Here is a 112243-nt window from a genome sequence, read left to right on the forward strand (position 1 = left end):
CATCTCGATGGAGACGAGGCCCTGCTCCAGGAAGTAGAGGGCATCGGCCGCCTCCCCCTGGCGCATCAGCGCCGCGCCCGCCGCGAGCTCGCGGACCGTCAGGTAGGGCGCGAAGTCGTCCGGGCCGAACGTGCTGCCGAGCCGGTCGGCCATGTGCCGGGCGAAGACGGCGACTTCCCCCGGGCCGGCGCCGCCGGCCTCCGCCAGGAGCGTCGCCTCGGCGGCGCGCAGGGCCTCGTCCAGCGTGTCAAGGATCCGGACACGCGGGTCGGCGGTGAGGCCGTTGCGGGTGATCAGCAGGCGCGCGACCGGATCCACGTGGACCAGCAGCACCTCGAAGCGCCGCTGCTCGGCGAGCTGGCCAACCTTGCGGAACGCGATCAGCGCCGAGCTGTCGAGTCCCACGGTCTCGCGGAAATCCAGGATCAGCACGCGCAGATCCCCGGCCTCCGCGGCGGCCCGGCGGAAGATCGCCTGCGCGTTGAGGAAGAACAGGTAGCCCTGCAGGGTGTAGATCCGGGTCCGGCCGCCGGCCGCCTCGAGCCGCGCGGCGGCGTCGGGGCCGCGGATCACGCTGCTGCGCCGGTCCGCCCCGGAGAGCGACCGGCGGATCGCGCCGATCTGCCCGTACTGGACCCCGAAGATCAGGATCGCCAGCATGACGCCGACGAGGAAGCCCGTGGTGGCCCCGAAATACGCGGTGGCGGTGCACACGACCAGCGCGATGGCGATCTCCCAGCCCGGCAGGGTCCGGCTGGCGACGCCGAGGTTGAACAGGAGCCCGATGCCGATGGCGATCAGGGCGCCGCCGGCCAGCGGGCGGGGCAGCAGCGCCAGGGGGCTCGCGCCGACGATGAGGAGCGCCGCCATGACCGCGAGGGTCAGCCACCAGCCGAGCCAGTGGCCGCCGCCGATGTTGTGCAGCAGCAGCGTCGAGGTCCGGCCGAAGCCCATCGCGGAGCTGCCGAACACGCTGCCGACCAAGTTGGTGGCGCCCGAGGCGACGAACATCCGGTCGATGTCGAGGTCGCGCCGGATCTCCAGCTCGACGCTCACCACGTAGAGGATCTGGATGATCACCGCCACGACGACCAGGGTGGCGATCTTGGGCCAGATCGGCAGGAGCAGGTGCGGATCGAAGGCCGTCAGGCTGCCGATGGCGGGCGGCCGCAGCAGCGTGCCCGTCGGCAGCGGCTCGATCAGCCATCCCGATGCCTGCCCGGCGGCGACGCTGGTGCCCGTCCAGGCCAGCCCGAGATGGACCACCGCGAGGCTCGACAGGATCACCGTCGGGTAGGTCCCCCAGTGCCGAACGATCCGGGGGAGGTAGAAGGCGCAGAACCCGATCACGAGGGTCAGGGCGATGCGCGCGAGCGCCCCGGCATCGATCCGGCCCGGATCGAGGTTCGCCGGATCGACGGCGTGGAGCAGGGCCGCGAGCGGGTCGTCGACATGGCCGCCGATCTGCACGCCGCTGCGCAGGAACAGCAGGCCGACGCCGCCGAGGAAGCCGGCGAGCACCGGGTAGGGCAGGAGCTGCACCAGCAGGGAGGCCCGCAGGGTGCCGAGCAACGCGAAGATCACGCCGGTGGCGAAGGTCGAGACGCCGCAGGCGACGAGCACGAGCTGGCCGACCGTCTCCGGATCGGTGACGCCCGCGGCCTCGAGCTGCCCGGCGACCGCCGAGGCGATCGCCGCCTGCACGATCGCGGCCGCGCCGATGAAGGACAGCGAGATCCGCGCGGTGCGGCGCAGCGCGATGAAGACGAGGCTGCCCAGCACGTAGGCCGCGAGCAGCGCCGACAGGCCGGCCGCGCGGCTCTCCACCAGCGGCCCCGAGAAGATGAGCTGGGAGTAGCTGATGAGGTCGAGGAGCAGCACCATCACGGTGACGGCCGCCGCCGCTCCGATGCGGGCCCCGCGCAGGATCGCCGCGCGGCCGCCGGCCGGGGATGCGGTCCCGGCGGACGTCAGGTCGGTTGTCGTCATCGGCACGGTACCCGCGTCTCGAAATCCCGATGGGCGCGGAGATCGCAGATCCCGGTGCAGATCCCGTGCGATCACGTGCACGGATCGTCGCCGAATCGCAGGACCTGACCTTGGCCACGCCAGTTCTCAACCGATGGCAGGTGCCGGCTTAAATTATCGTGCAGGCCGCTTCTGCGCGGCAGCATTGTGGGATCGCCGCGGTGGATCGCGCGGCGGATCGGCCGATCCGCCGCGCCGTCGGGGGCTCCCGGGTCGCGGCCGCCGCGACGGGCCTTCGGCCCTCAGCGCGCCTCGCTGACGCGCTTGGTCGCCCGCTGCTCCTTCTTGTAGGCGGTGATCGCCGCCGAGCAGTTCGGGGAGAGCTTCTTCAGGTTGGCCTTGAAGCAGGCCTCGACCTCCGGGCCACCCGGCGCGTAGGCGCTGCAGAAATCCATGTAGTCGCCGGTGCAGTACTGCTTGAGGGCTTCCCGGGCCGGGGATTGCTCCGCGAAGGCCGCGGCGGGGCCGAGGCACAGACCGATGGCCAGGAGGGCCGTCTTGGTCGAAGTCATCGAAATCCTACGCTCGTCCAGGCCGCGCGAGCGGGTCGCGCGGCGATGGGCGGTGCGGATGGGCGCCAAGGATGGCATGACCATGACGCCCGGGCTGCCCGAACGCAGATCAGCCATGCCCCGTGCCGGCGGGGCCGCCGGTCAGTGCGCGCTGACGCGGCGGGTCGGAACGAGGTCGTTGGCGATGATCTCGCCGAACGGGCCGTCGTTGCGGGCATTGCCGGCCGGCCGCCCGGTCGTGGCGCGCAGCGGCAGCTTCGGGAAGACCAGCTCGGCGAACCGGTAGGCCTCCTCCAGGTGCGGGTAGCCCGAGAGGATGAAGCGGTCGATCCCGAGATCGATGTACTCCTTCATCCGGTCGGCGACCTGGTCGGCCGAGCCGACCAGCGCCGTCCCGGCGCCGCCGCGGACGAGGCCGACGCCGGCCCAGAGGTTCGGCGCCACCACGAGCTTGTCGCGGCTGCCGCCGTGGAGCGCCATCATGCGGCTCTGGCCGACGGAATCCTGCCGCTTCAGGGTCTCCTGCGCCTTGGCGATGGTGGCGTCGTCGAGCTTCGAGATCAGCTGCTCGGCGGCCTCCCAGGCCGCGGCCTCGGTCTCGCGGGCGATGACGTGCAGGCGGATGCCGTACGAGAAGGTCTTGCCCTTCGCCTCGGCGGCCTCCCGGGCGGCGGCGATCTTCTCGGCGACCTGGGCCGGGGGCTCGCCCCAGGTCAGGTAGACGTCGCAATGCTCGGCCGCGACCGCCATGCCGGCCGCCGACGAGCCGCCGAAATAGAGCGGCGGATAGGGCTTCTGCACCGGCGGGAAGATCAGCCGGCCGTTCTCGGTGCGCAGGTGATCGCCCCGGAAGGTCACGGTCTCGCCCGCGAGCAGGCCGCGCCAGATCGTCAGGAACTCGTCGGTGACGGCGTAGCGTTCGTCGTGGGACAGGAACACGCCGTCGCCGGCGAGTTCCACCGGGTCGCCGCCGGTGACGACGTTGATCAGGAGGCGCCCGTCCGAGATCCGGTCGAGGGTCGCGGTCATGCGGGCCGCCGCGGAGGGCTCCATCAGGCCCGGCCGCACCGCCACGAGGAAGCGCAGCTGCTTGGTCAGCGGCGCCAGCGCCGAGGCGACGATCCAGGAATCCTCGCAGGAGCGTCCGGTGGGCAGCAGCACGCCGTAATAGCCGAGCTCGTCCGCCCCCTGCGCGATCTGCCGGAGATAGCTGAGCGAGACGTCCCGGGCCCCCTCCCGCGCGCCGAGATAGCGACCGTCGCCGTGGGTCGGCAGGAACCAGAGGACGTCGGCGCGCCCGTCATTGGCTGCTGTCATCGGAATCTCCTGTGCGGCCCGGTGGCCGGATGCGGAAAAGCCGGACCCGACTGCGCGGGTCCGGTGATCGTCGAGAGCTAGGGCGGGCCGCCGCTTCCGGGAAACGGCGGCCCCGCGTTCAGGCGGTCGGCTGCGATCCGAGCAGGTGATCGAGGATGCGGCCCTCGAGGCGGGCGAGGTCCGGATCCCCGCGCCGGCGCGGCCGCGGCACGTCGACCCGCAGGTCGAGGGCGATCCGGCCGGCCTCGACCACGAGGATGCGGTCGGCCAGCGCCACGGCCTCGGCGACGTCGTGCGTGACGAGGAGCGCGGTGAACCCCTGCGCCCGCCAGATCCGCTCGATCAGGTCCTGCATGCCGATCCGGGTCAGGGCGTCGAGGGCGCCCAGCGGCTCGTCGAGGGCGAGCAGGCCCGGCCGGCTCACCAGCGCCCGGGCCAGGGCCACGCGCTGGCGCTGGCCGCCCGACAGGGTGGCGGGCCACTGCCCGGCCTTGTCGGCGAGGCCGACCTCGGCGAGCGCCGCGAGCGCCCGCTCCCGGCGCTCGGCCCGGGAGCCGTGCCCCGACAGGCCGACCGCGACGTTGTCGACGACCCGCGCCCAGGGCAGCAGCCGCGGCTCCTGGAACATGATCCGCTTCGGCGGCTCGGACCGGCGCGGGGAGCGCTCCGGCCCCTCCAGGTCGATCCGCCCGCCCGTGGGCGTGTCGAGCCCGAGGATGAGGCGCAGCAGGGTGCTCTTGCCGCAGCCGGAGCGGCCGACCACCGCGGTGAACCCGCCGGCCGGCAGGAACAGGTTCAGGCCCTCGATGACGGCGGTGCCGTCGAAGCTCTTGTCCAGGTCGCGGACGGTGACGGCGATCCCGCGGGCCGGCGGTGACGGGGGCAGATCCGCGGGCGGCTCCGCGGGCAGATCCGCTTGCCTGTGCCCCGGGGCGGCGCCGGGCGCCGGGCGCGGATCCGTGCCCGGGTCGGGAAGCGCCTCGCGGCGGACGGCGTCGAGCAGCATCAGGCGCTCCTGTAGGCGGGGTTCCAGGCGAGGCAGGCGCGCTCGAGCTGGCGGGTCAGGGCGTCGGCGAACTTGCCGAGGGCGGCGTAGATCAGGATCGCCAGCACGACGACGTCGACCAGCATGAACTCCCGGGCCTGCATGGCCATGTAGCCGAGCCCCGACGAGGCCGAGATCGTCTCGGCGACGATCAGCGTCAGCCACATGATGCCTAGCGCGTAGCGCAGGCCCACGAAGATCGACGGCAGGGCGCCGGGCAGCACCACGCGGGTGAACAGCTCGGTGCGGGACATGCCGTAGACCCGGCCCATCTCCACGAGGCCCGGATCCACCGAGCGGATGCCGTGCAGGGTGTTGGCGTAGATCGGGAAGAACACGCCGAGCGCCACGAGGAACAGCTTGGCCTCCTCGCCGATGCCGAACCACAGGATCACCAGCGGGATCAGCGACAGGTGGGGCACGTTGCGCACCATCTGCACCGAGGTGTCGGTGAGCCGCTCCGACAGGCGCGACAGGCCGTTGGCGAGGCCGAGCCCGAAGCCGATGCCGCCGCCGATCACGAAGCCCGCCAGCGCCCGCAGGGTGCTGACGCCGAGATTGGTCCAGAGTTCCCCGGTCCGCCCGGCCTCCCAGCCGGCCCGGACCACGTCGAGGGGCGCCGGCATGAAGCGGTTGGAGACGAGGCCGGCCGAGACCGCGGCCTGCCAGCCGAGCAGGATGGCGGCCGGCAGCAGCCAGGGCACCGCGGAGTCGCGCAGGCGAACGAGCTTCGAGGGGCGCATCAGCGGTTCTCCGTCCGCTTCTCGGACTTGAGGGCGTCCGCGGGCCGGGGGGGCGTCCAGACCGCGTCGGCGACCCGGACGGGCTTCGGCAGGAGCCCGAGACGGTGGAAGCTGTCGGCGACCTTCTGCTGGTCGGCGATCGCGGCCGCGTCGAGGGGCGCGACGCCGTAGGACAGGCGGCCGAGCGCCACGGCGAGGACCGGCGCGGGGATGCCCACCGAGGGCGCCAGTTCCGCCGCCACGGCGTCGGCATGTCCCTCGGCCCAGGCGTCGATCTCCCCGATCGCCTGCAGCACGGCCGAGACGATCGCGGGGCTGGTGTCGGTGAAGCCGCGCCGGGACAGGTAGAACTGGCGGTTGGGGGCGAGCGCGTGCCCGTCGACTCCGCGCCCGTCGACCAGGACCCGGGCGCCCGTGGCGCGCTCGGCGGCGGCCTGGAACGGGTCCCAGATCACCCAGGCATCGACGGAGCCGCGCACGAAGGCGGCGTTGGCGTCGGCCGGCGCGAGGTAGGCGAGCGTCACCGCGTCGTAGGGGACGCCCGCCTGCTCCAGGGCGCGCACCAGCAGGTAGTGGACGTTCGATCCCTTGTTGAGGGCGACGGTCTTGCCGCGCAGGTCGGCGACGCTGCGGATCGGGCTGTCCTTGGGCACGAGGATCGCCTCGCCCCGCGGCGCCGGCGGCTCGGCGGCCACGTAGCGCAGCTCCGGGCTCGCCGCCTGGGCGAAGATCGGCGGCGCCTCGCCAGCCGAGCCGAAATCGATCGCCCCGGCATTCAGCGCCTCCAGGAGCGGCGGGCCGGACGGGAACTCGGACCACGCCACCGCGGTGCCGAAGGGCTGGAGGGCCTTCTCCAGGGTGCCGCGGGCCTTCAGCAGCACGAGGGACCCGTATTTCTGGTAGCCGATGCGGATGGTGCCGGCCGCGCGGGCCGGCCGCAGTAGCGCGGCCGCCGCGAGGCCGAGGCCGGCGGACAGGAAGAGGCGGCGGTTCGGGGCGGGGGCGCCGGCGGATGACAGGGACAGCGCGCGGGGCGATCGGTCGATCATGGCTCTCTGCGGTCGTCTCAGCCGTTGCGGGCGGGGGGCGTCCAGACCGCGTCGGCGATGCGGATCGGCTTGGGGATCAGTTTCAGGGCGTGGAAGCGGTCGGCGACCCGCTGCTGCTCGGCGGCGACGCGGTCGGTCATCGGTCCGATCACGTAGTCAGTCCGGTCCACCGCCCGCCGCGTCGCGGCCAGCGGCACGCCGGTGCCCTGCGACAGGAGTTCCGCCACCGTGCCGCGATTCTGCGTGCACCAGGCCGCCACTTCGCCCAGGGCGTCGATCACCGCCGTGAGGACCGGGGCCCGGCTCTCCGCGAAGGGCCGGCTCGCCAGGAAGAAGTTGTTCTGCGGGGTGACGTCGGTGGCGCGCACCAGCACGCGCACGCCCTCCCCCTGCTCGGCGATGGCGAAGTACGGGTCCCAGATCGTCCAGGCGTCGATGCTGCCCCGGGCGAAGGCGGCCGCGGCATCCGCGGGCGCCAGCGTCACCGGCTCGATGTCGGCGTAGCTCAGGCCGGCCTTCTCCAGCGCCGCGATGGTCAGGTTGTGGGAGCTCGACGCCTTGGCGAAGGCGACGCGCTTGCCCTTGAGCTCGGCGAGGCTGCGGATCTCCGAGCCCTTCGGCAGCAGGATCCCGGCGCCGGAGCCGCCGGCCTCCTGGGCGGCCGCGTAGACGAGGTTGGAGCGCGCGGCCTGGGCGAAGATCGGCGGGGCGTCGCCGGTCTGGCCGAGATCGATCCCGTCCAGCGACAGGGCCTCCAGTAGCGGCGGCCCGAAGGAGAACTCGACCCAGCGCACCGCGTATCCGAGGGGCTCCAGGCGCTTCTCGATGATCTTCTGCTGCTTGGCGACGACCAGGATGCCGTTCTTCTGGTAGCCGATCCGCAGCACGCCGGGCTCGCCCGCCCGGGCGCCCGAGACGAGGGCCGGCGCGAGGGCCGGTGCTAGGGGCAGGGCCGCGAGGGCGGCCAGCAGGGCGCGACGGTCGAGCATCGGCCGGCTCACTCGGCGGCGGCGAGGGTGAGCGGCGCCGCGGCCGCCCGGTGCACGAGCAGCGCGGCGAGCTGCCCGCCGGCCTCGCGGGCGCGGGCGCGCACCCCGGCCTCCGTCAGCGCGCCGTCGCTGAAATCTGGATCGGAGGCGTAGACCGCGGTCGGGATCTGGAGCGCCTCGAAGAAGCCGAAGAGCGGCCGGAACGCGTGCTCGACCACGAGGGCGTGGCGCGCGCCACCGCCCGTGGCCACGATCGCCACGGGCTTTCCGGCGAGCGCCCCCGGATCGACCAGGTCGAACAGGTGCTTGAACAGGCCGGTATAGGCGCCCTTGTAGACCGGCGAGCCGACGACCAGCCCGTCCGCCTCCTCGATGGCCGCGAGCACGCCGCGCGCGGCCGGCGCGAGCTGGTCGCGGGTCCAGGCGGCGCCGAGGCCGGTCCCGGCATCGACGAAGTCGAGGATCTCCGCGTCGAGGGCAGCCTGGGCGCTGGCCTCGCGGAGCACGGCATCCACCAGCGTGCGGGTCTTCGAGGGCCGCTGCACGTTGGCGCTCAGCCCGACGAGTCTCGGTCGTGTCATTCCGGATGCCTTGCTGTGAGACAGGATGACGGACCGCCCCGTCTCCGAAGAGCGGAGGTTGCGCGGCCGGACATCCGAACAGGCCGCTAGAATTGATGGCTGCGACTTCCGCCGTCAATGAAACGGCGTTCCCAATTGCCCGGTGAAGGAAAAACGTTCTCCCCGAAACCGGGCGACCAATATGGAATTTCATCTCGACCGCCGCGCAGAACGGGCGCGAGATCTTGCGTGCCGGTGGTTCATCCGCGCGAGAGACGGGGTTTTATTCTCTCAATGCGCCCGGCGGGAGAAGCGTGTTCTCGATACGTGGGCGGTTTCGGAACCGAATCGCCAAGCCCGGGATCCGGGGCGGCGGGGGAGGCCGGCGCGACCGGAACGCCGCCCGCGCTGACACCCTCGCGGTCGCCAGCGTCGTCGTTGACGACGCGCCCTGCCGCTCCGGATCGGCAGGCGGTGCCTACTTGCGGACGAGGAGATGCTGCACGGTGCCGTCGTCGCCGTACTTGGTCCACATCTGCGCGCAGGCCTCTTCCGGACGCTCCCGGAGCAGCGCCAGCTCCGCGTCGAGGTCGTGCTGCAGGGCGACCGAGCGCTTCTTCGTGAAGAAGTCCGCGTGGTTCAGATGGTTCTCGCGCGAGAACTGACGGAAACGCTTCGTGTCGATCCGGACGGCCGGACAGTTTCTCGCGGCCAGATCGGCCTCGATCCCCGGGCGGAGTGCCGGAACGTCCTTCTGCAAGGACGAGCGACGGGCTTCGGCCCAGGTACCGAACACGGCCCAGGCCAGTGCGGCCGCCACGAGAGGAGCAAATCTATTCATCGCAAGACGTATCGCTGTGCTGCGACATCCTAAATCTCGCACCTGCGATAAGTTCGATCAGAACCGCAGAAGGCAAGACACTTCTGTGTGAAAGCGCACACCCCGCGACCAGCGCGGCGCCGGGTCCGGAACCCTGACCGCCTCAGTACGCCGGGACGACGCGCGTCTCGGGCAGCGGCGCCCGCATGGTGAAGTGCAGCCCGGCCGGCTGGAAATCGAAGGCGATGTCCGCTTGGCACTGGACCTTCAGGACACGCTGCAGCAGCGTCGAGCCGAAGCCCTTCCGCGTCGGCACCGCCGTGGCCGGACCACCCCGCTCGGTCCAGTCGAGGTGCAGCATGCGGGCGGCCGGCGTCTGCTCGATATCCCACCGGATCGCGATCCGGCCCTCCGGGACCGACAGGGCGCCGTGCTTGGCCGCGTTGGTCGTCAGCTCGTGGATGGCCATGCCGGTCGGGACCGCGAGGTCGCCCATCAGGTCGATCGCGGGGCCGTCCAGCTGGATGCGGGCGCCCTCGACGTCGTTGTAGGGCCCGAGCTCGTTCATCAGCATCTCGCGCAGGGGCGCCTGCTGCCAGTAATCCTCGGTCAGGAGATTGTGGGTCTTGGCCAGCGAGATCACCCGCGCCGAGAACGACGCGTAGAACGCGTCGACGCTGGTCGCGGACCGGGCCGAGGCCCCGAGCAGCGCCTGCACGGTGGCCAGCGTGTTCTTCACCCGGTGATGCAGCTCGCGGATCAGGAGCGCCTGCCGCTCGGTCGTGCGCTCGCGCTCCTCGAGATGGGCGCGCGCCTCGAGCTGCCGGCGCTTGGCGCGGTGGGCCGAGCGGGCCGCCATGACCAGCGTCGCCGGGTGGAACGGGCGTTCCAGCACGCTGACGTTGCCGAGCATGTCGGTCAGCTGCGCGTTGGGCTCGGCGCCCCGCAGCCGCAGGAGGATGAACGGGAAATCGGACCAGGGCGGCTGCGCGGCGATCCAGTCCGCCAGGGCCTGGCGGTTCGAGGACAGCAGCGCCTCCTCGGTGAGGACCGCGCAGGCGGCCGCGTCGAGCCGGGAGACCACGTCCGCGAGGCTGGCGCACACCTGTGCCGCGATCCGCGCCTCGCCGAGGATCGCCGCGGCGACGGCGGCGTCGCGGCCACCCGGCGCGAAGATGAGAACCGGCAGTTCAGCCTCGGTCATCAGCCGCGCGGGTTGGCAGGAGCGACGACCGCTCACCCTCGAATGTCGGAACGCCGGTCATGATACCTCGGAACGCGCTGAGCGGTTCGCCAACGCGGATCCCGCCGGAGTCGATCCGCAATTCGCGGATCGTGTCCTCGTGGCTGCCGGTCCGCTTCTTCACGACCGAGATCGCGCGCCGCAGCCGCCCGTCGGCCTCGAAGGTGCGGAACAGCAGGATCGTGTCGCTGAGGTAGGTGAGGTCGACAGTCGCGCCCATCGCCCCGATCATGCCGTGCTGGGCCAGGACGAGGAGCGAGAGCACGCCCTGCTGGTTCAGGTAGGTCAGCATCTCGTGCATCTGCAGGAGCAGGTAATTCTCCTCCGGCATGGCGTTGTGATAGCCGGTCAGGGAGTCGATCACGACCGTCGTCACGCCCCGGTGCTCGACCGCGTTCTGGACGATGTCGGCGAGTTCGCCGGGCGAGACCTCGGCCGGGTCGATCTGCTCGACGATGAGCGATCCGGCGGCGATCGCGTCGTCGACCGGCATGGCGAGGCCGCGGGCCCGGCGACTGAGGACGCCGGTGGTCTCGTCGAAGCTGAGGATCAGCGCCCGCTCGCCGCGGGCGATCGCCGCGGTGACGCAGGTGAGCGCCACCGTGGACTTGCCGACGCCGGACGGGCCGATCAGCATGGTGCTGGTGCCCCGGTCGAGGCCGCCGCCGAGCAGCTGGTCCAGTTCGGGGCTGCCCGTGCCGCACCGGTCGTCGGGAAAGGTGCCGAGATGCTCGGCCGCGACGAGGCGCGGGAACACCGTGAGCCCGCCGCGCCGGATCACGTAGTCGTGGAAACCGCCCCGGAACGGCGTGCCGCGCATCTTGATCACGCGCAGGCGCCGCCGCTCGCCGCCGTACAGGGGCGCGAGCTGCTCCAGCCGGATCACGGCGTGGCTGAGGCTGTGCAGGTTCAGGTCGTCCGTCTCGGCGGTGAGATCGTCGAGGAGCAGCGCCGTGGTGTTCTGGATGAGCAGGAAGCTGCGCAGGGCGTGGACCTGCCTGCGGTAGCGCAGCGATCCCTGCGAGAGCAGCCGGATCTCCGAGAGGCTGTCGAACACCACGCGCTGCGGCTTGAGCCGCTCGATCTCGGCGATCGCCATCCGGACGGTCTCGCCGAGCTCGAGGTCGGACGAGTGGACGAGGCTCTGCTGCTGCCCGGGGTCGAGGCTGAGTTCCGGCGCGACGAGCTCGCAAATCTCGATGCCGTCGAGGGACCAGCCGTGGCGCTCCGCGACGTTCAGGAGCTCGCGCCGGCTCTCCGAGAGCGTGATGTACAGGCAGCGCTCGCCCCGGTGTACGCCGTCGAGGAGGAACTGCATCGCCAGCGTCGTCTTGCCGGATCCGGGCCGCCCCTCGATGATGTGCGAGCGCTGGGACGCGTAGCCGCCGGCCAGGATGTGGTCGAGGCCGGTCACCCCGGTGGAGACCGGTGCCGCGTCGTGATCGGTCACTGCCATGTCCAGGTCCCTGCCGTCGTCCCGCGGGCGGGCGGCCCGTCGACCGCGTGACGGAACGCGGAGCCCGGTCTCGTACACGATGGCGCACGGGGCGCGAAACGCCGCCGGCGGTCGCGCCCCGCGTCTCACGGTTGCAGGATGCCCCTCCCCGGCGCCCAGTTCCCGGGGAACGCGACGCGCGCAGGGCGCGGACGCCGGGGTGGTCGGCGTGTTACTGGCTGCCCGGCCCCTTCGCCAGGCCGGCCAGGGTGAACAGGTCCACCGACAGTTTCGCACCGATCACGAAGGCATCCGGGATCGGCTTCGGGCGGAACGGGAAGCGGGTCTGGTCCGGGTCGATCACGTATTGCAGGTTCGGCATCAGCCGCACCGCCGGGGTGAGCTGGATGCCGTAGCTCAGCTCCAGGATGGTCTGCATGGACTCGACGTTCCGGGTGCCGAGCCCCACTGACGCGCGCGCCGCCCGGATGTTGGCTGTGCCCAGCGGCGAGAGCTTCTCCATGGCGAAGACGAGGCCGAGGGTGTCGTAGGGCCGACCCGGGAAGGTGCCGGTCAGCACGGCGCCGCCCTCCAGGAAGTAATCCTGGGTCTGCCGGCCGCCGGTGCCGCCGATCACGACGCCGAACACAGACAGGCCCTGGACGCCGCTCGGGTCCGGCCGCTAGACCATCTGGTCGAAGCGGGCGTAGACCGCCGATCGCCCGAACCGGGTCAGCGGATCGAGACCGCTGAAGACCTGAGCCCCGCCCCGCTGGTCGAGCACGGGATCCTTGTAGTCCGACCGGTCGAAGACGGCGCCGATGCTGTAGTTGCGCGGCAGCGGATCGTTGCCGAAATTGGTCGCGTAGCCGACCTCCACCGGCACCAGGAATCCGGTGGCGCCGCTGGTCGACCAGTCGATGCCGTTCCGGGTCGGCAGCTGGTCGCGCGGGTTCACCTCGTAGATGCCGGCGTGCAGGAACACCTTGTTCTTGACCCAGGCCTTGGCGTGGCCGCCCCAGGTGGCGATCGGCCAGTAGGTGAAGTTCGTCAGCTTGAAGATGGACTTGGGCGCGCCGCAGGTCGCGTTGTTCTGGAAGTTGCAGTAGAGCGGCGAAGCCAGGAAGTTGGGGTTGGCGAGCAGGCGGCCCACCTCGATGTCGAGCCGGTTGTCGAACAGCTTCTGCTCGTAGGACAGCAGCGTCAGATGGGCGGTCTGGCCGCCGCCGTAGATCTCCTGCACGCTGCCGTTGAAGCCGATGTCATCCTGGGCCAGGCTCCGGCCGTGGCGCTGGGTGACGACGGTGTGGACCGAGCCGCCGTCGATGCCGGCGAGGCGGGCGAGATCGGCGTCGAGGCCGAACGCGATCTGGCCCGCATAGGCCGATCCCTGCCGGATGCCGCCGGACGGGTTGGCGGCGAACTCGCCCGTGTAGTTCAGGACCATGCTGATCCCGTTGCCGAGATCGAGGGTGCCCGGCGGCAGGCTGGGCGGCGTCGCGCTGCTGCCCTGCACGTCGAGGCTGGCGGCGGCGCTGCTGGCGCCCGAGAAGCTCCGCGCCTCCCGGATGACCCGCCGCCGGGCGCGGTTCGCCCGATACCGGGCCTTCTGCGCCGGGCTCGCCTTCGGTCCCGGATTGACCAGGGACGGTCCCCCGTCCGGGGCCGTCGCCTCGACCTGCGCGACCGCCGGGCGCGCGCCCGCCGTGACCGACGCGGCGCAGAACGCGAGCGCGGCCCATCGCCAATGCTTTCCCCGATGCTTTCCCATGTGTGACTCCCCCTTAACCGCGCGGCCTTGCCTGGCTCTGTCGCGTTCGTGTCCCGCAGGGGGCCTCCCGGTCAGTCCGTGAAGGCCTCCACCGTGCGGCGCTCGCCGCGCATGAAGGCGTCGGCGGCGTGGATCAGCGGATTCAGGTCGACGTCGCTGGTGCCGGAGCGGACCAGGGCGGCGAAGCGGTCGTAGAGGCCGCGGTACTCCGCCTCGGGCGGGAGCGGCTGGTCGCGGCCGGCGATCGTGAGGGCGGCCCCGCCCCGCGACAGGACCAGGGGGCCGTCGTCGGTCTCGACGCGGATGTCCCAGGTCTGCGGCCCGGTCTGGCGCCAGTCGAACCGGGCGCGGATCGGGGTGCCGGCGACGTCCGCGAAGTGCAGGTCGGCGGCGATCGGCGCCTGCCGGTTCGCCGGGACCGACAGGGTCGCGCCGGTGAGGAAGAACGGCGGCAGGATGTGGGTGGCGATCGACAGGGCGTTGATCCCCGGATCGAACACGCCCATCCCGCCCGCGTCCCAGATCCAGTCCTGGCCCGGGTGCCAGTGCTGGACATCCTCCAGCCAGGCGATCGCCACCGACCGGATCCTGCGGCCCGACAGCCACCGGCGGGCGGGCTCCACCCCCGGCGCGTAGCGGGAGTGCCAGCTCGCGAAAAGGCTCACGCCCCGGTCCCGCGCGGCCGCGACAAGGAGCCCGACCTCGGCCAGCGTCGCGCCCGGGGGCTTCTCGAGGAAGACGTGGCGTCCGGCCGCGATCGCCGCCACGGCCGCCGCGCACCGCGCCTGCGGCGGCTGGCACAGGGCGACGGCGTCGAGGTCGCCGTGCGCCGCCAGCATCGCCTCCAGGCTGCCGTAGCTCGGCACCCCGTCGAGGCCGCCGTGCCGGCTCGCCACCGCCACGAGCGCGTAGTCCGGCGAGGCGGCGATGGCCGGCAGGTGCTGGTCGCGGGCGATCTTGCCGACGCCCACGAGGCCGATGCGGATCGGGGCCGCCATGTCAGAGCACCCGCACGGACGGCGCGTCCGCCGGCGCGATCGCCAGCGGGTTGCGCAGGGGCAGCGTGAACGGCGCCGCCGCGATCTCGAACACGTCGCCCGGCCGGGTTGCGACGCCGTCGCTGAACGACAGGGTCGCGGTCCCGAAGAAGTGGACGTGCACGTCGCCGGGGCGCCGGAACGGCGCGTACTTGAAGTGGTGCAGCTCCAGATTGGCGATGCTGTGGGACATGTTGGCCTCCCCGGACTGGAACTGCTTCTCCCAGAGCACGGCTCCGTCGCGCAGGATGCGGCTCGTGCCGCGCACGTCCGGCGGCAGGGCACCGAGCCACAGCTCCGGGCCGAGGGCGGCCGGGCGGAGCTTGGAATGGGCGAGCCACAGGTAGTTGCCGCGCTCGGTCACGTGGTCGGAGAACTCGTTCGCCAGGGCGAAGCCGAGGCGCACCGGCGTTCCGTCGGCGTCGATCCGGTAGATCCCGGCGATCTCCGGCTCCTCGCCGCCGTCGCGGGCGAAGGCCGGCGAGATCAGCGGCTCGCCGCAGGCGACGAGGCCGGAGCCGTCGCCCTTGTAGAACCACTCGGGCTGCGCGCCGGTCTCGCCCGGCGCCGGCTTCCCGCCCTCGACGCCCATCCGGAACATGCGAATCGAATCGGTTGGCGCCGGGTCGGTCGCGGCCGCGCGGTGCATCGCGTCGCGGCCCTCGGCGGAGCCGAGATGCGTCAGGCCGGTGCCGCTCAGCAGGAGGTGCGCGGGATCGGCGTGATCGACGGGCGGCAGGAGCCGGACCGCGTCGAGATCGACGGGCGCGCCGAACCCCGCGCGCCCCGCCGTCGCGGCCAGATCGTCCCCCGCGGCGAGGGCCCTCCGCGCCAGGGCCAGCACGCTGTCGACGCCGAGCACCCGCCGCGCCCGGCCGCCGACGAGCAGCGCGACGCCGCGCTGCTCGTCGGCGGCGCAAAATTGTAGGAGTGATCGTCCCATCTGTGTCCTCCCGGGGACGACCGCTTCGGGGCGTCCTGAACGCGCGGCCGTCGAGGGTCGCGCGGCGGCCCGTCAGTGGCCGGGTTGCGGGGCGCGAGCGCCGTCGATCCGGCGCGCCAGGTCCCGGTGGAGGACTGGGCGCGGCATCCGCTCGGTCGCCAGCGGCCCGACCGCGCCGTCGCGGCCGCCCGAGGTCGCCGGGAACGGACCGCCCTGCACCATCGCGGGGGCGACCCCCGCGCCGACCCGGACGCTGCCGCGGACCGTGACGGATCCTGTCGATTCACTACTCATACAATTGGGCTAGAGCAGTTCGCCTCCGGCCGCAAGCGCGGCCGCGCCTTCGGTGCGGCGGGCGTTCCTCTTTGCGCTCCTACAACTTCAGGATACGATCACGCCGTTCCTGCCCCGACCCGGTGGCCCGGACCGGAGGTGGATGCGGTGAGGCAGGAGCGGAGCTCGGAGAACGTGACGCTGCCCCTCGCCTCGGGGTCGCGCCGCATCCACGGCTCGGTCGCCCGCGCTCTGGGCGCGGCGATCCTCGGCGGCCGCTACGCGCCCGGAGACGTGCTGCCCGGCGAGATCGAATTCTCTGAGAAATTGAATGTCTCGCGCACCGCCTACCGCGAGGCGATCCGCATCCTGAGCGCGAAGGGGCTCGTGGAGAGCCGCCCGCGCACCGGCACCCGCGTCAGCCAGCGCAGCCGCTGGAACCTGCTCGATCCCGACATCCTGGCCTGGGCCTTCGAGTCGGAGCCGAGCGAGTCCTTCATCCGCGACCTGTTCGAGCTGCGGATCATCGTCGAGCCGGCCGCGGCCGCGCTCGCGGCGGGACTGTCAGGAATTCCGTGTGCGGGCGGCGTGTTGAACATCAGGCCGCCATGGCCCGGGTGAAGCGCTCGCCGAAGATGACGGCGAACTGCGCCTTGGCCATGACCCACTCACGCGGGCCCATCTTCCACGCCTTCTCGGAGCGGTTCAAGACCAGGTAGAGCAGCTTCAGCGCGGCCTCGTCGGTCGGGAAGTGACCGCGGGCGCGCACGGCCCGGCGCAGCGTGGCGTTCAGGGCCTCGATGGCGTTCGTCGTGTACAGGATCCGACGAACCTCGCCGGGGAAGGCATAAAACGGGATCACCTCGCCCCAGGCCCGCCGCCAGCTCTGGGCGATGGCCGGGTACTTCCGGCCCCACTCGCCCGCCTCGAAGGCCGCCAGCGCCGCCTCACCAGCTGTGGCATCGAGCGCGCGGTAGATGTCCTTCAGCGCCGCGGCCACGAGCTTGCGGTCCTTGTAGGACACGAAGTCGAGGCTGTGGCGCAGCAGGTGGACGATACAGGTTTGAACCAGCGCCTCGGGGAACACCGCCCGGATCGCGTCGGGGAAGCCCTTCAGGCCGTCGACCACGGCAAGCAGCACGTCCTCGACGCCACGGTTCTTCAGCTCGTTCATGACCCGCAACCAGAACTTGGCGCCCTCGTTCTGCTCCAGCCACAGGCCGAGGATCTCCTTGGATCCGTCGGCGCGCACGCCCAGCGCGATATGGACGGCCTTGTTGCGGACCACGCCCTCGTCGCGCACCTTGATCCGCAGGGCGTCGAAGAACACGATCGGGTAGACCGGCTCCAGCGGCCGAGCCTGCCAGGCAGCGACCTCCTCCAGAACCGCGTCGGTCACCGCGCTGATCAGATCGGGGGAGACCTCGATGCCGTAGAGCTCGCGCAGGTGCGCGACGATCTCCCGGGTGCTCATGCCGCGGGCGTACAGCGACACGATCTTGTCGTCGAAGCCGGGAAAGCGGCGCTGATAGCGGGCGATCAGCTGCGGATCGAACGTCGCCTGCCGGTCGCGTGGGATCGCCAGCTCGATCCGGCCTGTCTCGGTCGTGACCGTCTTGCGGCCATAGCCGTTGCGCGTGTTGCCGGCGTCCTCGCCCGCCAGATGGTGGTCCATCTCGGCGTTGAGCGCCCGCTCGGCCAGGGCCTTCTTCAACTCGTCCAGCAGGCCATCGGCCGCGAACGCCGTCCTCGGATCGGCCCCGGCCAGGAGCTGATCCAGGATCGCGTCAGGGATACGGGGTGCTTTGCGTCGTGCCATCGAGAACCTCCATCGGATCCACTATGGCCGCCCGCACACGAAATTCCTGACAGTCCCCTCGCGGCCGCGCGGCGCTCGGGCCTCGACATCGCCCGGATGGGCCACGCCCTGGAGGAGATGGGCCGCCACGGCCTCGCCACCGAGGCCGGGCGGGCCGCCGACCAGGCCTTCCACAACACGATCCTGGAAGCGGCCCGCAACGGCGCGCTGATCGCCCTGTCGAGCTCCATCGCCGCCGCGGTCACGTGGACAACGATCTTCAAGCACCGCCGCCAGGGCCTGCCCCGGGACCCGATGCCGGATCACCGTGCCCTCTACGACGCGATCGTGGCGGGCGACCCGGACGCCGCCCGCGCGACGATGACCGAGCTGGTCCGCCTCGCCCTCGCCGACACCGAGCTGGCGATGCGGCCCTGACGGTGCCGGCGGCGGGGCGCCGCCGGCCCGGACATTGCCCGAGTGGCCCGAGTGGCCCCAGCGGCCTCAGTGGTTGTCGCGCGGCACGCCCCGCGTCTGCGCGATGCGCTGGAACGCCTCGGCGCCCTCCAGGATGGCCCCGGTGTGCATCTGCCCCACCGCGGCGCGCTGCATCGCCTGCCAGGGGGTCTGCGAGGCCGGATAGGCGTAGCCGCCCGCCGCCTCCAGGGCCGCGCGCCGCCGCGCGATCTCGTCGGCGTCGACCAGCATGTCGGCGGTGCCGCGGCGCAGGTCGATCCGCACCCGATCGCCTGTGCGCAGGAAGGCGAGGCCGCCGCCGGCCGCCGCCTCGGGCGAGGCGTTGAGGATCGACGGCGAGCCGGAGGTGCCGGACTGGCGCCCGTCGCCGAGGCAGGGCAGCGCGTGCACGCCGGCCCGGATCAGCTGCGCGGGCGGGCGCATGTTCACCACCTCGGCCGCCCCCGGGTAGCCCACGGGCCCGGCCCCGCGCATGACCAGCAGGGTCTCCTCGGTGATGCCGAGGCTCGGGTCGTCGATCCGGGCGTGGTAATCCTCCGGCCCGTCGAACACCACGACGGGGCCCTCGAAGGCGTCCGGATCCTCCGGGTTCGACAGGTAGCGGCTGCGGAACTCCGCGCCGATGACGCTGGTCTTCATCACCGCGGCGTCGAACAGGTTGCCGCGCAGGACCAGGAAGCCTGCCGCCTCCTTGAGCGGCCGGTCGATCGGCCGGATCACGTCCTCGTCCTCGATTGCGGCGCCGCGGCAATTGTCGCCGAGGGTGCGCCCGTTCACGGTGAGGGCGCCCTCGCGGATCAGGCCGCGGCGCATGAGCTGCGCCACCACCGCGGGCAAGCTGCCGGCGCGGTAGTAATCCTCGCCGAGATAGGCGCCCGCCGGCTGCAGGTTGACGAGGAGCGGCACGTCGAGGCCGTGGGTCTGCCAGTCCGCGATGTCGAGCGCGACCCCCATGTGGCGGGCGATCGCCGCGAGGTGGATCGGCGCGTTGGTCGAGCCGCCGATCGCAGAATTGACCGCAATGGCGTTGAGGAAGGCGTCGCGGGTCAGGATGTCGGAGGGCTTCAGGTCCTCGGCCACCATGGCGACGACGCGCTTGCCCGTCAGGTAGGCGGCCTCCTGCCGGTCGCGGTAGGGCGCAGGGATCGCGGCCGAGCCGGGCAGCATCATGCCGAGCGCCTCGGCGAGGGTGTTCATCGTGGTGGCGGTGCCCATCGTGTTGCAGAAGCCGGTCGAGGGCGCCGACGAGGTCACCAGCTTGATGAAGCCGTCGTGGTCGATCTCGCCGGCCGCCAGCATCTCGCGGGCCTTCCAGACGATCGTGCCGGATCCGATGCGCTGGCCCTTGAACCAGCCGTTGAGCATCGGCCCCACCGACAGGGCGATGGCCGGGATGTTCACGGTGGCGGCCGCCATCAGGCAGGCCGGGGTGGTCTTGTCGCAGCCCGTGGTCAGCACGACCCCGTCGAGTGGGTAGCCGTAGAGCAGCTCCACGAGCCCGAGATAGGCGAGGTTGCGGTCGAGGCCGGCGGTCGGCCGTTTGCCGGTCTCCTGGATCGGGTGGACGGGGAATTCGAGGACGATCCCGCCCGCCTCGCGGATGCCCTCGCGGATCCGCTCCGCGAGGACGAGGTGGTGGCGATTGCACGGGGACAGGTCCGAGCCGGTCTGAGCGATGCCGATGATCGGCTTGCCCGAGCGCAGCTCCTCAAGGCTGAGGCCGAAGGTTAGGTAGCGCTCCAGGTAGAGCGCCGTCATGTCGATATTGTCGGGGTTGTCGAACCACGCGCGCGAGCGCAGGGGCCGTGCAATCGGTCGGTCGGTCATTTCTGGGTCCGGTGGGCGGGGCTGGTCGAGAAGCGGTAGGTGATCACGTTCCGGTAGGTCTTGCCGGGATCGAGCCGGGCCGAGCCGAAGGCCGCCTGGTTCGGCGTGTCGGGGAAGAGCTCCGGCTCCAGCGCCAGGGCGTCCGACTGGCGGTAGGCAAGGCCGGACTTACCGACCGCGGTCCCGTTGAGGAAGTTGCCGGCGTAGAACTGGAGGCCGGGCTGGTTGCTCGCCACGTCGAGGACGCGGCCCGATCCCGGATCCTCGACCCGCGCCACCGGGTGCGGCTCGGCCGTGGGCGCGTCGGTCACGACCCAGTTGTGGTCGTAGCCGCGCCCGCGCACGATCTGCGCGTCCTGCCCGTCGCCGATCCGCGCGCCGATCACCGCGGGCTCGCGGAAGTCGAAGGGCGTGCCGGCCACCGGCAGGTGTTCCCCGGTCGGGATCAGGGTGGCGTCGACCGGCGTGAAGCGCTCCGCCGGGATGGTCAGAATCTGGTCGAGGATCGAGCGTCCCGAGCCCTCGCCCGCGAGGTTGAAGAAGCTGTGGTTGGTCAGGTTGACGATCGTCGGCTTGTCGGTCGTCGCCTCGTAGGCGACCGTGAGGGTGTTCGTGTCGTCCAGCGCGTAGGTGGCGGTCGCCGTCAGCGTGCCGGGAGGGACTGTCAGGAATTCCGTGTGCGGGCGGCGTGTTGAACATCAGGCCGCCATGGCCCGGGTGAAGCGCTCGCCGAAGATGACGGCGAACTGCGCCTTGGCCATGACCCACTCACGCGGGCCCATCTTCCACGCCTTCTCGGAGCGGTTCAAGACCAGGTAGAGCAGCTTCAGCGCGGCCTCGTCGGTCGGGAAGTGACCGCGGGCGCGCACGGCCCGGCGCAGCGTGGCGTTCAGGGCCTCGATGGCGTTCGTCGTGTACAGGATCCGACGAACCTCGCCGGGGAAGGCATAAAACGGGATCACCTCGCCCCAGGCCCGCCGCCAGCTCTGGGCGATGGCCGGGTACTTCCGGCCCCACTCGCCCGCCTCGAAGGCCGCCAGCGCCGCCTCACCAGCTGTGGCATCGAGCGCGCGGTAGATGTCCTTCAGCGCCGCGGCCACGAGCTTGCGGTCCTTGTAGGACACGAAGTCGAGGCTGTGGCGCAGCAGGTGGACGATACAGGTTTGAACCAGCGCCTCGGGGAACACCGCCCGGATCGCGTCGGGGAAGCCCTTCAGGCCGTCGACCACGGCAAGCAGCACGTCCTCGACGCCACGGTTCTTCAGCTCGTTCATGACCCGCAACCAGAACTTGGCGCCCTCGTTCTGCTCCAGCCACAGGCCGAGGATCTCCTTGGATCCGTCGGCGCGCACGCCCAGCGCGATATGGACGGCCTTGTTGCGGACCACGCCCTCGTCGCGCACCTTGATCCGCAGGGCGTCGAAGAACACGATCGGGTAGACCGGCTCCAGCGGCCGAGCCTGCCAGGCAGCGACCTCCTCCAGAACCGCGTCGGTCACCGCGCTGATCAGATCGGGGGAGACCTCGATGCCGTAGAGCTCGCGCAGGTGCGCGACGATCTCCCGGGTGCTCATGCCGCGGGCGTACAGCGACACGATCTTGTCGTCGAAGCCGGGAAAGCGGCGCTGATAGCGGGCGATCAGCTGCGGATCGAACGTCGCCTGCCGGTCGCGTGGGATCGCCAGCTCGATCCGGCCTGTCTCGGTCGTGACCGTCTTGCGGCCATAGCCGTTGCGCGTGTTGCCGGCGTCCTCGCCCGCCAGATGGTGGTCCATCTCGGCGTTGAGCGCCCGCTCGGCCAGGGCCTTCTTCAACTCGTCCAGCAGGCCATCGGCCGCGAACGCCGTCCTCGGATCGGCCCCGGCCAGGAGCTGATCCAGGATCGCGTCAGGGATACGGGGTGCTTTGCGTCGTGCCATCGAGAACCTCCATCGGATCCACTATGGCCGCCCGCACACGAAATTCCTGACAGTCCCTGCCGGGATAGCCCTCCTCGCCGTCCGGACTGACGTAGCGCAGGGTGACCGAGGGGGCCGCGCCGCCCTTGACCGCGGTGATCGTCCAGAGCTGCTTGTCGAAGCCGGACGCGCCGCCGTGCAGGGCGTTCGGGCCGTCGTTGATGGCCAGCGTGTAGGTCCGGCCGTCCAGGGTGAAGCGCCCGGCGCGGATGCGGTTGGCGTAGCGCCCGACGCTCGCGCCGAAATAGTTGCCCTTGGCCAGGTAGGAGGCGAGGTCATTGTAGCCGAGCACGACGTCCGCGGCCTTGCCGGAGCGGTCCGGCACGTCGAGGCTCCGCAGGAGCGCCCCCCACGACAGGATCCGCGCCGTGACGCCCTTGCCGTTCGTCAGCGTCACCTCCTCCACCGTCCGGCCGTCCGGCAGCGTGCCGAACACCGCCCGGGTCGGCTCGGCCGCCCGGGCCGGTGCCGGCGTCAGGCCCGGCAGGGCCGCACAGGCGCACAGCGCCAGGGATCCCACTCCACGCATCGCGCTCTCCCCCTTCGTGATTCCGCCCGCCGCGCCGGTCGTGCGCCGGACCGCGACGGGACTCGCGGTTGACGTCCGCGAACCCGATATATACTCAGACAAATAAAAGGAACAACACAGGACCCCGACAAGGTGGCCCGAGAGGCAGAGGACAACGCCGGATGGCAGGACCGATCGCGACCGCGGGGACCGCGGCGCCCCGGACGGGGGCGGAGGCCGCGCGCGACCGGGGCGGCTACCGCCCGGCCCTGTCGCTGCTGGCGAGCCTGTTCTTCATGTGGGGCTTCATCACGGTCATCAACAACACGCTGCTGCCGCACCTGCGCAGCGTATTCGACCTCGACTACACGCAGACCACGCTGATCGAGTCCGTCTGGTTCATCGCCTACTTCGTCGCCTCGATCCCGGCGGCCAAGCTGATCGAGCGCGTCGGCTACCAGCGCGCCCTGGTGACGGGACTGGGCATCATGGCGCTGGGCACGCTCGGGATGATCCTGGCCGCCCACCGGGTCTCCTACGCGATCACGCTCACGGCCCTGTTCGTGATCGCCAGCGGCATCACCCTCCTGCAGGTCGCCGCGAACCCCTACGTGGCGGTGGTCGGCCCGGCCGAGAGCGCCCCGGCGCGGCTCAACCTCGTGCAGGCGTTCAACTCCCTCGGGACGACCCTGGCGCCGCTGTTCGGGGGCTACCTGATCCTCGGCCGCTCGGCCTCGGGCAACGCCGCCGCCGGGGCCACCCTGACCCCGGCCGAGCGCCTGGCCGACGCGCAGTCGGTGCAGCTGCCCTACCTGATCGTGGCGGTGGTGCTCGTCGTCCTCGCCGCGGTCATCGCCCGCTTCCCGCTGCCCGCCATCAGCGGTTCCGGCGGTACCACCGCCCGGGCCGCCAGGGCCGAGCGCGCCGGCCTGTCGCTCTGGCGCCACCGCAACCTCGTGCTCGGCGTGCCGGCGATCTTCATCTACCTGGTCGCCGAGATCGGGGTGTCGAACCTGTTCATCAACTTCGTGTCGCAGCCCGAGATCGGCGACCTGACCCACGCCCAGGCCTCGCGCTACCTGTTCCTGCTCTGGGGCGGCATGATGGTCGGCCGCTTCGTCGGCAGCTACCTGATGCAGCGGCGCCCGGCCGAGACCGTGCTGGCCGGCGCGGCGATCGGCGCCTGCGCGGTGATGCTGGTGGCGACCTTCGCGACCGGCCACCTCGCCCTGTGGGCGCTGATCTCGGTCGGCCTGTTCCACGCGATCATGTTCCCGACGATCTTCACCCTGGGCATCCGCGGCCTCGGTCCGCTCACCGAGGAGGGCGCCGGGCTGCTGATCATGGCGATCGCGGGCGGGTCGCTGGTGGTGGTGCAGGGCTGGGCGGCGGACCGGTACGGGCTGCAGCACTCCTTCCTGATCACCGCCGCCTGCGAGCTCTACGTCCTGTTCTACGCGCTCTGGGGTTGCCGGACCGGCGCCGCAGCGCGGCCGGCCGGCGCCTGAGCGTCGGCCAGATCGGGGAGCCCGCCATGGACCCACGGATCCGCATCCTCGACCGGCCCGGGCGCGATCGGCTCGGCGAGGGCCCGGTCTGGGTTCCGGAGCGGGGCGTGCTGTTCTGGGTCGATATCGAGGCGCCGGCCCTGAACTGGCTGGACCTCGCCGACGGGGCCGTGGGCACGCGCCCGTTCCCGGAACCGCTCGGCTGGATCATCCCCCGCGCGGGCCGGCGCGACTTCGTCGTCGGGCTGAAGAGCGGCTTCGCGACCTACGACCTGGAGGCGGACCGCCTCGCGCCGATCGGCGACCCCGAGCCCGACGATCCCGACAACCGCCTGAACGACGCCAAGGTCGACGGCGCCGGCCGGATCTGGGCCGGGAGCATGCACCAGGCCGAGACCGTGGTGTCGGGCGCCCTGCATCGGCTCGACCCGGACCTGACGTGGCGGCGGATGGATACCAGCTACGGCGTCGCCAACGGGCCGACCTTCAGCCGCGACGGCCGGATCCTCTATCACAGCGACAGCGCCGCCCGGACGGTCTACGCCTTCGACCTCGCCGCCGACGGGGCGCTGACGGGCAAGCGGCCTTTCCTGCGCTTCCCCGACGACTGGGGCTGGCCCGACGGCATGACCACGGACGAAGAGGGCTGCCTGTGGATCGCCCACTGGGGCGGCGGCCGGCTCAGCCGCTTCGATCCCGCGGGGCGCCTGCTGCGCGCGATCCCCCTGCCCGCCCCCAACATCACGAGCTGCGCCTTCGCGGGTCCCGGCCTCGACCGGCTGTTCGTCACCTCGGCGGCGCGGGGGGCCGAGCACGTGCCGGAGGCCGGCGCGCTGTTCGAGCTCGACGTCGGCGTCGCCGGCCTGCCGCCCCGCGCCTTCGCGGGCTGACCGACCCGGCGCCGAGGACGTGAGTCCCCTGCGCAGATCTTTCCTCCAGCGGGGCGGGTCCTCCGGCGTCCGAGCTGCCGCGGCGGGCGGTCGCGGGTCGGCAGTCGCGGGCCTGCGGTCGCGGGATCGTGCGTCGGCGTCCTCCGGATGGGGGATGCGGTCGCCCCGTGCCGGGTCTACGGTCGGGCCTTCTCCGAGACGAGATCACCTTCAAGCCCGCCCGGCCAGGCCGCGGCGGGCTTCTTGTCGGGCGCTACCGCCGGATCGGCAGCCGGTGGCGGGCGTACCCGGCGGCGTCGCGCACGACCAAGCTCCAGGACCGGTCGGGATCGGCCGCGCAGACCTCGTCGGCCATCTCGGCGATGACGCTGCGCGCCTCGGCCATGGCCTCGGCCAGGCTGCCGACCTCCACGCCGTCGTCGTCCCGGATCGTCTCCTCGCCGCTCTCGAGGTCGAAGTAGAAGCGCTCGGACACCGACCTCCCCCCTGCTGCAGCCCCGCGGCGATCGTCCGGATATCTCTACGTAGTGCGATACACGACTGGGAAAGGTCTTCGGTCGGATAAACCTTAATGCATCTAAAACATGGAGTTTGCTCGGATCTGCGCCGTCCGCCCGAGATTCCGCTCACGTTATCAAGTACAAGAATCTCCAGCGTCCCCCCGCCGTCGTCCGACGGCCCGGAGCGGTGGCGCGCCTGAGCCGGGGCCCCGTGACATGTCGACCTCCGCCAACCCGCCCGACCCGTGCGCCGAGACGGCCGCGCTCCGCAAGGACAAGCTGCGCGCGCACATCAGGAGCGTGCTGTCGACGATCCGGTCCCATCATATGGGCCGCGGGGCGCCGTCGATCCGGGCCACGGGCTACGTCCTTGGAGGGTGGTTCTGCGGCTCGGCCGCGGCAACGATCCCGCTTTTTACGTAGCAACGGTCCGTCCAAGGGATGTGTTTCTCGAGGCGCCGCGATCCGGCGCTTCGAACGGCGTCCCATGGCAGAAAACACCCAGCTTCGATCCCATATCCGCGGCGTGCTGCTCAGATTGGTGCGGCGCCTGCGCGATCGGGCCGGCTGACGGGGTCCTGTTCGAGGCCGGTGCGCCGCGCGGCGCACCGACCCCGTCGTCCGGCCGCTCACCCCGGCTGAGCGCCCATCATCGCCTGCATCCGGTCGAGCCGGGCGATGTGCAGGTTGATCAGCGGCAGGGCGCCGCGGGCGATCGCGCGCAGGCCGGGATCCTCGCCCGACCGGGCGTAGGCGCCGTGGATGCTCAGCGCCTCTTGATGGCCCTGGAGCGAGGCGTTCACGAAGGTGGCATCATATTGCGGCCCCGGCGGCATGGCGCTGAGCTGCGCCAGGATCTGCGCCTTCTGCGCGTCGGTGGTCATGCCCTGGGCCGGAGCCGGTCCGCCGATCACACCGCCCGCAACACTGCCGGCGACGCTGCCCGCCGCATTCACGGTCGTGCCGGCCACCGCCACCGGCGCCGCGACGAGGCCGCCGATCAGGCCACCCGGGCCCGCCGCGGCCGGGCCCGGGATCGGGGCGCCGCCCGTGTAGGCGCTGATCTTGCGGGCGAGGTTCACCTGCTCGACCACCTCCGCGCGGGCGAACTTCTTGACGGCGGGATTGGTGGTCTTCGCGTGGGCGTCGCGGGCCGTGTTCTCCAGGAACAGCCCGCCGCCGGTGGCCATCTGGAGATAGGCGCCGGTCGGAATCACGCCGGCCGGTGTGACCTGCGCGAGGGCTGTGCGGGTGACCGCCAGGGCCGCGGTGGCGCCCAGCATCGTGGTGAGGAGAGCGCGTCTGTGCATGCGACGGTGCATCATGGGAGTGGCATCCGGATTGGGTGAGGCACCCGACGCCCCGATCATCGCTTGAGGTGCTGCCCGGCGAACCGCACAGGGGGGACAAGGTTCCTGCCCGGCGGGCCGTCCGAACGGCGGGATCGGGGCACCGAGAAACCGCAGGATGGATCGGATTTCGCGCGCGAATGACCGGTCCTGCGCAGCCTTTGCGCGGGCATACGCCGTCTTCGCCGCCCGGCCCGCGGCTTTATCTCCGATCGATACAGATCTAGATTGGCGCACCGAACGAGGCGGCGCCGCGCGGGGGCGCGGCCATCCGGACCGGCTCTCGAGGTGACGATGGGCCAGACGACGATCAAGGACGTCGCCCGACGGGCCGGCGTGAGCTTCCAGACGGTCTCGCTGGTCCTGAACCACCCGCAGAAGGTCGCCCGGACCACGCGCGAGACCATCGAGACGGCCATGCGCGACCTGGACTTCGTGCCGAGCCTCGCCGCCCGGTCCCTGCGCAAGAAGCCCAGTCGCAGCATCGCCTGCGTGTTCGCTCCGGCGCCGGAGCCCGCCGCCGACGGGGGTCGCCCGGGGGAGACGGCCGATCACGGCCACGTTCTCCGGACCTTCGCCACCGTCACCGACCGGCAGGGCTACACCCTGGTCCACCGCTGCCGCCGCGCCGACGACCCGGACGGCCCGGGCCGGATCGCCGGCCTCGTCAGCGAGGCCCGGGTCGACGGCCTCGTGGTCTTCGCCGAGGATCGGGACGACCCGCTGATCGGCCTGCTCCAGGCCAAGCGATGCCCGTTCGTGGTGTTCGGCCTGGAGGTGCCCGGCACGCACTACGTCGCGCTGGCGGAGCGCGACGCGGTCCACGGGGCCGTCCGCCACCTGATCGCGTCGGGGAGCCGGTCGATCTGCCTGCTCGCGAGCGACGCGCGCCGGCCCGCCGCCGCCACCGAGCGGTTCCGCGGCTACCGGGATGCCCTCGCGGAGGCGGGGCTGCCCCTGCGCGACGCCCTCGTGGTCTCCTGCGACGGGACCGCCGCGGGCGGCTACCGGGCCGCGCGGGCTCTCTTGGAGGCCGGACCCAGCGCCCGGCCGGACGCCGTCGTGGCCGCCAGTGACCGGGTGGCGTTCGGCGTGCTGCGGGCGCTGCACGAGGGCGGCGTGCGGGTCCCCGCGGAGATCCGCGTCGTCGGCTTCGACAACCTCAGCCAGGGGGCCTACGCGGTCCCGAGCCTGACCTCGGTCGATGTCCCGGTGCTCGACATGGTCCGGTCCGCCTTCGCGACGCTGGTCGAACTGATCGAGGGGACGCGGGCGCCGGACGACTTCGCCCAGACGCTGTTCCCCGCGCGCCTCGTCGTGCGCGAGTCGAGTGCGCCGGCGGCACCCTAGCGAGGCCGGCTCTCACTCCGCCGCGAGGACGCCCGCGCCGGCTTCGCCGCGCCCGAACTGCGCCGCGTGCAGGCGGCTGTAGGGGCCGCCGGCGGCCAGCAGAGCCGCGTGCCGGCCCTCCTCGACGACCCCGCCCTCCCCCAGGACCACGATGCGGTCGGCGTCCCGGATGGTGGCGAGGCGGTGGGCGATCACCAGGGTCGTGCGCCCGCGGGCGAGCTCGGCGAGCGCCCGCTGGATCTCCCGCTCGGTCTCGGTGTCGAGCGCCGAGGTCGCCTCGTCGAGGATCAGGATCGGCGGGTTCTTGAGGAAGACCCGCGCGATGGCGATGCGCTGCTTCTGGCCGCCCGACAGGCGCACGCCGCGCTCGCCCACCACGGTGTCGAGGCCCTCCGGCAGGCTGTCGATCAGCCCGCCGAGACGGGCGCGCCGCGCGGCGGCGTCGATCTCGGCCTCGGCGGCGTCGAGGCGGCCGTAGGCGATGTTCTCCCGGATCGTGCCGGCGAACAGGAACACGTCCTGCTGGACGATGCCGATCTGGCGGCGCAGGCTCGCCAGGGTGATGTCGCGGATGTCGATCCCGTCGACGGTGATGCGGCCCGCCTCGACCTCGTAGAAGCGCGGCAGCAGGGCGCAGAGGGTGGTCTTGCCGACCCCCGAGGGACCCACGAACGCCACCGTCTCGCCGGCCGCCACCGCGAGGTCGAGGCCGGCGAAGACCGGGCGGCCGGGCCCGTAGCCGAAGCCCACCCCCTCGAAACGGATGTCGCCGCGCAGGGCGCCGACCGCGCGGGCGCCGGGCCGGTCGGTGATGTCGGGCTCGGTGGCCAGCAGTTCCTGGTAACGGCGGAAGCCCGCGACCCCCTTCGGGTACGTCTCGACCACGGCGCCGATCTTCTCCAGCGGCCGGTAGAACACGCCCACCAGCAGCAGGAAGCCCACGAAGCCCCCGGGCGTCAGGTCGCCCCGGACCACGAAGGCGGCGCCGCCGAGCAGCACCGCGATCTGGACGAGGCGCAGGCCGAGATAGTTGATCGACAGGCCGGCCGCCATCAGCCGGTAGGCCTCGAGCTTGGTGTCCCGGTAGCGGGCGTTGTCGAGGGCGAAGAGGGCGCGCTCGTGGGGCTCGTTGGCGAAGGCCTGCACGACCCGCATCCCGCCGACATTCTCCTCGATCCGCGCGTTGAAGGCGCCGACCCGGCCGTACTGGGCCTGCCAGTTGCGGGTCATGCGGCCGCCGTAGCGGATCGACACGAAGGCGATCAGCGGCAGGATCGCCGCGGTGATCAGCGCCAGCGGCGCGTGGACGTAGAGCATCAGCGCGAAGGCGCCGAACAGCGTCATCACGGCGATGAACAGGTCCTCGGGCCCGTGATGGGCGACCTCGCCGATCTCCTCCAGGTCCTTGGTCACCCGGGCCACGAGGTGGCCGGTCTTCTGGCCGTCGTAGAAGCGGAAGGAGAGCTTCTGCAGGTGGTCGAAGGCCCGCGCCCGCATCGTGGTCTCGATGTTGATGCCGAGCACGTGGCCCCAGTAGGTGACCACCACCATCAGGCCGGCATTGGCGACGTAGACCAGCGCCAGCGCGGCCGCGGCGAGCAGGATCAGGCCCCAGTCCTGCCGGGGCAGCAGGCTGTCGATGAAGCCCTTCACGGCGATGGGGAATCCGAGCTCCAGCAGGCCCGACAGCACCGCGCAGCCGAAATCGACCAGGAACAGCGTCCGGTACGGCCGGTAATAGGCGAGGAAGGCCTTCAGCATCGCGCGGCTCGGATCAACGTTGGGCGGCGCACTCGACGGGGCAGAGCGCGCCGCAGGACGGCACCCCCGGCAGGCGGTGGCGCAGGCAGCAGACGCGCCGCCGCCGGCAGCCCGAAGGTCCCGGGCAGAGCGCCTGCGCAAGAGGACTCTCGAGCGGGCTCCTAGCGCAGCCGGGGCCGGCGCGCCATCCGAGGCAGGCCGCGACGTCGTCACAGGCGGCGGCGCGGGCGGCGGCGCGGGCGGTAGGGCAGGTGGTGGTACAGGCGCTCGCGCAGGTGGTGCCGGCCCCCTCCCCGTCCCCAGCCAGCCCGGCGAGCGGGTCCCCGAGTTCCCGGGCGACGTAGTCGAGGATCACCGCGGCGTTGCCCCAGAGGACCCTGGGGGCGATCCCGCACCGGGTGTGGCAGAGCTCGACGAACGGGCGCAGATGCGCCTCCACCAGCCCGGTCAGGCCGGGCGCCGGGCAGGCCGCGCAGGCCGACCCGTCCGCGGGCAGGCGGAAGCGGCGCGGCCGGCCGGCCGCGTCGAGCTCGAGGCTGACCGCGTCGAAGGCGAGCGGCAGCGGCTGGCCGAGGCGCACCAGGGCGGTCAGCGCCGGCGTCGCCAGGGCCGCGAGGTAGAACTGGCTCCAGTAGGAGACCCGGACTCGCGGGTCGGCGGTCCGGAACTCCGCGCCGAACCCGGCCCCGAAGGCGGCCAGCGTCGCGTCGAACACGGCCTCGTCCCGCAGGGCGCCGAGGGGCAGCGCGTCCGGGCCGCCTGGGCCCTCGGCGACCCCGTCCCGGTAGGCCGCGAGCGTGTCGGGAACCTGGGCGGCGACCTCGGCGATCATCGCGCCGCCCCGTCGTCGCGCAGGGTCCGGTCCACCGCGACGGCGAGCCACGCCACCGCGGCGGCGTAGAGCGGCAGGGTGGCGGCGAAGTAGCCCGGCCAGCCGATCCAGCCGGCGAGCGCCGGGGCCGCCACCCGCAGCGGCATCGCGGCGAAGAAGGCGGCGCCGAACAGGAGCGCGTAGTCGGTGGCGGGCTTCGGCCCCTGGGCCCAGCGGTAGATCATGTTGAAGACCGGCACGCCCAGGAACCCGCCCGCGACGAAGCCCAGCACAGCGGCGGCGATGCCGAGATCCGGCACCCGGCCCGCGCAGGCGACGACCATCAGGCCCCCGGAGGCCAGGACGCCGAGGGCCCCCACGGCGATCAGCCGGACCGTGCCGAACCGCGCGGCCAGCCATCCGGCCGCCAGCGCCATGACGAGGTTCACGGCCGGGAGCACGGTGCCGGTGAGCGTGCCGACCTGCCCGAGCGGGACGCCGAGATCGAGGAGCGCCAGGGTGTTGGGCCCGCCCACGAGGTAGGAGGCGGCGAAGTAGGCGCCGAGCACCAGCACGCGACCGCCCAGGCGACGCAGCCGCGCCAGGGAGCCCGACCAGCGTTCCGGGCCCGCACCGGCCGCGGTGCCCGCACCGTCGCTCCGGGTCTCGCGCAGGCGCGACTCCCGGTACCCCAGGATCGGCAGCAGGCAGAGGGCGTCGAGGGCCGCGCAGGCCAGGACCGCCCCGCGCCAGCCCAGGCTGTCGTAGGAGCCGATCAGCACGCCGACCCCCAGGATCCCGCCGAGGGAGGCGCCGCACAGCTTGGCCGAGGCCACGAAGGCGCGCCGCTCCGCCGGCACGGTCTCGACCACCAGGGCCTCGAGGGCGATGTCCATGGTCGCCACGCAGGCGCAGGCGGCGATCGCCAGGGCGAGCAGCGCCGGGAGCGGCCAAGCCTCGCCGAGGCTCAGGACGACCAGCAGGAGCACCGAGGCGGCCTGCGCCGCCGCGATCCAGCCGATCCGGTGGCCGAGGATCGGCAGGCGGAGCCGGTCGAGCAGGGGCGCCCACAGGAAGGTGAGCCCGACCGGCAGGTTGATGAGCTGCAGCAGCCCGACCTCGGCCAGCTCCACGCCCCGCGCCCGCAGGATCAGCGGCGCCCCGCCGGACAGGAAGCCGAGCGTCGCCCCGAAGGTCACGTACAGGCAGAAGAACGGCGCCAGCGGCCGCAGGGCCGCCAGGGTGTCGACGACCCGGGTGCCGATGGCGGGTCCGGCGGAACCGGTCATCGCCCCCCGCACGCCGTACCTCGACCGGTGCCGCGATCCGGGCCGGTCCGGAGACCGCAGTTTATAATCACACTAATCTATTGATTTACCTCGGTTTTCGCTGTTTAGAGAGGCCTGTGCCGGGGATCAAGCCGGCGGGTATTCGCGGCGCGCCGCCCCGCCGGATCTGGCGTTAACCTTTCGTCAACCATGCCCCCGACAGAGTCCCCGGTGGAGGGCTGAGCCATGACCCGACGCCGGGATTTCGACGCGCTGAGCGAGGCGCAGATCGCCGCGGACCGCACGCAGGGACGCTGGGTCGAGCCGAGGGCGGGCTTCCGGCCGGCCGGGCCGCGGGCCGTGTCCGATCTGCTCGACACGATCCAGCACGTGGCCGAGGCCGCGACCGGCGAGCGCAGCTTCCTGCACCTGCGTCCGGAGGCCGGCCGGCCCCGCGGGCGCTGAGGCGAGCCGGCCCACGCTCCCGCCGCCCCGACCGCGCGGCGCACTGGCAAGGGCCGACCGGTTCTGCAACAACGCCGACATGAGACGGCGTCCGGCCCTCGAATTCGCCAACGCGCGCGCCGATCGCATCTGCCCGATCCGGCGGCGCCCCATGGGCGCGGACGCGGCGGCCGGGCTGCTGGTCGGCCATGTCGGCCTGCCCGGTGGCCGCGACGGCCGGATCCGAGGGGCCTGCGCGTCGCCGGCTCCGCCGAGAACGCGATCTTCGCCACCTGCGGACTCGAATCGGGGATTCGGATGATCACCGAGCCGTGCTCCGTGGAGACCCTGGCCGCGCGGGCGCCCGCGCCGATCGCCGGTCGCGACTGACCGCCGATGCCGCTGTCGCTGACGACCCGCATCCTGCTGCTCGTCCTGCTCGCCCTCGCCCCGGCGCTGGCGATCCAGGGCTACAACGAGGTCGCCCTGCGGGCGAGCCGCGACGCGGCCGTGCGGGCCGACGCCCGCGCCACCGCGCGGGACGTCGCGGAGGATTTCGCCCAGATCTCCGAGCGGATGCAGCAGGCCCTCGACCTGATCTCCGAGGATGCCACCGTGCAGGTGCGGGAGCCGGCGGCCTGCACCGCCTACCTGCGGCGGGCTGCCGCGCGGCTGCCGCACGTGCTGCTGATCGCCCTCACCGATCCCGACGGGGCCGTGATCTGCGACAGCGCCGGCGCGCCTGCGGGCTCCTACTCGAGCCGCGGCCGGGCCTATCACCGCCGCGCCCTGGAGCGGGGCGGCTACGCGGTGGGCGGCTACGCGGTCGGCTTCCAGACGAAGCGGCCGTCGATCCACTTCGCCCGGGCCGTCCATGTCGGCGAGTCGGCGGGGGCCCCGGCGGGCGTCCTGCTCGCCGCCGTCGACCTCGACTGGCTCTCCGATCACCTGGAGCAGGCGCTCCATCAGCCGGAGACGGCGATCACCGTGACGGACCGGGACGGCCTGATTATCGCCCGCCGCCCGGACGAGGCGGCCTGGATCGGCAGGCCGATCCCGCCCGACCGGGCCGCTATGCTGGAGGCCCAGGGCAGCGACGTCCGCGTCGCCGCCGGCCTCGACGGCCGGAAGCGGATCATCGCCACCGCGATGCCGGACGGCCCGCTGGCCGGGGTGCGCGTCGTCGTCGGGCGCGACTACGCCACCGCCTTCGCGGATATCGACGCCGCCACCCGCCGCGGGCTGGTTCTGATCGCCCTGGGGGCGGCCCTGGCGCTCGCCGCCGCCCTCGTGGCCGGGCGGGTGTTCATCCGGCGACCGGTCGACCGGCTCCTGCGCACCGCGGCGGCGTGGCAGGCCGGCGACCTCGCCGCCCGCACCGGCCTGCGCGGGGCCGCGGAGTTCGACCGGCTCGGCAGCAAGCTCGACGCCATGGCCGGCACTCTCCAGCGCAGCACCGCCGAGCTGCGCGCGGAGATCCAGCGCGGGCGCGCCCTGCAGGTGCAGCAGGGCACGATGCTGCACGAGCTGAACCACCGGGTGAAGAATACCCTGGCCACCGTCCAGGCCCTGGCCCGGCAGTCCCGCGGCTCCGCGGAGGTCCTGGAGGCGCGGATCCTGGCCCTGTCGAAGACCCACGACCTCCTGACCCGCGAGGACTGGAGCGGGGCCCCCCTGCGCGAGGTGCTGGAGAGCGAGCTCGGCCCCTACCGGACCGGCGACGACCAGATCCGCCTGGACGGGCCGGACGTGTCGCTGAGCCCCCGCGAGGTGCTGGCCCTCGGCATGACGGTCCACGAGCTGACCACCAACGCGGCCAAGTACGGCGCCCTCTCGGTCCGCGAGGGCCGCGTCCGGGTGGCGTGGTCGCTCGCCGCCGGCGCGGCCGGGGAGCGGCGCCTGCGGCTCAGCTGGGAGGAGCGCGGCGGCCCGCCGGTGCGGGCGCCGACCCGGGTGGGCTTCGGGACGCGGCTGATCGCCGGCGGCGTGCGGCGCGAACTCGCCGGCACCGTCGACCTCGCCTTCGAGGCCGAGGGCCTGCGCTGTCGCCTCGACGTCCCGCTCGATCCGGGTCTCGGCACCATGCTGGCGCCGACGGGCTAGGTGCAGCTCGGCTCGGGCGGATTCAGTCGTCAGAGCAGAGCTTTGAGCACGGATCCTCGCAGATCGGTTGAACGCGCCCCTCCGTACGCCGCGCGTCGCGCGCGGTCGACCCGCGCTCAGAGTGCGCGCGAGCATTCATCTGAAACGCGTTGATACCTTTGGGTTTTCCGGTCCCGGTATCACGCGCCAGCGCGCGTCACCTCCTGGACATCGCGCTTTACCTGCCGCCACGTCCGCCAGGGCTCGAGGTTCGAGAGCGCCATCCGGCGGGCGCCCATCCAGCCGAGGCCGAGCGCGATGACGAGGAACGGCGCGGCGACGATCAGCGCGGCCGGCGCCTCGGCACCGAATGGCACGGCCAGCAGCTTCACCACGGCGTCGAGGCCGAGGAAGAAGGTGACGATCAGCAGCACCGGGATCGTGCCGACGATGGCGATCAGCGACACGATCGCCCGGAAATTGCCGTCGACCTCCGTCCGCGCCAGCGTGAGCAGCGCCTCGACATGCGCCGTGCCCTCGCGCAGGGCCGCGATCAGCAGGGCGAGGGTTCCGTCCGGGGTCTGACGCATGGATACGAGAATCCTCGGGGCCGTCACCGGCCGGCTCTCGCCAACGGGGCCGCGGCCCGAAGCGTTCCGCGCCGGTTGCTCACAGCATCAGGAGCAGGGCGCCGAGGATCAGCACGGTCGCCAGGCCTGCCAGGAGGACGGCCCGGCCGGCATCGGCGCCGTCGTCCGGGATCGGCTCCGGGGCGTCCGGCGCGGCGAATGCGGGCGCCGCGAAGGCCGCGCCCTGCCCCGCCTCCGCGGCCCGGATCGGCGGCGTTCCGGGCTGCGGCGCCGGGAGGGCGACCGAGACCGGGACCGCTCGGTCCGTCGGGGGGCCGAAGGCCTCCGGCTCGACGCTCACGCCCGCCGCCTCCAGCTCCAGCATCACGAGGACCAGGGCGTCGACGTCCATGCGCTCGACGGGCAGCGCGGCGCGCAGATCGTCGGCGGTGAGGAGGCCCCGGTCGCGGCCGAGGGCGACCAGCCGGTCGAGCGTCGCGCGATCCAGAGCCTGCGTCATGTCCCGCCTCCGCGGCCGCGTCCCGATGGTCCATCGAGAACGCGCCGGGGTGGCGCCGGTTACCGGCGGCCGCGGGTGTTCCGGCGCTAGGCCCCGAGGGCGGGCGCGGCCGCCGGGATCGCGCCGGGCTCCGGCCGCGCGCCGCCCGGTCCCGGCCGGAACCGGAGCATCGGCCGCTCGATCAGGTACCAGCTCAGCAGGCCGAGCGGGATGGCGGCCGCGAGGGCGAGGGCGGCGACCGTCCAGGGCGAGATGCCGGGGATCCGCGCGACCAGCAGGTTCTGCACCGGCCACGCGTAGAGGTAGAGCCCGTAGGACGGGTCGACCTGGGCGGTGGCGCGGCTGAGGGCGGTGGGGCGCACCGCGAAGGCGAACCAGAAGATCAGGTAGCCGCCGAGGATCGCGAAGGCCGGCTCGGCCAGCGGTCGGCTGAACATCAGCGGCAGGAGCAGCAGGGCGGCGCGGGTCGCGCCGCGCCGCGTGTAGGCGATCCGGTCGGCGAACAGCCGGAAGGCGCCGCCGCAGCAGAACACGAAGGTGAGGCGGATCATCTCCGACAGGGATCCGAGGGTGTCGCCCGGATGCCCGACGGGCAGGAAGAGCCAGCGCAGGGCGAGGAGGCTGCCGAGCCCCCCGAGCAGGCCGAGATAGCGCCCGCGGCGGCGCAGGGCGCGGGCGGTGCCCACGAGGCCGAGCAGCAGGTAGCAGCCGAACTCGCACGGAATGGTCCACATCGAGCCGTTGAGCAGCGGGTAGGGCAGCTCGGCGAAGGCGCCCGGGACCACCGGCATCAGCAGCAGCGACAGCCGCAGCAGCGTCTCGAGTGGCGAGGCGGCCGCGAGGTTGCCGCCGCCGAGGGGCGCGACGACGGCGATGCAGAGCAGGGACGCGACCACGAAGGCCGGGTAGATCCGCAGCGCCCGCCGCGCGAGATAGTCGCCGAAGGAGCGCTTGGCGCGGTAGCTCGCGGTGATCAGGTAGCCGCTCACGAGGAAGAAGCCGTCGACGGCGATCTCCCCCAGGGACAGGGTTCCGAAGACCTGCGTCAGCAACTCCCGGGACCGGTTCCCGTCCACGAGCTCGGGGGCGTGCGCGAGGATCACCAGGCCCGCGAACAGGAGGCGCAGGGACCCGAAATTGTTCGCCCGCGGATCCCGGCCGCCCGTCGTCTCCGCCACCTCTGCCCGCTCCGCGACGCCTCTGCCCGCCGCCCAGGGGCCGGGAAACGGCGCGCGAAGGCAAGGACGCCGGGGCAACACGCGCCGGAGATCTGGCCGCGTCGCCCGCGTTCGCACGCGACGGTGCGGGCGCCGTTGCGCTCCCGGCGCGGTTGGGCTAGGGAATGGCCACGGCCAGCACCCGTAGCTCAGCTGGATAGAGCGTTGCCCTCCGAAGGCAAAGGTCACACGTTCGAATCGTGTCGGGTGCGCCAATTTTTCTTGGACGCCACATAAGTTTCGACTGGCGTCATTCTGGCGCAACTCCGCGCCAGCAAAGATTCTACAGGTAGAGACCTGCCGCGCAAGGCATTTTTGGTCTTTGTCTCGTTTGGATTTGTCGTGGATCAACCGAGTGGCCCGCAGGCGCGGACCCCGTGGTCGGCGGCACATACCGACGTTCGCACTTAACGAATGCTGATCGAAGAGCCGTGTCGTGGGCAGGGTGCGCATCCCGGTCAGCCGGCTCCGTCTGGCCCGCACCACTCAAAATTGCCGTCGGCAGAAGACGACCGTGGATGGGCTTGTGCGCGCGAAACCCGCACAAGCACTCGCCCCATGAGCGTATTCATTCGAGCAGACAGGTAACTGGGCCGCGTTCTCGGCACCGACGCAGGCCAACAGGCCGTTCCGGTCAGCCTACGTCGAGCCAAGGACGTCGCGGGGCTGCAGAATTAGCAATTGCACCCTTCCCAATCCGCCGTGCGGTCCATTATGTCTCTAGCGACTATAGTATCAGGGACATGCGATGCATTCATTCGCCATTGGCGTGCTTTCGGAACGGACTGGGGTCAAGGTGCCGACCATCCGCTTCTATGAGTCCATTGGGCTTCTGCCCGCGCCTGAGCGGACGCAGACCAATCGCCGGACCTACGACGACAATACCGTGAGGCGTCTGCGCTTCATCCGGCATGCGCGGGAGCTTGGGTTCGAGGTGGAGGCTATCAGGACCCTGCTCGATCTCGCCGCCCATCCGGAGCGTCCCTGCGAGGAGGCAGATGCCATCGCGCGCGATCACCTCGCCGATATCGACGACCGGATCGCACGTCTGACCGGCCTCAGGCAGGAGGTCCATGCCATGGTCGAGCAATGCTCGGGCGGGCCGGTCCGGGAATGCCGGATCATCGAGGTTCTCGCGGATCACGGCGAGTGCCTGAACGAGCGTCATTGAACTGGCAGGGTGCGGCACCCTGCACCTCGACGTCTCTCTTGCTTCTCTAGCGGCTAGAGGATGTACGCGTCCCCGATGGCATCGGGGCCGGCACGTCCCGGAGGCGAGAGGGTCGGCGAGGATGGCTGAGCACCATGACGAACACGGACGTGATCATAGGCACGGTGGCCACGGCCAAGATCACGCCCATGGCCACAGTCACGGGAGCCTTGGGCACGTCCACGCACCTGCCAGCTTTGGCAAGGCGTTCGCCGTCGGTATCGCCCTGAACCTCGCATTCGTGGCCGCCGAGGTGATCTATGGACTGTTAGGGCACTCGGTCGCCCTGCTCGCCGACGCGGGACACAACATGTCCGACGTGCTCGGCCTCGGGGTCGCCTGGGCCGCCACCGTGCTCGCCAAGCGCACCCCGACGGCTCGGTTCACGTATGGGCTCGGCGGCTCGTCCATCCTGGCGGCTCTGTTCAATGCGGTGTTCCTGCTGGTCGTGGTCGGCGGCCTGTCCTGGGAAGCCATTCAGCGCTTGGTCGAGCCGGAACCCGTCGCCGGCAAAACGGTGATGGCCGTTGCGGCCATCGGCATCGTGCTCAACGGCGTCTGCGCCTGGCTGTTCGCGTCGGGTCGAAAGGGGGACCTGAACGTGCGCGGCGCGTTCTTGCACATGGCCGCCGACGCGCTGGTCTCGGCCGGCGTGGTGGTGGCTGGCCTTGTGATCCTTCTGACCGGGTGGACTTGGCTCGACCCCGCGGTCACCCTCGCCATCAATGCGGTGATCGTATGGGGCACCTGGAGCTTGCTTACGGGCTCGGTGAGCATGTCGCTGGGCGCGGTACCCCCGGGCGTCGACCTGACCCAGGTCCGGTCGTCCCTGGAAGGGAAACCCGGCGTGGCTGAAGTGCACGACCTGCATGTCTGGTCGCTCAGCACGACCGACGTCGCCATGACCGCCCACCTCCTGATGCCGGGCGGTCATCCGGGCGACGCCTTCCTGCTCGGCGCCGCCGGGGACCTCAAGGAGCGTTTCGGGATCGGGCATGTGACGCTGCAGGTGGAAACCGATCCTGCGACGTCCTGCTCGCTAGCACCCAATCACGTTGTCTGAGGCCGGGATGCAAGTTTGGACCTACACCCTGATCCCGGTGGCCGCGGCAATTGTCGGCGCCGCGGTCGCTGTCAACCTGCGGCCGGGGCCCGTCCTCGTCAGCGCGATCCAGCACTTCGCCGCCGGCGTCGTTTTCGCCGCGGCCGCGGGCGAGATCCTGCCCGACCTCAAGCATGCCGGCTCTCCCTGGGCTACCCTCATCGGCGGCGGGGTCGGCGTCGCGGCCATGCTCGGCGTGCGAACCCTGGAACGGCAGATGAAGGGGCCGGTCGGGCTGATGTCGGTCACCGGGATCGACATCCTGGTGGACGGCCTCGTCCTCGGCATCGCGTTCGCCGCCGGGGCCAAGGCGGGCATCCTCCTGACCGTCGCGTTGACCATCGAGGTTCTGTTCCTCGGGCTCACGGTCGCGAACGAGCTCGGCGAGGGCGGCGTCTCCAAGTGGAAGGTGGTCGGAGCCACCGCAGGCCTCGTCCTACTTCTGCCGCTCGGAGCGCTGCTCGGTGGCCCGGTCGGCTCGATGCCCGCGGCTGTCCAGGGCGGATTCCTCGCCTTCGGCCTGATCGCACTGCTCTATCTCGTCACGGAGGAACTGCTCGTCGAGGCTCACGAGACCGAGGATCGCCCTTGGGTGACAGCCATGTTCTTCGTCGGTTTCCTACTGCTTCTGCTCCTCGACGAGCTCGTCGGATGACGTCGGGCGGGCGAGGCTCGCTCCCGCGCGGCCCGCGCCCGGGGCGACGGCGGACGGCCCGTCCCCGTCGTGCCGCCGGGCAGCCCGCTTCAGGGGGGCGAGGCGACGAAGGCTCAGGAACGTCACGACGCTCAGGATGGCGCCGATGTCGTAGAGGCCATAGCCGACCGCCGCGCCGACCGCGCCGGTCGCCCACAAGCTCGCGGCCGTCGCCGTGCCCGACGCGTGCCCGGCGCGCTTCAGGATCGCGCCGCCGCCGATGAAGCCGACGCCGGTGGCCAAGCCTTCGATGATGCGGGCCTGGCCGGCCGAGTCGGCACCGAGGACCCGAATGGCGACCAGCACGAAGCCGCAAGCGGCGATCGAGACGAGGGGAAAGGTTCGGATCCCCGCGGAGCGTGCGTCCCGCTCGCGGTCCCATCCAATCGGGATTGCGAGCGCGAAGGCCACTGAGAGGTTCACGAGGTGGGAGGCGACCTCCCATGCGTTTGCCTCGAACGCTGTCATGGCTGGATCCGGCACCGGGTGTCGCGACGGGCAAGGGCGCGATCCCGGCGGGCGGCCCGGCAGGGTCGGCGGGAGCTACCCGGACCCGTCCGGGAAGCCGGGTAGATAGCCGTTTTCCGAGAGGGCGAGCGGCCTTGACACATTTTGTCACGAACGGGACAGATCGCGCCTGGTGGTCGCGGGGGCCTATCTCGCTGAGTGGGCCGGGGCGAAGCGAGGTTGACCTGCCAAGCGACCGGATGGCCTGCCCGTCCGCAGAGCGGCCCCGGCTGACACGGTACGGTGGAAGGTTCGTTTCCATGGCGCTACAGGCGGACGAGACCCGGTCCGCCGAGGCCGACCGATCACGCCGAGCTTGGTGCGCGCGCCCACTGGCGGACTGGTCATACGGGGAGGTCACGTCGAGGCGGGCCCGGTCCGGTCGCGCCTCTTCGACCGGCTGGACGCGCGGCTGATGGAACGAGGAGAGACTTCCCCGGTGGAGCACATCCTGCTCGTCGAGGACGACGACGGCATGCGCATGCTCGTCGCGCGCATCCTTCGGGAGAGCGGCTACCGCGTGACAGGGTGCCGGAGCGGCGCCGAGATGTGGACGCTCCTGCCCGAAATCGCCGTCGACCTCATCCTGCTTGACGTCATGCTGCCTGGCGCCTCGGGATTCGACCTGCTGAAGGCCCTCAGGGTGAAGGGCACCGTCCCCGTCATCATGCTGAGCGCCCGCAACGAGGAGGCCGACCGGGTCCTCGGCCTGGAACTCGGCGCCGACGATTACGTCTCCAAGCCGTTCGGGCGGCCCGAGCTGTTGGCCCGCATACGCGCGGTACTGCGACGAGCGGCAATCGTGCCCGTTCCCAACGCAGCGGCGCGGCCCGATACCCTGTCCTTTGCTGGCTGGCGCCTCGACCTGCGCAGCAGGGCATTGACCGATCCCGAGGGGGCAGTCGTCGACCTATCGGGCGCGGAGCACGATCTTCTCCTGGTCTTTCTGGAGCATCCCGGGCGGGTTCTCGGCCGCGAGCAGATCCTTGAGATGGGCCGCGGTCGCCTCGCCTCGCCGTCCGACCGCAGCGTCGACACCCTCGTCAGCCGGCTCCGGCGCAAGCTCGAACCGCCCGACGGTGCTGCGCCGGTGATCAAGACGGTGCGCGGCTCCGGCTACATGCTGGCCGCAAAGGTCGGGCGCTCTTGAAGGGGCTGGCCGGTCTCGCCCGTAGCCTGGAAGGGCGCACGGTCGCCGTCCTGCTGCTGGCGGTCCTGGCAGTGCACGGCGGGGCGCTCCTGCTCTACCGCCAATCTGCGACCGCCGCGGCCGACGACGCCTTCGCGACCGAGATCGCCCACCAACTCGTCCTGGCGCGCGAGGCGGTCTTGCGCCGGCCGCCGGAGGACCGCGGCACCGAGGCGAAGGCACTTTCGTCCGCGCATTTCGAGATCGGCTGGGACCGGGGGCCGCCCGCCGGGGCCTTCGAGACCGACGCGGCGCTGCGGGACCTGCGCGACCGCGTGCTGGAGATCGAACCGGTGCTCGGCCCAAAACTGGCGCTGACCCTCGCCGCGCCGGACGAGCCGCTGCGTCAGCGGGACTTGCGCGGCGCCTTCCCGCTGCCGGATGGCGGCTACCTGACCTTCCGTTCGGCCCACGCGCCGGGCCTCGCCCGCCTAGGGCCCTGGGCCTACCTGGCGACGGCGATGGCTATCCTGGTCGGCATCGCCGCCGTGGTTGTGGTGCACCGCATCGCCGGCCCACTGCGCGAGCTGACCCGCGCCACCGGGCGAATCGGGCGAGGGGCGGTCGTGCCGGTGCCGGAGGTCGGGCCGGACGAGACGCGCGGGATCGGGCGCGCCCTGAACGCGATGCAGGCCCGCATCCACGGCCTCGTCGCCGAGCGGACCCAGGCGCTGGCGGCGGTCTCGCACGACCTGCGAACGCCCATCGCGCGGCTCCGCCTGCGCCTAGACCGGGTCGAGGACGCCGACGAACGGCGCGCCATGGCGGCGGACCTCGACGAGATGCAGGCCATGGTCGAGGCCACACTAGCGTACGTGCGCGGCGGCGACGACCCGGAGGCACGCCAAGTCACTAACCTCGCGAGCCTCCTGATGGGGGTGGCGGACGCCTCGGCGGACGCGGGCCGGGATGTCGCGTACGCCGGACCCGGACGGGCGCTGGCGGAGGTGAGGCCGGTCGCGCTTCGGCGAGCACTGGAAAACCTGGTCGACAACGGCGTGCGCTACGGCGGCCGTGTGCGCATCGACCTGGGCTTCGACGACGACGCCCTCGTGGTGCACGTCGACGACGACGGGCCCGGTATCCCGCCGGAGGACGTCGCTCGGGCCTTCGAGCCGTTCGTGCGGCTGGAGGCATCGCGGAACCGTAACACAGGCGGGACCGGCCTGGGTCTGACCATCGCGAGGCGGGCGGTCGAGGCCGAGGGCGGCCGACTTGACTTGTCGAACCGACCCGGGGGAGGCCTCCGGGCCGAAATTCGCTTGTCCGGGGCGCGGGGACGCGGCGGCGCCCCCTCGGCCGACCCTTAGCGCGCGGTCGCCGGTGCGTCGGGGTGCGCATCCGGCTGCGCCGACCGCTCGTTGGATACGTAGGCGCTTCCCGGGAGCGCCAGGGTCAGGAGGAAGGTGGCCGCCGCCAGCGCCGCGGAGAGCGCGGCGGGCACGAGGAAGGCGTCGGTCCCGAGCAGCCTCTGCAGGAAGCCGCCCGCGACCGCACCCGAGGTCAGGCCCGCCCAGAGCGGCGCCTGGAGCCAGAACGAGGGCGCGGGCTCGTGCAGGATCATGTTCGCCAGCCCCGTCCCGAAACGCACGACCGTTCCCGTGACGTAGGTCAGTGCCAAGCTTCGGCCGCCCTCGTCCTGCAGGGTCGCGTTGAGGATCCCCAACGCCAGGACGACCGGGTACGCGTGAAGCGGGAATGCTTCCGGCCCCTCTGGCAGGAGGTTTCCGACGGACAGCAGCACGGCTTGGACGCCGAGCAGGACCGAGAGGCGCCACCGGCCGGCCCAGGCCGCCAGCAGCGTCCCGGCGAAGGCGCCGAAGCAGAACAGCGAGATGGTGCTGCCGAAGCGCATGGCTCCCGACCAGTCGAAACCGCTGGCCGCGACCCCGAAGCGCGTCGTGTTCCCGCTCATGAACGACATGAAGAGCTGTGAGTGTTCGAGGAACCCGATCGAGTCCGCGGAGCCCGCCAGCGCGGCCAGCGCTATGGCGAGCGGCACGCGCGTCGTGGGACTTGACGGGAAGGATCTGTCCATTCGTCACCTATCACCTGAGGGTGTCTTCCGGCCGCGCTCGGTCGGGCCGGCCACCCCCGGGGTTAAGCTTGTCCCATGGTCACGGCTTTTCGGGACGGTGACGAAGTGTGTCGACCCGATCATCCAGGCGGCGGATCGGCTCGGATGCCGGTCGTGAAGGGCGGACACACTTCGTCACGAACGCGGCGACCGACAGCCATACGGGCCGTCTATCTCGGGTCCCGAAGCGGTCGATCAGGCCGCAGTTCGAACAGGAGATGGACCCATGAAGCGGACACTCGCCGTTGCTCTCGCCGCCGCAACGCTCGCGGCGGCCACGATGCCTGCGCTCGCGATCGACGGGCACGGAAACGCGGCGAACCCCGAGCGTGCGGTCCCGAACACCGGCGGCGTCTCCGGTGGACCGGCCCACCGCGATGATCCGCGGATCCGTGAGTCGCAGGAGAGGCGGCCCGACGGCACGCCGGCGCACGGCGCCAACGACGGCCACGCCCACGGGCACAGCCAGGACCCCATCGGAAAGAGGTGACACCCGCGCGGACAGAAGGCGAAGGGTGGAGATGCCGTCATGCGACTGCTGCCACTCCTCGTCGTGTTCGCGGTTCTCGCAGCGGGTATCGGCTACGCTCTCGCTTGAGCTGTCTCGCGCGACAAAGGGTTCACGGTGCGTAGTCTGCCCCTCAAGCGTACCGTGGAACGCCCGCCCCGACGCAAGTCGGGGCGGGTACGTCGGCGGAGCCGAACAACCTTTGCGCCGTCCGGCGCCCTGGGGGGGCGACGGCTTGCGGTGAAATCCTCTAATCAGTCATAAGGGCGGAGATGCCAGCGGCGCGCAGCCATAGTTCCTTCGGGATGATCACGGGGTGGTGGGCCACCGCCGCGCGTGCGCTCGCCTTGGTCCTGGCGCTCGCCGTCGCGACGCCGACCGTCGGACTGGCCGCCGATCTAGCGTACCACCAGGGTCATCAGGGGCACGGTTACGCGGAGTTCGTCGAGGTGTCGGAGGAGGCGGCCAGCGAGAAGGCCGTCGACCCGGGGGTGCATTGCCATCTCCATTGCGGCTGCCACGTCGCCGTCAATCCGCACCAGCCGATTGCGGCCACGCCGCACTTGGCCTCGCGGGTGAGCTTCACGACGCTGGCCGCGTCCGTGCGCTCGGTTTTTCCGGACCGCCTGCCGAAACCCCCCCGGGCCTGAGTCGACGCTGCCTCGGGCTCGCCCCCGCGGAGCCGAGCGCTTCCGAGGCATAGCCGCACGTCACCCAGGATAAACGACCGCGCCGTCCGTGACGGCGCATGGTCTCGGCCGAGCGAACATCATGCGCATCCTCCTGACCGCGGTCCTCGTGGCCGCCGGTGTCCTCGCGGGCGCCGCACTCCCAGCCGTCTCCGGTTTTGTCCGTGGCCTCCTGACCTCGGTCGGCGTGCCGCCGTCCATGATCACGTACGCCGCAGGTCCAGGTGCGGTCGCCCCCGCCAGGGAGCCAGCCAAAGGGCCTGCCGAGGCCGCGGAAGACGGCCACGACAAGCCCTCGGCGGAGAAGGCCGACGGCAAGGCGCGCGGCGAGCATGAGCACTCCGAGTCGGAAGGCGAGGAGGGCCACATCAAGATGAGCGCCGAGCAGGTCGAGAACCAGGACATCAAGGTCGCCAAGGCCGAAGGCGGGACGATCTCCCGGCACATCCTCGCGCCGGGCACCATCACGCCGGACACCGACCGGATCGCCCGGGTCCCGGTACGGGTAGTCGGCACGGTTTCCGAGATGCGCAAGCGCCTGGGCGACGACGTGCGGAAGGGCGACGTCGTCGCCGTGCTCGACAGTCGCGAGGTCGCCGACGCCAAGAGCGAGTACCTCACCGCCATGGTGCAGTCTGACCTGCAGAAGATCAACTTCGAGCGCCAGCAGAAGCTGCTGGCGTCCGCGGCGGCGTCACAGGCCGCGTACGACAACGCCAAGGCCGTGTTCCAGGAGAACCAGCTGCGCGTCGACCTCGCCCGGCAGAAGCTCTCGGCGCTCGGCCTGAACGCCGCGGAGGTCGCCGCCGCCCAGAAGCGCGACGAGGCGACGCCCAATGCCTCGACGCTGCGCCAATACGAGCTGCGTTCGCCGCTGTCGGGGCGGATCGTCGAGCGCAAGGTCGACGTCGGCACCGCGGTGGGCAAGGAGGGCGACCCCGCCGACGTCTACACCGTAGCGGACCTCTCGACGGTCTGGATCGAGCTCTCCGTGCCGACCTCGGAACTCGCCAAGGTCAGGGAGGGCGCGGAGGTCACGGTCACCCCGGGCCAGGGGGAAGGCGAGCGTAAGGCCCGGGGCAAGGTCATCTTCGTCAGCCCGCTGCTCAACGCCGACACCCGCGCCGCGCGGGTTGTCGTCGCCCTGCCGAACAAGGACATGGCCTGGCGCCCGGGGACCTACGTCACCGCCGAGGTGGACGTGTCGCGCGACGACGTCGCCGTCCGGGTCCCCAAGGCAGCGGTCCAGACGGTCGAGGGCAAAAGCGTGGTCTTCGTGCGTACGCCGGAAGGGTTCGAGAAGCGCGAGGTGGAACTCGGCCGGTCCGACGACGATGCCGTCGAGGTCGCGTCTGGCCTGAAGCCCGGCGACGAAATCGCGGTCGGCAACACCTTCCTGCTGAAGGCCGAGCTCGGCAAGTCCGAAGCCGACCACGACCACTGAGGGGACGGACCATGATTGCCCGCATCCTCGACTTTTCCGTCCACCAGCGCTGGCTGATCCTCTTGCTGTCCCTGCTCGCCGCCGGATTCGGCGGCTACGCGGTGACCAAGCTGCCCATCGACGCGGTGCCCGACATCACCAACAACCAGGTCCAGATCAACACGACCGCGCCCTCGCTCTCGCCGGTCGACATCGAGAAGCAGGTCACCTACCCGGTGGAGACGGCGCTCGCCGGCATCAAGGGGCTCGAATACACGCGCTCGCTCTCGCGCAACGGCTTCTCGCAAGTCACCGCGGTCTTCGCCGAGAACCTCGACATCTACTTCGCCCGCCAGCAGGTCGCCGAGCGCCTCGCCCAGGTCAAGAAGGACCTGCCGCCGGGCGCCGAGCCTGCGATGGGCCCGATCTCGACGGGCCTGGGCGAGATCTACATGTGGTCGATCCACTACGCGAAGCCCGGCGACCGCAAGGTCTCGGAGGTCGGCAAGGCCGGCTGGCAGCCCGACGGCAGCTACCTGACCCCCGAGGGCCAACGACTCAGGACCCCGCTGGAGCAGACCGCCTTCCTGCGCACGGTCCAGGACTGGATCATCCGGCCGCTGATCAAGACCGTGCCCGGCGTCGCCGGGGTCGACGGCATCGGCGGCTTCGAGAAGCAGTACCACGTCCAGCCCAATCCCACGAAGCTCGCGTCCCTGGACCTGTCCTTCGCCGACGTCGGGCGCGCCCTCGACACGAACAACGCCAACCAGGGTGCCCGCTACCTGGAGGACAACGGAGAGGGCTACGTGGTCCGCGCCGCCGGCCGCCTGGAGAACATGGACGACATCGGCAACGTCGTGGTCGCGACCCGCGGGGGCATCCCGGTGCGGATCAAGGACATCGCCGAGGTCCGCATCGGCCGCGACCTGCGCACCGGCTCGGGCAGCGAGGACGGTCGGGAGGTCGTGATCGGCACGGCGCTGATGCTGATCGGCGAGAACAGCCGCACGGTGGCGGCCGCGGTCGACGCCAAGATGGACCAGATCCGCAAGAGCCTGCCGCCCGGCGTCGAGGTCCAGACCGTCCTCGACCGGACCCGCCTGGTCGAGGCGACCGTGAAGACGGTGGCCAAGAACCTGTCCGAGGGCGCGACCCTCGTCATCGTCATCCTGTTCCTGCTGCTCGGCAACATCCGCGCCGCAATCATCACGGCGCTGGTCATCCCGGTTGCCATGCTGATGACCATGACCGGCATGGTCGAGGCGAAGATCTCGGCCAACCTGATGAGCCTCGGGGCGCTCGACTTCGGGCTCATCGTCGACGGGGCGGTGATCATTACCGAAAACGCCCTGCGCCATCTCGCCGAGAGGCAGCATGAACTCGGGCGTACCCTCGACACCGAGGAGCGTCTCCGGACCGTCCGGGCCTCGGCCGAGGAGATGATCAAGCCGTCCCTCTACGGGCAGGCGATCATCATCCTGGTCTACGTCCCGCTCCTGACCTTCACCGGTGTCGAGGGGAAGATGTTCCAGCCGATGGCGCTCACTGTGATCATCGCGCTCGTTTCGGCTTTCGTCCTGTCGCTTACTTTCGTGCCGGCGCTCATCGCCATCGTCATCACGGGGAAGGTGACCGAGAAGGACAACCTCATCATCCGGGTGCTCAAGGCCGCCTACCGGCCCGTGCTCGGCGCCGCGGTCCAGGCCCCCTTCGCGTTCGTCGGCGGGGCCCTGCTGCTTCTCGTCGTCGCCGGCGTCCTGTTCACCCGGCTCGGCACAGAGTTCATCCCGACGCTGGACGAGAAGAGCATCGCGCTCAACGCCACCCGCATCCCGTCTACGTCGCTGAGCCAGTCGCAGGCGATGCAGCTCAAGGTCGAGCAGGCGGTCTCGAAGTTCCCGCAGGTGGCCTACGTCTTCTCGAAAACCGGCACCGCCGAGGTCGCCTCGGACCCGATGCCGCCGAACTCGTCCGACACCTTCGTGATCCTCAAGCCGCAGGAGGAATGGCCGGACCCGGAGCTGCCCAAGGCGGAGCTGCAGGAGCAGATCGAGAAGGCGGTCGGGCAACTCGCCGGCAACGTCTACGAGTTCTCCCAGCCGATCCAGCTGCGCTTCAACGAGCTGCTCGCCGGCAGCCGCGGCGACCTCGCCGTCAAGGTGTTCGGCGAGGAGTTCGAGCCGATGCTCAAGGTCGCCAACCAGGTCGCGGCGATCCTCAGGGGCATCGGGGGGGCCGAGGACGTTAAGGTCGAGCAGACGGCGGGCCTGCCGTTCCTGGAGATCAAGATCAACAAGGCCGAGGCGGCGCGCTACGGCCTCAGCACCGGGGCGATCCAGGACGTCATCGGCGCGGCGATCGGCGGCCGGGACGCCGGGGTCGTGTTCGAGGGCGACCGACGCTTCCCCATCGTGGTGCGCCTCACCGACAAGGTGCGCGAGGACCGGGAGGCCCTGGAGAACATCCCGGTGCCGCTGCCGCCCGGCCTGAACGGCCGGGCGACCTCGGTCCTGCTCAAGCAGGTCGCGAGCTTCTCCGTCGCGGAGGGGCCGAACCAGATCTCGCGCGAGAACGGCAAGCGCCGGGTCGTCGTCACCGCCAACGTCCGCGGGCGCGACATCGGCTCGCTCGTGGCGGAGGCGCAGGCGAAGGTCGGGAGCCAGGTGCAGCTGCCGCCGGGCTACTACGTGACCTGGGGCGGGCAGTTCGAGAACCTCGCCTCGGCCAAGAAGCGGCTCGCCGTGGTCGTGCCGGTCTGCTTCTTCCTGATCTTCCTGCTGCTCTACTCCGCGCTCGGCAGCCCGCGCGACGCGCTCCTCGTGTTCAGCGCAGTCCCGCTGGCGCTCACCGGCGGCATTGTCGCCCTGTGGCTTCGCGGCATGCCGGTGTCCGTGCCGGCGGCGGTCGGGTTCATCGCGCTCTCGGGCGTGGCGGTGCTGAACGGCCTCGTGATGCTGACATTTATCAAGCAGCTCGTGGCGGAAGGCCGCCCCAAGCGGGAGGCGATCCTGGAAGGCGCCATGACGCGGCTCCGGCCGGTGGCCATGACGGCCTTGGTCGCCTCCCTCGGCTTCGTGCCGATGGCCATCGCCACCGAGACCGGGGCCGAGATCCAGCGGCCGCTCGCCACCGTGGTCATCGGCGGCCTGATCAGCGCGACCCTGCTTACGCTGGTCGTGTTGCCGGCCCTCTACGCGCGCTTCGGCAAAGTCGCGCCCTCGCAGGCCGGGCAGCGGGCCCTGGAGCCCCAACCGCGCCGACTCAAGGCGGCGGAATAGTCCGATGCGTGCCGCATCGTTCCGAGCCGCCGTCCTGGCCATCTTTGCACTGACGCGGGCTGGCGCAGCCGCGGAGCCTCAGCCCGAGGAAGCGCCCTTTGGCCTGGCCTGGGGGCCCATTGCCGAGGTGCCGCGCCCCGTGAGCGTCGACCGCGAGGCAAACCTGACCGCGCTCCACTACCTTCAGGGGGAGTGGCCCGCGACAGGTTCCGGAACCGCCGAGGTCGTCCTCGTGGTCTGCCGCGACGAGGGGCTGCAGCAGGTCGTCTGGGTGGGGCTGCCCCTGTCCGGCAGGGAACTCGGGCGCACACGCCAGGCAATCCATGAGGAAGGGGTCAGACGCTACGGCGAGCCGAGCCGCGGTCCGCTGGCGAATTCCGAGGTGTGGCCCGGCGGACGGGCCCTGCTCGCGAGCCGCGAACTCGCGGACGGGCGACACCAGCTGGTCATGACCGCCTTCGGCCCCGGCTTCGCGGCTTGTTCGCAGTCTCATCTCGTGTCGACCGGTCACCCGGCGGGCGCCCACGTCGCCGATCTCGTCGGTGTCGCGGATCATTGAGACCGCTCGCCGACGGTCGACGGGCACCCGACGGCCGCAAGCGAGCGTGATGGGATTGAGGTCAATCATATCATCACGGCGAGAGCCGAAGGCGGGACCATGAATGATAACCAGATCTATCATCTGTCCGTCACGACGACCGCAATGATCGCGGTCCTCAGAACATCCACGCTCGCAATGATGACATTTGTAATGAACAAGCTCCCACACGAGGAAAGGGAGGCCGTAATCCAAGAAATCGCTCGCACGATAGGCGAAATTCCTCCTGATTATTCACAAGACAGTCCGATTGGGACGAAGTTTTATGAGGACGTCGCCATGCAGGCGCCGGGGCTGGCACGAGATTTCGCGCGCGATCTGCGACGCGCGCTAAGATGATCTTTGCACGCCGGGTTCGCTGATCCATGATTTTCGCGCGAACAGGTCGATAAATCTTGCCACGAACGGCCCAAAAATTTTGAGCGAAGATCTACTGTCCGGAAGGATGCGTCGCGTGGCCGTCTCGTCCACGATGACGGGGGCCGCGAAAGTCTCCCTGTTCTTCTTGGGTCTGGTCCGAGCGAGCGCACGCAGGTTCCCCTGACCTCAAGCAAACCTGTTCGGCTACGCCGGCAGGGCCCCCATCGAACGAAGGATTGGACGCCACATGGGACATGGACATTCGCACGGGGGCGGCATCCCATCCGGCTCGGCTGCCGGCCGGAACAAGGGTCGTCTCGCGTGGGCGCTCGCGCTGACGCTGACCTACATGGCCGCGGAAGTCGTAGGCGGCCTGCTCACCGGCAGCCTCGCGCTGCTCGCCGATGCCGCGCACATGGTCACCGATGCCGGCGGCCTCGCCCTGTCCCTGCTTGCCATCCACTACGCCGCCAAGGCGCCGACGCCGGGCAAGAGCTTCGGATACATGCGTTTCGAGATCCTGGCGGCGCTTGCCAACGCTGTCGTGCTCCTCGGTGTGACGGCCTACATCCTCTACGAGGCATACCGCCGGTTCGTGGAGCCGACCGAGATCCTCGGCTGGCCAATGATGCTGGTGGCGCTGGTCGGACTTGGCGTGAACCTCGCCAGCATGCGGCTGCTGGCCGGCGGCTCGTCGGAGAGCCTCAACATCAAGGGGGCCTACTTCGAGGTGTTCTCGGACATGCTGGGCTCCGTCGGGGTCATCGTCGCCGCGCTCGTCGTGATGGCGACCGGTTGGCGTTGGGTGGATCCGCTGGTCGGCGCCGGCATCGGCCTGTTCATCGTGCCGCGCACGTGGCGCCTGCTGAACGAGGCGCTGCACATCCTGCTGGAGGGCACGCCGCCGGGTGTCGACCTCGATGCATTGAAGGCCGGGATCGAGGCGATGCCGAATGTCCGGCGAGCCTACGACCTGCATGCCTGGACGCTGACTTCCGGCTTCGACGCCATGAGCGGGCACGTGATCGTGGACGATGTGGCCCATGGCCCTGACATGATCCGGGGCGTCCGTTCCATGCTGAAGGAACGCCATGGCATCGAGCACGTCACCATCCAGGTCGAGGACGAGGCCCTCGCGGCCGAGGCCGTTCACTTGCCGGTGTGACGGCGGCGACCATGGCAGGTAAGAAGCTCGGCCGCCAGCAACTCTACTGGGGTCCCAAGAATCGGAAGAAGCGCCGGGCGGCCGCGCACCTGAAGCGCGCGGCGGGCCGTGACCTCTCCAAGGCGATGGCGCTGGTCCTGCTGATGTTCGGGCTTCTGGTGCTCCTGGAGCGCTGCACCTGAGTGGAGCCGCTGGGCCGGGACGCAGACCTCTCCGGGCTGCGTCCCGGCCCAGCGGCCGGTCCTGCTTACTGCTTCTCGAAACGAGCCTGGATGGTGTGTCCGTGCATCTTGGCGGACAGCACCACCTTGGCGCCAGCCGTAAGCGGCGCCTTCAGTTCGGCCACGAGTTTGTTCGGCGCTGCCGGCTTCAAAGTTAAGGTCTCCGTCTTGCCCGCGGCTTGGACGAAGGCCTTGGCCGAGAGGCCGGCCGTGTCGGCTGGCTTGCCGTCCTCGCCGGTCACGAAGAACGTGACTCCCGTGTCCGTCGCGACGAACTCGATGGGGTGGCCGTCGGCCACCGTCGTCTGGCCGCCGTTCGGGCCCGCCGCGAGGCAGGGCGACGCCAGGGCGAGCGCGATGGCGAGGATAACGGTGGGGAGGGGTGAGCGCATGTCGGTGTCCATTCTCGGGTGGTCGGGAAGGTTCAGAACGCCTCGGCGGGCGCGCCTCGCGGGGCCTCGGGTGAAGCCTCGGAACCGCGGCGGGCATCGTCCCGCAACCGCTCCAGGGGCGCGCGCCCGAAGGTCAGAAACAGGACCGGGGTCAGCACCGTATCGAGCAGCGTGGCGCTGATCAGGCCGCCGAAGATCGTCACCGCCACGGGGTGGAGGATCTCCTTGCCCGGCGCGTCGGCGCCGACCAGCAGCGGCACCAGGGCGACGCCGGCCGACAGCGCCGTCATCAGAACCGGAGCGAGGCGTTCCAGGCTGCCGCGGATCACGAGCTCCCGGCCGAACGGCATGCCCTCGTGGATCGCCAAGTTCAGGTAGTGGCTGATCTTGAGGATGCCGTTGCGGGTGGCGATGCCGGTCAGGGTGATGAAGCCGATCATCGAGGCCACGGAGAGCGGCTGGCCGGCGAGCCACAGGGCGGCGACCGAGCCGATCAGCGCCAGCGGGATGCTGCCTAATATGATGGCCGTGAACACCACCGAGCGGTAGCGGCTGTAAAGCAGCGCGAAGACCAGCGCGAGCGAGAGCAGCGAGAGAAGACCGATGGTCCGGCTCGCCTCCGCCTGGGCCTGGAACGAGCCCTCCAGGCTCGTCGTGTACCCGTTGGGCAGGCTCGCCGCCGCCACCTTCCCCTGGATGGCCTGCACGATCTTGCCCATGTCGGCACCGGCCTGCGTATTGGCCTGGACCACGATGCGGCGGCGGGCATTCTCGCGCAGGATCTGATTGGGCCCGTCAGTCTCGCGGATGTCGGCGATCTGCCGGGCGGGGACCCAGCCGGACGGCGTCTCGACCAGCATGTCGCCGAGCCGCTGGGTAGTGCGCATGGCGTCGGACAGGCGCATCACCACGTCGAAGCGGCGGTACCCGTCTACCACGCGTGAGACCATCTGCCCGTTCGAGAGCCGGCTCAGCTGCTCGACCAGGGCTGCCGGCTGGACCCCGTAGAGGGCGGCCCGGGCGTAGTCGACGCGGATCTCCAGCTGCGGGATGAGCACCTGCTTCTCGACCTGCAGGTCAGCGAGCCCGGGGATGTCGGCGAGCCGCCCGCGGATGTCCTCGGCGAGGGACCGCAGGGTGTCGAGGTCCTCGCCGAAGACCTTCAGCGCAATCTCGGCGCGAACGCCCGAGAGCATGTGGTCGAGCCGGTGCGAGATCGGCTGGCCAACATTGACGTTGACCGGAAGGACCGCGAGGCGCCCCCGGATGTCGGCGACGAGCTCGGGCTTAGTCCGGGCGCCGGGCTTCAAGTCGATTTCCAGGTCGGACGAGTGCACGCCCTCGGCGTGCTCGTCGAGCTCGGCGCGGCCGGTGCGGCGACCGATGGACCTCACGTCCGGCATCGCCAGAAGCAGCCGCTCGGCCACGAGGCCGATCCGGTTGCTCTCGGCGAGCGAGATGCCGGGGTTGAAGGCCATGTTGACCGTGAACGAGCCCTCGTTGAACGGCGGCAGGAAGGCGCGCGGCAGGTAGGCCGCCGCGACCCCGGCCGCCGCCACCGCCAGTCCGGCGACCAGCATGACCGGCCGGGCATGGCCGAGCACGCCCCGCAGGAGGGCGGCGTTGCCGCGCTTGAGCAGCTTGAGAAAGCGGCTGTCGTGCTCCTCAAGGCGCCTCAGGCCTGGCAGGAGGTAGTAGGCCAGCACCGGCGTCAGGGTGATCGAGACGAGAAGGCTCGCCAGGATCGAGACGATGTAGGCCTGCCCGAGCGGCGCGAAGAGCCGGCCCTCGATGCCCGAGAGCGCGAAGAGCGGCACAAAGACCAGCACGATCACCATCGTCGCGTAGACGATGCCGGAGCGCACCTCGTTGGAGGCCGAGACCACCACCTCGAAGACCGAGCGCGGGTTGCCGGCCCGCCGGTTCTCGCCGAGCCGGCGGAAGATGTTCTCCACGTCGACCACCGCGTCGTCGACGAGCTCGCCGATGGCGATGGCGAGGCCGCCGAGCGTCATCGTGTTGATGGACAGCCCGGCGAGGTGGAAGACGACCGCGGTCGCGAGGATCGAGACCGGAATCGCCGTGAGCGAGATCGCGGTGGTCCGGACGTTCAGCAGGAAGGCGAACAGGACGACGGCGACGACGGCGACCGCCTCCATCAGCACGGTCTCGACGTTGTGGATCGAGGTCTCGATGAAGTTCGCCTGCCGGAAGATCAGCTGGTCGGCCCGCACGCCCTTGAAGGCGCAGGCTTCCCCGGCGGGCTCGGCCAGGGATGGGCCCGACCCGCCCTTGCCCGCCCCGCAGGCGTTCAGGCTCGCGGTGATGTCCTTGAGCGCCGCCTCGACCTCGCGGGTGAGCCGGACCGTGTCGACGCCCGGCTGCTTCTCCACCGACACGACGACGGCCGGCGAGCCCATGTAGCCGCTGTCGCCGCGCTTGACCCGGGCCGCGAAGGAGACCTCGGCCACCTGCCGCAGGTAGATCGGCCGGTTGTTGACCGTAGCCACGACCATGTTGCGCAGGTCGTCGAGGTTCATGGTCCGGCCGAGGTTCCGGATCAGGTACTCGCGGGCGTACTGGTCCGTGAAGCCGCCGCCTGTGTTGGTCCCGAACTGCGCGAGGGCCGTCTCCAATTGGGCGTGGGTGACGCCGAGTGCCCGCAGCGCCGTCGGCTGGGGCGCCACGCGGAACTGACGCACCTCGCCGCCCATCGGGATGACCTGGGCGACACCCGGGATCGCGAGGAGGCGCGGCCGGATGGTGAAGTCGGCCAGTTCCCGCAGTTGCATCGGCGAGACCGTGCCGCCGCTGAGCGCCACCATCACGATCTGGCCCATGATCGAGGAGACCGGGCCCATCATCGGGTTCACCGTGGGCGGAAGCTGCGGACGCACCATCGCGAGCCGCTCCGACACCTGTTGCCGATTGCGGTAGATGTCGGTCCCCCAGTCGAACTCGACGTAGATCACCGATAGGCCGACGCCCGAAACCGAGCGGACCCGGGTGACGCCGGGCAGGCCGTTCATCTGGGTCTCGACCGGGAAGGTGACGAGTTGCTCGACCTCCTGGGGCGCTAGGCCTTCCGCCTCGGTCATGATCGTGACGGTCGGCCGGTTCAGGTCGGGGAAGACGTCGACGGGCAGCTTGGTCGCCGTGAAGGCGCCGTAGACCACCAGCACGGCGGCCAGCGCCAGCACCAGCAGGCGGTTGCGCAGGGATTGCGTGACGAGGAGCGTGAACACGGGCGGCCTCCTCAGCGGACCTGGTTGAGGAGTTCCGCGCCCTGGGTCACGATCCGCTTGCCCGGAACGGCCCCCGACACCACCAGGACCTGCCCGGCGTCGAGCGGCTCCACCCGGACCTCGCGCGGCTCGAAGCGCTCGGGCGCGGTGTGCTCGTAGACGATGCTCTGGCCGTTACCGCCGCGGACCACGCTCATGCGCGGAAGGGCCAATCCTTTCTGCTGCGCGTCGGTCGCGGCCAGCACGGTCACGAACTGCCCGGTTCGGAGCTCCGGCGGCGCCCCCTCCACTGCGAAGTGCATCGGTACCGCCTGGCTGCGGTCGGCGAGCCCCGCACCCATGTAGGCAAGCCGCAGCATCCGTCCGTCGGCCATGCGGGCCGTGGCGTCCTGCCCCCCCGCCAGCGCGTCAAAGCTAAGGGCCTCGACCCAGAGCCGGTTCGGATCGACGATTTGGAAGACCTGCACGCCGGGGCTCGCCATCTGCCCGGCCACCGCGTTCGCCTCTGCGATGACCCCGTCGACGGGGGCCTTCAGGGCCTCGGACTGCTGGCGGATGTTGTCGAGGGCCGCGCGGCGGTCGAGCAGACCCTTGAGCTCGGCCTGGGCGTCCTCCAACTGGACCTGCGAGACGGAGCCGCCCGGCGCGAGCTTGCGGAAGCGCTCGACCCGACGCTCGGTGATGGCGATCTGCTGGTCGAGCTCGCCCTGGCGCTGGCGCATGTCGGAGGCGTCCACCGCCTGCACCGGCGGGGTCACGTAGGCGAGCACCTCGCCCTTGCGCACCCGCGTGCCGAGGCGTGGGAAGATTCCCGATTCCGGCGGCGACAGCCGGCCGCCGACGGAGGACTGGACGACCCCGCTGGCGCTCGGGTCGGGGACGATGCGGCCCGGCAGCTCGACGGTGCGGCGCAGGGTGTCGGCGGCGGTCACGAGGGTCCGGACGGCGAGGACGCGCTGAGTCGGCTTCGGCACGAAGATCGAGCCGTCCGGCTGGCGCCGGGCCAGGTCCTGCCCGCCCGGGGCCGGCGCGGCCATCCGGGAAGTCTGGGGCGCATCGGCGCCCTTTCCGCCGTGGTCGTGGTCATGACCGTCGGCCGCGAAGGCGCGCGGCGCGAAGGCGAGGGCGACGACGAGCACGACCAAGGCGGTGGCGGGCAAGTAACGGCGCCCGCGCATCAGGAGCGTGACCGCGATGCCCAGCAGGAAGCCGATGCCCCCGATGGCCAGGGGCAGCGGGTCGGCCTCCTTGAGGTGGCGCTGGAAGTCGTGGGCCGCCGCGAGGCCGGTCGCCCAGGCGGAGGCGCCCGCGGCCGGCGCGGCCGCCGGTGCCTCCGGGACGGTCAGCGTGACGGGGAACATGTCGGTCGCGCCGGCCACGGTCACGGAGAAGAGCACCTCGTGCTCGCCGGGATGCAGGCTCCAATGGGCATCGAGGGCGTAGCTGCCGTCCGGCATCGGCGACACGGCGGCGGTCCCGTCCGGGGTCTCGGCCTGCACGACGGCGTCCGTCACCGGCTCGTTGGTGCCGACGCGGTCGAGGAACACCGACAGGCGACCGTTGCGAGCAACGGCCACCAACTCCAGGGTGTCCGTGCTCGATGTGCCGCGCGGCGCGGTCGCCGCCGGCGGGGCCTGCGCCTCGTTGCCGTGGTCATGCCCCTCGTGCGCGGCGGACATCGACGGCGCACCGGCCCACAGGGCGAGCGCAAGGAAAGCCGCCCGCAGGGCGGTGGCGGAGGGAACACGCATGGGAAAACCGAGCCTTCGCGACAGGGAGGCAGGCGGCAGCCCTCACGGGCGGCAGCCCGGCGCGCGCCGAAGCGCGGACCTCAGGCGAAGGTTCGGGGGGGCTCGGGCAGCGTCTCCAGGACCACGCTGTCGAACGCGACCGTCCGGATGCCGGCCAGCGCAGGCCCGGGCTTCCAAGCTACGGTCGCGGCGAAGGCATCCGAGCGCGCGAACGAGGCGTGGCAGCAACACAGGCCACAATGGCCCGCCGCCTCGTCGCCGGCACGGTCGGCATGATCGGCTACGTCGCCGACTTGGTCCGCGCTCGCCGGGCCGGGATGCCCGGCCGCGGAGACCTCGACGTGGCCGTCGTGCGTCGCACCCGCGTGCGGGTGTCCCGCACCCGTCACCGCGACGGCGACGAGCGTCACGGTCAGGAAGACCGTGAGAAGCGAACGCCAGAGGGTGCGGCTGGCCCACATGGGAGGCACCATTACCACGGCCAAGCAGTTCCGGCCACGCAAATTCCGGTGCCGGTCGACACCTGCCGGAACGGGGGCAACCTTCCCTTAGGCATCGTCGACGGGACGATGCGTTCCACGGGGAACGGTCGCGACAGCTTGGCCGTTCCCCGGGCGCCTCCCTTGACCCGGGATGGCCCCAGAACCGCCGGCCATGACCGGCGGTCGTTCATCGGAGAGGAAGACCCATGAGGAAATGCCTGCTCGTCGCCGCCGTCCTGGCCGCCTTCGGGGCCGCCGGTGCGGCTTCCTCCGCCTCGGCCGCGCCCGCCCTGCCAGGCGCCGTGAGCGCGCCGTCGGAGGTGGTCTCGGTGCGGATGGACCGCATGCACGGCCACCATCATCATCGCGGCCACATGATGCGGCATCGCGGTCACGGCCACATGATGCGGCATCACCACCACGGTCGCGGCCACATGATGCGGCACATGCACCGCCACCACCGGATGTGAGCCGGTCAGGGTTCCGCGGGCCCCCGTCCCCCGCGGCTGCCCGTGGCCGCGCGGGCACGCTTCAGGCCGAACCCCGGGACCTATCGGTCCCGCGCGGTGCGGCCGTCACCGCCGTCGCGGGCGACACCGTCGTCGGCGGTACCACCACTTCCCGTCGCCTACGGCGAGGCCTGGGAGCCCGCCGTTCCCAGCGCGACGCGGGCCGAGGCCGTGCGTCGAAAGCGGTCGTGTCGCGCCCGGCCCTGCGGGTCCGCATGCACGCGCTCGATCCAGCCGCGGCGCAGGAGCACGTCCCTGCACCGCCCGTCGAGCCGCGAGCCCTCGATCCCGCCGTCGTCCGGGACCTTGAGCAGCACCGCCCGATGCCGCTCGGTCAGCGTCCAACCGAAGGGGGCCGCCTCCCGGTCCGCCGCGGCCGGGTCCCGCCCCAGCGCCGACAGGATGGCGTCGAGGCCGTCCGTCAGGGCCGCCGGCCCCGGCTGCAGGATGAGAGGCGACGTGATCTCGACGATGCGGTTCGCCCGCACGGCGGGCACGGTGTCCCAGCCCGGGCGGGCCGCGATGCGGGCCGGAACGACCTTCTTCCCGCACCAGGAGGCGAGGATCACCTCGGGCGCCGCGGCGATCACCGCCTCGGGCGCGACGATGCGGTCCTTCGCTGCGGCCTTGGCCGCGAGGTCCGGGAAGACGTCGTCGCCGCCGGCGATCCGGACGAGCTCCGACACCCAGCCGATGCCGGAGATCAGGGGCTCGTCCCATTCCTCGAAGTACACACGGGGCCGGGGCCGCCCCCGTGCCCCCGCGGCCACACGCGCCAGCCGGTCCCCGTAGCCGCGGGCCAGGGCATCGGCCCGCCCGCCCTCGCCGACGAGGGCGCCGACTGTGCGGATCATGGCGAGTATGCCGGCGACGTCCCGGTGGTTGAAGGCGTGCACGGCGACGCCGGCCCGGACGAGCTCGGCCACGATGTCCGCCTGCAGGTCCGAGAAGGCGAGCACGAGGTCGGGGGCGAGCGCGAGGATATTGGGGATGTCGGCGCTGGTGAAGGCCGAGACGCGCGGCTTCTCCTTCCGGACCCGGGGCGGGCGCACCGCGTAGCCCGAGACGCCGACGATGCGGTCCTCTTGGCCGAGAAGGTAGAGGGTCTCGACCGTTTCCTCGGTGAGGCAGACGAGCCGCTCGGGTGGATGGCAACGCATGGGACGTCCATGACGCCCTTCAGCACCGAACGGGAGCAGGCTTGGCGCCCCCGGTGCGGACGAGGCTTCCAGCGGTCCGTAACGCACATGCCGAACGCGGTGAACCATTTGGCCGCCCGGGTCGCCCTTCGTCGATAGCTATACGAGCCTTACCCTGAGCAGTCGCAGGGCGTTCGCCGTTACCAGGACCGTCGCGCCGGTGTCGGCTAGAATTGCCGGCCACAGCCCCGTGATGCCGGCCACCGTCGTGATCAGAAATGCCGCCTTCAGGCCGAGGGCGATGCCGATGTTCGCCCGGATGTTCGAAAGGGTCCGGCGGGAGAGCCCGACCATCCGCGCCACGTCGACGACCCGGCCGTGCAGGACCGCGGCATCGGCGGTTTCCAGGGCGACGTCGGCCGCTCCGCCCATCGCGATGCCGACGTCGGCCACCGCGAGCGCCGGGGCGTCGTTGATGCCGTCGCCGACCTTCGCCACGACCGCGCCCCGGGCCTGGAGCTCGCGTACGATCCTCTGCTTATCCTCCGGCAGGAGTTCCGCGCGCGCCTCGATGCCGAGGGTCCCGGCCACGGCCTGGGCGGTGCGGGCGTTGTCGCCGGTGAGCATGACCGCATCGATGCCTTTCCCGGCCAAGCGGTCGATTCCGTCCCTTGCGTCGGGCCTCGGCTCGTCGCGCATGGCGATCAGGCCTGCCAGGACGCCGTCCACCACCAGGGCGGCCACCGTCTTGCCCTCACCGTTCAAGGCGGAGATCCGTCCCTGCTGCTCGGGCGAGAACGCCGTCCGGGTTCCCGCCTCGCGCGGCGAGCCAAGGAACAGGCCGAGCCCCCCGACCTTGCCGGTGATCCCCTTGCCGGCGAGCGCCGACGCGCCGAACGCCGGCGGGACCGGCGCCCCGGCCTCGGCGGCCTTCGCCAGGATGGCCCGGGCGAGCGGGTGCGACGAGCCGCCCTCCAGGGCGCCGGCCAGCGAGAGCACGTCCCGTTCCGCACGGCCGAACGCCAGGACGTCCGTCACCACCGGCCTGCCCTCCGTCAGCGTCCCGGTCTTGTCGAAGGCGACCGTCGTCACCGCGGCCAGCCGCTCCAGCACCGCGCCGCCCTTGATGAGCAGGCCGCGGCGGGCGCCGGCCGAGAGCCCCGCCGCGATGGCCGCCGGGGTCGAGACGACCAGCGCGCACGGGCAGCCGATCAGCAGGATGGCGAGCCCCTTGTAGACCCATTCGCCCCACGACGCTCCGGCGAGGAGCGGCGGGGCCACGGCGACGAGCGCCGCCACGGCGACCACGGCGGGGGTATAGACCTTCGAGACCCGGTCGATCAGGCGCTCGGTCGGGGCCTTCGACTCTTGCGCCTCCTCCACCAGGCGCACGATCCGGGCGATGGTGTTGTCCCGCGCCGCCGCGGTGACCCGGACGCGCAACGCGCCCTCCCCGTTCACCGTGCCGGCGAACACCGCGTCCCCGGCGGCCTTGCGCCTCGGCACGCTCTCGCCGGTGACCGGCGCCTCGTCCACCGCGCCAGCGCCGTCGATCACGGTCCCGTCCGCCGGGACGCGGTCGCCCGGGCGCACCAGCACGGTCGCCCCGACCCGGAGGCTCGCCGCGGGAACCCGCTCGGTCACGCCGCCGCGCTCCAGGAGGGCCGTCTCCGGCACCAAGCCGGTGAGCCCGCGGATGCTCGCCCGGGCGCGCCCCGCGGCGACGCCCTCCAGCACCTCGCCGACCAGGAACAGGAACACGACGGTCGCGGCCTCCTCGGTCGCCCCGATGAGGGTCGCCCCGACGGCGGCCACCGTCATCAGCGTCTCGATGGAGAACGGCGTGCCGTGCCGGGCCGCGGCCAGCGCCCGGCGGCCGACCGGCACAAGGCCGATCGCCATGGCGGCGAGGAAGGCCCATTGGTCCGTCGCCGGCACGGCGTGGCCGAAGACGTAGGCCAGCGCCAAGGCCGCGCCGCAGGCGAACGCCAGCAGCGCCTTCGGCGCGCGCCACCAGGGAAGCTCTGCAGCCTCCGTTCCCGACGCCGCCGTCGCATCCGGGTCCGCGACACCGTAGCCCAGACCGCGGACGGTCGCCGCGATGGCCCCCGCGTCGGTGCCCGGGCCGTGGCGCACCGTGAGGGTCTCGGCCGCCACCGAGACCTGGATGTCCTCGATGCCGGGCAGGCGCCGGACGGCGTTCTCCACCTTGGCCGCGCAGGAAGCGCAGTCCATCCCCGTCACGCGCAGGCGCGTCGGGAGCCTCTCCGTTCGGTCCAGGGTCGCCGCGTCGCTCATCGCCGGAGCCTTCCTCATCTCTCCCGCGAGACCGTACTTGCTAGAGCCGCTAGAGAAGCAAGCGGCTTCGGCGGGGGGCGGCCCCGACCCGGCCGGGGCACGACCGGAGGCGACCTCATGGGCCGGTGGGACCTCCTTCGGCGGGGCCACCCCGTGACCGTAACGCGTATCCCGTAGCGTTACCTGCTATGCGTTCGCCGCGGAGTCGAGCGCCGCACCTCCCGCAACCGCGCCCGGCGCCGTCCGGGGCCGCCTCCCGACGAGGCGGCCCGTCACCCATGGCTCGCCCGACCCGGCATCGCGCTCTCGCCGTCCCACGGGCGATCTCCCCGCACAGCGGCGAACCGCTCGTCCGGGAGCTCCTCGAACGGCCTGCCCTCGTCGATCCGCCCGCGAAGCTTGTAGCGAAGCCGTCCCGGCGTGATCCTCTGGAACCGCTCCGACGCCCCGATCCACGCGGGGTCCAACCGGTCCAGAATCTCCCCCGCCGTCAACGGCCCCGCCTCCGCGAGCAGGTCGTGGACCGCGCGCACGAATTGGCGCCAGAACCGGCGCTTGCCCACCTCCGGAACCCCGCCCGCGCCGCACTCCTCCGCCGGCGGCTCGACTTCCGGTGCCGGCCGCGCCTCGACAAGGCCGAATCGGCCCTCGATCTCGGCCAGTCCCTCGCCCGCCTCCACCATGCGAAGCAGGTGGTAGCGCAGCCATCCCGGGGTCAGCGGCAGGCCCACGCTCTCGCCCTGGCGCCGCAGCGAGGCCGGCAGCGCCCGGTAGATCGCGTGGACCGGCATCGGCCCGCGCTCGCGCATCGCCGCCTCGACCGCGTCGCGCACCTCGGCCCAGAACGCATCCGCCTCGCGGGCGAGCTTCTTCCCCATGACGGCATCGACGAAGCCGCACCCGGCGGCCGCCTCCGGCGCGGGAGGCCCCGCAACCGCCGTCGGGGCCGCAGGTTCGACCGCGGGCGCCGTGCCTCCGGCGGCGCGCAGCCGATCCAGCTCGGACTGCAGCGCCGCGACCTTGTCCTCAAGATGGTCGACCTGCGCGGCTGCCTCCGCGAGGATTTCCTCTTGCGCCTGCCGGCGGCGCTCGACCTCGGCGAAGTCCGACAGCCGCTCCCGCGTCGCCTCCACCCGCGCCTGCTCAAGCAGGTCCCGCGCAAGCGCGGCGAGCCGCTGCTCGAAGGCTTCCGGCAAGTCCGCCCGCTCGATGGCCGGGTGGTAGCCCTCGTCCGCCTTCCACTTGGCGAGCGGCTTGGCGATGTCCCCGAAGGACCCGCTTCCGAGCTCCTTCCTGACCGAGCGGACCGAGACCCGCTCCTTCAGGCTCCCGGGCGGGGCCGGCCGCGCTCGTATCCGCGCCGCCGCCGCCCTGACATCGTTCTCAGTGACCATGCCCGCCATTCCGTCCGATGCCGGCATGATGGACGCGAGCGGTGAAGGAATGGTCGTCGCGCACGTCCGACGCACCCGACGGCCCGACCGGTAACGTAGCGGGTGACGCAGGGCGTTACGCGTGACGCGCCCTCGGCAGGCCGCGGCCTCGGCCGGATGAGCCGACGTCGGGGTGCCGGCCCGGCCAGGGCACGTGCGCGTCGTCGCGGGGCGGTCCGCCGCCGTTGCCCGGGCGATCCGCACGCCTCGGCCGCCGTATACAAGGAGCCGGGCGAAATATCGCCTTAACCTAGACGGGTCAAAACCTCTAGTGACTATAGATTTTGCTGGCTGATCGGCCCTAATCCGCGCTATTATTCGATTGTGCCAAGGGGCACGGACCAACTCACGGAGGTTTCCCGTGATCGCAGCGTTCTACGCCGACGATAGCTCGGCCGGCCAAGCAGCCCTCCTCGCAAGCAGCGCCCTCGACCGGATCTCCGAGCGGATCGACCACTCGCCGAGCCTCTTGGCGGGCGGCGACCGGATCGCCGAGTCGCTTCCGGCCGCCCTCGACGCCGCGCGCGCCAGCGGACGCCACCTGATGGTGGCCCTGCCGCTCGCCCACCTCAACGACCATGCCATCCGGAGCCGCGTCGACGTCGCGGTCGTCTCGTTCGGGCCGGATCCGGTGGCGGCGTCCGCGGCGCTGCGCGCGATGGCGGCGGACCCGCTCCACGACCTGCCGCCGCCCTGGCTGCTCGCCTGTTGCGGCGATGGACGGCCGGCGGGACTGCGCACGCTGCCGGTGACGTTCAAGGCGCTCCGGCGCGCGAAGGCCGCCCGGCTCCTGGCCGGCGCCCCCTGCGCCGAGACGAGGGCGCGCTCCGTCGGGCTCGCCGCCGCGCTGCACCTCGTCGCCGAGGACCCGCACGCGCCCCGCCTCGATCCGGCCCGCCTCGGTGCGCTGTTCGAGGAGCCGGGGAGCGCCGCCGACCTGAGGCTCCGGGCGAGCCTCCTGGGACTGGCCGCCGACCTCGGCGGCGAGGAGGGCGCGACCGTGGAGGCGGCCGCCCCGAGGATGCCGATCCGGCGTCCGGCCGTGCGGCGCAGGCCGACGCCGCCGGGCCTGCGCCGGCTCGGGGCCGCCAGGCCCCGCGTCGCGCCCCGCCACGCGGCGGGCTGCGCGTGTGCCGCCCGTTCCTGATGGAGGATGCCATGACGACCCGCACCAAGCTCGCCTGGAACGACGCCCCGTCCACGTACCCGGCCGGGGATCCGGGCCGGGGTCGCCGCCCGCGGCGGCGCCCCGCCGCCCGGAAGGCCCGTGCCAGGACGATGGGGCGCCTCGCGCCGCCCGACGCCGCCCTCCCGCCCCTCGTCGCGGGCGCCCGGACCGTGTGGGACGAGCCCCCGCTCCCGCTGCTGCTCGACGGCGACTTCGACCACGACGACGGCGGGGCGACGACCCTCGCCCTGCGCCTGCATCTCGCCATCCGCGACGAGGAGGACGGCTGGTCCCGCGCGTGAGCGGGTCGGTCCGGTCGACGATATCCACAGAAGCTGTGAATACCGACGAATTTTGTGCATAAAGACTTGCGCGTCTACGAATATTATTGAATTGATGTTCGTTTTTGCGCTATTATTCGCTTCCTCAATCTCGCACGTCTGACGCCACCGATCCGCCGGCAGCCTCGCCGCGCGGCCGCTCGGCGTTCGTGCCTTTCACGGAGGCTTCCCCTGATCAGCGCCACCTTCGGATGCGCCGGGCGCACGGACGCCACGCACACCGCCCTGATCCTCGCCGACGCCCACGCCACGCTCGGCGAGGCCGTGACCCTCGTCCGCGTCACCTTGCCCGGGGAGGCGGCCCTCCCCGAGCGCCGCTACCGTCCCGACGAGGTGACGGTCGCGGAACATGCCGTCGCGGCGGCCGGCGAGGCCGACGCGCTGCTCGTCGATGAGATCGTCGCCGCGGCCGCCGTCGGCCACGTGATCCTCGACCTCCCGGAACGGTGCCTCGCTGACGGCGCGTTGCGATCCCGCATCGACGTGGCGGTGATGGTCGTCGGCCCGACGCCGCTCGAAGAGCACATGGCGGCCTGCGCCCTCGCCGATGCCGATGCGGGAACCGACGCCGACACGCCCGAGGCCGGCGGCACGCTCCCGGGCAGGCCGGCCCCGGTCTGGCTGCTCGGCTGCGGGCGGGGTGGGGGCGCCCCGGCCGCGGCGGCCTTCGCGGCCGCGATGGCGCGTCTCGCGGTCTGCGCCGCGGCCGGGCGGCCGCGGGTCCTGCCGGCGGTCCTGCCCGCGATGAGCCGCTCCGAGGCGGCCCGCGTCGCCGAGGGCGACCGGACCGCGCGGACCCTCGCGGCCGGCCTGCCGGTCCTCGCGGCCCTGCGCCTCGTCGCGGCGGACCCCGGCGCGGACGCGGTCGACGCTCAGGCATACGCCGCCGCGCTCGGGCTGGAATTCGCGGCCGCCCGTCAGCCGGACCAGCGCGAGGCCGGGGACCGCCTGCACGACCTCGCCGACGAGCTCCAGGGCATCCGGGACGGGACCAAGCCGGTCCCGGACGATCTCGCCGACGCGCCGCGCCTGGAGGGGTGGCGGACCACGAGCCGGGAGGTCCGCATCCTCACCGGCCGGGTTTACGGGCACCCCAACATCCCGGACGGACGGAGGATCACGACATCCGACCTTTACGCCTCTGACGGGAAGAGCTGGGCGAGGTCGATGTCAAGGTACTACCGCCTGGGCTCGCCCGCGCCGGGCCGCGCCGCGCCTCACTAGGCCGGCCTGAACCCCAACCCCTTTCCCGCTTCCTCCCCGCCCGGCCGTGCGCTGGACGGCGGAGCCATGTCCGACCGGGAGGCAAGCGGATGCGTGCTACCGAAGGGGAAAGCGCGAGGCCGGCGGGGGACGCCGAGGTCGCTTCCGCGGCATGCCCGGTCCTGGCGGTCTGGCGACGGTGCGACCCCGGCGAGATCCCGCCGGCGACCGTCGCCGAGGTCGAGCGGGCCGTCCTCGGGTCGGGGCTGCTCCTGCACCACCGGCGCTGGCCGGAGGCTCTGCGTGGGGACTCCGCCGCGATGGTGGCCGCGGCGATCGACGTCATTCACGGCCACCCGCCCGGCACGCCGGCCGCCGACCTCGCCATGAGCGGCCTGCTCGTGCACGCCGCGCGGGGCGACGCAACCGCCGCACTCGTGCTCGCGCACGGGCTGGCCGCGCTCGCGCACCGGCATCCCCGGTCGGGCGAACTCCTCGACCGCGCCGAGCGCTGGGGCCGTCGCTGGCCCGGTCCTCGCCCCACTTCGCCTGAGCGGGGGTGACCCCCGCCCGCCGGCATCGCTGAACCTGGGAGATGCAAGGATTGCGTATCTGGATCTTTTCCGACCTTCACCGCCGTGCCTATGCGAGGCCTTGGACGCCTGCGGCCATCCCCGACGCCGACGTCGCGGTGGTGGCCGGCGACGTCGGCGAGGGCCTCGCCGACACGATCGGCTGGCTCGCCGCCACCATCCGCCCCGCGATGCCGGTCGTGTTGGTGGCGGGGAATCATGAATTCTACGGCGGCACCAGGGATGTGGACCTCGCCCACGGTCGGCGGGCTGCGGCACGCCAGGGCATCGACCTCCTGGAAGACGACACCGTCGCGCTCGGCGGCTGCACGTTCTCGGGCTGCTCGCTGTGGACCGACTATGCCCTCGACGGCATCGCCGGCCGCGCCGCCGCGATGGATGCCGCACGCGCGGGGCTGAACGACCATCGCAGGATCGCCTGGTCGCGCGACCCCCGATGGAAGCCCTTCCGGCCCGAGGAGGCGCTGGCGCTGCACGTCGCGTCCCGGCGCTTCCTTGAGCGCGCCCTCCTGGAGTGCGATCCGCCCGACCGTCGGCGCGGCCCGCACGTTGTCGTCACCCACCACGCGCCGAGCCCCGGCTCGGTCGCGCCGCCCTACGCCGGCCACCCCCTCAACCCGGCCTTCGCCTCGAACCTCGACGCGCTCGTCGCCGCGGGGCGGCCCGACCTTTGGGTGCACGGCCACGTGCATACCTCGTTCGACTACCGCCTCGGCGCGACCCGCGTCGTGTGCAACCCGCTCGGCTACCCGGGGGAGACCGCCAACTTCGACCCCGGGCTCGTGGTCGAGCTCTGAACCGGGGCCGCCCGCACCCCAGCCGCCGACTGCCGCCGACCCGCACGACGGGGGACCATCCATGATCGACGACCTCACTTACTTCCGCGACGACCTCGACGAGGGCGAGGCCGACCTCGACCGGCGCGGGCGGCGCGCACCATCCGTCGAGACCCTGGCCGTCTTCGCCCTGGAGGCGGCCATCCCGGCCGCCGAACGCCGCCGCATCGCCCGGGCCAAGACCTACGCCCTCGTCGTCGAGGTGCCGTCCGCGGAGTGGGTGGAGCCCATTCGCTCGGCCTGCGCCGCGCTGGGGGCGTGGCCGACCGTCCATGCCCGCACGGGCGCGGCCCGCAGCGAGGACCGCCCCGAGCGCGGCAACGACACCGTCGCGCAGCGCCTCTCGGAGGGCGGCCGGGTTCTCGGGATCTCGCAGGATTGCGGGCGGTACCTACCCTCCGCCCTGCTCGCCGCCGCCGACGGGCGCTACCGGGTCGGCGTTCCCTCCAACGAGGTCCTAGCGCGGGCAATCCGCGCCGCCACCGGGCAGCGCGCCCCCGAGTTGCCCCCGTTCGCGGCGGCGGGGCTCGGGCTCTGGGACCTGTGCGCCGCGATCCGCGCCGGATCCGCCCGCGCCTGCGTCGACCGCCTCGCGGCGGCGTCCCGGGCCCGGTCCACCGTCGACCGGCAGACCGCGGACGCACCCCCGTTCGCGACCTTGCGCGGCTTCGGCGCAGCCCATGCCTGGGGCACGCGCCTGATCGACGACCTGGAAGCTTGGCGGGAGGGGCGGATCGGCTCCTTCGAGGCGCTCGACCGCAACGTGGTCCTGGCCTCGACACCCGGACTAGGAAAATCTACCTACGTCCGTTCTCTTGCCAAGGCTGCCCGACTTCCGCTGCTGGTCAGCTCGGTTTCGACATGGTTCACCCAGTCCAACGGGTACTTGGACGGCGTGGTAAAATATGTAGATATTCTGTTTGAGGAAGCTTATTCGCGAGCGCCTTCGATAATATTTCTCGATGAAATCGATAGTATACCAAGTAGATCTTCAATGGATGGAAGAAATTCCTCGTGGTGGACGCCGGTCGTGACCCATATCCTATTGAAGATCGATGAGTGCTGCGCTCGGGAAGGCGCCGGCGTGTGCCTGATCGGTGCGACCAACCACGCGGAGCGCCTCGACGCCGCCCTTGTACGCCCCGGCCGGCTGAATCGTGTCCTACGCATCGCGCGCCCGTCCGCATCCGACCTCGCCGCCATCTTCCGGCAGCATCTCGGCGGCGACCTCGCCGAGCTGGACCTTGCCGTGGTGGCCGAACTCGGCCTCGGCGCGAGCGGCGCCCAGGTCGTGGCGTGGGTCCGGGAGGCGCGCGCCAGGGCGCGGGCGGAGGAGCGCCCGATGCGGGCGGAGGACCTGCTGGGCGCGGTCGCGCCGCCCGACACCCGGACGGCCGGGGAAAAAATGCGGAGCGCCCTTCACGAGGCCGGCCATGCCGTCGGCGCCGAATTGCTGAAAATCGCCGATGTCGATCAGGTCGACCTGATCCTGCGCGAGACCGCGGCCGGCGGCACCGCCATGCGCGGTCGCCTCGGCCCGTTGCCGACCCGGGACGACCTGGAGCGCATGGTCGTCGGCCTGCTTTGCGGCCGCGCCGCGGAGACGGTCTTCCTGGGTGAGGCGAGCGCGGGTTCCGGCGGCGACGCGGACTCCGACCTCGCGCGCGCCACTGCCTTCGTCGCGGGCATCCACGGCTCGTTCGGGCTCGGCGCCGGCCTCGCCTACCGTGGCCCGATGGAGGAGCTCGGCCGCACCCTCGGCGGCGACCCGGCCCTGCGCGCGGCCGTCGAGGCCGACCTCGCACGCCTCAGCGCGGAGGCGGAGCGTCTCGTCTCCGAACACCAGGAAACCGTGCAGGCCGTGGCGGAGGCCCTGCTCGACCGGCGCGTGCTGAGCGGCGACGCGCTGCGCCGGTTCATCGGCGACGCCCGGCCCGGCCGGGCCCGGCAGGCGGGGGACGGCGGCCGATGACCAGGCACGCCGATCCCCGGGCGGCGGGGCTGGGCGCCGTCCCCGCGCCGGAGCCGACCCGCGCCGCGACGCCGCCGCGACGGTACCGGCTCTGGGTGATGTCCGACCTCGCCGTCGACCGGACAGCGGCCGACCGCCCTCCCTTCGCCCTGCCCGACCCCCTCCCGGATTTCGACGTCCTGGTGGTCGCCGGCAACGTCGCCGACGACCTGGGGAGGTCGGTGGAGTGGCTCGCGCAAAGCCTCGGCGGCAGGCAGGGCTCCCGACCCGTCGTCCTGGTGCCGGGCAACCGCGAATACTGGGGCGGCGGGGACGTGGGCGAGACCCTCGCGCGGGGGCGGGACCTGGCGGCCCGGGCCAGGATCACGCTCCTCTCGGACGACGCCTTGCGGGTCGACGACGGTCGTGGGACGGGCCTGTACCTGCTCGGCGCCACCCTGTGGACCGACTGGGCCCTGCACGGGGCCCGGCGGGCGACCCTCGCCCGCGGCCACGCCCGCCATAACGCGCGCGACTGCCGCCGCATCCGCCGCGCCGGCACGATTCCTTACCTGCCCCATGACACGGGCGGCGCCCACGCGCGGTCGCGCGCCTTCATTGAGGATTCGCTCGGGTCCATCGTCGTCCAGTCTACTGGGTTCCGGGCGTCGCCGGTCGCGCTCGTCCGGGACGCGCGCCGCGGCGACCGCGCGGTGGTCGTGAGCCACCACGCCCCCAGCATACGCTCGCTGCCGCCCGAGGTCCTGCCCGACCTCTGCGACGAGTGGATCGGGGCCTCGCTCGCCTCCGACCTGGAGGGGCTCATGGACGGCTGGGGCGCGCCCGCCCTCTGGATCCACGGCCACGTGCCCGGTGCGGTGGACGTCACGGTGGGGCGGACGCGGATCGTCGCCAACCCCCGGGTCTCCGGCTGGGAATGCGGCCGGGCGCCCTTCGACCCGACATTCATCGTGGAGGCCTGATCGCATGGCGCATGATCCCACCGAAACACCGCCCGGCCCCGAACCCGCCTCGACGACCGCCCGGGCCCTGCCGACCCGGCGACGCGATTTCGACCGCGACCGGCGAGGTGCGCCCGAGGCGCCGGACACGCTCCTCTGCCTGGACATCGAGACGGTCGCCGACCCCGGGCTGCCGGCCGTCGAGCCGGACCGGTTCCCGAAACCCTGCGGGCACCGGATCGTCGCCATCTCCTACGTCGAGGCCCGCATCGCGGTCGATCCGGCGACCGGCCACGAGCGCTACCTGGTTCGGCAGTGTCGAAGCGGCGGTAACGAGGATTGGGACGAGCGGAAACTGCTCACGGCCTTCTGGAAGTTCTTCGCGGCCGGCCGCTACCGCGTCGTGACGTGGAACGGCCGCGGGTTCGATCTGCCCGTGCTTCAGGCCCGCGCGCTGATCCACGGCATCCCAGTCCAGGCCTGGTACCGCCGCGGCGACCGCTGGAACGGGTACGGCAGCCGGTACGCGGCCGACTGGCACACGGACCTGATGGACGTGCTTTCGGGCTTCGGCGCTTCCCCGCGCATGGGCCTCGACGAGTGCGCGGTCGCGCTGGGCCTGCCCGGAAAGGCGGGCGAGCACGGCGCCCACGTCGCCGACCAGATCGCGCGTGGCGACCTCGCGGGCGTCCGTGCCTATTGCGAGACCGACACCGTGAACACCATGGCCCTGTACGTCCGCCATGCGCTCCTGTGCGGGAAGACCGATGCCGATGGCCACGACGCGAGCCTGCGCAGCCTCGTCGACTACCTCGCGGCCGAGGGCCGGACCCGCCCGCACCTGCGCGCCTTCCTCGACCGATGGATGAGCTCGTCCCGCCCCGCCCCGATGTTCGTGGGAGACGGGGCCTGACCGGCCGCGCCGCGGCATTTCCCTTCCTCCAGGGCGAATCACGTCAGGCATGTGAGGGCCTCGCGGATGCCGGCTCCCAGTACCGGCATCGAGGGAGTCCAGGACTGGCCGGCTGGCGCGGATCTGCCGTCGCGCCCGCTGGCTGGATCGCCTAGTGGTCGACGCTAGAGCGGGCTCGACGCAGATCGGGCAAGAAGATCGCACCTCTGTCGACGTCCAAGCATACGGGCGAGGCTCGGATTTCGTCATGATGCGTTGGGGCAAGAGATTGGCCTCCGACGAAATTCCATGCCTGGAAATTAGGGGAAAACGTCGCCGATGCCCCCCGTCCAGGACTGGAAGGCTTGCTTCGGGCGAGCGGAGCCTGTATGGGATTGAATGCGCCCGGGTGTCCCTGGGCGGCGTCGGCTTCGGGGACCCGATGGGTAAGTCGGAAGATTATCAAGGTCTCCGCGAAAGGCTTGAGCGGAGGCTCAAGGAAAAGGAGGAGGCGTATTCCGCGGCGAGCCTGACTCACTTCCGTGAGGTCGAGGATCTTCGGCTCCAGATCCAGCTCGTCGATCAGGCCCTGCAAGGTGGCGGCACGACGGTGCAGTCATCCGAGGCGGTCGACGGCGGCTCCAAAACCCTGCTCGCGGGAGAGGTTCCCCAACTGATCCTGCGTGCCTTGGCCGAGGCCGAACCGTTCGGATTGAGCGGCGGGGAGCTGAACGCCGTCGTCGTGAAGGCCGGGTTTGCCAAGGACTCGGCTGAGAAAAACAAGACAAAGTTAAGGCTCGCCGGACGTGCCCACCGGGACCCCAAGACGGGACGGTGGCGCCCGGGATCGGGGCAGACCTGAGCCGTCACATCTGCCCCCGGCCCACGAGGATGCAGGAGGAGTGAGAATGGGATCGAGCGCCAAGCTCAAGGGGGCACGGGCCCCGCCGAACGAAAAAGCGCCCGACGCGAGGTCGGACGCTTTTCGTGGACGCGCCAAGCAGGATGGGGGCATCCTGCGTGCAACTTCCGAATAGCCGTGCGCGGCGCGTACGACTACCTGCTGGGGCAGCACCACCTGCGTACCAGCCGTATTCAATACTTTCCAAACACCACATCGACGTCACGCTGCGCAAACACCGTGACGACCACTCCGTTCGAAGCGAACAAAAGGCGCCAAGCGACGCCTGTGGAATCTCGTTGTTACCGCGCGGCCGCTCCGGCCGCAAGCGGGCACGGTGGTTTTCCACAGGTGCGCTGCGGCCGTCCCGTTCGAAGGGACGCCGCATGGCTTCGACAACGACGGATCGAGCATCGGTCGCCCGATCCGTGTCTCGGCCGCCCCGACGGGGTTCGCCGAGGCCCGACGTCATCGTCCCTGAATGAGAACCCGCGCCGTGTGCATCCCTCCCTCTGCCTAGGGGGGCGGTTCCAGTCCTGGATCCCCGAGAACAGGACGGAGCCGACCGGGGCCACTCCGCGCATCCCCTGAGCCCGCGCCCCCGACCCCGTCGGGAGGCGACAGGAGACCTGTGCCATGCGTCCCCCCATCCCCAACCTCTTCACCCGCGTCGGCATCGTCCTGCCGGAGCATATCGCGCCGCGGCGGCTGGGCGCCGCCCCGGCGGTCGACCCCGCCGCCGTGGCCGGCCGACCCGACCGGCGCGGATCGGCGGCCGAAATCCCTGACGCCGTTCCCGCGCGGCCGTCCGGGGAGCGCGGTCGTGCGCTCCCCGCCGCCAGCGACAGCGACCGCGACGGCTGATCGATCCTCGACGGCAGCCGGTCGACGAGGACCGGCCGCCGGCCCGCGGCGCAGGCAAGGCCGCGCCTCTTGATCGACCCGAGCCGCGCATCTGCGCGGTCCCAGACCCTCAGCTTCACACCCCGCGCGGCACCCTGCCCCGTCGGGTCGGGAGAACCTTGCCATGGATCGGTCGACGAAGACCAAGGCCACGAACCCCAGCTGTTCCCTCAGCCAGACAGCCCCGGATCCCGCGTCGTCGCGCGACATCCGGAAAGCCCGTCGCCTTCCTCGGGCCGCTTCGTCGGTCCGGGCCCGATCCTACGACGCGGCGGACGAAGCCATCTCCATGCCCGTCGAGGCGACCTTCGACTTCGAGCGCCTCGACTTCGTCGTCATCGACGGGAGCGGCCGGGCCCGCCGGCCCTCGCTGAACGTGACCACCGACAGTGCCACCGGCGCCGTGCTCGGCGTCTTCTGCGAACTCATGGGTTGAGGAGGGATCGGATGCAGCCCCAGGCACCACTCGCGACGCGCGTCGCCCCGGTCCCCCCGCCGACCGCCCGGCACCTCAAGGCGGTCATCGCCGAGGCTGACGGCGCAGCGCTCGCAAGCTCCCGCACGCCGTTCGCGGTGCCGCACGACCTTGGCCTCGGCCCCGACCCGCGATCCCTCGGCACCGTGCGAGCCGCCCGCTCCTGGGTGCCCGATGTCGTGCGCCACGAGAAGCTGCCGGGCGGCTTGGCGATCACGACGAGCCTGTTGGAGACCGCCGGTCTCACGATGGCCCTGTGCGATCCGGTCAACACCCTCGTCGTGCCGTTCGCCCACGTCCTCCACTACCAGGAGGTGGATCGGGATGGCCGTGCCCGGGATGCGTGCCATCGCCCCCAAACCGTCGCCCGCCGCCGCGACGGCGGCATCGTCGCCTACACCTTCCTGGCCACCTGGGAGCGCGACAGGGCTGCCCCCCATTGGCAGAGGACCGAGACGGCGGTGCGAGCCGCCTACCGCACGCTGGGCGTGGATTTCCGCGTCCTCACGGAACACACCCTGTTCACGCGCGTCCTGCGCGAGAATCGCGCCCGTATGCTGAAGGAGCGCGCCGGGCCCGGGGCCGAGGCAGACCTGGAACGGGTTCACGAGGCCCTGATCCGTCATGGCCTGACCACCACGGTCGCCCGCTTCCATCGTTCGGCGAGACCTTTCCCCGCGCGCAGGATCGACCGGACGCTCGCCTGCCTGATGGAGCTCGCCCTGGCTGGCTCCATCAGGCTCGATCTCAGGCGGCCGCTCGGGTCCGAGACCCGCATCATGCGGGTTGCCGCGGCATGAGCATCGGGAGGAACGATGCCGACGAGGCGCCCCTTCGCCTCAAGTCGTCGGCGACGCCGGCGAACCTCGGCCTCTTCCCCGGCGCGCCCGTCGTCCGGGAGGTGAAGCGGCGCAATTACCTGTGCGCGGTGGACGGTGACGGGGGCGATCACAAGGCGCTCGGCGATGCGCCCTTCCGCTCGCTCCTGGAGCGCGACTTGCGCACGCTCCTCGGGGCCAACCCCGACATCGCGCACTACGCGGTCGAGCCGCACGTGCTGACCTACTACATCCCGGATGGCCGGGGTGGCCAGGAGAGGCACGATTACGTCCCGGACGTGGTGTGCCGCTACCGGGCCGGTGCGATCGTCGTGATCGACGCGAAGGCCCACTTCATCGCCGGCCGGCCGGGCTGGACGCGGCGGCAGCCGCACATCGAGGAAGCCTACCGCCTCGACCACGGCGTTACGTTCCTGACCCTGGACGAGGCCGAGATCCGGGCCGAGCCCCGGCTCTCGAACGCCCAGGTCATGGAGCGGCACCGGTACATCGTCCCGGACCATGTCGCCCTGCTGCGGGTCCGCGACGCCCTGGTCGATCTTGGCCTGCCGACCACCATCGCGGCCGTGGTGCGGGCCGCCCGGCTGAACGACCGGCCCGGCGAGTGCCGCGCCTACACCGCCGTGATGAACCTGGCGCTGGGGGGCGAGATCGCGCTCGACCTCGCCCGGCCCTTCTCGTTCCGGTCCGAGATCCGCGAGGTGATGGCGTGAACGCCCCGTTCCCCGTCCCCTCCGCCCATCCCGGCCCGTGGTCGGGACCGCCCGCGGCGCAAGTTGCGCACGACCAGGCCGTCACCCGGCCGCTCGATCTGCGCAGCAAGGACATCTACAGCCTCAAGGGCAGGACCTGCGAGTTCGAGCGTCGACTCGACGGCAAGCTCCAGTTCCTGCGCGTCGACGACAAGGACGTGATCTTCCTCACCGACCAGCAACTCGCCTTCCTGTCGGCGACCGGCGAGGCGCGGCTCGTCGCCGGCAACTTCCAGTACGGCAAGGCGCGGGGCCCGCTGCCGAACCGCCTCAGGCTCACGAAGGAGCAGGAGGCGCAGGCGGACCGCAAGCTCGATTACGTCAACGCCTGCATCCGGGGCCACGTGGAGGGCGAGGCGCGGCCTCGGGCGCCCTACGAGTTCCGGCGCTCGAAGCCGGCGCTGGACCCCGTGATCCTGCGGGTGGCGCTGAGCAAGGGCGAGAAGGCGCCGCATTTCACCACGGCGCTCAACTGGGTCGACCTCTGGATGACGCTCGGCGACATCCACGGCAAGGCCTGCCTCGTCGACCGGCACATGCACAAGGGCAACAGACGCAAGCCTTTCGGGCACGTGGGCGAAGTCGCGCTGGAAAGGGGGATCTGGCGCTGGCTCAGCCCGAACATGACCACGGAAATGGCCTACGCCAAGGTCGTCACGTCGGTCCTGGCCTACAAGCGCAAGCTTGCGCGGCACCTCACCGAGGAGGAGCTCGACCTGATCGTGGCTCCCTCGCTGCGCACGTTCCAGCGCCGATGCAAGGGCATCGACCGGTACGTCCGGGACTACTACCGGAAGGGGCCCGAGTACGCGGCGAAGATGCATCGCACCTATCAGGTGCAGCCGCTGCCCGCGCGGCCCTACCAGGACGTCGAGGTCGACCACTGCACCCTCGACATCCTGCTCGTCGACGACGACAGCGACGTCGTCCTCGGCCGGCCGGACCTGATCATCTTCCGCTGCCGGAAGACCGGCATGATCATCGGGGCGTCGCTGGGGTTCGAGGCGCCCAGTTTCGCAAGCTTCGTCGCCGGCCTCCGGCACGCGATCTACCCGAAGGACATGTCGGGCTTCCCGGCGGTGCGCATGCCCTGGCCGTGCTACGGCCGCATCGAGAACCTGTGGGTCGACAACGCGCTCCACTTCATCGGCGACGACATCAGGGCCGCCGCGCGCGAGCTGAAGATGAGCAAGCCGCGGTTCAAGCCGCGGTGCCCCTGGCTCAAGGGCGCCTTGGAGCGGTTCTTCGGCTACCTGAACACTGGTCTCGTCCACGTGCTTCCGGGCACGACGCTGTCCAACACGGTCGAGCGGCGCGAGCACGACAGCGACGTGCTGGACCGCGCCAAGCTCCGGCAGTCCGAGTTCCTGGCGCTGCTGATGTTCTTCATCTGCGACGTTCACAACGTCCACAAGTCCAAGGGCCTGGGCCTGCTGCGCGGCATCGGCGACATCCCGCTCCGGGTCTGGAACGAGGCCGCCGCTGACAATCCCAGCGGCCCGCTGCCGCCCGCCGAGCTGTTCGTCGCCCTGTGCGGCGAATGGGAGCACCGCACGATCCAGAACGACGGGATCGTCTGGGATTACGTCAAGTACGAATGCCCGGAGCTGATCTCGCTGATCACCAACCCGGGGCACAGGAACGCGCGGGAGGATGGTGAGGGTACGCGCTACAAGTGCGCGCGGGACCCCGAAGACATCGGCCGGATCTACGTGATCGACCCGTACGACCGGGACGGGCGCATCATCACCGTTCCGGCCACGGGCGCCCACCGCGCCTACGCCGAAGGGCGCCACCGGCACGTCCACGACCTCGCCGTGGCCAACGCCCGCCGCATGGTCAAGGGCGCATTCGACTTCGAGGCCCTGATGCGGGCGCTCGACCTCCTCGGCGACGCGGCCGCCGCCGCGCGGGCGAAGCCGGAGCGCAAGTCCGTCCACCGCGGCCTCGCCCGATTCCTCGACGCCGAGCGTAAGCGGCGCTTCCGCAGCGAGGTCCGACCGGGCACGCCGGCGCTACCCGCCACCACGGCGGGGCACCTGGACCCGCTGGCCATCGCGCGCCGTCCGAAGGCCGCGGTGCCGGACACGCCCGCGCCGGAACCCCGGCTGCCGCCTGCGTCGGGGCCCTCCGCCGCCGAGGACGGGCGCCCGTTGGCCCTGGCGCCCCCGCACGGCGGTGTGCCCCCGGCGCCCCCTCCGGTCCCGGTACCGGAGGGCCCCGGGACCGGAGGGCCGCCCATCGTCCCCGACCCGGCACCGGGGGCGCCCGTCGCCGCTGCGCCGGCCTTCGAGCCGGCGGACGACTTCGACGACGATCTCGCGGCCCTCAGGGCCACCAAGAACTGGAGGACGGGCGATGAGTGAGACCCATCGGGACGGCGACACCCTCGGTCGCGCCGAGCGCGCGGCCAAGCCGGCGAGCGAGCGCCAGCTCATCATGAAGAACCTGTTCGTGGGGCACGACCGCTTCGAGACCGCGACCGCGGCGGTGGCGCGGTTCCACAGGCCCGTGAAGGGCGGCCTGCCGGACACCGGGTCGCTGTTCGTGCTCGCTGGCGACCCGCGGACGGGCAAGAGCTTCGCGCTGAAGCGGTACGCGCGCGGTTTCCCGGCCGATTTGACCGGGACCGAGGGAATCGTGCGGCCGGTGGCGTATGTCGACCTGCCGGTCGGCTGCAACAAGGCCGGCTTCGTCACGGCCGTGGCGGGCGTGCTGAACGCCGGCGACGTCACCCGGATGAAGGTCGACGCGCTCTTCGGCAACGTCCTGAACGCCCTGGTCAGGCAGAAAGTGCAGTTGCTGCTCCTCGATGAGGTCCAGGAAGCCTTCACCACGGCGCGGCCGGGCGCGCTCAAGGACTGCCAGGGGCTGGTCCGTAAGATCCTCAACCTCGGGACGCTCAACGTCGCCGCGGCGGGGCTGGTCGAGACCTACCGGATCATGGCGGCGGACCGCCAGCTGAAGGGGCGAGGCGGTCTGCCGCACCACATCATGCTGCCCTACAGCTGGGAATGCGAGGAGGAACGCGGCCTCTTCCGCCTGCTCTGCGCCGAGATCGACGGCCGGCTGCCCTTCGCGACGAAATCAACGCTCGGGTCCAAGTGGTATGCCGCGAGGCTCTATTGGGTCAGCGACGGCATCATCGGCCAGTTGAAGGACTTCGTCTTCATGGCCGGCTGCCGGGCGCTCAACGACGGCGCCCAGCGGGTCGAGGTCGGGCACTTCGCCGATGCCTGGGACGAGATCCGGCCGGTCGGCATGAGCTTCAACCCTTTCCGCGACGACATCGACCAGGCCCCGGCCCGCGTCGCGCAGCCCAAGCCGACCTTGCAGCCGAAGGATCCGGCGCAGGGCGCCTTCGTCAAGTGAGGATGCCCGCATGAGGACCTTCACGGACCTGCACGGGCGCTTTGAGCCGCCGCTCCCCGATTGGGGGCCGCCCCACCCGGGCGAGCCCGCCCACGGCTACGTCGTGCGCCTCGGGGCCATGAACGGGATCGGCAGCGTCGCCGTCTTGCTGAACTCGCACGGGCTGAACGGGCGGGACATCCAGCCCGCCGAGTGCCTGGAGCTCGCGCTGTCCTTCCCGATCTCGGGGAAGGACAGCCTGATCCATGCCACCCCCGCGGTCTCCCCGACGTCGGTCGCGATCATGGGCCAGGAAATCCGGCGGCGGCATTGGCAGGTCGGCCGGCGCCGCTTCTGCCCCGCCTGCCTCGCCGAGAGCCCTCACCACCGGGTATGGTGGGACATGCCGGCGTTCGCGCGCTGCCCGGACCACGACCTCGACGTCGTCGATTGCGACGCCTCAGGCCACCCCGTGCCGTGGTGGTCGCCTTCGTTCACGCGCGCCCCGACCGGCACGGACCTGCTGCGGTACGGCGTGCCGCGGCGCCCAGTCCCGCGCCCGTCCCTGGAGGGCTACGTCCTCGCCCGGCTGGGCGTATGCGGGACACCAGCGGTCCCGTTGCTCGACGGTCTCGACACCCTGGGCGACGCGCTCGACGCCGTGGAACTCGTCGGGCGGATCGCCCTCGGGGGAACGCTGCGGTCGCGCCCGGTCGTCGGCGTGACGACGGGCTTCGACCTGCCCGCCGTGAACCGGGCCGGATACGGCGTGCTGGCCCGTGGGACGGACGCGCTCGTCGCCCTGCTCCACGAGGTCGCGGCCGCGCGGGCGGCGCGCAAGGACGGGCGGGGCGAAGGGCGCGGCAAGGGCGCGAGCTTCGGCTGGATCGGCGCAGCGCTGGACACCGAGAAGGGCTCGCACGTGGGGATCCTCGCCGCTTGCCTGCGGAGGGTGGCGGTCGAGCGGGGCGACTTCTCGCCGGCGACCTGCGATGCCTGGTACGCCGGCGAGGCGGGCTGGCTGCCGGTCCCGACCCTGGCGCGTGAGCTCGGCCTCACGGAGGAGCGGCTTCGCCGCGTCTCCGAGGCGCTCGGCATCCACGAGCGGCAGTTCGGCATCGCGCGCGTGCGCTACCGGGCCTTCAGCCCGGAGCAGGCGGGATTGGTCGAGCGGACGTTGGCCTCCCTCCTCGACCGAGACGGGGCCGCCGACGCGCTGGGGGTCCCGCGCGGCACGTTCGATGCCCTCGTCGCGGCCGGCATCATCGCCCGCTTCGTCCGCATCGGGTCCGGGCCCGGCCGCGACCGGTTCCGTCCGGAGGACCTGTCCGCCTTCGCGGCGCGCCTGCTGCACAAGGTCGAGACCGCGACCGAGGTGCCGGACGGCCACCTGCGGCTGGCCGATCTCAAGCGGACCTGCAAGACCGATCCGGCGCGATCCGTCGCGGCGATCCTGAAAGGGTACGCGGCCCCGCGGGGGAGGACCGGGCCGAGCGTCGGCGACCTCCTGGTCCCCGACCCCAATCGGTACCGCGGGGATGGGATGCGGGCCGCGCGCGCGGCCCTGCGGACGCTCCCCGGCCTCAGCCGCTACCAGGCCGCCACCGTCCTCGGATGCAGGGTCGAGGTGGTCGACGGCCTGATCGACGGCGGTCACCTGCCGGTGCGCTCCGGGGGGCGTGGCTGGCGCCGGATCGACGAGGCCGCCCTCGACGCGTTCCATCGTACCTGGGCGCCGGCGGACCTGTACGCCGCGGGCGCCGGCGCGACGCGCTCGGGCCATGAGGCCGGGCCGATCCTGGAGAGGCTCGGCGCCGTCACGTTGCAGGTCGCGCAACGGGACGGGAGCGTCGCGCACATGGTCGAACGCGCCGGCGCCCGGGCGGCGCTGGGGCTGTCCCTCGACCCCGACGACCCGGCGGGCGGCGGCCTCCCCGCGTTCGAGGCCGCGCTCCTGCGCGCGCTGGCACGGCAGGGCACGTTCAAGCTCGTCGGGCGGAGCCGTGGCCTGACCCTGTCGAGCGCCGCCGGGGACCTGACGATCCGCATCGCGGCGCAGCCCGACCGCGCGACGGTCGAGGTCGTCCTCACCCGCGGGGCGCGCCCGCTCGGGGAGGACCATGCCGGCCCGGGCGGACGGCTCCGATGGCGCGAGGCGGCCGGTCGGCTCGAAACTATCGACACCGTACCGGCTCCCGAACTCGCGACCCCGGCCGCGTGGCCGGATCTCGTGGCCCGCACGGTCGCCAGCACCGAATACCTGCGTGCGAACTTCCCGCAGGTCCGGGCGGGTGCCGCGCCCGGGACCGTCAAAGCGGCGCGGCCGGCCCCGTCCGCCGCGGGCCGATCTGACCGGCCCGCGACGTGAACGCGCCGTCCGGTTATCCCGTGGTGCCACGGCCTCGGTCGTCAGGGGCCTGCCCCTGGGTGGGCGCCCCCGTCCCGACAGTTCTCGACGGCTCCGCGGCGGCCGCCACCGGATCTCCGTAGAACGGCCTGAACCGGACATGGTGCGCCAGCCCCGCGGGGCGGTAGGGCGCGGCCCCGTCGCACTGGACCACTGACGCGAGGCGGAAGCGCTCGTCGACGCTCGGGTGCACCGTCGCGTCGGGCTTGATGTCCCGGTCCTTGGCCTCCCAGGTCCTGCCCTGCGCCCAGCGCCGCACCCAGCCCGGCACCCACGAGGCCGAGACACGCGCCTCGATGGCGTCCCGCATGCCCGCCACCTCGCAGTGCTGCGCGCCGGCGGCGGACGGGTGCAGGCGCAGTCGCGGGATCCGCATCACCTCGACCGGGTGGCGCGGATCGGCGACGGGCGGCATCTCGTCCACCTTGAGCCCGTCCGGGACGCCGACGGCCTGTTCAAGCATCCACCGGAGCGCGATGTCGGACAGCCGGGACTCGGTCTCCTCGTAGCTGCCGCCAATGTCCGAGTGGTTGCCTGCGAACCAGAACTGCCGGAACTGGTCCGGGGCGCCCGGCGCCCGCGGCGGGCAGGCCTCGGTGGGGCCCCACCTCACGCGGTCGAAGTCCTTGCGCCGCTCGTCGATGGCGATGGCCGCGCGGGCGTAGCCGACCTGGGCGCTCAGGAGGCGGTCGAAGTTCTCGCCCTTCCACTCCGCCACGTGGCTCTTCGATTGGCCGGGCCCGGGCCAATCCGCGATGGTCTTGGTCCTCGCGGCGACGATCCGGCGTCGAACCGTGAGGGCGGCCCCGGCCGACGCGGCGACGAGGACGCCCGCGGTGATCAGGTCCGCCTTCCAGAAGGAGCCGTCGAACAGGTAGGAAACGCCCCCGACCAGGGAGGCGGTCACCGCGATGGCGATGCCGAGGGGGATGACTGCCGCGGCCACGAGCCCGGCCTTGATCAGCGTGCGCTTCGGGCCCGCGACGCCGAGCGCCGCGACGGTGTCGAAGGTCCCGATGAAGTACGGCTCGACATTGGACTTGCCGCCGCCGTCGGGGTGGTCCGAGCCGTACCGCGCCCGGAACCGGCGGGCGAGCTCGTGCCGCTCCGCGTCGAAGTCCGCGCGCGGATGGCCGGCGCCGTGCTCCAGCACCGTCTCGACCGCTTCGCGCGCGATGTCCCGCGTCATCTTGCGGAAGCGCAGTAGCGGGCCGGCGGCGCCCCGCGTGGGCACCCCGCAGTACATCAGGAGGTTGGCCACGCACCGGACCGTGTAGGCCCCGCGGCTGAAGCCGATCAGGTAGATGCGGTCGCCCGGCTCGTAGTGGTCGATGAGGAAGCGGTAGCAGTCGGCGATGTTCGTGGTGATGCCGCGCCCCGAGAGGGAGGCGGCCATCTTCTGCACGAACCGCACCGGCGCCGTTAGGGCCGTGGCGCCGATGTCGGTGCCAAGCCCCGGGTCGTAGAAGGCGACCTGCTCCGCCGGGTCGATGCCGCTCTCGGGCCCGACCTTGCAGACCCGGTACATCTTGTAGACGTTGCTGACGCGCTGCTCGGGGCGGACGCCGCCGTCCTGCCCGGTGCCGTCGGAGAAGACCACGATATTCTTGGGCATCCGCCTGCCTCCGGAACGCCGGAGCCCGGGATGGGCGACGGCCGCATCGGCGTCCTGGGCAGAAATGCCGCCCGGGACGGGGTTTCAGATTTCGGGGCGCACCCGGGCGGCCTCAGACGACCGGGCACGGGGTGTACGGCTCGACCTCGTCGGCCAGGAAGCTCCGCCGGATCTCGCGCCCGGCGCCCTCGACGAGGACCCGGGCCATGGCCGGCAGCTCCGCCTTCGCGCGCAGGTAATCGTCCAGCGCGATGGGGTTGGCGCTCTCCGGCGTGTCGATGCGCGTCAGCCGGTCACGACCGATGAGCAGACCCGCCTGCCCGAGGGCGTTGTGCGACTGAGCCTTCATGGCCGCCTGGATGACGCCGCGCCACTGGATCATGCCGCCGGAGGTCTTGTTGGCGTCGACCTTGAACGCGGTCTCCCCGCAGCCGAGGCTGAGCACTTGGATCTGGCCGCGGTCGATATCGAAGCAGGCGAGCGCATCGACCACCGCGTTCATCGTCGGGTTGTTCGACCACAGGCCGCCGTCGACCATCACGTAGCCGTTGTTCGACAGGGCCTCGAAGTAGGTCGGGGCGGCCGCGGTGCTCAGGGCGACCCTGACCATGCGCTCGGAGCGGTCCTTCCTGTAGGCGGGGTGGTGGGGCGTCTTGAAAACGAACGGCTCGCCATGAAACCCCTCGAAGGCGGGGATGCAGAGCCGGGTCCGGGCCTCGCCGAAGGTGGTCTCCCCGAAGATCCGCAGCAGCTCGTCTTCGAGGGGCTTGCGCTCGTAGACGTAGCGGTAGCGCTGGCGCACGAACCGTGTGAGGCGCTCGATCCGCGACGGCGGCGGGAAGATGTTGCCGCCGCGCTCGACGTAGACGTCGCGGATCTCGCGCGCCGTCAGGCCGTGGGCGAGCGCGAGGGCGATGATGCCGCCGGTCGAGGTTCCGGCGATCATGTCGAAGTGCCGGGCAACCGAGCGCCCTTCGAGGAATCGGCCCTCAAGCTCGGCGAGCACCGCGGCCGGGAGGATGCCGCAGATGCCGCCCCCGTCGACGGAGAGGATCCGGAAGGGCCGGTCCTTGGGCCACGGCAGGGGTTGCCTGCGGTCCTGCTGGGTGCCGTCGGAGCGGCGCGGGGGAACGTAGCTCATCGTCCGGCTTCCTTGGCGGCAGGGGGTTCGGCATGCCGGCCGCCCCCGGACCACCGTCCGGTCGCGCGCCAGCCCTCGTAGCAACCGAGCCAGTCGAGGGCCCAGGGGATGGTCGTCTCGGCGATCAGGCGGAACGGGGTCCACTCGCCGGTCTCGTGGTCGAACAGGCAGAGGACCGGGTCGCCGGCCCGATCGACGTAGACGTGGGGCAGCGGGCCCTCGCCATCCCCCGGGCGGCGTCGGAGGGGCGGTGAGATCACCCGGACCTCGGGTTGCTGCCGCAGGGGGGCGATGCGCTCGACGACGAGGGGGACCCGGTATGAGACCCGCACCTCGTAGGCGAGCATGAAAGGCTTGAGCGTGCCGAGCCAGGTCGCCGTCCGCTCGGAGCGCTCGACAAGCCGGAACGATGGCCAGGAGGCCCGGATGGCCCGGTCCTGGTCGGCGATGGAGGGGAAGGCGCTCATCACCGGCGCCCCCCGCGGAAGGTGTGGGCGCTCGCCCGGGCCGGCGCCGCGGCGGCCGCGCCGCCGACGCCGACGCCGACCAGCGCCGGACGGCTGGGGACGTAGAGGCCGCCCCGCGGCGTGTAGGCGTGGAGCCCGGACTGGACCGCCCGGCCGGTCCTGTCGTTGAAGCGGCGGACCGAGGTCGAGACCACGTGGCTGCCGAAGCGCTCCCGCAGCCACTCCTGGATGTCCTCCAGGCTCGAACCGTGCTGCTTGATCCACGCGAGGCCGTCGGCGAGGTCCGTGAGCTTGGCGGCGTACTCGTCCTGCTGGGCGAGGTTCTCCGGCCAGCGGTCGGTGAAGCAGTCCTCCGCGTGGACGGGGTTGACCACCCTGATGCGCTCGCGGCGGGCGCTGGCCGCGCGCAGGGCGCTCGCCACCGTGCGGGCGAGGCGGATCACCATGTCGGTGAGCGGCAGGCCCGGCTGCGAGGCCTGTCCCGCGAAGCAGGAGAGCATCACCGAGGGCGGAATGCGCCCCGTGGCCCCGGCGTAGGCCACGTTGCGGTGGCGCTTGAGCAGCTGCAGGGCGACGGTCGCCACTGCCTTCACGATGATGGGCACCTGGTCGAGGATCTCGTCGACCTCAGCGTCCGCCCGCACCTCCATGCCGTAGGCCTCGTGCAGCCGCTTGTTGAAGGCGGCCGCGAACCGGCGCTCCAGCGGCGTGCGCGCCCGGTACCATTCGGCGAAGCCGTAGGCGTTCATCGGCACGTGGAAGCGCTCCGACGCGGGCTTGTCCGGGTGGGCGTGGAAGATGTGGCTGACCCGCTCCGCGCCGTGTCCCAGGCGCACCGCCGGGGTCACGTCGACGTGCATCCGGTCGGCGTAGCGCACGGTCACGCACCGGGTCTGGCGCTCGACCTTCTGGCCGGTCGGGTACCCCTCCAGCGAGCGGTACAGCAGGTCGAGCACCGCGTCCGGATCGGCATGCGGATCGAGGTCAAGCGCCGCGACGATGTCGAGGTCGTACTCGTCGTCGGTGCCGCGCGTCGACGTCGTCGCGTCGATGGCCATGCTGCCCTGCGGGTAGAAGCGCAGGATGCGCCCGTTCAACGGGGTGCCGGGGCGTTCCGCGAACTCGCGGATGGCCTCGTAGCGCCCGGCCGCCTTCGCGTGCAGGCCCGGCGGCAGCTGCACCGAGATGGCGATGTCGGCCATGATCGCATCGAGCGCGCCAGCGAAGGGGTCGATGTCGGGGGGGTGGCGGAAGTGATTCATGAATTCGCTCCTTGGCTGGGCACACGTCGAGGTTGAAAACCCCTGCGTCCGTGGCATCCTGCCGAGGTATGCCGGCCAAGCTCGCGTCTCAGAATTTGGTCGGCGCGGATTCTGAAAATCGCGGGCGGGGGGCATAGGGGATGTCGGTCGGACGTTTGGCCGGGCGGTCGGCTTCGGAGGCGAGCCGGGGGCGAACGGGTGGGCGATGACCTCAGCCCGGAGGAATTCGGGGCGGCCTACCGCGACCTGTCGCGCGACGACCGCAAGAAACTGGTCGTCATCGCGAAACGGTTGTGCGGGGGCACCGCGCTCAACCCGGGTGACCTCCTGAACGAGGCGATCTGCCGGACCCTGCTCGGCACGAGGCAGTGCGGCCGGGAGCTGAACATCGTCGCCTACCTCGTGGGCGTGATGCGCAGCCTCGTCTCGCACGAGCGGGAGAGGCAGAAGCGGTCGGTCACGACCGACGACGCGGAGGAGGTCGACGCCCACATGCGCGCCCGGCTTGGCGAGAAGCCGAGGGCTGGGAGCGCGGAGGACGCCATCATCGACGCCCAGGAGAGGGCGAGGATCATCGGGGAGGTGTTCGAGATGTTCCGGGACCAGCCGGAGGAACTCGCGGTGCTCGAAGCCCTCAGGGACGAGCTCGCTGGCAAGGCGCTTCGGGAGCGCACCGGGCTGGCACAGGGCGATCTCGACTACGCGAAGAAGCGCATCAGGAAGGCGCTCTCCCTCCGCTACCCGAAAGGATGGAGATCATGAACCGAGAGACGACCAAGGACGAGAGGTTCCTGGACGCCCTGGATGACCTCTACATCGAGGGAATCCTGGCGGCCTCCCCCGAGGAGCTCAAGGCGGAGCTGCTCGCCATCGGGGAGGACCCGGACACACTCGTCGACATCGCGGATGCCGCCTTCGAGCGCGCTCATGCCGCCTGCGCCGCCGACGCGTGCCCCGCCCCGACCGATGCCGCACCGGCCGCGTCGACGGCCGAAGGCGGCATCGACCCCTTCGCCGTGCGGGCCGACGGCGGCTTGCGCGGCGTGGCGCGCAGGTTCGGCTGCAACCTGAATTTCCTCGGGCGGCTCAAGGATCGCCTCGTCCGCGTCGAGGATCTGAGTGCCGGGTTCCTGGCACGTCTGGCCGAGGCGCTCGGGACCGGTGCGGGCGAGCTCGCCCGCTTCCTCGCCGGGCCCGCGCGGGTGCCCGCGGCCGCGCGGTTCAAGTCGGACGGCAAGCCCGAGGCCGTCGGTAAGCAATCGCTGGCCGAGGCCATCGAGAGCTCCGGGCTGAGCGACGAGCAGAAGCGGCACCTGGCATCGCTCTAGGAAGGATACCGCCGCCGTGGACGCATTCGAGAGTGTCAGGTCGAGGGCGGCGGAGGTCCACGCGGCGGCGGTCGAGGGCGGCGCCGATCCGCTCCGACCGCTGGATCTCGTAGTTGCGGCCATCGACGCCCACGAGATCGATCTCAGCTGGTTGCGCCCCGGCGATGCCTACCTTCGCGGCGGGCGCGGCCTCTACGACCCGAGCCTCCCGGCCATCGCCTGCGAGGATCGCGGGGACCCGATGGCCAAGGCGTTGCTCGCGGGGCACGAGCTCGGACACGCCGTCCTGCACGATCCCGATGAGGTCATCGTCGACGGCGACATCGACCCGAGCCGCGCGGTGGAGGCCGCCGCCACGGGCGTGGAGAAGGTCGAGGGTTACGGCCGGCGCGAGCGTCGGGAGTTGCAGGCCGACCTGTTCGCCCGCGAGCTGGTCCTGCCGCGGGCCTCGGCGCGCCGCCTCTTCCTGGAGGATGGGCACCGTGCCGAGGACATCGTCCGCCTTACCGGACTGCCCCAAGCCCTCGTCTTCCAGCAGTTGGCCGATTGCCTGCTGCTGCCGGAGCACCGGCCGCGTGCCGAGCCCGGTGCCGGGGCCGGGCGTCCGCTCGACGACAGCCAGCGGGCCGCCGCCTTCCACGAGGGTACTCCGTTCCTGCTGCAGGCGGGTCCCGGTACGGGGAAGACGCGCACGCTGGTCAGCCGCATCGAACGGCTCCTCGACCGGGGCGCGACCGCATCCGAGATCCTCGTCCTCACCTTCTCGAACAAGGCGGCGGGCGAACTCGTCGAGCGATTGACCGCTCGCCTGCCCGAGGCGGCCGCCGCGGCCTGGATCGGCACGTTCCACGGCTTCGGCCTCGACGTCCTGCGGCAGTTCCACGACCGCGAAGGGCTGCCCGACGACCCGCGGCTCGTGGACAAGGCCGACGCCGTCGGCATGCTCGAAGATCTCGTTCCCCGGCTGCCGCTCCATCATTTCCGGAACCTGCACGACCCCACGCTCGAACTGAGCGACATCCTCGCCGCGGTGTCGCGGGCGAAGGACGAACTCACGCTTCCGGACGCGTACATGGCCCTCGCCGAGCGGATGGCGGAACGGGCCGGCGACGACGGGGAGGCTCGGCTGCGCGCCGAGAAGGCCATCGAGGTCGCGGCGGTCTACCGCGTCTACGACGCCGAGATGCGGCGGCTCGGCCGGCTCGACTTCGGCGACCTCGTCATGCGGCCGACGCTCCTGCTGGAGCGGGACCGCGACGCCCTGGACATCCTGCGCGCCAAGCACCGCCACATCCTCGTCGACGAGTACCAGGACGTGAACCGGGCGAGCGTCAGGCTGCTCAAGGCGTTGGCGGGCGGAGGCGAGCGGCTCTGGGTCGTCGGCGACTCCCGCCAATCGATCTATCGGTTCCGCGGCGCCTCCTCGGCCAACATGACGGCCTTCGAGGCCGATTTCCCCGGGCGCCGGATCGGGCGCCTGACGGTGAACTACCGCTCGTCGGCGGAGGTCGTCGCGGCGTTCTCGGCCTTCGCGACCGACATGGCGGCCTCGCGCGGCGTCCTCCCGCTCGACCTCACCGCCCACGCGGGTGCCTCGCACGCGCACCCCGAGACGCGCACGGTCGAACGCCCGGAGGACGAGGCCGCCGCGGTCGCCGCCCGCATCCTCGAACTGCGGCAGGTCCACGGCGTGGACTTTCGGGACCAGGCCGTCCTCTGCCGAGGCAACGCCCGCTTGGCCGCGGTTGCGGCGGCGCTCGAACGGCGCGACGTTCCGGTGCTGTTTCTCGGCACCCTGTTCGAGCGGGACGAGATCCGCGACTTGCTCGCCGTCCTGGCGCTGCTGGTCGATCCCAAGGCCGGCACGCTGGCCCGGGTCGCGCGCATGCCGCGGTACGCGATGCCGCTCGAAGACGTCGGTCGTCTCCAGCGCGTCCTCGCGCGGCGCGAGGAGCCGATGGCATGGGCGACGGAATCGGCGGCCCCGCTCGGCGCCCCGGCGGCGGCGGCGCTGGCGAACCTCCGGGCCGACCTTCAGGGCCTGGGCGCGGCCAGCCACCCCTGGGAGGCGCTCTGCCGCCTGCTGTTCGATCGCCGGCACCTCCTGCCCGATCCCCGCCCGCCGCTTCGGACCCGGGACCGGATGCGGATGGTGGCCCTCTGGCAGTTCCTCGCGTTCTGCCGCGACCTGCCGCCGGGCCAGGGGCTCCCGATCCAGCGCCTGCTGGACCGCACGCGGCGGTTGGTCCTCCTGTCCGAGGAGCGGGATCTCCGCCAGATGCCCGCGGCCGCGGCCGCGATGGACGGGGTCAGCCTGATGACCGTCCACGCCAGCAAGGGCCTGGAGTTCGAGGCCGTGCACATCCCCGGCATGGTCGGCCAGGGATTTCCGAGCGGCGGCCGGACCCCGCGCTGCCCGCCCCCGGACGGGCTCGTCGCCGGCGCCGAGGGCTTGTCGGGAGTGGACGCAGTCCGGCGCGGGCATGCTGAGGAGGAGGAATGCCTCTTCTTCGTCGCGGCTTCCCGGGCGCGCCGCCACCTCACCCTCCTCGCGGCGCGCCGCAAGGCGAACGGAAGCGGGCGCCCGCTCTCGCCCTTCCTCGACAAGGTCGCCGAGGTCGTGCGGGACGTGCCCGAACCGCCGCTGCACCTGCGCGAGGCGCCCGAGCCCGACCGTCACCGGATCGGCGTCGCGTGGGAGGGGCCGCCCTCCTTCACCGCCGAGCAGATCTCACTCTACGACCGGTGTCCCCGCCGCTTCTTCTACACGCACGTGCTGGGCGCGGCCGGCGGTCGCCGCTCGACCCCCTTCGTCAGGATGCACGACGTGGTGCACGAGGTACTGCGCTGGCTCAGGGAGGACGCGCGGAATTGGGGCCTCTCGCTTGAGGCGGTGCGGGCGCGCTTCGACGCGGTCTGGTCAGAGAAGGGACCGACCGAAGGATATGCCGAGGAGCTCCGACGGATGGGGTTCGAACTGGTGGAGGCGCTCATGCGAACCCGGGAAGGACATGTCCCCGGGCTGCGCGAGCCCGTCGCCATCGATCTCGGCGGCCTCGGCCTCGTCGTGTTGCCCGACGAGGTGCGCGGCGATGGGGCGGCCACGGTCTACCGAAGGGTGCGGACCGGCCGGAGGAGGAAGGAAGAGGAGGACGACCTCGTCTACGCCGCCTATCTCATGGCGGCCGGCCTGCGCCACGGCCCGGGTGCGCGGGTCGAGGCCATCCACCTGAGCGGGGACGGCGTGATGGACATCCCGTTGACCCCGAGGAAGCGAACGAACCGCGAGCGCAAGCTGCGACTGATCGCGGAGGGCATCCTCGCGGGCGACTTCCCCCCGGAACCCGACGAGAGGGCCTGCCCGCGGTGCCCGCACTACGTGACCTGCGGGCCCGTACCGGCGGGCATCCTCGCGGCTCGCCGTCCCGATGGGGCGTAGCCGACGGCTGGACCAAGTCGTGATTAGGCTGCGGACGATACCGCAGCCGCCTGCGTCGGGCCCGTCTTAGATGCCTGACATGGAAATCGTGAGCCATGCCGCTCGTTTGACCGGTAAAGTGCCGACCGCACGCCACAAAGTACCCGATCAGCCGTCACCTAAGCCGCGACTTGGTGGCACCATTCGCCCGACCTGGGGCAAGCCGGATCGGCTTGACCGCGTGAGGAGCCGCTTCCGATTTTTCTCAAACCTTCGGAGGGTCCGCTTACCGACGGCGTGATCGTCCCTGACTGACCGCGAGGGCCTGAAGCGGAGTGCCCGCTTCGAAGAAGGCCCGCTGCAATAGCGGACGGGCTCCTACCGACCCAACGCAGTCGTACACGAGCGGTCGAACGACTCTCGAAAGCGGAAGTGTTTTCCGCCACTGCCCCAGCAGTGATGAGCCTATTGCGGCCGCTCAACTGAACGCGACGGCTCCCCGGGGAGCAGCCGTGCTCGCTGGCTGCCGCTGCAGGCACTCTTCACGGTTCGATGAGTTCGACCTGATCCGCAGGCAGCGAACGCCACCAAGCGCCAGACGCACGGAATGCCTCATAGGCTAACCGTAGGACATACTCCGGCTGACAGTGCGCCGGGTCGATCTCGCGGCGGGCCTCGTTGCGGGCGAGGAGCATTTCCCAGGATAGGTCGAACACCTTCCACTCGACCGGGAGGCCATACCGGTCGATGACCTCAAGCTCGGCTTCGAACACCTCTCGGTTCAGGTGGGTGTCGGCCATCACAACGCTGAACCCCGCCGCCAGGGCTTCATCCAGGGCAGCGACCTTCACACCGTGGAGCAGTCGGCGCGCCCTCTCGTCCCAGTCCGTCCCGCGCACCTGCCAGTAGACCTGACGGTCCGGCGGCCAGAATGTCTGGCGCAGGTCGTCCAGGGTGAGGTGCACCCAGCCCTGCAGCGGGTCGTACCGGCGCGCGTAGGTCGTCTTGCCCGCGCCGGGGCACCCGATCAGCCCGACGACCCTCTGACGGCGCGGGGGTGCCTCAACGTCCATCGAGCATGGGCTTAAGCATGGTTGGCGGCGTCCTCGTCGAGCTCGGGGTCGGCCTCGACGGTCTCGCCTCGCAGGTAGCGCGCCTGGACCTCGGCGACACGGCGGGCAGCCTGCGCGTGGCGATTCGACACGAGGCTGTCCTGGCCGAGATCCCCGCCGCGCTTAACCGCGAGCAGATCCGGGTCGCCCCAACGGTCGAGGAGTACTTGAAAGGCGTCGTGCCGAGCGACGTCGAAGGCGACGCGCTGACCCATCATGTCCTTGTAGGGGTGCGTCGGATGAATGCCGGCGCAAGGGACCCAGCCCGCCGGAATCGGGATGGTCGCCGCGTGCGTGCGGCCGCCGCGCAGGAGCTTGGGCAGGACGTGCGTGTGGGGCCCCTCCGGGCTGGTACCGCCAGGCCCCGGGATCGGGGCGTAGACCTCGATGCGGCCGATCCGGGCGAGGAATACCCGGTGGGGGCTCAGCGCGACGAGTTGGCGGCCGATGGGGTTTGCAGGGTCGAACAGGGGAAGCCCGACGCCGGACCGGAGACAGGCGATGGCCTCCGGGTCGCTCGTGCGGACGCAGGCATCGACCGCCAGGAGGCCGAGGCCCAGGTCAAACAGGATGGCGTCGCAGTCCCGTTCGCAGGCGGCGTCCCGGTCGGGGCCGAGCTCCGTCACCACGCCGCGCCGGTTCATCGCGCAACTCGCCTCGGGCAGGCACAGAGCGACGGCATGGTTCCAGCCAGTCGCGACTGCGGTCTCATAGGCCACCGGGCGCAGGTCGGGACCGGGAGCGAGCGCGATGGCGCCCCGCTCCGTCGCCAAGCCCATGCGCCCGGCCGGCAGCGGCGATGTAGCCTCATCGGGATCGCGCATGAATTCGGCGATGGCGCCGAAGCTGCCGAGGCTCCAGGCGGTACCGGGATCGGCCAACGCCTCGCGCAGCAGGGTCGTGACCGCGTCAGCCTGTGATGGTGACGTCATCGCGTTCCTCCGTCGTGGTAGCCTCGGACCGCGTCCAGGGCAGGATGTATCGTGTTCCGTCGCAAGCCCAGCCCCGCTCGGCCGTGACACCGAACGCCCTGGCAAGCAGGACGTCGGTCAGGGCCTCCTCCGGGCTGCCGTCCGCGACGAGGCGGCCACCGGCCAGCACGACGATGCGGTCGCAGAACCGGGCCGCGAGCGTCAGGTCGTGCAGCACGGCCACGACACCGGTGCCGTCTCGGGAGATGCCCCGAAGAAGTACCATCGCATGGAGCTGGTGCGCTGGGTCGAGGGCCGTGACTGGTTCGTCGACGAGAAGCCACGGCGCCTCGACGGCAAGCGCCCGGGCGAGCAGCGCGCGCATGCGCTCGCCCGAGGAAAGGGTCGGCTCGGCTCGGTCAGCGAGATGGGCAATGTCCGTCCGCGCCATCGCCCGCGCCACCGCAATCTCGTCGGCCTCGGCCTGGGATGCGAACGCACGATGGTGCGGCAGCCGGCCGAGCGTCACGATCTCGCGAACCGTCATCGGCCAGCCGACGCCGGCCCCTTGGAACAGGGCGGCGATGCGGCGGGCACGCTCCTCGCGGGCCAAGCCGGACAACGGACGGCCGTCGAGGGTGACCTGACCGTGCGTCGGGACAAGGAGCCCCGCCAAGGCACGAAGAAGTGTGGTCTTGCCGGCTCCGTTCGGGCCAACCAGCCCGACGAAGCGGCCGGGCTCCAGGGTGAGACCGATGTCCGAAAGGATGGTCCGTCCATCCAGCGTGACCTTGATGTCGTGCAGGCTGACGCTCATGCCCGCCTCCCTCGGTTGCGCAGAAGCAGCACGATCAGGAACGGCGCCCCGACCAGAGCGGTCACCACGCCGAGCTTGAGTTCGGGCCGGGTGGCGAGCAGGCGCACGCCGATATCCGCCGCGAGGACCAGGACCGCCCCCGCGAGGCCGCTCGGCAGCAGGCACGCGCTGGGACGGGCACCGACGAAGGGTCGCATCAGGTGCGGCACGACGAGGCCGACGAAGCCGATGGCACCGGAGACCGCAACACCGCTCCCGACGGCCAGGGCCGCACCGGTGACGAGACGCAGGCGCACGGAAACGAGGCCGACCCCGAGGCTCGCGGCGGTGTCCTCGCCAAGCGTCAGGGCGTCGAGGGCGGAGCCGGTCGACAGCATGAGGGCCCAGCCGACAACCACCAGCGGCAGGCACAGGAGCACGTGGTCCAGGCTGCGGTCGCTGAGCGAGCCCATCAGCCAGAACACGATCTCCAGGGCCGCATAGGGGTTCGGCGAGAGGTTCAGTGCCAGCGCGGTCAGTGCCCCGGCCAAGCTCGACAACCCGACTCCTGCGAGGATCAGCCCGAGGGTACTGCTGCCGCGGGCGGCGAGCGCGTTCAGAAGGAGCGCGGCAATACCGGCACCGGCGATGCCGCCGAGCGGCAGCGCAAGGCTCATGGTAGCGGCGAAACCGCCGTAGAAGACGACGACCGCACCGAGAGCCGCGGCCGAGGAGATGCCGAGGATGCCCGGGTCCGCGAGCGGATTGCGCAGGTAGCCCTGCATCGCGGCGCCGGTCAGGCCGAGGCTGAAGCCGACCAGCACTCCGAGCAGGGCGCGCGGGATGCGAAGCTCCCACAGGACCAGGGCCGGAAGCGTCGTGCGACTGGCGACGAGGTCTGCGAAGGCGGCGGGCACGTCGAAGGGCGCGTAGCCGATGGTGATGGAGGCGAGCGTCAGCGAGAGGGTGGTGAGCCCGAGGACGGCGATGAGGGTTCGCCGGGCGCGCGGCGTACCGTGGCGACGGGAGGCCGTTGGACGGAGCGAGGTGACCGGCGCGTTCATGGCTGAGGCGCCTGCGTATTCGCTGCCTCGGCGAGGCGCGCCACCACCTCCGCGACCTGAGGACCGGGACAGGTCCAGAAGCGGTTCGGGATGTCGACCGTCCGGTGCGCCCGCGCGAGAGCCCGAAAAACCGGATGGTGCAGGAGGGTGTCGGCGAGCGATGGCGAGCCCGGTGCGCCCTCATCGACGACAATCAGGTCCGGGTTCGCCAGCGCCGCGGCCTCAAGGGGCACCTGCCCGAAGCGGTCACGCCCGATCTCGGCCGAGACGTTGACGAGGCCGGCGGCGCGGATCAGCGCGTCTCCGAGCCCGCCGGGTGCCACCGTGAAGGCGTTCGGGCGCATCACCAGGGCGCGGAGAGGCCGCTTGGCCGGCACGATGGCGGCAAGTCGCGCATCGAGCGCCGCCACCATCGCCTCGCCCCGTTCGGGATGGCCGAGCGCCGCCGCGACCTGCCGGACCTGTGCGCGGATGCCGTCGAGGTCGGTCGGCACGCCGAGTTCGAGCACGGGGGCGCCGACGCGTTTAAGCATGCCCACGGTCGTGCGAGTCGTGAAGGCACCGGCGATCACGAGGTCGGGCTTCAGGGCCACGACCTCCTCGGTAAGACCACGCGTGACCGGCAGCCCGACAGCCTGGCTCGCGACCGTCGACCCGCGCGGGTCACGTGCGAGGTAGGTGACGGCCAGCACCTGGTCGCGGTCCGCCAGCCGCAGGACGAGCTCGTCAGCGCAAAGGTTCATCGAGACCACACGCACGGGTGCCGCCGCCGCACCACTGGCTACGGCGGACATGACTGCCACGAGGGCGAGCGTGAGGCGCGACCTCATCCGCGACCTCAGAACGATGTCACGCGGACGCCGCCGTAGACGGCGAGCCCCGGACCCTGGAAACCGGTCGGGTTCTGGTAGCGCTGGTCGAACAGGTTATCGATCCGCCCGAACACTGTCAGGGTCTCGCTCCAGGCGTAGTTGACCGACAGGTTCACCAGCGTGAAGCCGGGGGCCTTCAGGCGGGGCACGGAGAAGTCCCTGTTTCCGTCCACGAACGACCCCAGCACGATGAGCGTGCCGGTCATGGTCAGGCCCGGCATCAGGTTCCAAATCGCGGTCGCGCTGACCTTGTTGCGGGGCCGACGCAGCAGCTCCTGGTGGGCGATCTCGTCCTTCGTCACCGTGGTGGTCCAGTCCAGCCGCCCGCTCCAGAACTCGTTGAAACGCAGGGCGATGAAGCTCTCGGTGCCGTAGGCGGTCGCACGGCCGACGTTCACGTTGGTCGAGAAAGTCGGGTAGTAGGCCGTCTGGATCAGGTTCTTGAAGTCGGTCTGATAGTAGGTCGCACCCACGGTCACGAACCCGTCGAACAGCGGCTGCTCGAAGCCGCCGTCGAATCCGAAGCTCTCCTCGGGCCGCAGGTTCGGGTTCCCGAAGAAGCGGAAGCCCGGATAGTCCTGATAGAGCTGGCTTAGGGTCGGCGGCTTGAAACCGGTGCCGACGCTGCCCTTCAGGCGGGTCCCAGTGCCGGGCACGATGTAGCTCGGCGCCACCCGGAAGGTGGTCGCGCCGCCGAACTGGTCGTTCGCGTCGTGCCGGATGTTGGCGACCAGCGCGGCGCCCGCGAAGGGCGTCGTCTGAAGCTCGGCGAAACCGGCGGTGTTGCCGTTGGACCGGTCGATGCCGGTCGTCTCGAAGCGCTCATCCTCGCGCTGGGCACCGAACAGCACGAGGTTGCCGGGTGAGAATTGCCAGTCGCCGCGGTAATCGAACCGGGTTCGTTCACCGAGGTAGGTGGTGGGCGTCGGCGGCGCTAGCGGGTCGAGCGGGCCGGCGAACAGGCGGTCGAACTTGGAGTAGTTCGCGCCGAAGACATTGTGGAAGCCCGGCACCGGCGTCCACTCGGCCTCGCCCCTCATAATCAGTTGCTGCTGGTCGTTGAGGTTACGGTACGGCAGCGGCGCGTACGGGAAGCCGCCGTCGGCCTGATCTAGATACGCGCTATCGGAGAAGCGCAGGACGTAGTTGAGACGGAACTCGTCGGTGAGTTGCGCCCCGAGCTTGGTCGAGACCGTCTTGATGTCGGTGAAGGCGGTCCGCAGCGGCACGCCGCGGGGCAGTAGCTCAAACGGGGTGATCTGGACGGCGGATTGACGGATGTGGCCGACCGACACCGAGTAGTCGAAGATCCCCTCCGAGCCCGAGATGTTGCCGAATTGGTTGAAGGTGCCGAACGAGCCGCCCTCAACGGTCGCCGTTGCCCGTGCCGGCCCTTCGCCACGCTTGGTCACAACGGAGATGACGCCGCCGATGGCGTCGGCTCCGTAGAGGCCACTCTGCGGCCCGCGCAACACCTCGATCCGCGAAAGGTCGTAGGTCTGCAACTGGCTGAAGTCGAAGGCGCGGTTCGGGGTCGAGGGGTCGTTGACGTCGATGCCGTCGATCTGGACCTTCACGTGGTTCGAGTTGGTGCCGCGGATGAAGACCGAAGTCTGACCGCCTGCGCCGCCGGTCTGCACGACGTTGAGGCCGGGCACCTGCTGGAGGGCATCCGGCACCGTCCGGCGCTGCTGCTCCTGCAGCAGGCGGTCGGTGAGCACGGTGACACTCGATCCTGTGTTGGCAATCGGCGTCGGCACGCCGGTAGCCGACACGGAGATCTCGGACAGGGAGACCGCGGCCTGCGCGCCTCCCTGGGCATCGGCGAACGGCGCAGCGACCTGCTGCGCGAGGGCGGGGGCGGAGACGAGCAGCGCGGATACGGCGCAGGACAGGGCTAGGCTGCGCCGAAGCGCGGACGGGACGGAACAGGACACGGGACGGCCTCGGGGGACGGCTGTGGCACGTCACCGCGAACGAGGCCTCGGCGGCCGCGTCCTCAAGGGAACCACGGCGCCGCGACACCTCCCAGGACACCCCGCCCGGCAAGCTCCGCGTGTGACCACGGCTGACGGCAGGTCTCCTGGCTCGCGGGTCGTCGCCCTCTCATCGTCTTCCCGGGCGAGGCCGCCCAGTGACGTCGTGATGAAGGACTCGCCGCTTACAGTTGCGGGGGCAGCCGCGGCATCAGCCGAGCCCTCACGGGCGTGGCCTCACCGCGTTCCCTTTTGATCCCCGAGGGGAACCGTCCCGCTCAAGCTAGGCTGTGGCTCATCGATCCGTCAATCCTCGGAGCAACGTTGTCCCGGCGTCTGCTGTCGGAGGGGCTGTGCAGGGGCGAGCGCCGGGCTGATCGTCATAAGATGTGGTTTCTGTCTTTCCGCTTCCTCACGACAGATGCATTGAAGCGGACATAGCGGGGGGACCGACCACGACGCGTTGCAGACGAATGACCTCTTTCCCGGTAGGACATCCCGCATGACGGAACACACGAGCCTCCCCGTGCGGCGTGCCGATCATGTCGGCTTCGCGGTCGCCTGCCTCGACGAAGCCCTTCGGTTCTGGATCGACGGGCTCGGCGCGCGACTTGTGCGGACGGGGGAGATGGGGGGCGAGTTTCTCGGTCAGGTGACCGGGGCGCATGGGGCGAAGGTGCGCATGGCGCTCGTTTCGCTCGCGGATCAAACGATCGAACTTCTGGAGTATCAGGGTCCGGAGCGACCGAGCGCGCCGGCCAAGCCGTTCGATCCTGGCTTCGCGCATCTGGCCCTTATCGTCGATGACCTCGACGCGCTGCTGGTGCGGATCGCTGCCTACGGTTGGAAGGCGCAAGGCATTCCGCAGCCGATTGCGAGCGGTGCGCGGGTTGGAACGCGGGTGATCTACGCCGTTGGCCCTGACGGCGCGACAATCGAGTTCATGCAGCCGCCGGCTTCTGTCCAAGATCTCTGATGCCGGCGGGCGGGGAACCGCTTGCCATCCCGATCCGAAGTCGACGGAGGCCCGGCGAACGACCGCCTCGGTTCGGAACCAGTCCGTCGCATAGCCAAGCCGATGGGTTCGACTTCAGAGGTACTTGAGCCAAGCGATGTCGCGTCGCGATGCCTTGAGGCGGGAGAACCAGGCCGTCGGGAAGTAGAGGGGCGGAATCAGCGCCGCGTACCACACCAGAACCCACGCGTAATTGCCGACACCGAACACGGTGCCTTGGGTCACGCCCCAGATCGCGAACGCGCCGTGGTAGAGCAGCCGCAGAACCGTCAGGTGAAACACGTAGAAGAAGAGCGGCGCGCCGCCGAACACCGCCAGCGCTGTGACCACCGGGCGGTCGCCCATGCGTTCCAGCGCGACGAGCAATAGCGCCCCGATCCCGAGCGTTAGCAGCAGGAACAGCAGCGAGGGCGGATACTTCGTCAGCGCGAAGAAGCTCATCGCGGTCCGCAGGGCGTCCTCGTCGACGACGAACCACGGTTTGTCCCCGTAGCCGTTCGCCAGGCGTAGCACCGCGAAGGCGACCAGCATCGTGATGCCGATGGCCGCAAATCGGCGCTTGCGCGTCCGTGGGGCGACGCCGGGCAAGAACCACGGGCCGATGGCATAGCCGAGAGCGATGACGCCGATCCAGGGAAGCACCGGGTAGGTCGTCTTGGCCACTAGACCGAATGGGAGCGCGATGACGTCGCGCTGGTGCAGCATTGCCCAGGCGACGAAGAAGGGATCATCGGGCCGGAGTTGGATCGGGTCGAGGAGATTGTGCCCGCAAACGATCAGCGTCCCGACCGCGAAGAGAACCGAGCGCGGCAGGCCGATCATCGCCGCCAGGACGATCATGCACACGCCGATGCACCAGATCACCTGAAGCCAAAGCGTCGGGCTGGCGACGCCCCAGTACAGCTCAGAGAGGTAGAAGACCTCCAGAGCCATCAGCACGAGGCCGCGCTTCACGAGATAGGCACGCGTCTCCGCCAGCGTGTGCCGGGTGCTGAACAGGTACGCGGCCACGCCCGTCAGCGCGATGAAGATCGGCGCGCACAGGCTGACCGCGAGGCGCGCGAGATACAGGCCCGGCAGGGCGGTTCTGGCATCCATCGGGTCGGCGACCGAAACGTGCAGGAACCAGGTTTCCCGCAGGTGGTCGAGGAGCATCAGCACCATCACCAGCCCGCGCAATGCGTCGATGGAGGCGATACGGCCGGTCGTGCCCGATGCCTCTGTCGCCGCCTCCAGCGTGCCCGGACGCACGCCCATCAGAACCGCGCCGTCATGCTGACGGTCACCCGCCGGGGCTCGCCGACGCCGACCCAGAAGGCGTTGTAGGAGCGCTCGTAGTAGGTCTCGTCGAAGATGTTATCGACGTTGAGCCCGAACCGCAGGTTCTCGTAGCGGTAGTAGGCCAGGGCGTCGGTCAACACGTAGCCCGGGAGCCGGAACCCCTCGTTGCCGCTGTCCCCAAGGCGCGAGCCGACAGCCCGGACGCCGCCACCGAACCCGAAGCCCTTCCAGTCGCCGGCCTGGACTTCGTAGACGCCGAGCAGGCTGCCCGAGTGGCGCGGAATGTTGAGGAGCGGCGAGCCAACCCTGAGAACCTCGTCGCGGGTCACCGCCGCGTCGATGAACGCATAGCCGCCGATAACCCGGAACTCGGGTGTAACCTGTCCGACGAAGCTCAGGTCGAAGCCCTGGCTACGCACGGCGCCGGCGGCAATCTGGAAGAAGAAGTCCCTCGGGTCGGTCGTGAGGACGTTCTCCTTCTCGATGTGGAACGCCGCGCCGGTCACGCTCAGGCCGGTGAAGAGATCGAGCTTGACGCCGGCCTCGTAGCCGAAGCCGGTCTCGGGGGCGAAGGGACGGGTCGCGATGTCGAAGCCGGTGTTGGGCCGGAACGAGGCCGCCACGTTGCCGTAGAACGAGAGGAAGGTGAGCGGCTGGTAGACGAGACCTGCACGCGGTGAGAAGCCGGTCCGGTCCTGCTCCGCGCGCTCGTTGCCGACCTTGTCGCGGAAGGTCTGGTTATAGAAGTCGGTCCGGTTGCCGAGGAGCAGCTTCCATTCCGGGCTGAGCGCGATCTGGTCCTGGACGTAGACGGCGGTGTTGCCGACGTTCTCGCTCGCGCTGTAGCGCCGGGTGAAGGGCGCCTTGGGCTGGCCGTAGACCGGGTTGAACAGGTCGAGGGCGAAGGGGTCGAGCCGCGGCGTCGAGCGCAGCAGGTTCTCGGTGCTGTTGTAGCGCTCGTACTCCAGGCCGAGCAGCACGGTGTGGGCGAACGGCCCGGTGTCGAAATGCCCAACGAGCTCGGCCTGCCCGATGGCCACGCCCCATGTGAAGTCGTGCCGGCGGAACTCGCGCAGCAGGGTGCGGCCGTCGTCGAGAAGGCCGGTCGCGCCGGTCTGCAGGCCGGTCAGGCTGCCGGTGTTGAAGTGGCCGGCGACCCTGAGCTGCCAGTCGGCATTGAAGGCGTGATCGAGGCGGATCTGCAGGATCCCGGCTTCTGACACCGAGTTGTCGCCCGGCTCACCGAAGAAGCGCGAGCGCGGTACGAGGCCCAGGCGGTTGTTCACTGCGACCGTCCCGCGGTCGAAGGTCTGGCGGTTGCGGAGGTATTGCGCCTCGACGGTCAACTTGGTGTCCGGGCTGATCAGCCAGCTCACCACGGGCGCAGCTAGGACGCGGTCGCCGTCGACGAAATCGCGGAAGCTGTCCTGCCTCGCGAGCGCGCCGTTGAAGCGGTAGAGGACGGTGCCCTCCTCGTTCAGTGGCCCGCCGGCGTCGACGGTGGTGCGCGCTGTTCCGAAGCTCCCGAACAGCGTGCCCATCTCGACGAAGGGCAAGGCCACGGGCTGCTTGGTCAGGATGTTGATGGTGCCGCCGGGGTCGCTGCGCCCATAGAGTGCCCCGCTCGGTCCTTTGAGCACCTCGATGGACTGAACGTTCTGGGTGTCCGGCGCGCCGTTGTAACCGCGGGCAATGTTGAAGCCGTTGAAGAAGATGTCCTGGGTGGCGAAGCCGCGCACAGAGTAGAGCGCGAGGTTCTGGGCGCCGAAATCGTTCTGCTTGCCGACTCCCGGCACGTAATCCAAGGCGCGCTCGACGCGCGTGGCGGCGGTGTCCCGCAGGACCTCCTGGGGCACGACGTCGACCTGCTGGGGCAGAGAGAGCCGCGGCGTCACGGTCTTGGTCCCGCTGTAGAGATCCTTGACCTGGTAGGTGGGGGCCGAGGTGTAGCTGCCCTCGACCGAGAGCGGGTCGAGAACGACCGAAGCCGGGGCTGCGTCGGCTCGTGGGCCTTGGGCAGTCGCTGGGGGCACACCAAGGGAGACGAGCGCCAAAGATGTGACGGATGCGCGAAGCCGCCATTGCGAAGCGGGATGGGACACGGGCCTAGGACCTCGGGACGGCAGTGGCACGTCACCGCGAACGAGGCCTGGGCGACCACCTCACGAGGCGGCGCTTCGACACCCGCCAGGACACCCCGCCCGACGCGTTTCGCGTGTGACCACGGCTGACGGCAGGTCTCCTGGCTCACGGGTCGTCGCCCTCGCACCGTCTTCCCGGGGCGACCCAGTGACATGGTGGTGAAGGGCTCGCCGCTTACAGTTGCGGGGACAGCCGTGGCTTCAGGCTTACACCCTCACCGCGTTCCCTTTTGATCCCCGAGGGGAACCGTCACGGCCCAGCTACAGCCTCACGGACTCGTGAGTCAACGCGAACGTCCCGATAGCTCTGCCTTGATGCCGCTGTCGGATCTCGGCCATTTCCTGCCAGAGGTCGAACGACCGCTTTTTGAGTTTGATACTTTGAAGCAGACTGGCCGAAAACCACCCATGCCAGTCGTACGGATAGCTCACGTAGTATCTCGAATTTAGCGCGCCCCTACACCATCCCGGAATGCATGGAGACTATGACCTGCACCAATTGGCGGAAGCGTAGAGGTATTGGATCGCGGACTTGATCCTTGGAGAGGCCCTCTCAACCGTCGCCGGAAACGAGCTTCTGCGCGCGGTCTTCCCGAAGATGCGGACAAGCACCGCCCCAAAGGCATCGAGGTGACGCTGACGGCATCCTCCCGCGTTAGGTCGATCCAAGGCGTGAACACGTCATCCGCCCATTCGGTGACGTCGCGGCCCAAGCCTGAAGTCCCGGGCGCCTTCTGCCGGCTTCAGGCCCGCGGGCCATCCGCTCGTCGCCTAGTGAGGTGCCGGCACCCGGGCGTGAGCCGTCGCCAGCCAGCTGCGCAGCGCGTCCGGATTGATCCACCCTGCCTCCATGGCCGCGGCAGCCAGCATGACGAACACCACTACCCAAACCACTGCCGTCGTTCGGCCTTCGGTGCGCCGATAGGCAGCCATGGCCCCGGCGAGCGGGCCGTCGGCCAGCGCTTCATAATCGGTGTCGTCGAGAAAGCCATAGAGCTTGGTGCGCCACGCTGCCCTAGACGCCTCGACAACGCCGAGGAACCGGCGGTTCGTCGAGACCGACACGGCGTAGGAGATGCCGACATACGCCGCTACGACGGCGTACAGACCGGCGAAGCCGGCCCCTCCGGCCCCTCCGCCTTTCGCGGCGTCGATGGCGAGCCGGACCACGAGCGCGCCGATCGCCACGGCCACGTCTCGCCAAACGGCCGCGGATAGGTCGCGGGACTGCTGAAGGAGCTTCTGTACCTCGTCGGACAGCGTCTTGCGCAGATCGGACAAGGCCTTCAACGTGTCCTTGCTGCCGGCGCGTAGGTGCGCCTTGTACAGAAGCCGGGCTGAGTCCAGGGCCGGCCCGACCCGCTTCGGCAGCCCCGCCCGGAAGCTCTCCCCCGCGGTCCACTCCCGCGACAGCTCGGCAGACAGGAAGGTATGCCGCACCTCGACGTCGGTACCCTCCAGGTAAACCCAGGCCGCGGCGGCCTGCTGCGCATCGAACCCATCCGCGCCGAGACCGCCGTCCCCCAGCATGAGCTTGCGCGGCGGCTGGCCGGCGAGCATCGCCATGGGCGTGGCGCCGTCGCGGTAGAGCTCGTTCGGCAGCGACAGGGCGATCATCGTTCCGGCTGCCTCCCGCCACGCCGGTTCGGCGGGACCCTCGACCCTTGCGGCTCCGGCCACGTAGGGCTCGATCCGGGGAGGCGCCATCTGGTCGGGGGATTGGCTGCGGACGACCCGCCTAGGTCCGGCCTCCGGGCGGGGTTCCGGCACCGGGGCGACCGCCGGGGCTTCGACCCAAGGCTCGACGACGTGCCCACGAGTGCGGAAGCCGTCGGCGGCCCTGATGAACGCTAGGCGCACTGCCGAAACGCGGCAGGCGCGGTCGGCATCGAGCAACAGGGACCGCCAACCCTCGGGCGTGAAAAGGTGCTCGGCTCCGTCGCGGTGCGCATAGGTCAGCGTCACGCGCACCCTGTCGCCGTCGGGTGCATCCCGCGGCGCCACGTGGTCGTCCGAGCCGTCGAGGCAGTCGAGGGTCAGCCACGGCGCGCCGGCATCGGCGACGGCCTGCCAAGCCGTCAGTGCCTCCCGCGACAGCATCCCGGCGACCGTCATCCGGCCGGCGTCCTCGTTGACGACGAAGCCCGGTGCAGACCGGCTCGCCTCAACGGCCGCGTGAACGGTTCTCGGTGTCGACATCGTCCCTCAGGACCCCCGCCGTCAGGATCTCGATCCTCTCCCGCCCGTCGGGCATCGTCGTCCGGGTCGGCCTGTGCGCCTCGTCGTACAGCACGACCACGCCCTCCTGGGTCTCCATCACGCGCTTACGAGGCTTCTGCACGCGCTCCGGATCAATCTCGAACGATTCCTCCGCGACGCCACGGTCCCGCAGTTGGCGCTCTAGGGTCCCTCGGATCGACGCACCTTCCGGCAGCACGCCGAAGAGCGCCGTCAGCAGCGGCTCGCGATCTTCCGGGTCGTAGCGCTGGCCGCCCTGCCGCAGAACGTCGTAGAGCCGGTTGACGCCGCCGGCCTGCACATCCGCGGGCAGATCGGGCTTATGGGTCTTGTAGGCGACCTTGACGGCTTCGACGAGCTTGCCGGACAGGTCGCCCGGCTCGTTCACGCGGCGCGCGTTCAGGAAGCCCTCGAAATATTCCGAGATGTGCGTCCTCTTGCTGCGGTCGCGGACCATCACATGGCCGCCCGACCCCGGCGCCAAGCGAACCAGGGCGATCTTCTGCATGGCTTCCGGTTTCTTCACGAACGCCTCCTGGAGCCGTTCGAGGCGAGGCTGTGCGGCCCCTAGCGAGTAGCGGACCACCTCGTCGTGGTCGTACTTGACCAGCGCGTAGACCGGGTCGTCCGTGCCGACCCCGAGCTCGAACACGAGGAACGCCCCGTTGCTCGTCCCGGAGCGGTGCCGGGTATGGAAGTCCCGGGCCAATGCCTGCGTCCCGACCGTGAAGTCGCCGCCTCCCGCGATGCCGCGGAGCGCCGCCTCGACGCCGGAACCGACGCGAAACGCGAACAGGTTGCCGGTCAGGGCCGAGCGCACCCGCGCGAGGAAAAAGGCTGGCTCCTGGAGCGGGGTGATCTCCGGCAGGAGGGTCGGCTCGTCGAGGTCCTTGCCGACCACATGGAAGATCATCCGCCGGATCGACAATGCGTCCTTCTCCGCATCGGTCAGAAAAGCCATCTCGCTCCCTGGGGTCGCATCGTTCCTCTCACGACCGGTATAGCGAGGGCAGCCGGATCCCGCCCGCGCTCATTCAACCTCAGGATGGTTTTCAACCGGGACAATCGGCCCGACGTCCGTTTCGTTCTGCTTATGTTCTCACTATTGCCAACGCGATGCAACCTCGCGGCGCGATGGCAGACGGCACTGCGAGAGAACTTGGCGCGATGCCGCGATGACCCACGTCAAGGTTCGTTCGATAGGTTGGGAGGCGAAGCCTAAGCTCTGGTCGCCATTTGGTAGGAAAAGCAGCGACCGTACGCCACCATCGACCCTATCGAGCGCCACCTTCACCACGACCGGGCGCCACCATTGGCTCGACACGGTTTCACCTTGCCCGGCTCCCGGTTCGCCGGGCAAGGCGTCATGTCGCGAGGAGGCCGAGCCGTCGCACTCATATGGCACAACCGCCATCCCCCGACGATGCCATGAATTTGCTGCCCGGGTTATGGACCTGTCGGGGATGGCCGACGGAGAAGAGGTGGTTGTGATGCTGTCGACAGGCTTACGTCAGCTGATCCAGCTCGCCGAGCGGATGAGAGGGAGGGAGAACTCGACGTCCCGTCGGCGTGGAAGCAAGGTCGGTGGCGTGCCGGAGGATAGGAGCGTGTGGCTGTCGGGCGCAGTTGCTCGGTGCTGAAGCGGTTTTCTATCGTCCTTCAATATATTGCACCTATATGGTTCGATCTGCCGCCCGCAGAGATTCGATTTGGCGCCAACAGAGGTTCTATCTTCGGATTCGGCGGCTTGCTCATCGATGCGCGCCTTGATGCGAGCGGCTGAGCATCCTCATGGACCGATCTTCGAGCCGTATGGGCCCAGTCAACCCGGAGTCGGGTGTTTGATGGCGCAGAGGCGTAAAAGTCGGCTCTTTGTTGGCGAGAAGTCGGGCTTGGATTGCCTGGCGCTGACGCTAAAGGGTTGATATCGTTGAGGGGGTAGTCGCGCCTAATCTGACGCCCTAGAATTTTCTCAATGACTTAGGGGGCTAAGCCCTGCGGTTGAGAGATTGCCGCGGAAGCGCTGCGGAAGCATCGTGCGTTCTTCCGAGCCGGTGCTGTCCCAAATCGCGTTACCGCAAATGTGATCGCTAGGCGGCTGAACGGCCCTTAGCCTTCCTCGTCGGCCGAGACCGCTCTTTCGAGGCGGCGAGTATCCGAGCGACACCCTCCGCGGCTGCTCGATCCGAAAGCGTAGGCTGCCGCGACGCCTCGATCGCGCAAGCCGCACGCTCCTCTGGGCTCGGATCCTCAACCGACCATCTCGGGTTCTCAGGGGCCGAGGATGGCGTCCACGGTCGCCAGCGCACGCAGCTGGGCGAGATGCGTATCGGCGGCGGCAGGAGGTCCCGTCGGACGTAATCGTCCACGGTGCTCTCGCTCATCATGAGTTCGGCGGCGAGCGCGCGGCGCGAGGTAGGCGGCGGTCGGCATACGGCCGTTCTAGGGTAGATGCTCCGGCGGCAAGCCGTTGTCGCGGCCCGTTGCCGCGTGTGAGGCCGGAATGTCACCCGGTGGCGCTCCGCGGCGGCAGCTCCCGCTTCCGCACGATCCGAGCCCGATCCCGCAGGGTGACCTCGTTCGTCGGCCATTCCAGGCAGGCGGCCTCGAATGCGGCGATCGCCGCGGTCAGCGGGTAGATCGTGGCGAGGTGCAACTCGAGCTTGCCGCCGATCCGGTCCCAGATCTCGATCGTGTAGGGGGTGCCCGGCGGCACCGGCGGGATTTGCTTGAGCGCTGGCGGCAGCGTGATCGCCGCGAGGCACAGGTGCTCGTACTTCCGCGCGGGCGGCGCCCCGGGCGCGCGCTGGTAGTGGCACGAGGCTGTCAGGTGCCGGAGCAGGTCGAGCGTCGAGGTGTCGGCCCCATAGCGTAGGGGTGGACGCCCCCTGACGGCATCGATGTGCCAGAGTGGAGGTGTTGCAACACCACTGCAGGAGGCGTCCATGGGTGAGGTTAGCACAGTCGGGATCGATCTGGCGAAATCAGTTTTCCAGGTTCACGGCGCGGATACGAGCGGTGTCGTCGTTTTCCGCAAGAAGCTGCGGCGTGATCAGGTGCTGACGTTCTTCTCGACACTTCCGCGTTGCGTGGTTGCTATGGAAGCATGCGCCAGCGCTCATTACTGGGCCCGTGAGATAGCTTTGGCAGGCCACGAAACGCGGCTCATCCCGCCAGCCTACGTGAAGCCGTTCGTGAAGCGGCAGAAGAACGACATGGCCGATGCTGAGGCGATCTGCGAGGCGGCGCAGCGGCCGACGATGCGGTTCGTTCAGGGAAAGAGCGCGCAGGCCCAGGCCTCCGCAGTGGTGTTCCGTACGCGCGACCTGCTCGTGCGTCAGCGGACCCAATTGATCAATGCACTGCGCGGGCACCTCACGGAGTTCGGGTACGTCGTTCGCCAAGGTGTCGGGCACGTAGGCCAGCTCGTGGCGATCGTCCGCGACCCCACATCTGACGTGCCGGCCGAGGCAAGGCCGGCCTTGGCCATCATTGCGGGCAGCCTGGAGGCGCTCCAGGCGCAGATCGCACTTCTCGACCGCGAGATCGCCCAACGCGCGAAGGACGATGCCGTGGCCAAGCGGCTGATGACGATACCGGGTGTCGGCCCGGTGATCGCGACCGCACTCGTGGCTCTGGCACCGGCCGCCAGTACCTTCCGCCGCGGGCGCGACTTTGCGGCTTGGCTCGGTCTCGTCCCGCGGCAACACTCCAGCGGCGGCAAGGAGCGGCTGGGGCGAACGACCAAGATGGGCGAGCGCAGCCTGCGACGGTTGCTGATCCTGGGCGCGAGTTCTGCGACCAAGGTCGCGGCGCGTGATCCCGATAAAGCTGGGGCATGGTTGGCCGGCATGCTGTCGCGCAAGCCGCGCATGCTGATCACCGTCGCCCTTGCGAACAAGATGGCGAGGATCGTCTGGGCCTTGATGGCCCATGGCGGCTCCTACAGAGCTCCGGCCACGGCGTGATCGCCACGGCCTGAGGCGTCAGGGAGGCAGGGAAGGTCAGTCGAGAGGTATGGCGCAACGGTCAGAAGACGGGGTCGGGAAAACCAGTGAATGGCCAAGCGCCTCGAGCGCGCCAAAGCGACTTGGACCCGATCCGCGCTCTCCATACAGGCCAGCAGCCGTGATGAAGGCTGCATCAACAGGCCGGACACACGGCAGCACCTGATCCTGCGCGCACAAATCTCTCCAACACCCCCTTGAATCCGATGGGGCGTCCACACACGGTCAATCAGGCTGGCGACGGTGTAGCGGCCCGAGCGCTTGCAGGCCGCGCAGTCGACGAAGACCCGACCGGGCCCCGCATCCCCCAGGCGCCCCATTCTGGTGGCCCTCCGCTCGCGAACGAATACGGAACAAGCCTGAGGCGGCGATGCGCTTCAACCGACGGCGGCCGCGGCGCGAGGAATCGTGGTGGAGCGGTGTGGACGACGTTCGGAAAGCAAAGACCGGTCAGGGGTTTCGGCTGACCCGTGCGGCGCCCGAGACCGGTGGGCTATTCTCGTGCAGCCAGCGATCGAGCGAAAGCCAGGAGGCGACGGCGAGCGGAAGATCGATTGCGGGGCTTGCTGACATACCGGCGGGTAACGGGGCGAGATAAGAGCAAGGCGCCCTATCGTACTATCAACAACGGGCACGCACAGGAAAGGCGCCTGCTGATGATCCCAGCGGGCGCCGGATGCATTGAGCAGTTAGTACCTGAGCACTAATTCGGATTCGCCCGCCTCTTAAGACGGTTTTTCTAAAAATCTAACCACGCCTCGATATCTTCGAAACTTTCATGACCAAACTCTTCTGGGAAGCTGAGCGTGAAGATACTTTCAGGAATGTTGCAGGCATCAGTTCGAGAGCGTCAGGAGGCTGTTCAAAAGCGGCGCATGAAATCTCCGAGCTCGAGGCTCATCCCCGCTTGGAAACCGATGTGCCAAGCCCGGACTTCAGCGGGCAGCATGCCGGCTTTCAGATGCTCCTGGGCCACGATGATGCCGACCTCCTCGACCCGGCGCACGAGGCCCTGAACGCTACCTGTCTGCGGGCTCAGCGTCTTGATCATCTCGCTCGCTGCGAGCCGGCCAGCTTTTTCGCCTCGGGTGGTGGGAGCGAGCGGCTCGCTATGCGGCGGCATGGGATACGATTGCCTCACCTGCGGGAGCCGATACGCAACGCGGCCCGGCGACAGAATGGCCGGCCTTGGTTTCTGTGTCGTGCGGATGCCGGCGGGCGAGCCGTCCCGCGCCAGGATTCCAGGCACGAAAAAGCCCGCGCCGGCGGACCGGGCGGGCTTCTTAGGCTCGGCACCGACAAGGGAGTAATCCCGCCAAACCTGAAACTGAGAGTGGGTTAGGAGCAGGGAAAGGCAAGCCCCCCCCAACGGTAGTGACGCTGGAAGCGAGGACCCGACGCCCGCCCAGGCAAATCGAACTACCCATCTTTGAAAGCGTTCACGCCCCGCAACAACGGAGAGCACGACATGAAGGTGATCTCAGCGACCGTCCTTGGCCTGGCGCTACTCAGCGGAACCGCTCCGGCCTTCGCACAGCCATACGGCGGGCGCGACTACGGCTACGATCGCGGCGACTATGGACCCCGCGACCGAGGCTACGGAGATCGAGGCTACGGCGATCGTGACCGCCGCGACTACGATCGGGGCTATGACCGAGGCTCGCGGGGCGGGCGTGGCGACTACGCGTTCAACGAGGAGGAGTATCTGCGCTGCAATCCGGATGTGCGCCGGGCGGTCATAGGCCGGGCGATCAAGTCCGGTCTGGAACACTACCGCAAGGTCGGGATGGCCGAGGGCCGGAAGTTGACCTGCAATTAGAGCGCATCTGAAGAGCAGAGCAGAGTGCGAAAAAGCCCCGCGCGGCGGTGCCGGCGGGGCCGAAGGTGGTGAGTCTCGGTAACGGGATAGCAGCGTAGCGGGCGCCGTGACATCACCCGTTCGGGGGAGGCTACCGACACGAAAAAGCCGCCGCGGCCGGAGCCGGGCGGTTCGAGGTCATCGCATCAGGGATGCTGGGTAGACCCGCGCGCGGGCTGGCGACTTCCCACCGCTCTCGCGCTAGGCAGATTCACTCCGCGGCGACAGCAGCCTTCTTCGCCTTGCGAGCGCGGACAGGCTTCCCGGCCGGCGCGACCGCAGGCTCGGCCACCTTCTTCCGGCCTCGGGCCTTGGGCGCCTCCGCAACTTTCTCGTCGGTGACGGCAGCCTTCGGGGCTGCGTTCCTGCGCAGGTTGCCGAGGCCGGTGTTCTTCGCCAGGGCCGAGCGCATCTCGGAGTAGCTCGGGGCGGTCATAGGATAGTCGACCGGCAGGCCCCACTTCGCCCGATATTCGTCCGGGGTAAGGCCCACTCCTTTGAGGTGCCGCTTCAGGGTCTTGTACGACTTGCCATCCTCGAAGCTGATCAGCGCGTCGTTGCTGATCGACTTCCGGATCTGGCTCGGAGTGGCGCGGTCGACCTTAGCCTCGGCCGGAGCGGCGGGGTTGTTCAAGCCGTTGAGCGCGCCATGGATCGCGGACAGAAGCGCCGGCATTTCGGACGTAGGCACAGAGTTTTTCGAGACGTAAGCGGACACGATATCGGCCGTGAGCTCGATTAGGTTGCTCTGATCCAGAGCCGAGGTTGATGTAATGTCGTCCATTGAAGCCTCCTGCGTATGTGGCTGAGACTCACGCAGCAACAACGACGCCTAGTCAAGGCGTATCTATGCTGGGACGACGGAGAACGTTGGATATATGCCGGCTTCCAGGATAGTTTCTGAACATGTCTGTGAATCGCCCCGGGTTTTCCGGAGGCCGTTTGGTTTGGCTCAGGCGGCCAAGGCTTGGACCTCGGCCTGGGCATAATAGCGTGCCTCCGCCTCGGCGGGAGGGATGTGGCCGATTGGTTCGAGCAGCCGACGGTGGTTGAACCAGTCCACCCATTCCAGCGTGGCGTACTCGACCGCCTCAAAGGACCGCCACGGCCCGCGTCGATGGATGACCTCCGCCTTGAACAGGCCGATCACCGTCTCGGCGAGAGCGTTATCGTACGAGTCGCCAACACTGCCGACGGAGGGTTCGACGCCCGCCTCGGCCAAGCGCTCGGTGTAGCGGATGCTCACATATTGCGATCCGCGATCCGAGTGACAGACGAGGCCGCTGCCGGCGAAGGGGCGGCGCTCGTGCAGGGCCTGCTCCAAGGCATCGAGCACGAAGTCGGCCCGGGCCGAGCGCGACACACGCCAGCCCACGATCCGGCGGGCGAAGACGTCGATCACGAAGGCCGCATAGACGAAGCCGCCCCAGGTGGCGATGTAGGTAAAATCCGCCACCCATAGCCGGTTCGGGCATTCGGCCCTGAACTGTCGATTGACCCGGTCGAGCGGGCAGGCCGCCGCCGGATCGGGAACGGTGGTGCGAACCCTCCGCCCCCGGACGACGCCAGCCAAGCCCATCGTTCGCATCAGCCGGACCACCGTGCAGCGCGCCACAATGATCCCTTCGCGGGCGAGCTGCCGCCAGACCTTGCGCACGCCGTAGACCCGGAAGTTTGCCTCGTACACGCGCCGGATCTCGACCATGAGTGCCGCGTCCCGCTTGGCTCGAGCCGACAGCCTCCCGGGATCGGCTCGTCGCGCGGCATGGGCGTGGTACGTCGACGGGGCGATCGGCAGAACCTTGCAGATCGGCTCGACCCCGTAGAGCGCACGATGATCGTCGATGAAGGCGATCATGACCGGAACCGGCGGTCGAGCTCCGCCTGGGCAAAATACGCGCTCGCCTTCCTGAGGATCTCGTTGGCCTGCCGGAGCTCGCGGTTCTCCCGCTCCAGCGCCTTGATCCGCTCGCGCTCATCCGTCGTCGGTCCGGCCCGCACGCCCCGGTCGCGCTCGGCCTGACGGACCCACTTGCGCAGCGTTTCGCCAGAGCAACCGATTTTGGCCGCGATCGACTGGATCGCGGCCCATTGCGAACCGTGCTCGCTCTCATGCTCCCGGGCCAGCCGGACTGCCCGCTCGCGAACCTCAGGGGAAAAGGGTGGGGTATGCTTCGTCATGGCTCCAGTCTCTCAAGAGTTGGAGCCTCCGAAAATCCCGGGGCGATTCACTGAGAGAGATCTAGGCCCTCAGGTCCAGTCGCTCATGTCTTCCTTGGCGCCGGGCTCAGTCACCCCCAAGTCGGCACTCAGGCCGCCACGGGCCTTGATCCTCATGGAAGTGGCTCGCAGGCCCGCCTGCCGCAGCCCCGTCACCTCGATCTGAGCGTGGAAGCCGGACTGGCCAAAGCGCTCGATGTGCCGGCCCAACTCGGCCACGTGCTCACGGAGTTCGGACATTCCGCGGCCGCCACCGCCACCGATCCCACCAGCTGGCGCCGCCGGGACGATTGACCGGATCGACCCGTCCGGCATCTTCATCGTGCCGTCGCCGAGATCGAGGCCTTCCTTGCCGTCCAGGCCTTTGACCAGCTTCGGCTCGAGCGCCGTCGCGTCCTTGGCCACACCGGCGCCCAATCGCCACGCGCCAGGGCACGACGCAGCGCCGGATTGAAGTGCAGCCCAATCCTGGGGCCACCCACCCCTGCTGCGCAGGAGCGCCAGCGCGACGCGCGTCTGCTCCTCCATGCGAGCCGGCTTCGAGCGGATCTGGAAGCGAATTTCGTCACCCATGTCTCAGAGCCTCGTCCTCAGGGCTTCAGCGGCGGTGGCGAGCAGGTCGGCCTCGCTGTCGCGGCGGGCAGTCTCGGCGACGTCGCCCAAGCGATCGATGCAGCGGTCCATGAGGGCCGTGCACAGGCCGAGCTGCCAGTGAGCGAGCCGACCGGATGCGTTGGGCGTCTCGGTACCGTCGGGACCGTTCGTGATGCTGCAGGGTCGGCATGTCATTGCTGCGGCGCCCGAGTTCCCGGCCACCATCTGATCGCTCAGGCTTGGCCGGTCTCACTCATCGCTCCCGCAACCTGCATGGAGCCCCGCCGCGTGGCGCGCTCCTCTGCCGGATCCTCGCCCTTCGCCACTTGGCCCAGCAGCCCCTTCGCCTCACGGCGGGCTTCGTCAGCCGTCAGGGCGCCGTGCAGCCCTATCGTGAAGCGCCTCGACCGCCCGCTGGCGCGGTACTACACGAGGTAGCTGCGCCGGCCGGATGCGAAGATGCGCACCCCGAAGCCCG

97 protein-coding genes, 1 tRNA gene, 3 pseudogenes, 2 riboswitches and 1 other annotated feature (2 of these 104 running past the window's edge) are annotated in these 112243 nt (G+C 70.8%); of the genes and pseudogenes, 44 read left to right on the forward strand and 57 right to left on the reverse strand.

What is annotated here, in order from left to right:
* From ACX9MN_RS18770 to ACX9MN_RS18840, 15 genes and pseudogenes are all read right to left on the reverse strand, one after another.
* Nucleotides 1–1989, reverse strand: partial view of a cyclic nucleotide-binding domain-containing protein gene (locus tag ACX9MN_RS18770; RefSeq protein ID WP_489725044.1) — the 5' portion only. It extends 267 nt beyond the left edge of the window; 1989 of the gene's 2256 nt are visible here — the first part of the coding sequence; its start codon is at nt 1987–1989; its stop codon lies beyond the left edge, outside the window.
* A 281-nt stretch (nt 1990–2270) separates the two neighbouring features.
* Nucleotides 2271–2540, reverse strand: coding sequence for a hypothetical protein (locus ACX9MN_RS18775; RefSeq protein ID WP_012318328.1), 270 nt, complete (start codon nt 2538–2540; stop codon nt 2271–2273).
* 141 nt (nt 2541–2681) lie between these two features.
* Nucleotides 2682–3857: an FMNH2-dependent alkanesulfonate monooxygenase gene (gene ssuD / locus ACX9MN_RS18780; RefSeq protein ID WP_020094784.1), complete on the reverse strand. Its 1176-nt coding sequence runs from the start codon at nt 3855–3857 to the stop codon at nt 2682–2684.
* A 118-nt stretch (nt 3858–3975) separates the two neighbouring features.
* Entirely contained in the window at nt 3976–4863 is an 888-nt protein-coding gene (locus ACX9MN_RS18785) for an ABC transporter ATP-binding protein (RefSeq protein ID WP_170868163.1), read from the reverse strand.
* Entirely contained in the window at nt 4863–5645 is a 783-nt protein-coding gene (ssuC, locus tag ACX9MN_RS18790) for an aliphatic sulfonate ABC transporter permease SsuC (RefSeq protein ID WP_056527222.1), read from the reverse strand. Before ssuC ends, ACX9MN_RS18785 begins: the two co-directional genes overlap by 1 nt.
* Complete coding sequence (locus ACX9MN_RS18795; RefSeq protein ID WP_489725045.1) at nt 5645–6694, reverse strand: sulfonate ABC transporter substrate-binding protein; 1050 nt, start codon at nt 6692–6694, stop codon at nt 5645–5647. The genes ssuC and ACX9MN_RS18795 overlap by 1 nt, the downstream gene beginning before the upstream one ends.
* Before the next feature lie 17 nt (nt 6695–6711).
* Complete coding sequence (locus ACX9MN_RS18800) at nt 6712–7683, reverse strand: aliphatic sulfonate ABC transporter substrate-binding protein (RefSeq protein ID WP_489725046.1); 972 nt, start codon at nt 7681–7683, stop codon at nt 6712–6714.
* A gap of 8 nt (nt 7684–7691) precedes the next feature.
* The gene (msuE, locus tag ACX9MN_RS18805) at nt 7692–8264 is read right to left on the reverse strand and encodes an FMN reductase (RefSeq protein ID WP_489725047.1); all 573 of its coding nucleotides are present in this window, start codon (nt 8262–8264) and stop codon (nt 7692–7694) included.
* 457 nt (nt 8265–8721) lie between these two features.
* Nucleotides 8722–9084, reverse strand: a complete 363-nt coding sequence (locus ACX9MN_RS18810) for a hypothetical protein (protein ID WP_489725048.1) — start codon at nt 9082–9084, stop codon at nt 8722–8724.
* A 142-nt stretch (nt 9085–9226) separates the two neighbouring features.
* A complete protein-coding gene (locus ACX9MN_RS18815) occupies nt 9227–10267 on the reverse strand; it encodes a sensor histidine kinase (RefSeq protein WP_020094777.1) in 1041 nt (346 codons plus the stop codon).
* Nucleotides 10254–11762: an ATPase domain-containing protein gene (locus tag ACX9MN_RS18820; RefSeq protein ID WP_489725049.1), complete on the reverse strand. Its 1509-nt coding sequence runs from the start codon at nt 11760–11762 to the stop codon at nt 10254–10256. The genes ACX9MN_RS18815 and ACX9MN_RS18820 overlap by 14 nt, the downstream gene beginning before the upstream one ends.
* 211 nt (nt 11763–11973) lie before the next feature.
* A pseudogene (locus ACX9MN_RS18825) lies at nt 11974–13512 on the reverse strand (carbohydrate porin).
* A 71-nt stretch (nt 13513–13583) separates the two neighbouring features.
* A complete protein-coding gene (locus ACX9MN_RS18830) occupies nt 13584–14510 on the reverse strand; it encodes a Gfo/Idh/MocA family protein (protein WP_091928508.1) in 927 nt (308 codons plus the stop codon).
* Nucleotide 14511: 1 nt separating this feature from the next.
* Nucleotides 14512–15492: an AraD1 family protein gene (araD1, locus tag ACX9MN_RS18835; protein ID WP_489725050.1), complete on the reverse strand. Its 981-nt coding sequence runs from the start codon at nt 15490–15492 to the stop codon at nt 14512–14514.
* A gap of 72 nt (nt 15493–15564) precedes the next feature.
* Nucleotides 15565–15786 carry a hypothetical protein gene (locus ACX9MN_RS18840; RefSeq protein ID WP_091928506.1) on the reverse strand — a complete coding sequence of 74 codons (222 nt, stop codon included), beginning with the start codon at nt 15784–15786 and terminating at the stop codon, nt 15565–15567.
* Between the two features lie 174 nt (nt 15787–15960).
* Between ACX9MN_RS18840 and ACX9MN_RS18845 the strand changes: the two genes are divergently transcribed.
* Nucleotides 15961–16386, forward strand: a complete 426-nt coding sequence (locus ACX9MN_RS18845; RefSeq protein ID WP_489725051.1) for a FadR/GntR family transcriptional regulator — start codon at nt 15961–15963, stop codon at nt 16384–16386.
* Here ACX9MN_RS18845 and ACX9MN_RS18850 read toward each other — a convergent pair.
* On the reverse strand, nt 16364–17584 hold the full coding sequence (locus tag ACX9MN_RS18850) for an IS256 family transposase (protein WP_489725052.1): 1221 nt from the start codon (nt 17582–17584) through the stop codon (nt 16364–16366). The genes ACX9MN_RS18845 and ACX9MN_RS18850 overlap by 23 nt on opposite strands.
* Nucleotides 17585–17626: 42 nt before the next feature.
* On the opposite strand from ACX9MN_RS18850, the gene ACX9MN_RS18855 reads away from it, so the two are divergent.
* Nucleotides 17627–18001: a FadR/GntR family transcriptional regulator gene (locus ACX9MN_RS18855; RefSeq protein WP_489725238.1), complete on the forward strand. Its 375-nt coding sequence runs from the start codon at nt 17627–17629 to the stop codon at nt 17999–18001.
* Nucleotides 18002–18067: 66 nt separating this feature from the next.
* Here the strand turns inward: ACX9MN_RS18855 and ACX9MN_RS18860 are convergent, their stop codons facing one another.
* Genes ACX9MN_RS18860 through ACX9MN_RS18875 form a run of 4 tightly spaced genes read right to left on the reverse strand, consistent with a single transcriptional unit; the run spans nt 18068 to nt 22354 of the window.
* A complete protein-coding gene (locus tag ACX9MN_RS18860) occupies nt 18068–19867 on the reverse strand; it encodes an IlvD/Edd family dehydratase (RefSeq protein ID WP_489725053.1) in 1800 nt (599 codons plus the stop codon).
* Nucleotides 19864–20535 carry an aldose epimerase family protein gene (locus ACX9MN_RS18865; RefSeq protein ID WP_489725239.1) on the reverse strand — a complete coding sequence of 224 codons (672 nt, stop codon included), beginning with the start codon at nt 20533–20535 and terminating at the stop codon, nt 19864–19866. Before ACX9MN_RS18865 ends, ACX9MN_RS18860 begins: the two co-directional genes overlap by 4 nt.
* 30 nt (nt 20536–20565) lie before the next feature.
* Nucleotides 20566–21786: an IS256 family transposase gene (locus tag ACX9MN_RS18870; RefSeq protein ID WP_489725052.1), complete on the reverse strand. Its 1221-nt coding sequence runs from the start codon at nt 21784–21786 to the stop codon at nt 20566–20568.
* Entirely contained in the window at nt 21755–22354 is a 600-nt protein-coding gene (locus ACX9MN_RS18875; RefSeq protein ID WP_489725054.1) for an aldose epimerase family protein, read from the reverse strand. Before ACX9MN_RS18875 ends, ACX9MN_RS18870 begins: the two co-directional genes overlap by 32 nt.
* Nucleotides 22355–22515: 161 nt before the next feature.
* On the opposite strand from ACX9MN_RS18875, the gene ACX9MN_RS18880 reads away from it, so the two are divergent.
* Together ACX9MN_RS18880 and ACX9MN_RS18885 are read left to right on the forward strand one after the other, a co-directional pair.
* Nucleotides 22516–23841 carry a sugar MFS transporter gene (locus tag ACX9MN_RS18880; protein WP_447683557.1) on the forward strand — a complete coding sequence of 442 codons (1326 nt, stop codon included), beginning with the start codon at nt 22516–22518 and terminating at the stop codon, nt 23839–23841.
* A gap of 26 nt (nt 23842–23867) precedes the next feature.
* Entirely contained in the window at nt 23868–24731 is an 864-nt protein-coding gene (locus ACX9MN_RS18885) for an SMP-30/gluconolactonase/LRE family protein (protein WP_489725055.1), read from the forward strand.
* A gap of 253 nt (nt 24732–24984) precedes the next feature.
* On the opposite strand, the gene ACX9MN_RS18890 is transcribed toward ACX9MN_RS18885, so the two are convergent.
* Both ACX9MN_RS18890 and ACX9MN_RS18895 read right to left on the reverse strand, forming a co-directional pair.
* Nucleotides 24985–25206, reverse strand: coding sequence for a DUF6894 family protein (locus ACX9MN_RS18890; protein ID WP_056527261.1), 222 nt, complete (start codon nt 25204–25206; stop codon nt 24985–24987).
* 654 nt (nt 25207–25860) lie between these two features.
* Nucleotides 25861–26541, reverse strand: coding sequence for a DUF4142 domain-containing protein (locus ACX9MN_RS18895; protein WP_489725056.1), 681 nt, complete (start codon nt 26539–26541; stop codon nt 25861–25863).
* Between the two features lie 333 nt (nt 26542–26874).
* Here ACX9MN_RS18895 and ACX9MN_RS18900 point away from each other — a divergent pair, with 333 nt between their 5' ends.
* Nucleotides 26875–27930 (forward strand): LacI family DNA-binding transcriptional regulator, encoded by a 1056-nt coding sequence (locus tag ACX9MN_RS18900; protein ID WP_331327554.1) that lies wholly within the window; start codon nt 26875–26877, stop codon nt 27928–27930.
* Nucleotides 27931–27942: 12 nt separating this feature from the next.
* Here the strand turns inward: ACX9MN_RS18900 and ACX9MN_RS18905 are convergent, their stop codons facing one another.
* Genes ACX9MN_RS18905 through ACX9MN_RS18915 form a run of 3 tightly spaced genes read right to left on the reverse strand, consistent with a single transcriptional unit; the run spans nt 27943 to nt 31791 of the window.
* On the reverse strand, nt 27943–29691 hold the full coding sequence (locus ACX9MN_RS18905; RefSeq protein WP_042675783.1) for an ABC transporter ATP-binding protein: 1749 nt from the start codon (nt 29689–29691) through the stop codon (nt 27943–27945).
* Nucleotides 29692–29704: 13 nt separating this feature from the next.
* Nucleotides 29705–30523, reverse strand: a complete 819-nt coding sequence (fhuF, locus tag ACX9MN_RS18910) for a siderophore-iron reductase FhuF (RefSeq protein ID WP_489725057.1) — start codon at nt 30521–30523, stop codon at nt 29705–29707.
* On the reverse strand, nt 30520–31791 hold the full coding sequence (locus ACX9MN_RS18915; protein WP_331298195.1) for an MFS transporter: 1272 nt from the start codon (nt 31789–31791) through the stop codon (nt 30520–30522). Before ACX9MN_RS18915 ends, fhuF begins: the two co-directional genes overlap by 4 nt.
* Nucleotides 31792–32016: 225 nt before the next feature.
* Between ACX9MN_RS18915 and ACX9MN_RS18920 the strand changes: the two genes are divergently transcribed.
* Both ACX9MN_RS18920 and ACX9MN_RS18925 read left to right on the forward strand, forming a co-directional pair.
* On the forward strand, nt 32017–32235 hold the full coding sequence (locus tag ACX9MN_RS18920) for a hypothetical protein (protein WP_020094759.1): 219 nt from the start codon (nt 32017–32019) through the stop codon (nt 32233–32235).
* A 375-nt stretch (nt 32236–32610) separates the two neighbouring features.
* Nucleotides 32611–34317, forward strand: a complete 1707-nt coding sequence (locus tag ACX9MN_RS18925) for an HWE histidine kinase domain-containing protein (RefSeq protein WP_132367825.1) — start codon at nt 32611–32613, stop codon at nt 34315–34317.
* A 179-nt stretch (nt 34318–34496) separates the two neighbouring features.
* On the opposite strand, the gene ACX9MN_RS18930 is transcribed toward ACX9MN_RS18925, so the two are convergent.
* The 3 genes from ACX9MN_RS18930 to ACX9MN_RS18940 all read right to left on the reverse strand — a co-directional run bounded on the left by ACX9MN_RS18930 (nt 34497) and on the right by ACX9MN_RS18940 (nt 36563).
* Nucleotides 34497–34886: a phage holin family protein gene (locus ACX9MN_RS18930; RefSeq protein WP_042669436.1), complete on the reverse strand. Its 390-nt coding sequence runs from the start codon at nt 34884–34886 to the stop codon at nt 34497–34499.
* A gap of 79 nt (nt 34887–34965) precedes the next feature.
* Nucleotides 34966–35385 carry an RNA polymerase sigma factor region1.1 domain-containing protein gene (locus tag ACX9MN_RS18935; RefSeq protein WP_489725058.1) on the reverse strand — a complete coding sequence of 140 codons (420 nt, stop codon included), beginning with the start codon at nt 35383–35385 and terminating at the stop codon, nt 34966–34968.
* Nucleotides 35386–35471: 86 nt separating this feature from the next.
* Entirely contained in the window at nt 35472–36563 is a 1092-nt protein-coding gene (locus ACX9MN_RS18940) for an acyltransferase family protein (protein ID WP_234080860.1), read from the reverse strand.
* 177 nt (nt 36564–36740) lie between these two features.
* Between ACX9MN_RS18940 and ACX9MN_RS18945 the strand changes: the two genes are divergently transcribed.
* From ACX9MN_RS18945 to ACX9MN_RS18960, 4 genes are all read left to right on the forward strand, one after another.
* A tRNA-Arg gene (locus tag ACX9MN_RS18945) sits at nt 36741–36817 on the forward strand.
* Between the two features lie 533 nt (nt 36818–37350).
* Nucleotides 37351–37773, forward strand: coding sequence for a MerR family transcriptional regulator (locus ACX9MN_RS18950; RefSeq protein WP_489725059.1), 423 nt, complete (start codon nt 37351–37353; stop codon nt 37771–37773).
* A gap of 121 nt (nt 37774–37894) precedes the next feature.
* A complete protein-coding gene (locus tag ACX9MN_RS18955) occupies nt 37895–38875 on the forward strand; it encodes a cation diffusion facilitator family transporter (RefSeq protein ID WP_489725060.1) in 981 nt (326 codons plus the stop codon).
* Between the two features lie 7 nt (nt 38876–38882).
* Nucleotides 38883–39569 (forward strand): ZIP family metal transporter, encoded by a 687-nt coding sequence (locus ACX9MN_RS18960; RefSeq protein ID WP_489725061.1) that lies wholly within the window; start codon nt 38883–38885, stop codon nt 39567–39569.
* On the opposite strand, the gene ACX9MN_RS18965 is transcribed toward ACX9MN_RS18960, so the two are convergent.
* Nucleotides 39534–40076, reverse strand: a complete 543-nt coding sequence (locus tag ACX9MN_RS18965) for an MgtC/SapB family protein (protein ID WP_489725062.1) — start codon at nt 40074–40076, stop codon at nt 39534–39536. The genes ACX9MN_RS18960 and ACX9MN_RS18965 overlap by 36 nt on opposite strands.
* Nucleotides 40077–40530: 454 nt before the next feature.
* On the opposite strand from ACX9MN_RS18965, the gene ACX9MN_RS18970 reads away from it, so the two are divergent.
* Entirely contained in the window at nt 40531–41265 is a 735-nt protein-coding gene (locus ACX9MN_RS18970; RefSeq protein WP_489725240.1) for a response regulator transcription factor, read from the forward strand.
* Nucleotides 41262–42614 carry an ATP-binding protein gene (locus ACX9MN_RS18975; protein WP_489725063.1) on the forward strand — a complete coding sequence of 451 codons (1353 nt, stop codon included), beginning with the start codon at nt 41262–41264 and terminating at the stop codon, nt 42612–42614. Before ACX9MN_RS18970 ends, ACX9MN_RS18975 begins: the two co-directional genes overlap by 4 nt.
* Here the strand turns inward: ACX9MN_RS18975 and ACX9MN_RS18980 are convergent.
* Nucleotides 42611–43342 carry a YoaK family protein gene (locus tag ACX9MN_RS18980; RefSeq protein WP_489725064.1) on the reverse strand — a complete coding sequence of 244 codons (732 nt, stop codon included), beginning with the start codon at nt 43340–43342 and terminating at the stop codon, nt 42611–42613. The two genes, ACX9MN_RS18975 and ACX9MN_RS18980, sit on opposite strands and share 4 nt — an antisense overlap.
* A gap of 265 nt (nt 43343–43607) precedes the next feature.
* On the opposite strand from ACX9MN_RS18980, the gene ACX9MN_RS18985 reads away from it, so the two are divergent.
* The 8 genes from ACX9MN_RS18985 (at nt 43608) to ACX9MN_RS19020 (ending at nt 51587) form a co-directional block, all read left to right on the forward strand.
* Complete coding sequence (locus tag ACX9MN_RS18985) at nt 43608–43871, forward strand: hypothetical protein (protein WP_489725065.1); 264 nt, start codon at nt 43608–43610, stop codon at nt 43869–43871.
* A gap of 323 nt (nt 43872–44194) precedes the next feature.
* Complete coding sequence (locus tag ACX9MN_RS18990; protein ID WP_489725066.1) at nt 44195–44539, forward strand: hypothetical protein; 345 nt, start codon at nt 44195–44197, stop codon at nt 44537–44539.
* Between the two features lie 121 nt (nt 44540–44660).
* Nucleotides 44661–46022 (forward strand): efflux RND transporter periplasmic adaptor subunit, encoded by a 1362-nt coding sequence (locus ACX9MN_RS18995; protein ID WP_489725067.1) that lies wholly within the window; start codon nt 44661–44663, stop codon nt 46020–46022.
* A gap of 11 nt (nt 46023–46033) precedes the next feature.
* Entirely contained in the window at nt 46034–49282 is a 3249-nt protein-coding gene (locus tag ACX9MN_RS19000; protein WP_489725068.1) for an efflux RND transporter permease subunit, read from the forward strand.
* 4 nt (nt 49283–49286) lie between these two features.
* On the forward strand, nt 49287–49841 hold the full coding sequence (locus ACX9MN_RS19005; RefSeq protein ID WP_489725069.1) for a threonyl-trna synthetase: 555 nt from the start codon (nt 49287–49289) through the stop codon (nt 49839–49841).
* 99 nt (nt 49842–49940) lie between these two features.
* The gene (locus tag ACX9MN_RS19010; RefSeq protein ID WP_489725070.1) at nt 49941–50219 is read left to right on the forward strand and encodes a hypothetical protein; all 279 of its coding nucleotides are present in this window, start codon (nt 49941–49943) and stop codon (nt 50217–50219) included.
* 268 nt (nt 50220–50487) lie between these two features.
* Complete coding sequence (locus tag ACX9MN_RS19015) at nt 50488–51405, forward strand: cation diffusion facilitator family transporter (protein ID WP_489725071.1); 918 nt, start codon at nt 50488–50490, stop codon at nt 51403–51405.
* Between the two features lie 11 nt (nt 51406–51416).
* Entirely contained in the window at nt 51417–51587 is a 171-nt protein-coding gene (locus ACX9MN_RS19020; protein WP_489725072.1) for a hypothetical protein, read from the forward strand.
* 65 nt (nt 51588–51652) lie between these two features.
* On the opposite strand, the gene ACX9MN_RS19025 is transcribed toward ACX9MN_RS19020, so the two are convergent.
* From ACX9MN_RS19025 to ACX9MN_RS19040, 4 genes are all read right to left on the reverse strand, one after another.
* Complete coding sequence (locus ACX9MN_RS19025) at nt 51653–52030, reverse strand: hypothetical protein (RefSeq protein ID WP_489725073.1); 378 nt, start codon at nt 52028–52030, stop codon at nt 51653–51655.
* 20 nt (nt 52031–52050) lie between these two features.
* The gene (locus ACX9MN_RS19030) at nt 52051–55263 is read right to left on the reverse strand and encodes an efflux RND transporter permease subunit (protein ID WP_489725074.1); all 3213 of its coding nucleotides are present in this window, start codon (nt 55261–55263) and stop codon (nt 52051–52053) included.
* Nucleotides 55264–55274: 11 nt separating this feature from the next.
* Entirely contained in the window at nt 55275–57014 is a 1740-nt protein-coding gene (locus ACX9MN_RS19035; RefSeq protein WP_489725075.1) for an efflux RND transporter periplasmic adaptor subunit, read from the reverse strand.
* 80 nt (nt 57015–57094) lie between these two features.
* A complete protein-coding gene (locus ACX9MN_RS19040) occupies nt 57095–57475 on the reverse strand; it encodes a hypothetical protein (protein ID WP_489725076.1) in 381 nt (126 codons plus the stop codon).
* A 227-nt stretch (nt 57476–57702) separates the two neighbouring features.
* Between ACX9MN_RS19040 and ACX9MN_RS19045 the strand changes: the two genes are divergently transcribed.
* On the forward strand, nt 57703–57966 hold the full coding sequence (locus tag ACX9MN_RS19045) for a hypothetical protein (RefSeq protein WP_489725077.1): 264 nt from the start codon (nt 57703–57705) through the stop codon (nt 57964–57966).
* A 428-nt stretch (nt 57967–58394) separates the two neighbouring features.
* On the opposite strand, the pseudogene ACX9MN_RS19050 reads toward ACX9MN_RS19045, so the two are convergent.
* The 3 genes and pseudogenes from ACX9MN_RS19050 to ACX9MN_RS19060 form a co-directional block, all read right to left on the reverse strand.
* A pseudogene (locus ACX9MN_RS19050) lies at nt 58395–59165 on the reverse strand (cobalamin-binding protein); the annotation flags it as partial.
* Between the two features lie 138 nt (nt 59166–59303).
* A complete protein-coding gene (locus ACX9MN_RS19055; RefSeq protein ID WP_489725078.1) occupies nt 59304–61442 on the reverse strand; it encodes a heavy metal translocating P-type ATPase in 2139 nt (712 codons plus the stop codon).
* A gap of 272 nt (nt 61443–61714) precedes the next feature.
* Entirely contained in the window at nt 61715–62836 is a 1122-nt protein-coding gene (locus ACX9MN_RS19060) for a DNA-binding protein (RefSeq protein ID WP_489725079.1), read from the reverse strand.
* Between the two features lie 400 nt (nt 62837–63236).
* Between ACX9MN_RS19060 and ACX9MN_RS19065 the strand changes: the two genes are divergently transcribed.
* The 16 genes from ACX9MN_RS19065 to ACX9MN_RS19140 all read left to right on the forward strand — a co-directional run bounded on the left by ACX9MN_RS19065 (nt 63237) and on the right by ACX9MN_RS19140 (nt 80410).
* A complete protein-coding gene (locus ACX9MN_RS19065; RefSeq protein ID WP_489725080.1) occupies nt 63237–64022 on the forward strand; it encodes a hypothetical protein in 786 nt (261 codons plus the stop codon).
* Between the two features lie 11 nt (nt 64023–64033).
* Entirely contained in the window at nt 64034–64345 is a 312-nt protein-coding gene (locus tag ACX9MN_RS19070) for a hypothetical protein (protein ID WP_489725081.1), read from the forward strand.
* A 303-nt stretch (nt 64346–64648) separates the two neighbouring features.
* Nucleotides 64649–65608 (forward strand): hypothetical protein, encoded by a 960-nt coding sequence (locus ACX9MN_RS19075; protein WP_489725082.1) that lies wholly within the window; start codon nt 64649–64651, stop codon nt 65606–65608.
* A gap of 89 nt (nt 65609–65697) precedes the next feature.
* Nucleotides 65698–66150, forward strand: coding sequence for a hypothetical protein (locus ACX9MN_RS19080; protein WP_489725083.1), 453 nt, complete (start codon nt 65698–65700; stop codon nt 66148–66150).
* A 32-nt stretch (nt 66151–66182) separates the two neighbouring features.
* Nucleotides 66183–66977 carry a metallophosphoesterase gene (locus ACX9MN_RS19085; protein WP_489725084.1) on the forward strand — a complete coding sequence of 265 codons (795 nt, stop codon included), beginning with the start codon at nt 66183–66185 and terminating at the stop codon, nt 66975–66977.
* A gap of 61 nt (nt 66978–67038) precedes the next feature.
* On the forward strand, nt 67039–68988 hold the full coding sequence (locus tag ACX9MN_RS19090; protein ID WP_489725085.1) for an AAA family ATPase: 1950 nt from the start codon (nt 67039–67041) through the stop codon (nt 68986–68988).
* A complete protein-coding gene (locus ACX9MN_RS19095) occupies nt 68985–69950 on the forward strand; it encodes a metallophosphoesterase family protein (RefSeq protein WP_489725086.1) in 966 nt (321 codons plus the stop codon). The genes ACX9MN_RS19090 and ACX9MN_RS19095 overlap by 4 nt, the downstream gene beginning before the upstream one ends.
* A gap of 4 nt (nt 69951–69954) precedes the next feature.
* Nucleotides 69955–70842 (forward strand): 3'-5' exonuclease, encoded by an 888-nt coding sequence (locus ACX9MN_RS19100; protein ID WP_489725087.1) that lies wholly within the window; start codon nt 69955–69957, stop codon nt 70840–70842.
* Nucleotides 70843–71263: 421 nt separating this feature from the next.
* Nucleotides 71264–71683, forward strand: a complete 420-nt coding sequence (locus ACX9MN_RS19105) for a hypothetical protein (RefSeq protein WP_489725088.1) — start codon at nt 71264–71266, stop codon at nt 71681–71683.
* Between the two features lie 675 nt (nt 71684–72358).
* Entirely contained in the window at nt 72359–72586 is a 228-nt protein-coding gene (locus tag ACX9MN_RS19110) for a hypothetical protein (RefSeq protein ID WP_489725089.1), read from the forward strand.
* 328 nt (nt 72587–72914) lie between these two features.
* Nucleotides 72915–73061: a hypothetical protein gene (locus ACX9MN_RS19115; protein WP_489725090.1), complete on the forward strand. Its 147-nt coding sequence runs from the start codon at nt 72915–72917 to the stop codon at nt 73059–73061.
* A gap of 11 nt (nt 73062–73072) precedes the next feature.
* Nucleotides 73073–73900, forward strand: coding sequence for a hypothetical protein (locus tag ACX9MN_RS19120; RefSeq protein WP_489725091.1), 828 nt, complete (start codon nt 73073–73075; stop codon nt 73898–73900).
* Nucleotides 73897–74652 (forward strand): hypothetical protein, encoded by a 756-nt coding sequence (locus tag ACX9MN_RS19125; RefSeq protein WP_489725092.1) that lies wholly within the window; start codon nt 73897–73899, stop codon nt 74650–74652. The genes ACX9MN_RS19120 and ACX9MN_RS19125 overlap by 4 nt, the downstream gene beginning before the upstream one ends.
* On the forward strand, nt 74649–77057 hold the full coding sequence (locus tag ACX9MN_RS19130; protein ID WP_489725093.1) for a Mu transposase C-terminal domain-containing protein: 2409 nt from the start codon (nt 74649–74651) through the stop codon (nt 77055–77057). Before ACX9MN_RS19125 ends, ACX9MN_RS19130 begins: the two co-directional genes overlap by 4 nt.
* Complete coding sequence (locus ACX9MN_RS19135) at nt 77050–78063, forward strand: TniB family NTP-binding protein (protein WP_489725094.1); 1014 nt, start codon at nt 77050–77052, stop codon at nt 78061–78063. The genes ACX9MN_RS19130 and ACX9MN_RS19135 overlap by 8 nt, the downstream gene beginning before the upstream one ends.
* A gap of 10 nt (nt 78064–78073) precedes the next feature.
* Entirely contained in the window at nt 78074–80410 is a 2337-nt protein-coding gene (locus ACX9MN_RS19140; RefSeq protein ID WP_489725095.1) for a TniQ family protein, read from the forward strand.
* A 13-nt stretch (nt 80411–80423) separates the two neighbouring features.
* On the opposite strand, the gene ACX9MN_RS19145 is transcribed toward ACX9MN_RS19140, so the two are convergent.
* From ACX9MN_RS19145 to ACX9MN_RS19160, 4 genes are all read right to left on the reverse strand, one after another.
* Nucleotides 80424–82064 carry a phospholipase effector Tle1 domain-containing protein gene (locus ACX9MN_RS19145; protein WP_489725096.1) on the reverse strand — a complete coding sequence of 547 codons (1641 nt, stop codon included), beginning with the start codon at nt 82062–82064 and terminating at the stop codon, nt 80424–80426.
* Nucleotides 82065–82176: 112 nt separating this feature from the next.
* On the reverse strand, nt 82177–83205 hold the full coding sequence (locus ACX9MN_RS19150; RefSeq protein ID WP_489725097.1) for a CBASS cGAMP-activated phospholipase: 1029 nt from the start codon (nt 83203–83205) through the stop codon (nt 82177–82179).
* The gene (locus tag ACX9MN_RS19155; protein WP_489725098.1) at nt 83202–83672 is read right to left on the reverse strand and encodes a type II CBASS E2 protein; all 471 of its coding nucleotides are present in this window, start codon (nt 83670–83672) and stop codon (nt 83202–83204) included. Before ACX9MN_RS19155 ends, ACX9MN_RS19150 begins: the two co-directional genes overlap by 4 nt.
* Nucleotides 83672–84934, reverse strand: coding sequence for a nucleotidyltransferase domain-containing protein (locus ACX9MN_RS19160; RefSeq protein ID WP_489725099.1), 1263 nt, complete (start codon nt 84932–84934; stop codon nt 83672–83674). The genes ACX9MN_RS19155 and ACX9MN_RS19160 overlap by 1 nt, the downstream gene beginning before the upstream one ends.
* Nucleotides 84935–85132: 198 nt before the next feature.
* Between ACX9MN_RS19160 and ACX9MN_RS19165 the strand changes: the two genes are divergently transcribed.
* The 3 genes from ACX9MN_RS19165 to ACX9MN_RS19175 are packed head-to-tail and all read left to right on the forward strand — an operon-like array spanning nt 85133 to nt 89701.
* Nucleotides 85133–85696 (forward strand): hypothetical protein, encoded by a 564-nt coding sequence (locus ACX9MN_RS19165; protein WP_489725100.1) that lies wholly within the window; start codon nt 85133–85135, stop codon nt 85694–85696.
* Nucleotides 85693–86262 carry a hypothetical protein gene (locus ACX9MN_RS19170; protein ID WP_489725101.1) on the forward strand — a complete coding sequence of 190 codons (570 nt, stop codon included), beginning with the start codon at nt 85693–85695 and terminating at the stop codon, nt 86260–86262. Before ACX9MN_RS19165 ends, ACX9MN_RS19170 begins: the two co-directional genes overlap by 4 nt.
* A 16-nt stretch (nt 86263–86278) precedes the next feature.
* Nucleotides 86279–89701 carry a UvrD-helicase domain-containing protein gene (locus ACX9MN_RS19175; RefSeq protein ID WP_489725102.1) on the forward strand — a complete coding sequence of 1141 codons (3423 nt, stop codon included), beginning with the start codon at nt 86279–86281 and terminating at the stop codon, nt 89699–89701.
* 521 nt (nt 89702–90222) lie between these two features.
* On the opposite strand, the gene ACX9MN_RS19180 is transcribed toward ACX9MN_RS19175, so the two are convergent.
* Genes ACX9MN_RS19180 through ACX9MN_RS19205 form a run of 6 tightly spaced genes read right to left on the reverse strand, consistent with a single transcriptional unit; the run spans nt 90223 to nt 96372 of the window.
* Nucleotides 90223–90753 carry an AAA family ATPase gene (locus ACX9MN_RS19180; RefSeq protein ID WP_489725103.1) on the reverse strand — a complete coding sequence of 177 codons (531 nt, stop codon included), beginning with the start codon at nt 90751–90753 and terminating at the stop codon, nt 90223–90225.
* Between the two features lie 11 nt (nt 90754–90764).
* Complete coding sequence (locus tag ACX9MN_RS19185; protein ID WP_489725104.1) at nt 90765–91724, reverse strand: DUF6925 family protein; 960 nt, start codon at nt 91722–91724, stop codon at nt 90765–90767.
* On the reverse strand, nt 91702–92520 hold the full coding sequence (locus ACX9MN_RS19190; RefSeq protein ID WP_489725105.1) for an ABC transporter ATP-binding protein: 819 nt from the start codon (nt 92518–92520) through the stop codon (nt 91702–91704). The genes ACX9MN_RS19185 and ACX9MN_RS19190 overlap by 23 nt, the downstream gene beginning before the upstream one ends.
* On the reverse strand, nt 92517–93563 hold the full coding sequence (locus tag ACX9MN_RS19195) for a FecCD family ABC transporter permease (RefSeq protein ID WP_489725106.1): 1047 nt from the start codon (nt 93561–93563) through the stop codon (nt 92517–92519). Before ACX9MN_RS19195 ends, ACX9MN_RS19190 begins: the two co-directional genes overlap by 4 nt.
* The gene (locus tag ACX9MN_RS19200) at nt 93560–94393 is read right to left on the reverse strand and encodes an ABC transporter substrate-binding protein (RefSeq protein WP_489725107.1); all 834 of its coding nucleotides are present in this window, start codon (nt 94391–94393) and stop codon (nt 93560–93562) included. The genes ACX9MN_RS19195 and ACX9MN_RS19200 overlap by 4 nt, the downstream gene beginning before the upstream one ends.
* An 8-nt stretch (nt 94394–94401) precedes the next feature.
* On the reverse strand, nt 94402–96372 hold the full coding sequence (locus tag ACX9MN_RS19205; RefSeq protein WP_489725108.1) for a TonB-dependent receptor plug domain-containing protein: 1971 nt from the start codon (nt 96370–96372) through the stop codon (nt 94402–94404).
* Nucleotides 96373–96491: 119 nt separating this feature from the next.
* Nucleotides 96492–96700, reverse strand: a riboswitch (cobalamin riboswitch).
* Between the two features lie 213 nt (nt 96701–96913).
* Between ACX9MN_RS19205 and ACX9MN_RS19210 the strand changes: the two genes are divergently transcribed.
* Complete coding sequence (locus ACX9MN_RS19210; RefSeq protein ID WP_489725109.1) at nt 96914–97387, forward strand: VOC family protein; 474 nt, start codon at nt 96914–96916, stop codon at nt 97385–97387.
* A 114-nt stretch (nt 97388–97501) separates the two neighbouring features.
* Here the strand turns inward: ACX9MN_RS19210 and ACX9MN_RS19215 are convergent, their stop codons facing one another.
* From ACX9MN_RS19215 to ACX9MN_RS19235, 5 genes are all read right to left on the reverse strand, one after another.
* Nucleotides 97502–98683, reverse strand: a complete 1182-nt coding sequence (locus ACX9MN_RS19215) for an acetyltransferase domain-containing protein (RefSeq protein ID WP_489725110.1) — start codon at nt 98681–98683, stop codon at nt 97502–97504.
* On the reverse strand, nt 98683–100740 hold the full coding sequence (locus tag ACX9MN_RS19220) for a TonB-dependent siderophore receptor (protein WP_489725111.1): 2058 nt from the start codon (nt 100738–100740) through the stop codon (nt 98683–98685). Before ACX9MN_RS19220 ends, ACX9MN_RS19215 begins: the two co-directional genes overlap by 1 nt.
* A gap of 182 nt (nt 100741–100922) precedes the next feature.
* A riboswitch (cobalamin riboswitch) is annotated at nt 100923–101115 on the reverse strand.
* Between the two features lie 504 nt (nt 101116–101619).
* Entirely contained in the window at nt 101620–103047 is a 1428-nt protein-coding gene (locus ACX9MN_RS19225; RefSeq protein ID WP_489725112.1) for a hypothetical protein, read from the reverse strand.
* Nucleotides 103013–104047, reverse strand: coding sequence for a nucleoid-associated protein (locus ACX9MN_RS19230; protein WP_489725113.1), 1035 nt, complete (start codon nt 104045–104047; stop codon nt 103013–103015). Before ACX9MN_RS19230 ends, ACX9MN_RS19225 begins: the two co-directional genes overlap by 35 nt.
* 1545 nt (nt 104048–105592) lie before the next feature.
* The gene (locus tag ACX9MN_RS19235) at nt 105593–106048 is read right to left on the reverse strand and encodes a hypothetical protein (protein ID WP_489725114.1); all 456 of its coding nucleotides are present in this window, start codon (nt 106046–106048) and stop codon (nt 105593–105595) included.
* Between ACX9MN_RS19235 and ACX9MN_RS19240 the strand changes: the two genes are divergently transcribed.
* Nucleotides 106032–107054, forward strand: a complete 1023-nt coding sequence (locus ACX9MN_RS19240; protein WP_020096599.1) for an IS110 family RNA-guided transposase — start codon at nt 106032–106034, stop codon at nt 107052–107054. The two genes, ACX9MN_RS19235 and ACX9MN_RS19240, sit on opposite strands and share 17 nt — an antisense overlap.
* A 901-nt stretch (nt 107055–107955) precedes the next feature.
* Here ACX9MN_RS19240 and ACX9MN_RS19245 read toward each other — a convergent pair.
* Nucleotides 107956–108144 carry a hypothetical protein gene (locus ACX9MN_RS19245; RefSeq protein ID WP_091980681.1) on the reverse strand — a complete coding sequence of 63 codons (189 nt, stop codon included), beginning with the start codon at nt 108142–108144 and terminating at the stop codon, nt 107956–107958.
* A 417-nt stretch (nt 108145–108561) separates the two neighbouring features.
* Between ACX9MN_RS19245 and ACX9MN_RS19250 the strand changes: the two genes are divergently transcribed.
* Nucleotides 108562–108912 carry a hypothetical protein gene (locus tag ACX9MN_RS19250; protein WP_489725115.1) on the forward strand — a complete coding sequence of 117 codons (351 nt, stop codon included), beginning with the start codon at nt 108562–108564 and terminating at the stop codon, nt 108910–108912.
* Nucleotides 108913–109162: 250 nt separating this feature from the next.
* On the opposite strand, the gene ACX9MN_RS19255 is transcribed toward ACX9MN_RS19250, so the two are convergent.
* From ACX9MN_RS19255 to ACX9MN_RS19270, 4 genes and pseudogenes are all read right to left on the reverse strand, one after another.
* On the reverse strand, nt 109163–109735 hold the full coding sequence (locus tag ACX9MN_RS19255; RefSeq protein WP_042669442.1) for a Ros/MucR family transcriptional regulator: 573 nt from the start codon (nt 109733–109735) through the stop codon (nt 109163–109165).
* A gap of 168 nt (nt 109736–109903) precedes the next feature.
* Nucleotides 109904–111132, reverse strand: a protein-coding gene (locus tag ACX9MN_RS19260; RefSeq protein ID WP_091713013.1) for an IS3 family transposase whose coding sequence is annotated in 2 segments (ribosomal slippage) — nt 109904–110844 and nt 110844–111132 — 1230 coding nt in all. Because the reading frame shifts where the segments join, the coding sequence is not laid out codon by codon here.
* Nucleotides 110735–110851: a sequence feature (AL1L pseudoknot), on the reverse strand. It overlaps the preceding gene by 117 nt.
* A 69-nt stretch (nt 111133–111201) precedes the next feature.
* Nucleotides 111202–111744 (reverse strand): hypothetical protein, encoded by a 543-nt coding sequence (locus tag ACX9MN_RS19265; protein ID WP_244603266.1) that lies wholly within the window; start codon nt 111742–111744, stop codon nt 111202–111204.
* A 314-nt stretch (nt 111745–112058) separates the two neighbouring features.
* Nucleotides 112059–112243, reverse strand: a pseudogene (locus tag ACX9MN_RS19270) (Arm DNA-binding domain-containing protein) (its annotated part continues 79 nt past the right edge of the window); the annotation flags it as partial.

It is taken from the genome of Methylobacterium sp. 1A, from assembly GCF_058072805.1.

Excerpts from the sequence above, each read along its gene's own strand:
- ACX9MN_RS18775 (WP_012318328.1), bottom strand. The coding sequence starts at position 2,540 with ATGACTTCGACCAAGACGGCCCTCCTGGCCATCGGTCTGTGCCTCGGC.
- ssuD (WP_020094784.1), bottom strand. The coding sequence starts at position 3,857 with ATGACAGCAGCCAATGACGGGCGCGCCGACGTCCTCTGGTTCCTGCCG.
- ACX9MN_RS18785 (WP_170868163.1), bottom strand. The coding sequence starts at position 4,863 with ATGCTGCTCGACGCCGTCCGCCGCGAGGCGCTTCCCGACCCGGGCACG.
- ssuC (WP_056527222.1), bottom strand. The coding sequence starts at position 5,645 with ATGCGCCCCTCGAAGCTCGTTCGCCTGCGCGACTCCGCGGTGCCCTGG.
- ACX9MN_RS18795 (WP_489725045.1), bottom strand. The coding sequence starts at position 6,694 with ATGATCGACCGATCGCCCCGCGCGCTGTCCCTGTCATCCGCCGGCGCC.
- ACX9MN_RS18800 (WP_489725046.1), bottom strand. The coding sequence starts at position 7,683 with ATGCTCGACCGTCGCGCCCTGCTGGCCGCCCTCGCGGCCCTGCCCCTA.
- msuE (WP_489725047.1), bottom strand. The coding sequence starts at position 8,264 with ATGACACGACCGAGACTCGTCGGGCTGAGCGCCAACGTGCAGCGGCCC.
- ACX9MN_RS18810 (WP_489725048.1), bottom strand. The coding sequence starts at position 9,084 with ATGAATAGATTTGCTCCTCTCGTGGCGGCCGCACTGGCCTGGGCCGTG.
- ACX9MN_RS18815 (WP_020094777.1), bottom strand. The coding sequence starts at position 10,267 with ATGACCGAGGCTGAACTGCCGGTTCTCATCTTCGCGCCGGGTGGCCGC.
- ACX9MN_RS18820 (WP_489725049.1), bottom strand. The coding sequence starts at position 11,762 with ATGGCAGTGACCGATCACGACGCGGCACCGGTCTCCACCGGGGTGACC.
- ACX9MN_RS18830 (WP_091928508.1), bottom strand. The coding sequence starts at position 14,510 with ATGGCGGCCCCGATCCGCATCGGCCTCGTGGGCGTCGGCAAGATCGCC.
- araD1 (WP_489725050.1), bottom strand. The coding sequence starts at position 15,492 with ATGGGACGATCACTCCTACAATTTTGCGCCGCCGACGAGCAGCGCGGC.
- ACX9MN_RS18840 (WP_091928506.1), bottom strand. The coding sequence starts at position 15,786 with ATGAGTAGTGAATCGACAGGATCCGTCACGGTCCGCGGCAGCGTCCGG.
- ACX9MN_RS18850 (WP_489725052.1), bottom strand. The coding sequence starts at position 17,584 with ATGGCACGACGCAAAGCACCCCGTATCCCTGACGCGATCCTGGATCAG.
- ACX9MN_RS18860 (WP_489725053.1), bottom strand. The coding sequence starts at position 19,867 with ATGACCGACCGACCGATTGCACGGCCCCTGCGCTCGCGCGCGTGGTTC.
- ACX9MN_RS18870 (WP_489725052.1), bottom strand. The coding sequence starts at position 21,786 with ATGGCACGACGCAAAGCACCCCGTATCCCTGACGCGATCCTGGATCAG.
- ACX9MN_RS18875 (WP_489725054.1), bottom strand. The coding sequence starts at position 22,354 with ATGCGTGGAGTGGGATCCCTGGCGCTGTGCGCCTGTGCGGCCCTGCCG.
- ACX9MN_RS18880 (WP_447683557.1), top strand. The coding sequence starts at position 22,516 with ATGGCAGGACCGATCGCGACCGCGGGGACCGCGGCGCCCCGGACGGGG.
- ACX9MN_RS18885 (WP_489725055.1), top strand. The coding sequence starts at position 23,868 with ATGGACCCACGGATCCGCATCCTCGACCGGCCCGGGCGCGATCGGCTC.
- ACX9MN_RS18895 (WP_489725056.1), bottom strand. The coding sequence starts at position 26,541 with ATGCACAGACGCGCTCTCCTCACCACGATGCTGGGCGCCACCGCGGCC.
- ACX9MN_RS18900 (WP_331327554.1), top strand. The coding sequence starts at position 26,875 with ATGGGCCAGACGACGATCAAGGACGTCGCCCGACGGGCCGGCGTGAGC.
- ACX9MN_RS18905 (WP_042675783.1), bottom strand. The coding sequence starts at position 29,691 with ATGCTGAAGGCCTTCCTCGCCTATTACCGGCCGTACCGGACGCTGTTC.
- fhuF (WP_489725057.1), bottom strand. The coding sequence starts at position 30,523 with ATGATCGCCGAGGTCGCCGCCCAGGTTCCCGACACGCTCGCGGCCTAC.
- ACX9MN_RS18915 (WP_331298195.1), bottom strand. The coding sequence starts at position 31,791 with ATGACCGGTTCCGCCGGACCCGCCATCGGCACCCGGGTCGTCGACACC.
- ACX9MN_RS18920 (WP_020094759.1), top strand. The coding sequence starts at position 32,017 with ATGACCCGACGCCGGGATTTCGACGCGCTGAGCGAGGCGCAGATCGCC.
- ACX9MN_RS18925 (WP_132367825.1), top strand. The coding sequence starts at position 32,611 with ATGCCGCTGTCGCTGACGACCCGCATCCTGCTGCTCGTCCTGCTCGCC.
- ACX9MN_RS18930 (WP_042669436.1), bottom strand. The coding sequence starts at position 34,886 with ATGCGTCAGACCCCGGACGGAACCCTCGCCCTGCTGATCGCGGCCCTG.
- ACX9MN_RS18935 (WP_489725058.1), bottom strand. The coding sequence starts at position 35,385 with ATGACGCAGGCTCTGGATCGCGCGACGCTCGACCGGCTGGTCGCCCTC.
- ACX9MN_RS18950 (WP_489725059.1), top strand. The coding sequence starts at position 37,351 with ATGCATTCATTCGCCATTGGCGTGCTTTCGGAACGGACTGGGGTCAAG.
- ACX9MN_RS18955 (WP_489725060.1), top strand. The coding sequence starts at position 37,895 with ATGGCTGAGCACCATGACGAACACGGACGTGATCATAGGCACGGTGGC.
- ACX9MN_RS18960 (WP_489725061.1), top strand. The coding sequence starts at position 38,883 with ATGCAAGTTTGGACCTACACCCTGATCCCGGTGGCCGCGGCAATTGTC.
- ACX9MN_RS18965 (WP_489725062.1), bottom strand. The coding sequence starts at position 40,076 with ATGACAGCGTTCGAGGCAAACGCATGGGAGGTCGCCTCCCACCTCGTG.
- ACX9MN_RS18970 (WP_489725240.1), top strand. The coding sequence starts at position 40,531 with ATGGAACGAGGAGAGACTTCCCCGGTGGAGCACATCCTGCTCGTCGAG.
- ACX9MN_RS18980 (WP_489725064.1), bottom strand. The coding sequence starts at position 43,342 with ATGGACAGATCCTTCCCGTCAAGTCCCACGACGCGCGTGCCGCTCGCC.
- ACX9MN_RS18985 (WP_489725065.1), top strand. The coding sequence starts at position 43,608 with ATGAAGCGGACACTCGCCGTTGCTCTCGCCGCCGCAACGCTCGCGGCG.
- ACX9MN_RS18990 (WP_489725066.1), top strand. The coding sequence starts at position 44,195 with ATGATCACGGGGTGGTGGGCCACCGCCGCGCGTGCGCTCGCCTTGGTC.
- ACX9MN_RS18995 (WP_489725067.1), top strand. The coding sequence starts at position 44,661 with ATGCGCATCCTCCTGACCGCGGTCCTCGTGGCCGCCGGTGTCCTCGCG.
- ACX9MN_RS19000 (WP_489725068.1), top strand. The coding sequence starts at position 46,034 with ATGATTGCCCGCATCCTCGACTTTTCCGTCCACCAGCGCTGGCTGATC.
- ACX9MN_RS19005 (WP_489725069.1), top strand. The coding sequence starts at position 49,287 with ATGCGTGCCGCATCGTTCCGAGCCGCCGTCCTGGCCATCTTTGCACTG.
- ACX9MN_RS19010 (WP_489725070.1), top strand. The coding sequence starts at position 49,941 with ATGAATGATAACCAGATCTATCATCTGTCCGTCACGACGACCGCAATG.
- ACX9MN_RS19015 (WP_489725071.1), top strand. The coding sequence starts at position 50,488 with ATGGGACATGGACATTCGCACGGGGGCGGCATCCCATCCGGCTCGGCT.
- ACX9MN_RS19020 (WP_489725072.1), top strand. The coding sequence starts at position 51,417 with ATGGCAGGTAAGAAGCTCGGCCGCCAGCAACTCTACTGGGGTCCCAAG.
- ACX9MN_RS19025 (WP_489725073.1), bottom strand. The coding sequence starts at position 52,030 with ATGGACACCGACATGCGCTCACCCCTCCCCACCGTTATCCTCGCCATC.
- ACX9MN_RS19035 (WP_489725075.1), bottom strand. The coding sequence starts at position 57,014 with ATGCGTGTTCCCTCCGCCACCGCCCTGCGGGCGGCTTTCCTTGCGCTC.
- ACX9MN_RS19040 (WP_489725076.1), bottom strand. The coding sequence starts at position 57,475 with ATGTGGGCCAGCCGCACCCTCTGGCGTTCGCTTCTCACGGTCTTCCTG.
- ACX9MN_RS19045 (WP_489725077.1), top strand. The coding sequence starts at position 57,703 with ATGAGGAAATGCCTGCTCGTCGCCGCCGTCCTGGCCGCCTTCGGGGCC.
- ACX9MN_RS19055 (WP_489725078.1), bottom strand. The coding sequence starts at position 61,442 with ATGAGCGACGCGGCGACCCTGGACCGAACGGAGAGGCTCCCGACGCGC.
- ACX9MN_RS19060 (WP_489725079.1), bottom strand. The coding sequence starts at position 62,836 with ATGGTCACTGAGAACGATGTCAGGGCGGCGGCGGCGCGGATACGAGCG.
- ACX9MN_RS19070 (WP_489725081.1), top strand. The coding sequence starts at position 64,034 with ATGACGACCCGCACCAAGCTCGCCTGGAACGACGCCCCGTCCACGTAC.
- ACX9MN_RS19080 (WP_489725083.1), top strand. The coding sequence starts at position 65,698 with ATGCGTGCTACCGAAGGGGAAAGCGCGAGGCCGGCGGGGGACGCCGAG.
- ACX9MN_RS19085 (WP_489725084.1), top strand. The coding sequence starts at position 66,183 with ATGCAAGGATTGCGTATCTGGATCTTTTCCGACCTTCACCGCCGTGCC.
- ACX9MN_RS19090 (WP_489725085.1), top strand. The coding sequence starts at position 67,039 with ATGATCGACGACCTCACTTACTTCCGCGACGACCTCGACGAGGGCGAG.
- ACX9MN_RS19095 (WP_489725086.1), top strand. The coding sequence starts at position 68,985 with ATGACCAGGCACGCCGATCCCCGGGCGGCGGGGCTGGGCGCCGTCCCC.
- ACX9MN_RS19100 (WP_489725087.1), top strand. The coding sequence starts at position 69,955 with ATGGCGCATGATCCCACCGAAACACCGCCCGGCCCCGAACCCGCCTCG.
- ACX9MN_RS19105 (WP_489725088.1), top strand. The coding sequence starts at position 71,264 with ATGGGTAAGTCGGAAGATTATCAAGGTCTCCGCGAAAGGCTTGAGCGG.
- ACX9MN_RS19110 (WP_489725089.1), top strand. The coding sequence starts at position 72,359 with ATGCGTCCCCCCATCCCCAACCTCTTCACCCGCGTCGGCATCGTCCTG.
- ACX9MN_RS19115 (WP_489725090.1), top strand. The coding sequence starts at position 72,915 with ATGCCCGTCGAGGCGACCTTCGACTTCGAGCGCCTCGACTTCGTCGTC.
- ACX9MN_RS19120 (WP_489725091.1), top strand. The coding sequence starts at position 73,073 with ATGCAGCCCCAGGCACCACTCGCGACGCGCGTCGCCCCGGTCCCCCCG.
- ACX9MN_RS19125 (WP_489725092.1), top strand. The coding sequence starts at position 73,897 with ATGAGCATCGGGAGGAACGATGCCGACGAGGCGCCCCTTCGCCTCAAG.
- ACX9MN_RS19135 (WP_489725094.1), top strand. The coding sequence starts at position 77,050 with ATGAGTGAGACCCATCGGGACGGCGACACCCTCGGTCGCGCCGAGCGC.
- ACX9MN_RS19140 (WP_489725095.1), top strand. The coding sequence starts at position 78,074 with ATGAGGACCTTCACGGACCTGCACGGGCGCTTTGAGCCGCCGCTCCCC.
- ACX9MN_RS19145 (WP_489725096.1), bottom strand. The coding sequence starts at position 82,064 with ATGCCCAAGAATATCGTGGTCTTCTCCGACGGCACCGGGCAGGACGGC.
- ACX9MN_RS19150 (WP_489725097.1), bottom strand. The coding sequence starts at position 83,205 with ATGAGCTACGTTCCCCCGCGCCGCTCCGACGGCACCCAGCAGGACCGC.
- ACX9MN_RS19155 (WP_489725098.1), bottom strand. The coding sequence starts at position 83,672 with ATGAGCGCCTTCCCCTCCATCGCCGACCAGGACCGGGCCATCCGGGCC.
- ACX9MN_RS19160 (WP_489725099.1), bottom strand. The coding sequence starts at position 84,934 with ATGAATCACTTCCGCCACCCCCCCGACATCGACCCCTTCGCTGGCGCG.
- ACX9MN_RS19170 (WP_489725101.1), top strand. The coding sequence starts at position 85,693 with ATGAACCGAGAGACGACCAAGGACGAGAGGTTCCTGGACGCCCTGGAT.
- ACX9MN_RS19180 (WP_489725103.1), bottom strand. The coding sequence starts at position 90,753 with ATGGACGTTGAGGCACCCCCGCGCCGTCAGAGGGTCGTCGGGCTGATC.
- ACX9MN_RS19185 (WP_489725104.1), bottom strand. The coding sequence starts at position 91,724 with ATGACGTCACCATCACAGGCTGACGCGGTCACGACCCTGCTGCGCGAG.
- ACX9MN_RS19190 (WP_489725105.1), bottom strand. The coding sequence starts at position 92,520 with ATGAGCGTCAGCCTGCACGACATCAAGGTCACGCTGGATGGACGGACC.
- ACX9MN_RS19195 (WP_489725106.1), bottom strand. The coding sequence starts at position 93,563 with ATGAACGCGCCGGTCACCTCGCTCCGTCCAACGGCCTCCCGTCGCCAC.
- ACX9MN_RS19200 (WP_489725107.1), bottom strand. The coding sequence starts at position 94,393 with ATGAGGTCGCGCCTCACGCTCGCCCTCGTGGCAGTCATGTCCGCCGTA.
- ACX9MN_RS19210 (WP_489725109.1), top strand. The coding sequence starts at position 96,914 with ATGACGGAACACACGAGCCTCCCCGTGCGGCGTGCCGATCATGTCGGC.
- ACX9MN_RS19215 (WP_489725110.1), bottom strand. The coding sequence starts at position 98,683 with ATGGGCGTGCGTCCGGGCACGCTGGAGGCGGCGACAGAGGCATCGGGC.
- ACX9MN_RS19225 (WP_489725112.1), bottom strand. The coding sequence starts at position 103,047 with ATGTCGACACCGAGAACCGTTCACGCGGCCGTTGAGGCGAGCCGGTCT.
- ACX9MN_RS19230 (WP_489725113.1), bottom strand. The coding sequence starts at position 104,047 with ATGGCTTTTCTGACCGATGCGGAGAAGGACGCATTGTCGATCCGGCGG.
- ACX9MN_RS19240 (WP_020096599.1), top strand. The coding sequence starts at position 106,032 with ATGGGTGAGGTTAGCACAGTCGGGATCGATCTGGCGAAATCAGTTTTC.
- ACX9MN_RS19245 (WP_091980681.1), bottom strand. The coding sequence starts at position 108,144 with ATGATCAAGACGCTGAGCCCGCAGACAGGTAGCGTTCAGGGCCTCGTG.
- ACX9MN_RS19250 (WP_489725115.1), top strand. The coding sequence starts at position 108,562 with ATGAAGGTGATCTCAGCGACCGTCCTTGGCCTGGCGCTACTCAGCGGA.
- ACX9MN_RS19255 (WP_042669442.1), bottom strand. The coding sequence starts at position 109,735 with ATGGACGACATTACATCAACCTCGGCTCTGGATCAGAGCAACCTAATC.
- ACX9MN_RS19265 (WP_244603266.1), bottom strand. The coding sequence starts at position 111,744 with ATGGGTGACGAAATTCGCTTCCAGATCCGCTCGAAGCCGGCTCGCATG.